103 protein-coding genes, 2 tRNA genes, 3 pseudogenes and 1 other annotated feature (2 of these 109 cut by a window edge) are annotated in these 115,343 nt (G+C 51.1%); of the genes and pseudogenes, 44 read left to right on the top strand and 64 right to left on the bottom strand.

Translation table 11 applies throughout. The features are described from left to right. Positions 1 to 807, top strand: partial view of a flagellar motor switch protein FliG gene (locus tag G9C99_RS03610; protein ID WP_231703955.1) — the 3' portion only. 300 nt of this gene lie to the left of the window's left edge; 807 of the gene's 1,107 nt are visible here — the last part of the coding sequence; its start codon lies beyond the left edge, outside the window; it ends in the stop codon at positions 805 to 807. Positions 808 to 904: 97 nt separating this feature from the next. Continuing rightward, entirely contained in the window at positions 905 to 1,816 is a 912-nt protein-coding gene (locus G9C99_RS03615; protein ID WP_331459963.1) for a lysophospholipid acyltransferase family protein, read from the top strand. On the opposite strand, the gene G9C99_RS03620 is transcribed toward G9C99_RS03615, so the two are convergent. Beyond that, the gene (locus tag G9C99_RS03620; protein WP_166416064.1) at positions 1,780 to 2,481 is read right to left on the bottom strand and encodes a DUF1223 domain-containing protein; all 702 of its coding nucleotides are present in this window, start codon (positions 2,479 to 2,481) and stop codon (positions 1,780 to 1,782) included. The genes G9C99_RS03615 and G9C99_RS03620 overlap by 37 nt on opposite strands. A gap of 247 nt (positions 2,482 to 2,728) precedes the next feature. On the opposite strand from G9C99_RS03620, the gene acnA reads away from it, so the two are divergent. Next, on the top strand, positions 2,729 to 5,413 hold the full coding sequence (gene acnA, locus G9C99_RS03625) for an aconitate hydratase AcnA (RefSeq protein WP_166416065.1): 2,685 nt from the start codon (positions 2,729 to 2,731) through the stop codon (positions 5,411 to 5,413). A 243-nt stretch (positions 5,414 to 5,656) separates the two neighbouring features. On the opposite strand, the gene G9C99_RS03630 is transcribed toward acnA, so the two are convergent. The 9 genes from G9C99_RS03630 to yajC are packed head-to-tail and all read right to left on the bottom strand — an operon-like array spanning position 5,657 to position 12,430. Next, positions 5,657 to 6,184: a DsbE family thiol:disulfide interchange protein gene (locus tag G9C99_RS03630; protein WP_166416066.1), complete on the bottom strand. Its 528-nt coding sequence runs from the start codon at positions 6,182 to 6,184 to the stop codon at positions 5,657 to 5,659. After that, on the bottom strand, positions 6,177 to 6,332 hold the full coding sequence (gene ccmD, locus G9C99_RS03635) for a heme exporter protein CcmD (protein ID WP_331459964.1): 156 nt from the start codon (positions 6,330 to 6,332) through the stop codon (positions 6,177 to 6,179). The genes G9C99_RS03630 and ccmD overlap by 8 nt, the downstream gene beginning before the upstream one ends. Further along, a complete protein-coding gene (locus G9C99_RS03640; protein ID WP_166416067.1) occupies positions 6,332 to 7,060 on the bottom strand; it encodes a heme ABC transporter permease in 729 nt (242 codons plus the stop codon). The genes ccmD and G9C99_RS03640 overlap by 1 nt, the downstream gene beginning before the upstream one ends. Before the next feature lie 45 nt (positions 7,061 to 7,105). After that, complete coding sequence (ccmB, locus tag G9C99_RS03645) at positions 7,106 to 7,762, bottom strand: heme exporter protein CcmB (protein ID WP_166416068.1); 657 nt, start codon at positions 7,760 to 7,762, stop codon at positions 7,106 to 7,108. Then, entirely contained in the window at positions 7,759 to 8,397 is a 639-nt protein-coding gene (ccmA, locus tag G9C99_RS03650; protein ID WP_166416069.1) for a heme ABC exporter ATP-binding protein CcmA, read from the bottom strand. Before ccmA ends, ccmB begins: the two co-directional genes overlap by 4 nt. Next, a complete protein-coding gene (locus tag G9C99_RS03655; protein ID WP_166416070.1) occupies positions 8,397 to 8,753 on the bottom strand; it encodes an Mth938-like domain-containing protein in 357 nt (118 codons plus the stop codon). The genes ccmA and G9C99_RS03655 overlap by 1 nt, the downstream gene beginning before the upstream one ends. Positions 8,754 to 8,764: 11 nt before the next feature. Continuing rightward, positions 8,765 to 9,517, bottom strand: a complete 753-nt coding sequence (locus G9C99_RS03660) for a sulfite exporter TauE/SafE family protein (protein ID WP_166416071.1) — start codon at positions 9,515 to 9,517, stop codon at positions 8,765 to 8,767. Continuing rightward, positions 9,510 to 12,134, bottom strand: coding sequence for a protein translocase subunit SecD (gene secD, locus G9C99_RS03665; RefSeq protein WP_166416072.1), 2,625 nt, complete (start codon positions 12,132 to 12,134; stop codon positions 9,510 to 9,512). The genes G9C99_RS03660 and secD overlap by 8 nt, the downstream gene beginning before the upstream one ends. Positions 12,135 to 12,160: 26 nt before the next feature. Then, positions 12,161 to 12,430 (bottom strand): preprotein translocase subunit YajC, encoded by a 270-nt coding sequence (gene yajC / locus G9C99_RS18400; protein WP_331459965.1) that lies wholly within the window; start codon positions 12,428 to 12,430, stop codon positions 12,161 to 12,163. A gap of 243 nt (positions 12,431 to 12,673) precedes the next feature. Here yajC and G9C99_RS03675 point away from each other — a divergent pair, with 243 nt between their 5' ends. Next, positions 12,674 to 14,035, top strand: a complete 1,362-nt coding sequence (locus tag G9C99_RS03675) for a pentapeptide repeat-containing protein (protein WP_166416074.1) — start codon at positions 12,674 to 12,676, stop codon at positions 14,033 to 14,035. Positions 14,036 to 14,110: 75 nt separating this feature from the next. After that, the gene (gene serS, locus G9C99_RS03680) at positions 14,111 to 15,403 is read left to right on the top strand and encodes a serine--tRNA ligase (protein WP_166416075.1); all 1,293 of its coding nucleotides are present in this window, start codon (positions 14,111 to 14,113) and stop codon (positions 15,401 to 15,403) included. A gap of 547 nt (positions 15,404 to 15,950) precedes the next feature. On the opposite strand, the gene G9C99_RS03685 is transcribed toward serS, so the two are convergent. The 4 genes from G9C99_RS03685 to G9C99_RS03700 form a co-directional block, all read right to left on the bottom strand. Next, positions 15,951 to 16,559, bottom strand: a complete 609-nt coding sequence (locus G9C99_RS03685) for a LysE family translocator (protein ID WP_166416076.1) — start codon at positions 16,557 to 16,559, stop codon at positions 15,951 to 15,953. Positions 16,560 to 16,734: 175 nt separating this feature from the next. Next, positions 16,735 to 18,198, bottom strand: coding sequence for a ribosome biogenesis GTPase Der (gene der / locus G9C99_RS03690; protein WP_166416077.1), 1,464 nt, complete (start codon positions 18,196 to 18,198; stop codon positions 16,735 to 16,737). 115 nt (positions 18,199 to 18,313) lie between these two features. Beyond that, complete coding sequence (locus G9C99_RS03695) at positions 18,314 to 19,663, bottom strand: PQQ-like beta-propeller repeat protein (RefSeq protein WP_331459966.1); 1,350 nt, start codon at positions 19,661 to 19,663, stop codon at positions 18,314 to 18,316. Positions 19,664 to 19,743: 80 nt separating this feature from the next. Continuing rightward, positions 19,744 to 20,397: a hypothetical protein gene (locus tag G9C99_RS03700; protein ID WP_166416078.1), complete on the bottom strand. Its 654-nt coding sequence runs from the start codon at positions 20,395 to 20,397 to the stop codon at positions 19,744 to 19,746. Positions 20,398 to 20,593: 196 nt separating this feature from the next. Between G9C99_RS03700 and G9C99_RS03705 the strand changes: the two genes are divergently transcribed. The 3 genes from G9C99_RS03705 to G9C99_RS03715 all read left to right on the top strand — a co-directional run bounded on the left by G9C99_RS03705 (position 20,594) and on the right by G9C99_RS03715 (position 26,193). After that, positions 20,594 to 21,724: an efflux RND transporter periplasmic adaptor subunit gene (locus G9C99_RS03705; RefSeq protein WP_166416079.1), complete on the top strand. Its 1,131-nt coding sequence runs from the start codon at positions 20,594 to 20,596 to the stop codon at positions 21,722 to 21,724. Next, the gene (locus G9C99_RS03710) at positions 21,721 to 25,476 is read left to right on the top strand and encodes an efflux RND transporter permease subunit (RefSeq protein ID WP_166416080.1); all 3,756 of its coding nucleotides are present in this window, start codon (positions 21,721 to 21,723) and stop codon (positions 25,474 to 25,476) included. Before G9C99_RS03705 ends, G9C99_RS03710 begins: the two co-directional genes overlap by 4 nt. 87 nt (positions 25,477 to 25,563) lie before the next feature. Beyond that, entirely contained in the window at positions 25,564 to 26,193 is a 630-nt protein-coding gene (locus G9C99_RS03715) for a LysE family translocator (RefSeq protein ID WP_166416081.1), read from the top strand. Positions 26,194 to 26,233: 40 nt separating this feature from the next. On the opposite strand, the gene G9C99_RS03720 is transcribed toward G9C99_RS03715, so the two are convergent. Continuing rightward, positions 26,234 to 28,078, bottom strand: coding sequence for an ABCB family ABC transporter ATP-binding protein/permease (locus G9C99_RS03720; protein WP_166416082.1), 1,845 nt, complete (start codon positions 28,076 to 28,078; stop codon positions 26,234 to 26,236). A 100-nt stretch (positions 28,079 to 28,178) separates the two neighbouring features. Then, the gene (locus G9C99_RS03725; protein WP_166416083.1) at positions 28,179 to 29,525 is read right to left on the bottom strand and encodes a LysM peptidoglycan-binding domain-containing protein; all 1,347 of its coding nucleotides are present in this window, start codon (positions 29,523 to 29,525) and stop codon (positions 28,179 to 28,181) included. A gap of 106 nt (positions 29,526 to 29,631) precedes the next feature. Here G9C99_RS03725 and G9C99_RS03730 point away from each other — a divergent pair, with 106 nt between their 5' ends. Beyond that, positions 29,632 to 30,183: an LOG family protein gene (locus tag G9C99_RS03730; protein ID WP_166416084.1), complete on the top strand. Its 552-nt coding sequence runs from the start codon at positions 29,632 to 29,634 to the stop codon at positions 30,181 to 30,183. On the opposite strand, the gene G9C99_RS03735 is transcribed toward G9C99_RS03730, so the two are convergent. From G9C99_RS03735 to G9C99_RS03775, 9 genes are all read right to left on the bottom strand, one after another. Beyond that, positions 30,172 to 30,885 carry a VOC family protein gene (locus G9C99_RS03735; RefSeq protein WP_166416085.1) on the bottom strand — a complete coding sequence of 238 codons (714 nt, stop codon included), beginning with the start codon at positions 30,883 to 30,885 and terminating at the stop codon, positions 30,172 to 30,174. The genes G9C99_RS03730 and G9C99_RS03735 overlap by 12 nt on opposite strands. Continuing rightward, positions 30,882 to 31,784, bottom strand: coding sequence for an EamA family transporter RarD (gene rarD / locus G9C99_RS03740; protein WP_166416086.1), 903 nt, complete (start codon positions 31,782 to 31,784; stop codon positions 30,882 to 30,884). The genes G9C99_RS03735 and rarD overlap by 4 nt, the downstream gene beginning before the upstream one ends. A gap of 130 nt (positions 31,785 to 31,914) precedes the next feature. Then, complete coding sequence (locus G9C99_RS03745) at positions 31,915 to 32,523, bottom strand: superoxide dismutase (protein WP_166416087.1); 609 nt, start codon at positions 32,521 to 32,523, stop codon at positions 31,915 to 31,917. Between the two features lie 100 nt (positions 32,524 to 32,623). Further along, a complete protein-coding gene (locus tag G9C99_RS03750) occupies positions 32,624 to 33,022 on the bottom strand; it encodes a hypothetical protein (RefSeq protein ID WP_166416088.1) in 399 nt (132 codons plus the stop codon). A gap of 117 nt (positions 33,023 to 33,139) precedes the next feature. Beyond that, the gene (locus tag G9C99_RS03755; protein ID WP_166416089.1) at positions 33,140 to 33,706 is read right to left on the bottom strand and encodes a sarcosine oxidase subunit gamma; all 567 of its coding nucleotides are present in this window, start codon (positions 33,704 to 33,706) and stop codon (positions 33,140 to 33,142) included. Then, positions 33,699 to 36,710 carry a sarcosine oxidase subunit alpha family protein gene (locus G9C99_RS03760; RefSeq protein ID WP_166416090.1) on the bottom strand — a complete coding sequence of 1,004 codons (3,012 nt, stop codon included), beginning with the start codon at positions 36,708 to 36,710 and terminating at the stop codon, positions 33,699 to 33,701. The genes G9C99_RS03755 and G9C99_RS03760 overlap by 8 nt, the downstream gene beginning before the upstream one ends. Further along, positions 36,707 to 37,039, bottom strand: a complete 333-nt coding sequence (locus G9C99_RS03765; RefSeq protein ID WP_166416091.1) for a sarcosine oxidase subunit delta — start codon at positions 37,037 to 37,039, stop codon at positions 36,707 to 36,709. The genes G9C99_RS03760 and G9C99_RS03765 overlap by 4 nt, the downstream gene beginning before the upstream one ends. Positions 37,040 to 37,051: 12 nt before the next feature. Then, positions 37,052 to 38,299 (bottom strand): sarcosine oxidase subunit beta family protein, encoded by a 1,248-nt coding sequence (locus G9C99_RS03770; RefSeq protein ID WP_166416092.1) that lies wholly within the window; start codon positions 38,297 to 38,299, stop codon positions 37,052 to 37,054. A gap of 132 nt (positions 38,300 to 38,431) precedes the next feature. Continuing rightward, positions 38,432 to 38,938: a ClbS/DfsB family four-helix bundle protein gene (locus G9C99_RS03775; RefSeq protein ID WP_166416093.1), complete on the bottom strand. Its 507-nt coding sequence runs from the start codon at positions 38,936 to 38,938 to the stop codon at positions 38,432 to 38,434. A 166-nt stretch (positions 38,939 to 39,104) separates the two neighbouring features. On the opposite strand from G9C99_RS03775, the gene ccmI reads away from it, so the two are divergent. From ccmI to G9C99_RS03790, 3 genes are read left to right on the top strand one after another with little or no spacing between them, the layout of a single operon-like run. Beyond that, positions 39,105 to 40,325 (top strand): c-type cytochrome biogenesis protein CcmI, encoded by a 1,221-nt coding sequence (ccmI, locus tag G9C99_RS03780; RefSeq protein ID WP_166416094.1) that lies wholly within the window; start codon positions 39,105 to 39,107, stop codon positions 40,323 to 40,325. Then, positions 40,322 to 40,789, top strand: a complete 468-nt coding sequence (ruvX, locus tag G9C99_RS03785) for a Holliday junction resolvase RuvX (RefSeq protein WP_166416095.1) — start codon at positions 40,322 to 40,324, stop codon at positions 40,787 to 40,789. The genes ccmI and ruvX overlap by 4 nt, the downstream gene beginning before the upstream one ends. A 10-nt stretch (positions 40,790 to 40,799) precedes the next feature. Further along, positions 40,800 to 41,030: a DUF1289 domain-containing protein gene (locus G9C99_RS03790; RefSeq protein ID WP_166416096.1), complete on the top strand. Its 231-nt coding sequence runs from the start codon at positions 40,800 to 40,802 to the stop codon at positions 41,028 to 41,030. On the opposite strand, the gene G9C99_RS03795 is transcribed toward G9C99_RS03790, so the two are convergent. The 3 genes from G9C99_RS03795 to dusA all read right to left on the bottom strand — a co-directional run bounded on the left by G9C99_RS03795 (position 41,027) and on the right by dusA (position 43,720). After that, a complete protein-coding gene (locus G9C99_RS03795) occupies positions 41,027 to 41,806 on the bottom strand; it encodes a phytanoyl-CoA dioxygenase family protein (RefSeq protein ID WP_166416097.1) in 780 nt (259 codons plus the stop codon). The genes G9C99_RS03790 and G9C99_RS03795 overlap by 4 nt on opposite strands. 2 nt (positions 41,807 to 41,808) lie before the next feature. Then, complete coding sequence (locus G9C99_RS03800) at positions 41,809 to 42,627, bottom strand: sulfite exporter TauE/SafE family protein (RefSeq protein ID WP_166416098.1); 819 nt, start codon at positions 42,625 to 42,627, stop codon at positions 41,809 to 41,811. An 82-nt stretch (positions 42,628 to 42,709) separates the two neighbouring features. Continuing rightward, positions 42,710 to 43,720 carry a tRNA dihydrouridine(20/20a) synthase DusA gene (gene dusA, locus G9C99_RS03805; RefSeq protein ID WP_166416099.1) on the bottom strand — a complete coding sequence of 337 codons (1,011 nt, stop codon included), beginning with the start codon at positions 43,718 to 43,720 and terminating at the stop codon, positions 42,710 to 42,712. Positions 43,721 to 43,831: 111 nt separating this feature from the next. Here dusA and G9C99_RS03810 point away from each other — a divergent pair, with 111 nt between their 5' ends. From G9C99_RS03810 to G9C99_RS03820, 3 genes are all read left to right on the top strand, one after another. Beyond that, the gene (locus tag G9C99_RS03810; protein WP_166416100.1) at positions 43,832 to 44,911 is read left to right on the top strand and encodes a site-specific integrase; all 1,080 of its coding nucleotides are present in this window, start codon (positions 43,832 to 43,834) and stop codon (positions 44,909 to 44,911) included. 350 nt (positions 44,912 to 45,261) lie between these two features. Then, positions 45,262 to 45,756, top strand: coding sequence for a TIR domain-containing protein (locus tag G9C99_RS03815; protein WP_166416304.1), 495 nt, complete (start codon positions 45,262 to 45,264; stop codon positions 45,754 to 45,756). A 598-nt stretch (positions 45,757 to 46,354) separates the two neighbouring features. Continuing rightward, entirely contained in the window at positions 46,355 to 49,036 is a 2,682-nt protein-coding gene (locus G9C99_RS03820; protein ID WP_166416101.1) for a TIR domain-containing protein, read from the top strand. An 83-nt stretch (positions 49,037 to 49,119) separates the two neighbouring features. On the opposite strand, the gene G9C99_RS03825 is transcribed toward G9C99_RS03820, so the two are convergent. The 3 genes and pseudogenes from G9C99_RS03825 to G9C99_RS03835 form a co-directional block, all read right to left on the bottom strand. Further along, positions 49,120 to 51,666, bottom strand: coding sequence for a patatin-like phospholipase family protein (locus G9C99_RS03825; RefSeq protein ID WP_166416102.1), 2,547 nt, complete (start codon positions 51,664 to 51,666; stop codon positions 49,120 to 49,122). A 413-nt stretch (positions 51,667 to 52,079) separates the two neighbouring features. Further along, positions 52,080 to 52,435, bottom strand: a pseudogene (locus G9C99_RS03830) (transposase); the annotation flags it as partial. Positions 52,436 to 52,617: 182 nt separating this feature from the next. Then, on the bottom strand, positions 52,618 to 54,270 hold the full coding sequence (locus G9C99_RS03835; RefSeq protein ID WP_331459967.1) for a TIR domain-containing protein: 1,653 nt from the start codon (positions 54,268 to 54,270) through the stop codon (positions 52,618 to 52,620). Between the two features lie 199 nt (positions 54,271 to 54,469). Between G9C99_RS03835 and G9C99_RS03840 the strand changes: the two are divergent. From G9C99_RS03840 to G9C99_RS03865, 6 genes and pseudogenes are all read left to right on the top strand, one after another. Further along, positions 54,470 to 54,967 (top strand): annotated as a pseudogene (locus G9C99_RS03840) (IS3 family transposase); the annotation flags it as partial. Positions 54,968 to 54,981: 14 nt separating this feature from the next. Continuing rightward, positions 54,982 to 55,665 carry a tripartite tricarboxylate transporter permease gene (locus G9C99_RS03845; RefSeq protein ID WP_331459972.1) on the top strand — a complete coding sequence of 228 codons (684 nt, stop codon included), beginning with the start codon at positions 54,982 to 54,984 and terminating at the stop codon, positions 55,663 to 55,665. Further along, on the top strand, positions 55,658 to 56,740 hold the full coding sequence (locus G9C99_RS03850) for a lyase family protein (RefSeq protein ID WP_166416104.1): 1,083 nt from the start codon (positions 55,658 to 55,660) through the stop codon (positions 56,738 to 56,740). Before G9C99_RS03845 ends, G9C99_RS03850 begins: the two co-directional genes overlap by 8 nt. A 95-nt stretch (positions 56,741 to 56,835) precedes the next feature. Further along, positions 56,836 to 57,585: a sulfite exporter TauE/SafE family protein gene (locus G9C99_RS03855; protein WP_166416105.1), complete on the top strand. Its 750-nt coding sequence runs from the start codon at positions 56,836 to 56,838 to the stop codon at positions 57,583 to 57,585. A gap of 63 nt (positions 57,586 to 57,648) precedes the next feature. Next, positions 57,649 to 57,891: a type I restriction enzyme endonuclease domain-containing protein gene (locus G9C99_RS03860; RefSeq protein ID WP_205859820.1), complete on the top strand. Its 243-nt coding sequence runs from the start codon at positions 57,649 to 57,651 to the stop codon at positions 57,889 to 57,891. A 430-nt stretch (positions 57,892 to 58,321) separates the two neighbouring features. Next, a complete protein-coding gene (locus tag G9C99_RS03865) occupies positions 58,322 to 59,011 on the top strand; it encodes a hypothetical protein (protein WP_166416106.1) in 690 nt (229 codons plus the stop codon). Here G9C99_RS03865 and G9C99_RS03870 read toward each other — a convergent pair whose 3' ends face one another. Further along, entirely contained in the window at positions 59,012 to 59,698 is a 687-nt protein-coding gene (locus G9C99_RS03870) for a hypothetical protein (RefSeq protein WP_166416107.1), read from the bottom strand. A 265-nt stretch (positions 59,699 to 59,963) separates the two neighbouring features. Here G9C99_RS03870 and G9C99_RS03875 point away from each other — a divergent pair. Both G9C99_RS03875 and G9C99_RS03880 read left to right on the top strand, forming a co-directional pair. After that, a pseudogene (locus G9C99_RS03875) lies at positions 59,964 to 60,475 on the top strand (transposase); the annotation flags it as partial. Next, positions 60,251 to 60,367 (top strand) — a sequence feature (AL1L pseudoknot). Its footprint overlaps the pseudogene before it by 117 nt. A gap of 64 nt (positions 60,476 to 60,539) precedes the next feature. Further along, complete coding sequence (locus tag G9C99_RS03880; protein WP_231703956.1) at positions 60,540 to 60,887, top strand: site-specific integrase; 348 nt, start codon at positions 60,540 to 60,542, stop codon at positions 60,885 to 60,887. A 75-nt stretch (positions 60,888 to 60,962) separates the two neighbouring features. On the opposite strand, the gene G9C99_RS03885 is transcribed toward G9C99_RS03880, so the two are convergent. Next, positions 60,963 to 61,036: transfer RNA gene (locus G9C99_RS03885), tRNA-Cys, on the bottom strand. Between the two features lie 1,531 nt (positions 61,037 to 62,567). Between G9C99_RS03885 and G9C99_RS03890 the strand changes: the two genes are divergently transcribed. Next, positions 62,568 to 62,885, top strand: a complete 318-nt coding sequence (locus G9C99_RS03890) for a hypothetical protein (protein WP_166416109.1) — start codon at positions 62,568 to 62,570, stop codon at positions 62,883 to 62,885. Between the two features lie 109 nt (positions 62,886 to 62,994). Here G9C99_RS03890 and G9C99_RS03895 read toward each other — a convergent pair whose 3' ends face one another. The 3 genes from G9C99_RS03895 to G9C99_RS03905 form a co-directional block, all read right to left on the bottom strand. Then, positions 62,995 to 63,168 carry a hypothetical protein gene (locus G9C99_RS03895; protein WP_166416110.1) on the bottom strand — a complete coding sequence of 58 codons (174 nt, stop codon included), beginning with the start codon at positions 63,166 to 63,168 and terminating at the stop codon, positions 62,995 to 62,997. Between the two features lie 126 nt (positions 63,169 to 63,294). After that, positions 63,295 to 65,097 (bottom strand): UDP-3-O-acyl-N-acetylglucosamine deacetylase, encoded by a 1,803-nt coding sequence (gene lpxC, locus G9C99_RS03900; protein WP_166416111.1) that lies wholly within the window; start codon positions 65,095 to 65,097, stop codon positions 63,295 to 63,297. A 460-nt stretch (positions 65,098 to 65,557) separates the two neighbouring features. Further along, positions 65,558 to 66,106 carry a hypothetical protein gene (locus tag G9C99_RS03905; RefSeq protein ID WP_166416112.1) on the bottom strand — a complete coding sequence of 183 codons (549 nt, stop codon included), beginning with the start codon at positions 66,104 to 66,106 and terminating at the stop codon, positions 65,558 to 65,560. A 679-nt stretch (positions 66,107 to 66,785) separates the two neighbouring features. Here G9C99_RS03905 and G9C99_RS03910 point away from each other — a divergent pair. The 3 genes from G9C99_RS03910 to G9C99_RS03920 all read left to right on the top strand — a co-directional run bounded on the left by G9C99_RS03910 (position 66,786) and on the right by G9C99_RS03920 (position 70,541). Next, positions 66,786 to 67,844, top strand: a complete 1,059-nt coding sequence (locus G9C99_RS03910) for a calcium-binding protein (protein ID WP_166416113.1) — start codon at positions 66,786 to 66,788, stop codon at positions 67,842 to 67,844. A gap of 276 nt (positions 67,845 to 68,120) precedes the next feature. Beyond that, positions 68,121 to 69,581, top strand: a complete 1,461-nt coding sequence (locus G9C99_RS03915) for a leucine-rich repeat domain-containing protein (protein ID WP_166416114.1) — start codon at positions 68,121 to 68,123, stop codon at positions 69,579 to 69,581. Positions 69,582 to 69,731: 150 nt separating this feature from the next. Next, the gene (locus G9C99_RS03920) at positions 69,732 to 70,541 is read left to right on the top strand and encodes a tyrosine-type recombinase/integrase (protein WP_231703957.1); all 810 of its coding nucleotides are present in this window, start codon (positions 69,732 to 69,734) and stop codon (positions 70,539 to 70,541) included. Positions 70,542 to 70,585: 44 nt separating this feature from the next. Here G9C99_RS03920 and G9C99_RS03925 read toward each other — a convergent pair. Next, positions 70,586 to 70,662: transfer RNA gene (locus tag G9C99_RS03925), tRNA-His, on the bottom strand. 101 nt (positions 70,663 to 70,763) lie between these two features. On the opposite strand from G9C99_RS03925, the gene G9C99_RS03930 reads away from it, so the two are divergent. Next, complete coding sequence (locus G9C99_RS03930) at positions 70,764 to 70,943, top strand: DUF6324 family protein (RefSeq protein ID WP_166416115.1); 180 nt, start codon at positions 70,764 to 70,766, stop codon at positions 70,941 to 70,943. Here G9C99_RS03930 and G9C99_RS03935 read toward each other — a convergent pair. The 8 genes from G9C99_RS03935 to ribB all read right to left on the bottom strand — a co-directional run bounded on the left by G9C99_RS03935 (position 70,933) and on the right by ribB (position 76,283). Next, complete coding sequence (locus G9C99_RS03935) at positions 70,933 to 71,391, bottom strand: MmcB family DNA repair protein (RefSeq protein ID WP_166416116.1); 459 nt, start codon at positions 71,389 to 71,391, stop codon at positions 70,933 to 70,935. The two genes, G9C99_RS03930 and G9C99_RS03935, sit on opposite strands and share 11 nt — an antisense overlap. A 55-nt stretch (positions 71,392 to 71,446) precedes the next feature. Further along, positions 71,447 to 71,731, bottom strand: a complete 285-nt coding sequence (locus tag G9C99_RS03940; protein ID WP_166416117.1) for a DUF6455 family protein — start codon at positions 71,729 to 71,731, stop codon at positions 71,447 to 71,449. Between the two features lie 280 nt (positions 71,732 to 72,011). After that, on the bottom strand, positions 72,012 to 72,341 hold the full coding sequence (locus G9C99_RS03945) for a hypothetical protein (RefSeq protein ID WP_166416118.1): 330 nt from the start codon (positions 72,339 to 72,341) through the stop codon (positions 72,012 to 72,014). Between the two features lie 76 nt (positions 72,342 to 72,417). Continuing rightward, positions 72,418 to 73,398: a threonine ammonia-lyase gene (locus G9C99_RS03950; protein ID WP_166416119.1), complete on the bottom strand. Its 981-nt coding sequence runs from the start codon at positions 73,396 to 73,398 to the stop codon at positions 72,418 to 72,420. A 70-nt stretch (positions 73,399 to 73,468) separates the two neighbouring features. Further along, a complete protein-coding gene (locus G9C99_RS03955; RefSeq protein WP_166416120.1) occupies positions 73,469 to 74,041 on the bottom strand; it encodes a hypothetical protein in 573 nt (190 codons plus the stop codon). Between the two features lie 83 nt (positions 74,042 to 74,124). After that, positions 74,125 to 74,607 (bottom strand): transcription antitermination factor NusB, encoded by a 483-nt coding sequence (gene nusB / locus G9C99_RS03960; protein ID WP_166416121.1) that lies wholly within the window; start codon positions 74,605 to 74,607, stop codon positions 74,125 to 74,127. Then, positions 74,604 to 75,155 carry a 6,7-dimethyl-8-ribityllumazine synthase gene (locus tag G9C99_RS03965; protein WP_166416122.1) on the bottom strand — a complete coding sequence of 184 codons (552 nt, stop codon included), beginning with the start codon at positions 75,153 to 75,155 and terminating at the stop codon, positions 74,604 to 74,606. The genes nusB and G9C99_RS03965 overlap by 4 nt, the downstream gene beginning before the upstream one ends. A 3-nt stretch (positions 75,156 to 75,158) precedes the next feature. Beyond that, a complete protein-coding gene (gene ribB, locus G9C99_RS03970) occupies positions 75,159 to 76,283 on the bottom strand; it encodes a 3,4-dihydroxy-2-butanone-4-phosphate synthase (RefSeq protein ID WP_166416123.1) in 1,125 nt (374 codons plus the stop codon). Positions 76,284 to 76,877: 594 nt separating this feature from the next. Here ribB and G9C99_RS03975 point away from each other — a divergent pair. After that, positions 76,878 to 77,174: a hypothetical protein gene (locus G9C99_RS03975; RefSeq protein WP_166416124.1), complete on the top strand. Its 297-nt coding sequence runs from the start codon at positions 76,878 to 76,880 to the stop codon at positions 77,172 to 77,174. Between the two features lie 544 nt (positions 77,175 to 77,718). Here G9C99_RS03975 and G9C99_RS03980 read toward each other — a convergent pair. Then, positions 77,719 to 78,315 (bottom strand): riboflavin synthase, encoded by a 597-nt coding sequence (locus G9C99_RS03980; protein WP_166416125.1) that lies wholly within the window; start codon positions 78,313 to 78,315, stop codon positions 77,719 to 77,721. Positions 78,316 to 78,488: 173 nt separating this feature from the next. On the opposite strand from G9C99_RS03980, the gene G9C99_RS03985 reads away from it, so the two are divergent. The 3 genes from G9C99_RS03985 to G9C99_RS03995 all read left to right on the top strand — a co-directional run bounded on the left by G9C99_RS03985 (position 78,489) and on the right by G9C99_RS03995 (position 83,046). Beyond that, positions 78,489 to 79,781 (top strand): capsule biosynthesis protein, encoded by a 1,293-nt coding sequence (locus G9C99_RS03985; RefSeq protein ID WP_166416126.1) that lies wholly within the window; start codon positions 78,489 to 78,491, stop codon positions 79,779 to 79,781. 93 nt (positions 79,782 to 79,874) lie between these two features. After that, positions 79,875 to 81,005 carry a polysaccharide biosynthesis/export family protein gene (locus G9C99_RS03990; protein ID WP_166416127.1) on the top strand — a complete coding sequence of 377 codons (1,131 nt, stop codon included), beginning with the start codon at positions 79,875 to 79,877 and terminating at the stop codon, positions 81,003 to 81,005. 1 nt (position 81,006) lies between these two features. Further along, complete coding sequence (locus tag G9C99_RS03995; protein ID WP_166416128.1) at positions 81,007 to 83,046, top strand: capsular polysaccharide biosynthesis protein; 2,040 nt, start codon at positions 81,007 to 81,009, stop codon at positions 83,044 to 83,046. On the opposite strand, the gene ribD is transcribed toward G9C99_RS03995, so the two are convergent. Together ribD and nrdR are read right to left on the bottom strand one after the other, a co-directional pair. Next, the gene (gene ribD / locus G9C99_RS04000; protein WP_166416307.1) at positions 83,043 to 84,116 is read right to left on the bottom strand and encodes a bifunctional diaminohydroxyphosphoribosylaminopyrimidine deaminase/5-amino-6-(5-phosphoribosylamino)uracil reductase RibD; all 1,074 of its coding nucleotides are present in this window, start codon (positions 84,114 to 84,116) and stop codon (positions 83,043 to 83,045) included. The genes G9C99_RS03995 and ribD overlap by 4 nt on opposite strands. 20 nt (positions 84,117 to 84,136) lie before the next feature. Beyond that, positions 84,137 to 84,604: a transcriptional regulator NrdR gene (gene nrdR, locus G9C99_RS04005; protein ID WP_166416129.1), complete on the bottom strand. Its 468-nt coding sequence runs from the start codon at positions 84,602 to 84,604 to the stop codon at positions 84,137 to 84,139. Between the two features lie 243 nt (positions 84,605 to 84,847). Between nrdR and G9C99_RS04010 the strand changes: the two genes are divergently transcribed. Next, positions 84,848 to 85,048, top strand: a complete 201-nt coding sequence (locus G9C99_RS04010; RefSeq protein WP_166416130.1) for a hypothetical protein — start codon at positions 84,848 to 84,850, stop codon at positions 85,046 to 85,048. A 41-nt stretch (positions 85,049 to 85,089) separates the two neighbouring features. On the opposite strand, the gene rpoD is transcribed toward G9C99_RS04010, so the two are convergent. From rpoD to G9C99_RS04045, 7 genes are all read right to left on the bottom strand, one after another. Beyond that, entirely contained in the window at positions 85,090 to 87,072 is a 1,983-nt protein-coding gene (gene rpoD, locus G9C99_RS04015; protein WP_166416131.1) for an RNA polymerase sigma factor RpoD, read from the bottom strand. A gap of 114 nt (positions 87,073 to 87,186) precedes the next feature. Then, a complete protein-coding gene (dnaG, locus tag G9C99_RS04020) occupies positions 87,187 to 89,142 on the bottom strand; it encodes a DNA primase (protein ID WP_166416132.1) in 1,956 nt (651 codons plus the stop codon). Between the two features lie 85 nt (positions 89,143 to 89,227). Beyond that, complete coding sequence (locus tag G9C99_RS04025) at positions 89,228 to 89,776, bottom strand: sarcosine oxidase subunit gamma (protein WP_166416133.1); 549 nt, start codon at positions 89,774 to 89,776, stop codon at positions 89,228 to 89,230. Continuing rightward, a complete protein-coding gene (locus G9C99_RS04030; protein ID WP_166416134.1) occupies positions 89,769 to 92,702 on the bottom strand; it encodes a sarcosine oxidase subunit alpha family protein in 2,934 nt (977 codons plus the stop codon). Before G9C99_RS04030 ends, G9C99_RS04025 begins: the two co-directional genes overlap by 8 nt. Beyond that, the gene (locus G9C99_RS04035; protein ID WP_166416135.1) at positions 92,702 to 92,974 is read right to left on the bottom strand and encodes a sarcosine oxidase subunit delta; all 273 of its coding nucleotides are present in this window, start codon (positions 92,972 to 92,974) and stop codon (positions 92,702 to 92,704) included. The genes G9C99_RS04030 and G9C99_RS04035 overlap by 1 nt, the downstream gene beginning before the upstream one ends. Before the next feature lie 11 nt (positions 92,975 to 92,985). Next, entirely contained in the window at positions 92,986 to 94,239 is a 1,254-nt protein-coding gene (locus G9C99_RS04040; RefSeq protein WP_166416136.1) for a sarcosine oxidase subunit beta family protein, read from the bottom strand. Between the two features lie 175 nt (positions 94,240 to 94,414). Beyond that, positions 94,415 to 95,845, bottom strand: coding sequence for a Glu/Leu/Phe/Val family dehydrogenase (locus tag G9C99_RS04045; protein ID WP_166416137.1), 1,431 nt, complete (start codon positions 95,843 to 95,845; stop codon positions 94,415 to 94,417). Positions 95,846 to 96,191: 346 nt separating this feature from the next. Between G9C99_RS04045 and G9C99_RS04050 the strand changes: the two genes are divergently transcribed. From G9C99_RS04050 to G9C99_RS04060, 3 genes are read left to right on the top strand one after another with little or no spacing between them, the layout of a single operon-like run. Beyond that, positions 96,192 to 97,700, top strand: a complete 1,509-nt coding sequence (locus G9C99_RS04050) for a TadE/TadG family type IV pilus assembly protein (protein ID WP_166416138.1) — start codon at positions 96,192 to 96,194, stop codon at positions 97,698 to 97,700. After that, on the top strand, positions 97,697 to 98,233 hold the full coding sequence (locus tag G9C99_RS04055) for a TadE/TadG family type IV pilus assembly protein (protein WP_166416139.1): 537 nt from the start codon (positions 97,697 to 97,699) through the stop codon (positions 98,231 to 98,233). Before G9C99_RS04050 ends, G9C99_RS04055 begins: the two co-directional genes overlap by 4 nt. An 11-nt stretch (positions 98,234 to 98,244) precedes the next feature. Continuing rightward, on the top strand, positions 98,245 to 98,808 hold the full coding sequence (locus G9C99_RS04060) for a hypothetical protein (RefSeq protein ID WP_166416140.1): 564 nt from the start codon (positions 98,245 to 98,247) through the stop codon (positions 98,806 to 98,808). On the opposite strand, the gene G9C99_RS04065 is transcribed toward G9C99_RS04060, so the two are convergent. The 3 genes from G9C99_RS04065 to G9C99_RS04075 are packed head-to-tail and all read right to left on the bottom strand — an operon-like array spanning position 98,805 to position 101,194. Next, positions 98,805 to 99,323: a hypothetical protein gene (locus G9C99_RS04065; RefSeq protein WP_166416141.1), complete on the bottom strand. Its 519-nt coding sequence runs from the start codon at positions 99,321 to 99,323 to the stop codon at positions 98,805 to 98,807. The two genes, G9C99_RS04060 and G9C99_RS04065, sit on opposite strands and share 4 nt — an antisense overlap. A 48-nt stretch (positions 99,324 to 99,371) precedes the next feature. Then, complete coding sequence (locus G9C99_RS04070; RefSeq protein ID WP_205859821.1) at positions 99,372 to 100,223, bottom strand: HalD/BesD family halogenase; 852 nt, start codon at positions 100,221 to 100,223, stop codon at positions 99,372 to 99,374. Next, on the bottom strand, positions 100,223 to 101,194 hold the full coding sequence (locus tag G9C99_RS04075) for an NAD(P)-dependent oxidoreductase (protein WP_166416308.1): 972 nt from the start codon (positions 101,192 to 101,194) through the stop codon (positions 100,223 to 100,225). The genes G9C99_RS04070 and G9C99_RS04075 overlap by 1 nt, the downstream gene beginning before the upstream one ends. Positions 101,195 to 101,311: 117 nt before the next feature. On the opposite strand from G9C99_RS04075, the gene G9C99_RS04080 reads away from it, so the two are divergent. Then, positions 101,312 to 102,211, top strand: a complete 900-nt coding sequence (locus tag G9C99_RS04080; RefSeq protein ID WP_166416143.1) for a LysR family transcriptional regulator — start codon at positions 101,312 to 101,314, stop codon at positions 102,209 to 102,211. 67 nt (positions 102,212 to 102,278) lie between these two features. Beyond that, on the top strand, positions 102,279 to 103,190 hold the full coding sequence (locus G9C99_RS04085) for a pirin family protein (protein ID WP_166416144.1): 912 nt from the start codon (positions 102,279 to 102,281) through the stop codon (positions 103,188 to 103,190). Here the strand turns inward: G9C99_RS04085 and G9C99_RS04090 are convergent. Continuing rightward, the gene (locus tag G9C99_RS04090; protein ID WP_166416145.1) at positions 103,187 to 103,777 is read right to left on the bottom strand and encodes a TetR/AcrR family transcriptional regulator; all 591 of its coding nucleotides are present in this window, start codon (positions 103,775 to 103,777) and stop codon (positions 103,187 to 103,189) included. The genes G9C99_RS04085 and G9C99_RS04090 overlap by 4 nt on opposite strands. Before the next feature lie 117 nt (positions 103,778 to 103,894). On the opposite strand from G9C99_RS04090, the gene G9C99_RS04095 reads away from it, so the two are divergent. Next, positions 103,895 to 104,188, top strand: a complete 294-nt coding sequence (locus G9C99_RS04095; RefSeq protein ID WP_166416146.1) for a hypothetical protein — start codon at positions 103,895 to 103,897, stop codon at positions 104,186 to 104,188. Here G9C99_RS04095 and G9C99_RS04100 read toward each other — a convergent pair. Both G9C99_RS04100 and G9C99_RS04105 read right to left on the bottom strand, forming a co-directional pair. Continuing rightward, positions 104,185 to 105,798, bottom strand: coding sequence for an AMP-binding protein (locus G9C99_RS04100; RefSeq protein ID WP_166416147.1), 1,614 nt, complete (start codon positions 105,796 to 105,798; stop codon positions 104,185 to 104,187). The genes G9C99_RS04095 and G9C99_RS04100 overlap by 4 nt on opposite strands. Before the next feature lie 79 nt (positions 105,799 to 105,877). Continuing rightward, entirely contained in the window at positions 105,878 to 106,345 is a 468-nt protein-coding gene (locus tag G9C99_RS04105) for a hypothetical protein (protein WP_166416148.1), read from the bottom strand. Between the two features lie 84 nt (positions 106,346 to 106,429). Here G9C99_RS04105 and moaA point away from each other — a divergent pair, with 84 nt between their 5' ends. Both moaA and G9C99_RS04115 read left to right on the top strand, forming a co-directional pair. After that, positions 106,430 to 107,449, top strand: coding sequence for a GTP 3',8-cyclase MoaA (moaA, locus tag G9C99_RS04110; protein ID WP_166416149.1), 1,020 nt, complete (start codon positions 106,430 to 106,432; stop codon positions 107,447 to 107,449). After that, entirely contained in the window at positions 107,446 to 107,916 is a 471-nt protein-coding gene (locus G9C99_RS04115) for an RES family NAD+ phosphorylase (protein WP_166416150.1), read from the top strand. The genes moaA and G9C99_RS04115 overlap by 4 nt, the downstream gene beginning before the upstream one ends. A 33-nt stretch (positions 107,917 to 107,949) precedes the next feature. Here G9C99_RS04115 and G9C99_RS04120 read toward each other — a convergent pair whose 3' ends face one another. From G9C99_RS04120 to G9C99_RS04130, 3 genes are read right to left on the bottom strand one after another with little or no spacing between them, the layout of a single operon-like run. Beyond that, entirely contained in the window at positions 107,950 to 109,113 is a 1,164-nt protein-coding gene (locus tag G9C99_RS04120; RefSeq protein WP_166416151.1) for a M20 aminoacylase family protein, read from the bottom strand. A gap of 3 nt (positions 109,114 to 109,116) precedes the next feature. Next, positions 109,117 to 110,289 (bottom strand): acetylornithine deacetylase, encoded by a 1,173-nt coding sequence (gene argE, locus G9C99_RS04125; RefSeq protein ID WP_166416152.1) that lies wholly within the window; start codon positions 110,287 to 110,289, stop codon positions 109,117 to 109,119. Positions 110,290 to 110,336: 47 nt separating this feature from the next. Then, positions 110,337 to 112,160, bottom strand: a complete 1,824-nt coding sequence (locus G9C99_RS04130; RefSeq protein ID WP_166416153.1) for an ABC transporter ATP-binding protein — start codon at positions 112,158 to 112,160, stop codon at positions 110,337 to 110,339. Between the two features lie 351 nt (positions 112,161 to 112,511). Between G9C99_RS04130 and G9C99_RS04135 the strand changes: the two genes are divergently transcribed. The 3 genes from G9C99_RS04135 to G9C99_RS04145 all read left to right on the top strand — a co-directional run. Next, positions 112,512 to 114,212: a peptide ABC transporter substrate-binding protein gene (locus G9C99_RS04135; protein ID WP_166416154.1), complete on the top strand. Its 1,701-nt coding sequence runs from the start codon at positions 112,512 to 112,514 to the stop codon at positions 114,210 to 114,212. A 66-nt stretch (positions 114,213 to 114,278) separates the two neighbouring features. After that, entirely contained in the window at positions 114,279 to 115,301 is a 1,023-nt protein-coding gene (locus G9C99_RS04140; RefSeq protein WP_166416155.1) for an ABC transporter permease, read from the top strand. Beyond that, a protein-coding gene (locus tag G9C99_RS04145) for an ABC transporter permease (RefSeq protein WP_166416156.1) crosses the window boundary here: on the top strand, positions 115,294 to 115,343 show its 5' portion. The gene runs 859 nt beyond the window's last position; the window shows 50 of its 909 coding nt (coding positions 1-50); its start codon is at positions 115,294 to 115,296; its stop codon lies off the right edge, out of view. The genes G9C99_RS04140 and G9C99_RS04145 overlap by 8 nt, the downstream gene beginning before the upstream one ends.

The raw sequence follows: 115,343 nt of genomic DNA on the forward strand, positions 1-115,343 counted from the left end.
AATGTCGGTATGGCCTTTACTGGCGGAATCGAAGGCGCGCTTTCAGCGCTTGATGGGTCCATCAGCCCGACCATGGCACAACGCCTGCGCAAAGAGGCCGGAATGCGGGCCATTAGTGACCCTTGGCAAAAAATCACCGACCTTGAAGAAGAAAAAATTCTTCCGATTCTCGAGGCAGAAAGCACGGAAATCTGCGCCGTAATTTTGGCCAAGCTGACCGTGGCGAAATCTGCAGCACTTTTATCCCAAATTCCCGGCCCACGTGCGCGCCGCATCGCATATTCGATGTCGCAAACCAATTCCGTCACTCCTGACGCCGTTGCCCGCATTGGATCAGCAATTGCCGCACAGGTCGATAATGTAAGCATTCCGGCATTCGAGGATGAGCCAGACGAACGTGTAGGAGCGATTTTAAACTTTTCTTCTTCCTCAACTCGAGATGACGTTTTGGAAGGACTGGAAGAAACCGACGCGAGTTTTGCACAAAAGGTCCGCAAAGCAATCTTTACCTTTGAACATATACCACGCCGCATGGACGCACGCGATATCCCCAAAATTATTCGTGGTGTAGAACAAGATCAGCTCGTAATTGCGTTGGCCGCTGCACGTCAGATGGGGCATGACGCATCTGCGACATTCGTTTTGTCCAACATGTCCAAACGGATGGCAGAACAATTGGAAGAGGAGATCGGCGAATCCGGCACCATCAAAGAAGCAGATGGAGAGGCCGCCATGAATGCACTGATCGCTGAAATTCGCACCCTAGAAGCCGCAGGAGAAATTACGCTGATCGCGGAGGATGAATAAAACCGCCACTGCGTACGGACACTTCTGTCGAGCTTGAGCTTTGTGAAAAAGGGAACTATGTCTTTCTTAACTTTGACGGCTAAGAAAGATGCCTTATATGCCTACATCCAAGCGCAAATTTGGCCATTTCCTTTCGAACCTAGCGTTGCAAGGTGTCCTCACGCTACCTAGACTACTTCCGTATCGGCCTCGTATTGCCTTTGCTGGTTGGATGGTGTCCCGACTTGTGGCCCCATTGGCAAAGTACGACAAACGCATTCGTGCGAACCTAAATTATGTTTTGCCCGAACTTCCGGAAACAACAGTGGATGAGCTGTGTCGTACGGTCCCCGAAAATGCTGGGCGCACATTGATGGAAGTTTATTCCGGCGATGCTTTTGTAGAGCGCATTCGTGAGGTCCCAATAACCGGCCCCGGCTTAGCCGAACTGGATGCAGCCCATGCAGCCGGGCGCCCCATCATTGTTGTGAGCGGGCATTTTGGAAATTACGACGCCCCGCGCGCAGCATTGCGGTTACGAGGGCATCAAATTGGGGCGCTATACCGCCCATTTAGCAACCCATATTTTGACGCGCATTATCTCAAAGCCATTCAAAAAGTTGCATCGCCCATATTTCCGCAATCGCGGCGTGGATTATCGGAGATGATCCGGTTTTTAAAGGCCGGAAACACAGTCGCAATCTTGATGGATCTTCACAGTACCTCAGGAAGCCTGTTGTCATTTTTTGGAAAACCAGCGCCCTCTTCGCTTTCTGCTGCGGAGCTTGCTTTGAAATATGACGCGCTTTTGGTTCCGGTATATGGCACCCGGCAAGAGAACGGCTTTGATTTCTCAATCGAAGTGGAAGCTCCGATTCCACACACAGACGCCGAAACCATGACCCAATTGATCGCCGATAGCCTAGAGGCACGGGTGCGCAACGATATGGCGCAATGGCTCTGGATACACCGCCGTTGGAAACCGGAACGCACTCAGCGTATGCGTGAGGCCGCCAATATAGAACCGTAGTTTTCCTCCTGAAGGATAACGACAATGGGATCATTCCCTGAAACATCAGCCGTCAAAGAGAGCGGGTTGCGGCCATTCCAAACGTTAACGGTTTCCCACGATGTTACAATATTGGCGTAGGAAATTGTACGGCCACGATTTTCACCTGCACGAATTGAAACTTCCTCATACGGGGTATAGCGAACTACGTGCACATCGTAGTTCCCCGCCGAGGGGGCCGCGATATTGGTAGAAAGCCTTACCGTATTTCCGCTCCTTGCAATCTCAAGCGAAACACCGTTTTCACGTGCAGCGTGCCGCTCGATTGAATTTGCCACAGCACGTCGGTTGCTCCCAATCAGTAAATCATTACCGCCAATGATCGCCTGAGGCGTATAAACCGTCCTCTCTCCGCGCGCTTGCACAATATAACGTTGGCGATTCGAGTACGCGACATCGCTAAAAGCATCCCGCCATCCGAGATAATCCCAATAATCTACATGTAATGCCAAGGCGATCACGTCATCTCTCTCGGCATAGTCGAGAAAAATTTCATCGGCAGGCGGGCAAGATGAACATCCCTGTGAGGTATAGAGCTCCAACACAACGCCATCCGCTGCAGCGTTTTGTCCCACCCCAAACGCCATCACAGCGCTCAACATCGTTTTTTGAATAAATTTCGCCATATTTCACTCTCAGTCCTACCTGCCAACAGGTTTAACGCGATTTTCTAGAAACCTCTAATCAAGGTTTTGCGAGCAAGATAAAAAGGGAAATCCTGACTGCTTCCCTGCCTGAACACATAAAACACACCCCGAATGGTAAAAATTGTGTGCAATAGTATACAAAGTTTGATCTTCGGACTTGAACGAATGCTTTGCATCAGGCAAAAGCAGGCCAGCGATACCCCGGAATTCATTGAGGGAGGCCAAAATGCCCATCACAGTTGGACAGGACACTGCCAAAACCCGCAAGACCTTAACAGTCGGCGACCAAAGCATTTCATATTATTCTATTCCTGCTGCACAAGCTGCTGGTCTCGGCGATTTTTCAAAATTGCCCGCAGCACTGAAAGTAGTGCTAGAAAACATGCTGCGTTTTGAAGACGGAAAAACTGTTTCCGTTGATGACATCAAAGCATTCGCTGAATGGGGTGCCAAAGGCGGCAAGAACCCCCGCGAGATTGCCTATCGCCCTGCCCGCGTTTTGATGCAGGATTTCACGGGCGTTCCCGCAGTTGTTGATCTGGCTGCGATGCGCGACGGTATTGTTGCCCTTGGTGGCGATGCTCAGAAAATTAATCCATTGAACCCAGTTGATCTCGTGATCGATCACTCCGTGATGATTGATGAGTTCGGTAATCCGCGCGCGTTCCAAATGAACGTGGATCGTGAATACGAACGTAACATGGAGCGCTATACGTTCCTTAAGTGGGGCCAATCTGCGTTTAACAACTTCCGCGTTGTTCCGCCCGGCACGGGCATCTGTCACCAGGTAAACCTTGAATATCTGGCGCAAACTGTTTGGACTGATACCGATCAGGACGGCGTTGAGGTTGCATATCCTGATACGCTTGTTGGCACCGACAGCCACACAACCATGGTGAACGGCCTAGCTGTTCTAGGTTGGGGTGTTGGCGGTATCGAAGCCGAAGCCGCGATGTTGGGTCAGCCAATTTCGATGCTCATCCCCGAAGTTGTTGGTTTTGAATTAACCGGCGAAATGATGGAAGGCACCACCGGTACCGACCTCGTGCTAAAAGTTGTTGAAATGCTGCGCGCAAAAGGTGTTGTTGGCAAATTCGTTGAATTCTTCGGCAAAGGCCTTGATGTTCTGCCTCTGGCAGACCGTGCAACCATTGCCAATATGGCACCAGAATATGGTGCGACCTGTGGCTTCTTCCCAATCGATGGCGAAACCTTGCGTTACCTACGCACGTCTGGCCGCGATGAAAACCGTATTGCATTGGTTGAGGCTTACGCCAAAGAAAACGGTTTCTGGCGCGATGCGGATTATGCCCCAGTTTATACAGACACGTTGCACCTTGATATGGGCACCATCGTTCCTGCAATTTCCGGGCCAAAACGCCCGCAGGACTATGTAGCCTTGACCGAAGGCCAAAATGCATTCCGCAAAGAAATGGAAGAAACCTTCAAACGCCCAATGGGCAAAGAGGTTGCTGTCGCTGGCGAAGACTACACCTTGGAAAGCGGCAAAGTTGTGATCGCGTCCATCACGTCGTGCACCAATACATCCAACCCTTATGTGATGATCGGCGCGGGCCTTGTGGCACGCAAAGCGGCAGCACTGGGTCTGGATCGTAAACCTTGGGTCAAAACATCTCTCGCGCCCGGATCGCAGGTTGTGTCTGCTTATCTCGAAGCGGCTGATCTGCAAAAAGACCTTGATTCCATCGGGTTCAATCTTGTTGGCTACGGCTGTACCACCTGTATTGGTAACTCTGGCCCGATCCAAAAAGAACTCTCGGAGGCGATTGCCGAGGGCGATTTGGTCGCAACCTCTGTTCTATCTGGAAACCGGAATTTCGAAGGTCGGATTAGCCCGGATGTACGCGCGAACTATCTCGCGTCACCTCCGCTTGTTGTGGCCTATGCTTTGGCTGGGACATTGGACATCAACCTTGCAACAGATGTGATTGCCCAAGACAAAGACGGCAATGACGTTTACCTCAAAGATATCTGGCCAACCACACAAGAGGTTGCAGAACTGGTTGAACAGACCGTCACCCGCGAAGCGTTCCAAGAGAAATACGCTGACGTCTTTAAAGGCGACGACAAATGGCAAGGCGTTGAAACAACGGATAGCCAAACCTACGACTGGCCTGCGTCTTCGACCTATGTTCAAAACCCACCTTATTTCCAAGGGATGGGCATGGAACCAGGTACGATCACCAACATCGAAAACGCCAAAGTTCTGGCCGTTCTTGGTGACATGGTAACCACCGACCACATTTCGCCAGCAGGTTCTTTCAAAGAGACGACACCGGCCGGTCAATACCTCGTTGATCGTCAGGTGCCTGTCCGCGAATTCAACTCCTATGGCTCACGTCGTGGCAACCACGAAGTGATGATGCGCGGCACCTTCGCGAACATTCGGATCAAAAACGAAATGTTGGACGGCGTTGAAGGTGGATACACCAAAGGTCCAGACGGCGCGCAAACTTCAATCTTTGATGCGGCTATGGCCTATCAAAACGAAGGTGTTCCAACCGTCATCTTTGGTGGCGAACAATATGGCGCAGGCTCAAGCCGTGACTGGGCAGCCAAAGGCACTGCGCTATTGGGTGTGAAGGCTGTGATTGCCGAGAGCTTTGAACGCATCCACCGTTCAAACCTCGTAGGTATGGGTGTGATTCCGTTTGAATTCACCGGCTCAGACAGCCGTAAAACGCTCGGCCTGAGCGGTGATGAAACGGTGTCCATTTCTGGTCTGGATACAATCCAGCCCTTGCAAGAAGTACCTGCGACCATCACGATGTCCGACGGCACACAAAAATCAATCTCGCTAAAATGCCGGATCGATACAGCCATTGAAATTGAATACATCGAACACGGTGGCGTTCTGCACTATGTGCTGCGTAATCTAGCCAAAAGCTGACGCAAATGCACAGGTTAAAGAAAAGCCCCGATCAATTGATCGGGGCTTTTCTATTTTAGGAAACGGGTTGTTTCTAATCTTAGGTCAAAATGACCTAATTTCGCCGTGATTCATTAACTATTATTACCTATAGTAACGACCATGATTGATCTCGCTATTCCTCAGGACCGACATTATCGGCTAGGCGTTCAAGTCTTATGGCTTGAACTGGCAATCTTTATCATGCTCTCAATCGGATAAGCCCTATTCTTGGGCCTCAGCGATGATAGGCTCAAAAGTTGAGGCTAGAATGCTAGGCGTGATTGGTCCGGCAAACCGAAAAATAATCGTCCCGTCCCCGTCAATCACATAAGTTTCTGGCACCCCGGCCACCCCCCACTCAAGAGCAGTTCTCGCATTGGGATCAGCGCCAAGCGCTTCGTAGGGATTACCAAGTTCATCCAAAAATGCCAGTGCATCCGCAGGATCGTCTTTGTAGTTGATGCCATAAATCGGCACGCCGTCTTCGCGCAGTTGTTCTAATTGAGCGTGCTCAGCGCGACATGGCGCGCACCAGCTGGCCCAAAAATTTACCAACTTCACACCCGGTGCCATCAAATCGTCCGACGTAAAAGTATTACCTTGTAGGTCGGACAAAAACAACGCTGGGGCGGCGCCACCTTGGCGTGCTGACGCAGTATCCTCGTTGCCGCCTAAGCCGAACGCCAATACGCCAACCAACCCGGCAAAAACAACCGGCGGTGCGAGCATCATAAGATTGAGTTTAGCCATCAGATTTACGTCTTTCTTCGATTTCCAAAAGCGCACGGCGGGCGCGGCGAGCCTGAAGGATGCTAACACCCACTAACAGGAAAATAAGGATCAAGCTGACTCCATAGGCCATACTGACCTCAACGGTGTACTTCCCTAAATCGGGCATCAGGCCAACCTCTCTCTCACCAACAACGCCTGCAAGCGGCGTTTACGAATTTCAGTACGGGTACGCAGTAGAACCAATGCGATGAATAGCGCGACAAATCCCGCCATACACAGGTACGCAGGCAAATAATAACTGCTATGAATGTTGGTTTCACGATCCACAGAAAAGGTGGCGCCCTGATGCAATCCTTGGTTCCAAAAATTCACCGCATAGCGACTTAGAACTGCGAAAACAGATCCAACCAAACACAAAACAGAAGTGAGATCAGCAGCGGTATCGGGATTTTCTACCGACGCCCACATCGCGATATAACCGAGGTAAAACAAAAACAGGATAAGAAACGAGGTAAGACGCGGATCCCACGCCCACCACGTACCCCACATGGGCTGTCCCCAAACCGCGCCCGTGACCAATGCGATCAGCGTCATGACCATGCCGATTGGTGCCGCTGCTTTGGCCGCAAGCGCAGAGACATGGTGGCGGCGGATCAACCAGATCAACGACGTCACCAACATCATAAACCAAGCATTAATAGCCATAAGCGCAGCTGGCACATGCAAAAAGATGATCTTAACAGTGGAGCCCTGCCGGTAATCGTCTGCGGTAAAGAAGAAACCCCACACTAATCCAACCGTCAACATAACAGCCGAGCTGACGGCAAAAATCGGCAGCAGCCAACCTGACGTCTGCATAAATTTCTTCGGATTTGCGTATTCCCAGAGTGACATGTCGCCCTATCTATGGTCGTTTATTTTACTCTGCAATGATCCAAATCATCGCAGGTTGATGCGAATAACCCAAGCCGCGGCAAAAGGTAAGAGCGCAAGTGACGCAAGCGTAATTCCAGCGAGCATAAGCAGCGGCGTTGTGCCATCAAGACCATCAGCCCCCCGACGCGCCGCCTCGGCTCCGAAAATAAGTGTCGGCACGTAAAGGGGAAGCACTAAGAGCGATAGCAACAATCCTCCGCGCTTTAGCCCCACAGTTAAGGCTGCGCCAAAGGCGCCGATAATAGACAGCGCAGGTGTGCCGACCAGCAACGTAATCACGACCCAACCATAAGCCCCACCCGGCAAATTTAGGAGAACACCCAGCATCGGGGCAACGATCACCAAAGGCACGCTTGTTACAACCCAATGTGCAAGGGCCTTTATCACGACGACAGCCTCAAGCGGGATCGGCGCAGTCGCAAGCAAATCAAGCGATCCATCTTCGTAATCCAGTGCCAACAAACGATCGAGCGATAATAGACACGACAGCAATGCACCAACCCACAGAATACCCGGTGCAATCGTTGCTAATATCTCGCTTTCGGGGCCAACCCCAAACGGTACCAAAACCACAACAATTAAAAAGAACGCAACACCAAGCCCAAACCCACCGCCAGCACGTGTGGCTTGCCGCAGGTCGCGTAGAAACAGCGCAATCATAGAAAGGCCCCGTCTTGATCATCGTCGAACCCAGACAGATCCGTAGCTTGCGTTCTAGGGCGTGCACGATAAGGGGTTAAATCCAATACTTCTGCCTTGAGGCCCAAATCAATATGGCTCGCGATCAAAGCGCAGCCCCCATTATCACAATGGGTACGCACTGCATTTGCAAACAAAGCCACACTCGCCGCATCAAGCGAGACAGTCGGTTCATCCAAAATCCAAACAGGCCGCCCCGTCACCAACAGGCGAGCCAATCCAAGACGGCGTTTTTGCCCCGCCGAAAGATTTTGTGCCTGACGGGCTGTCAGGTTTTCCAGATCGAAGGTGCTTAGTGCTGTCGAAATATCCGTTGTGCCATAAATCGCCGCCCAAAACTGGAGGTTCTCAACCACGGTTAGTGTCGCCTTTAATCCATCTGCATGCGCCCCATAGGCTATCTGATCTATGGCGAGATTGCTGGTTCCAGCTTGCGCTGGCTGTAGTCCAGCAAGGGTCCGCAACAGCGTCGTTTTACCAATGCCATTTGGCCCTCGCAACGCGATGACCTGACCAGATGAGAGCGAAAAACTCACATTTTCCAACACTGGTACACCAGCCCGCGTACAGCACAGATCGGAGACCTGAAATTGCATCAGCTCACCGGCAATAAGGCAATTGCAACGCGGCGACCTTCAGAGACCAATACATTAAACGTTCGGCACGCAGACGGACTCGACATTGGTTCTAGTCCCAAACCCGTCGCTTCCACCGCTTCTTTGAGCGCTTTGGGTGGGTAAGCAATTTCATCACCTGTACCGATGAACAGCACATCTATCTCATCAACCAGCCCACAAAGTGGCCCATGATCTTCGACACCGCCCCAGGGTAGAACACCTGTTGGCGTAACGATGATCGGCCCTTCAAAAACTTCGCCACCCACGCGAAAAAAGCCCGAACCATAACCATCAACTGGTCGCGCGTCAGAATAGATTATTTCGCTGAACTGCATATCAACACCTCTCAGTCAAACAGTGGCAAGCCAGATAACGCGGATGCCAAGATGATTAGATAAGCCACCGCACGATAAATGCGTCCGAATCCGGGGCGGAATATCCATGCCCCTAACATGCTCGCGACCATATTTGGCACCACCAAGATAAGGCCGATCCATAATGCAGATGGAACCAAATGACCACTCAGCTGTAATACTGCAATCATGACAAAGTCAGACAAAAGCAAAAACAAGAGAGTGTTGGCGCGAATAACTTCGATTGGGTTTGGGCTCGACATATAAAGAAAAATAACGGGCGGACCCGGTAACCCAACACTGCCGCCCAGAAACCCACTTATCCCACCGGTGGCATAAATCATTTTCCGGCTCAATAAGCCTCTGTAACGTATTCCGCCAACCAACATGATCAACAGTCCAATACAAATAGCAGAAATGCCGTAGCGAAATGCCTCTGCCGGAATGAGGGATAGGGTTAAGACGCCAAGTGGAAGAAAAACAACCATCCCAACACCAAGCCTTAAGACATCTTTTGGATGCCCCTCGCGCATAGCACGCGGGACCAAAACCATAGGCCCCATCACGTCAAAAACGATCAGCGTGGTAAGGGTTTCAAACGGGCTAAGCACTTGGCTCGCCATCGGTAGATACACCATAGCCGCGCCAAAACCGGAAAACCCTCGAACGAACCCCGCCATCATCGTGGCGAACAGCAATAAACCAAAGCCGTCCGCCGCGATGATAGACATGATGGAATCAGGCATCTATGTCGCCAAACTGATTGCCAGTATTCGCGACAGCTTTGGACCAATCCCGCTTTACGCCGAAGCGCAAAAGAATAGTAGAGGCAACAAAGACCGAGGAATAAGTTCCGATCACAACACCAAGGATCATCGCAAATACAAAGCCCCGGATCACATCGCCGCCCAGAACAATCAATGCAAAAAGTGCCAACAGCGTAGTCACAGATGTCATAACGGTTCGGCTTAGGGTTTCGTTGATCGACAGGTTTAAAACATCCCTAAGGTCCATTTTTTTGTATTTGCGAAGGTTTTCGCGCACCCGGTCAAACACAACCACGGTATCGTTCAGGGAATACCCAACAATCGTCAGCAATGCCGCAATGATCGCCAAATCAAATTTGATCTGAAGGATGCTAAACACCCCAATTGTGATGACAACATCGTGTACCAACGCAGCAACTGCACCGAGGCTGAACTGCCATTCGAACCGTAGCCAAATGTAAATCAGAACGGCACCAATTGCCAAGATTACAGCGATGACAGCCGTTTGAACCAACTCCCCCGACACCTTTGGACCAACTGATTCAACCGCAGTAAAATCTAGGGTCGGATCAACAGTTTCAAGTGCGGTCTCGACTGCGGTCACCGTTTCAGGACTTACCGCTTCAGCACCTTCTTGCGCTTCAATCCGGATTTGCGTCACGTTCTGATCTGGTTTCGCGGGGTCAGTTACTTCGGTGATGGACACATCACCAAGCTGCAGCGGTTCTAACGCCAGACGGTAGGCAGAAACATCCACGGTTTGCTCAGCTTGTGTTCGGAAGGTCGTACCGCCTCTGAAATCAATGCCGTAATTCAAACCGACCAAAACAAACACCACAACAGATGCAATCATTGCCAAAGCAGAGCCGCCAAAGCTGAACTTCGTTTTGCCAAAGAAGTTCAATTTTGTTCCTTCAGGAACAAGCTTTATCCCTTTGATCAAAAGCGATTTTGGGCGTTTGCGCTCATACCAGATGATCAACATCAAACGTGTGAGATAGATTGCGGTAAAGACCGATGTAATAATCCCAAGGCCAAGCGTAATCGCAAAACCACGAACTGGGCCAGAGCCCATAACAAACAAGATAACCGCTGTGATAAACGTCGTAACGTTGGCGTCCAAGATCGCTGAAAGCGCCTTTTCATAGCCAAGTTCAATCGCGCGAGCGGGATTTTTTGCAGCACGCAGTTCTTCGCGAATACGTTCAAAGATCAGCACGTTCGCATCAACCGCCATACCGATGGTCAATACAATTCCTGCAATCCCTGGCAGGGTCAATGTCGCGCCAATCATGCTGAGCAGGCCAAAGATCAGACCAACGTTGATCACAAGCGCGATATTGGCAAACAGACCAAAGGTTGTATAGCTCATCAACATAAAGATCAAAACAGCAGCAAACGCGACGATACACGCCAGTTTACCCGCATCGATGCTGTCTTGGCCCAATTCCGGGCCAATGGTGCGTTCTTCGACAAAGGTTAGCTCAGCCGGCAAAGCGCCCGCTCGCAACAACACCGCAAGATCTGTTGAACTCTCAACAGTGAAGTTCCCAGTAATTTGGCCAGATCCACCTGTAATTGGTTGGTTAATTTGCGGGGCCGTGACAACCTCGCCGTCCAGCACGGAAGCGAACAAAGATCCAACATTTTCAGAAGTATATACGCCAAACTTACGTGCGCCAGATACGTTAAAGCGGAAGTTAACTGCAGGGCGTCCGTTCTGGTCAAACGCGGGCTGCGCATCAACCAACTCCTCGCCTGTTAAAACAGGTGTTTCTTCGACGATGTAATAAACACCCTCTTCTTCGATATCAGGCAAGATGATGTTGCCGATACCTGCTCGCGCTGCAGCATCGCTAGTGCGTCCAACAACAGGGTGGAAGCTCAGCTGAGCGGTGGTACCGATAAGCTCCTTCAGTTCCTGTGCGGAACCGATACCTGGAACTTGGATCAGGATACGATCTTCGCCTTGGCGCTGAATGGTGGGTTCGCGTGTGCCAACCTCATCCACACGGCGGCGAATAATTTCAATCGACTGCTGCATTGTGCGTTCGTCAGTGGCGAGTTGCTCTTCTTCTGACAGCTCAATCGTCAGAATATCCCCTTCGCCTGTGACGACAATATCCTGTGCGCCGATGTTAGAAATGGACACGATAGGTCGCGACAAACCTTCAACAATTTCAAGCGCTTGCGACAAACCTTCGGGTTGCGAAATCCGTACGCGCAGCTGGCCTTCGGGGCTGTCGACCCGGCGGATGGTGCCGACGGTATCGCGGGCGTCGCGCAGGGTATCGCGCACTTCGCCCCACATCGCTTTGACGCGCGTGTCATAGACTTGTTCGACCTGCACTTCAGCGAGCAAATGCGCACCGCCACGCAGGTCAAGCCCGAGGTTCACCAGCCCGCTGGGCAACCAGCTGGGCCAGAGCGCCTCATCCGCCAAAAGTTGCGGACTATCCCCTTCGACCAAGATCAGCTCAGCGGCGTCATTTGAAGTTTCAACCCGCGTGTAAAACGCATTGGGCAGAGCCATAAGAAGACCAGCAAGGCAGAGCGCCCAAATCGTGGCCCGCTTCCAGAAGGGGATTTGCAACATGTAATTTTGACCGATATTATAAAGGGTTAAGCGGCAGGTTCGGTTTTGCTCACAACTTGTGCGATGGTTGATTGAACAACACGAACGGTCACACCTTGGGCAAGTTCGACTTCAACTTCGTTGGCATCTTTGACCTTGGTCACTTTGCCAATCAGGCCGCCTTGGGTGACAACTTCGTCGCCGCGACGCAGACCTGTAACCATCGCCTGATGGGCCTTCATTTTCTTTTGCTGAGGACGGATCAGAAGGAAATACATGATCCCGAAAATCAGAACCGGAAAGAGTAGTTGCTCCACGTGGGTGCTCCCTTGGTTGTGAGTGGGGGTTGCCCCCACAGAATTAGACTGGCGCACCCTATATGTGGCTTTAGAAATTGGCAAGCAAGGGGTGAAAAGCGGCGTATGGGAACTATGCAGCAAGTATGCAGTTTTTATATGGTTTTTATGCATACGATTTGCAGAAGGGTTTAAAACACGCACCGGTTGCAATTTTCGCGGATATGGCGAAAGTGGGGGCAGATTTGAGTAACCGAGAGTGCGATGAATTTTATTACCCCGACCGATGATGGCATTAGCATCAACCTCCCCGTGAACGGATTGCAGCTAGAGCTGTTTGCAGTGTTCCTAATGTTGGTCGCGCTGAGCTTTGCTGTGATGGCATTGCCGAAGGTCGCCCGCACCCTACCCCGGCTTCATGACGGGACAATGGCGAACATCGGGTTGTGGCTCGGACTATTGCTGGCCGGATGTTTTGCCGCTGTCGCGCTATATGAATTTGTGAGCGTGGTGTTTCGGATACCGCCCTATGGCGAAAATACCGACCACGCCGCCGCCATCCGCAACATCGGCCTGTTCACCGCTGCCATTTTCGGCGCCCCCTTCATCGCATGGCGCGCAATTGTCGCCGCAAAACAGGTGGAAGTTGCAGAGCAGAGCCATATTACGGATCAACTAGCTAAGGCGATTGAAGCAATAGGCGCAACGCGAGTCATCAGAAAACAGCGCAAAAACCGAAACGATACTCTCCAATTCGAAGATGACGCGAATGGGGACACGGATTTTAAAAAACCTATTTTCGAAGAAATCACTGAACCGAATTTGGAAGTGCGTATAGGCGGCCTTTATGCACTGGAACGGATTGCTCAAGACAGCGAACGTGATCACATTCAAATCATGGAAATTCTGTGCGCCTACATCCGAGAAAACTCTCCCGCGCCAAATTTGGAATCCATCGAAGAACAATCCGCGCACCCCATACCACGATTGGATATTCAAACTGCGGCTACCATTATATCCCGCCGTTCTCAAAAACGCATTCGGCTTGAATGGCAAAACCGCTTCAGGTTAAATCTTACCAAATCCAACCTTGCGGGAGTTGATTTTTCAAAGGGTAATTTGTCAGCGGCTATGTTTCGCGAGTGCTACCTTGAAGAAACAAGCTTCCAAAAAGCCAATCTCGAAGGCACTCAATTTGACCGATCACACATGAACAACTCTGATTTCATGAGGGCCAAGTTAAAGGGCACACGTTTCAATAATTGTTCGATGAAACAATCAAAACCCTTTAGCCGAGGGTTAGCCCTCGCGGAGATTCACAGTATTTTCGTCGATAGAGCCAAAATGGAACACTCTCACTTAAATTTACTTGATTTCCAATCTAACATTACGTTTGGCTCACCAGATACGTCACTGGGCAGACCCTTTTCATACCGTCAAAAAGACTACTTAGATCTTAGAGAGGAGCTATATCTTGGCGGACTTACGTTGGAAGAAAAAGCAGAATTACGAAACAGTGGTTTTAGGTATTGGTCACCACTTACATCAGGTAATCGAAAAGCTGGAGCATACCTTATGGAATTTTGTGAAAATTACGGCCTAACGTATTGGCCTCATGTCGAATAACCCTGCCTCTTACACCCCACCCGAAAATACGCCATAACGCACCTATCTGATTCACTTTGACCAAGGACCTTACCGATGCATGACATCAAGTACATCCGTGAAAACCCAGACGCATTTGACGCAGCCATGGCGCGCCGTGGGCTTTCTGATGTCTCGTCTCAGGTTCTCGCGATTGATGAGGCGCGCCGCGCCAAGATCGCAGCCGCCGAAGCCGCCCAAGCGGACCGCAACGCCGCCTCTAAAAACGTAGGCGCTGCAAAGGCCAAAGGCGACGACGCCGAATTTGAACGTCTGCGCGCGCTCGTCAGCGAAAAGAAAGACGAAATTGCCCGGCTCGACGAAGAGGCAAAGGCGGAGGATGCGCGTTTGCGTGATCTGTTGCTTGGCCTGCCGAACCTGATGTACGACGATGTGCCTGCCGGCGCAGACGAAGACGACAACGTCGAAATCCGCACTTGGGGCACCCCGCGCGAATTTTCCTTTGCGCCCAAAGAACATTACGACATTCAAGCCACGGCAAAGGGGCTTGATTTTGAAACGGCGGCCAAATTGTCAGGCGCGCGGTTTGTCGTGATGAAGGGGGCCGTGGCCCGTTTGCACCGTGCCTTGGCGCAGTTCATGTTGGACCTGCACACCGACGAACACGGGCTGAGCGAAACCATCACCCCGGTTTTGGTGCGCGAAGAGGCAATGTATGGCACCAACCAGCTGCCAAAATTCGCCGAGGACAGCTACCAAACCACCAACGGCTGGTGGTTGATCCCAACCTCTGAGGTGACGCTGACCAACACCGTGTCTGGCGATATTGTGGATGAGGCTGCGCTGCCCATCCGCATGACAGCGCATTCCCAGTGTTTCCGTTCTGAGGCTGGAAGTGCCGGCAAAGACACCGCCGGGATGCTGCGCCAGCACCAGTTCGAAAAGGTTGAAATGGTGTCCATCGTGCATCCTGACGCCTCTGACGCCGAACACACACGCATGACGGGCTGTGCTGAGGCTGTGCTGGAGCGGTTGAACATCCCGTATCGCACGGTTTTGCTGTGCTCTGGTGATACTGGCTTTGGCGCGCGCCGCACTCACGATATAGAGGCGTGGTTGCCCGGCCAAAACACCTACCGCGAAATCAGCTCTGTTTCGACCTGCGGTGATTTCCAAGCCCGCCGCATGAACGCGCGTTTCCGTCCGACCGAAGGTGGAAAACCCGAATTTGTGCATACGCTGAATGGGTCTGGGCTGGCGGTGGGGCGTTGCCTGATTGCAGTTTTGGAAAATGGCCAAGAAGAAGACGGTTCCGTCACCATCCCCGAAGCCCTGCGCGGCCACATGGGCGGCAAATCAAAAATCACCCCCGACGGTGAATTGGTTTAACTCTATATAGGTTAGGTTCAGGGGGCTTCGGCCCCCTTTTCATTTGGTTTGGTGTCTGGATGTTTTCCAAAAAGAACATTTTCCTATTCGCACTTCTATATCCAACCCGCCTATTGGCAGAGATTTGCGATAAAATGTTTCCGAGCTTGCCTCACACCGCTGGGCCAATAACCCAAATTGAATTCTTGATACGGTCCATGCTGTCGCCCGTCGGTCTCGTGATTGTCGTGATGACCCTATTGTCGGTGTTCACGCGGCACATCTGGATACCGTTTCTAGCGTCAGCTTGTGCCGGATTTCTAGCCTTTGTGCATTGGACCGATTACACCGCTCCCGACAGCATTTATCAACTTGCCATCAACGAAGGTTGCAGGGCTGCGCCTCACGTCCTTGTCTCGTTGCTATCGATTGGTTCAGTCGCGCTGATAGGGCTTGGGGGATATCGCCTAGTTCGGCAATTTATCCGGTTGTGGGCTTTCAATCGCACATTCTGATGTGATCAAACCGCATCCTGTCCGTTACACCGAAACTACTCCCGCCACGACGACTAGTTGCTTGCTGCGAGTTTCGCCCCTAAAAACCCAAAAGTCCCCGCAAAGCAGCGTTTTATCCACCTCATGACTGATGGCCGGCGAATAACATAATCTCGCGCAATGGCGGCAAATGCGCCGTAAAGGATGAAGACCGCAAATGTCATCGCCATGAAGACGGCAACCAACCCGATCAGCGATCCGGTCGCATTGGTTATGGTTGGCGACACAAATTGTGGCAAAAACGCCAAAAAGAAAAGTGATAGCTTTGGGTTCAACACGTTGAGCAAAATACCTGTTGTCGCGATTTTCAACAATCCGGTTTGGTCTTTGCTTTCGGACACTTCCATAACCGCTTCATCCCGAAGAATTTTCCATGCCATATAAAATAGATAAGCTACACCCAAAAATTTTATCACCTGAAAGGCCAAGGCGCTTGCATGAAGAAGTGTGGCCAAACCAACAATGCTGGCCAAGGCGGCAGGAACAATACCGACCGTGCAACCCAAAGCAGCAGCAATACTTGCTTTGAACCCACGGCCCAATCCGATGGCGAGCGTATAAATTACACCCGTTCCAGGCAGCAGAACAACGACTAAGGATGTGAGCAAAAACTCTAATGACACGAAGAACACTCCTAAAGTGCTCTCATGTTTGCGTGATTAGCAATACCCCGTCAACACCTGCTGGTTGGGCGCTGCCAATCTAAGGGCTGGGTTGCAAATTTTCCATCCCCTTTGCAACCTGCGGCAATCCCAAAAACAGCGAGGCACCCGATGGGTGCCTCTCAATTTACTTATATCATTTTTCGCCGTGGGGCCGTTTATCGAGGTGCTTGCGCAACCGGGACGGCGTGGCTTTTTTGCGGTCTTTATAGGGGTTATCCTGACTGCGCATATAAAGCCGGATCGGTGTCCCCGGCATATCAAAGCTTTCGCGTAACCCGTTGACCAGATAGCGAGAATAGCTTTCGGGGAGCTTTTCAGGGTTGGAACACATCACCACAAATCCCGGCGGCCGTGTTTTGGCTTGGGTCATGTAGCGCAGTTTGATCCGACGACCAGAGGGTGCGGGGGGCGGGTGCGCCTCCATCATACCAATGAGCCAACGGTTCAGGCGGGCGGTAGACACACGGCGGTTCCACACATCATGCGCCCGGATAATTGCCTCATAAAGGCGTTCCATGCCACGACCGGTTTTAGCGGAAACCGTGATCAGCGGCGCACCCTTAAGCTGCGGCAGAAGACGGGTAAATGCTTCTTTTAGCTCTTTGAGCTTCTCTTGCTTTTCACCCTCAATATCCCATTTGTTCACTGCGACAACGACCGCACGCCCTTCGCGTTCAGCCAAATCAGCGATGCGCAAATCCTGTTGTTCAAACGGGATGGCGGCGTCAAGCATCACCACGACAACCTCAGCGAACTTTACCGCACGCAGACCATCAGCAACGGATAGCTTTTCGAGTTTTTCCTGCACCTTTGCTTTTTTTCGCATTCCTGCTGTATCGAAGATACGCACAGGGGTATCGTTCCAATCAAAAGTCAGCGAAATCGCGTCGCGCGTGATGCCTGCTTCTGGCCCAGTCAACAGGCGGTCTTCACCAACAATCTGATTGATCAGAGTTGATTTACCCGCATTCGGGCGGCCAACAACAGCGATCTGCAACGGTTTACCAGCGGTGAAGTCGCGAGACTTCCCATCCAGTTCAGTCTCTTCTTCGGTGAGATCAACTTCGACGTCAGGCACAAATTCGGCTGCTTTGGCTTCGTAGGCATCCGCCAAAGGCAACAGCATGGAATAGAGATCTTCCAAGCCTTCGCCATGTTCAGCAGAAATGCGTAACGGCTCGCCAAGACCCAAAGAAAACGCGTCGAAATACCCGACGTCGCCTGCTTTGCCTTCGGCTTTGTTTGCTGCCACGATGACGTTGCTGTTTTTCTTGCGTAAAATATCAGCAAACATCTGATCGGTGGCCAATATACCTTCGCGCGCGTCGATCATAAAGAGGCAGATGTCAGCCATTTCAACAGCGCGTTCAGACAGGCGCCGCATCCGGCCCTGAAGGCTTTCGTCGGTGGCATCTTCTAGCCCGGCGGTATCAATCACAGTAAAGCGCAGATCGCCCAGCTTTGCCTCGCCTTCGCGCAAATCACGCGTGACCCCTGGCTGGTCATCAACCAAAGCCAGACGTTTGCCCACAAGGCGGTTAAACAATGTCGATTTGCCCACATTGGGGCGCCCGACGATGGCGAGGGTAAAGCTCATCCCACACTCCTAAACGGAAATAAGGCAGGTTCCCCTGCCCCAAGTCCAAAATCCATATGGCGCAACGACGCCCAAGGGCAGCGCGATACACCAATTTTACGGCAACGGAAAGCCCTTAACGATAGGCCAGCAATTGCCCATTGCTATTCACCACATAAAGCGTGCCATTGGCGATCGCTGGATTGGTGGTTGCGCCACGTGGCAAATCAACGGTTTCAACCAACGTTCCGTCCACGGGATCAAAAATGCGGATCACACCATCGCTAGACGGTACGATCACCCGCCCGCCTGCAACGATTGGGCCATAGTGGGCGTAAATCCCTTTCCGGCGGCGTTCACGGCGGTTTTCAAAATACGGCAGTGGAATTGCCCAGATGGTTTCGCCCGTATCAGCATCCAAACGCATCAGTTGCGATTCGTCTGAAACCATAAAGATAGAACCGCCTTCAGGCCAAACGGGGCTGAGAGTGCCTTCGTTTGCCGTCCAAATCCGGCTACCGTTTGTTAGATTGATCGCAGCCAAACGGCCTGATGAGTTCCCAACATAAAGGCGGCCATTGTTGATCACAGGATCACCCGTGACATCAGAGATATCTGCGTAAGCCCGACCACGTCGTTGCCCAGCAACGCTGGCGTTCCAAACACGGATACCACCCTGCGGCAGGCTCGCCACAACATCACCTGAACCATAAGGGAAGATCGCTACATTTCCAGCAACAGCTGGACCCGCGCCACCTTCAACGTTGGCAGAGCTGGGCGCACCCGGCAATTCCCAACGCACACGGCCATTGTCGATATTCACAGCCCAAGCGCGGCCATCACGTGACATCGTGTAAATGATATCACCAACGATTGTCGGGGCACCTGTTGCAGGGGCATCTAGACGCTGGTTCCAGTTTTCATCACCCGTTGCCGCATCAATAGAAAAGAGTTGTCCGTACCCTGTCGTCGCAGCCAAGACGCCATCAACCACCGCAAGGCCACCGCTGGAAGCGTTCGGATTGCGATCAAACGCCGGGGTTAGATCACGTGACCATCTGATTTCGCCAGTAGCCGCATCAACAGCAGACACCACTGAACGAGAATCCATTGTGAACACCAACCCACCAGAAACAACCGGATCAGCCGTCACGCGGAAACGGCGGCTGTCGCCAGATCCGATATTGGTAGACCAAACCTGTGCGAGAGAGGTTCCCAACGCTGGATGCGTCACGTGGTGTTGGGCCGATCCGTTACGATGTGTCCATTCAGAGATATTCTGGGGCGCGGGTAGATCAATTGGCACAGCCAGATTCGCGGCTGCTTCTTCTGCGATTTCATCTTGCCGTGTTGCGTCGGACGGTTCAACCGCCACAGTGCCGTCGCGAATATCCAGCCGCTCCCCTTCGAGGATCAGCTCTCTGTTTCCACAACCAGCCAAGATGGCAATCAAAACCAGACTAGTGGCACATTGGTTCAGATTCACTGTGTTGCCCCTTATGTTCTTATCAACTGGCCTCGAAGACCAGTATTTCTATTTCACACCAATCTTGCGAACACCCAGCCTTAGGCTGCTTCTGGCGTTCCACCCAAGGCAACAATCAACGCTTGTGCACGCCGACGCAAGCCCGACGTCACTTCGGTGTCTGACGAGATGGCAATAAGCCGCGCAATAGCCGCCTCTGTTTCGCCCGCATTCACTTCGATCAGTGCAATTTGTTCCTCTGCAAGCAGACGGAATGGCGCGCCGGGAGCTGAAATTCCTGACAACGCAGCCAGACGATCCTCAGCAGGAAGCAAATCCGCGCCTACGATAGATCGCTTCAAAATGGCCAAATCTCTGTAAACCTCAGGAATTTCCTGATTTGCAGCAATTGCGTCAAGGCGGTCAACGGCCCCTTGAAGGTTGCCATCAGTGGTATCACCGGCCGCAATCAACATATCCAACACCGCCGCATTGTCAGCCGTTGTTGGAATAGCCGCCAATGCCGCACTACGCCCGCTTACATCTTCGGCCTCGAGTGCTGTGAAAATTTGGTCACCCAACGATTCTGCTGCTGCACGCTGAGTAGATTTATACCACTCGTTCGCTGCTGCTCCGCCGACAAGCCCGACAATGACAATCGCCCCAATCCAACCATAACGTTTCAACATGTGGAACATGCGGTCGCGGCGGACCTCTTCTGTCACTTCTTCGATAAAACTGTCGGTGTTACTCACACGAGCCTCCAGAACGAATTTCTTTGCGCATTCTCTTACCCCGGAAACACAGTGCTTGCCAAGGGCGCTCGCGGCTTGAACCTTTGTTCCTGCAACGCTAAACTAAACAAGTTAGTTCACGAATGACGATTTTAGGTTGTAACAGGCGCAGACTGCGCTACATCATTTCAAAGCTATAATGCGATTGAGGGTCTCCATGCGTTTGTTTCCGTTCCTTACTGCCCTGTTGGTTTCAGCTGTACTTTACGGCCTGATCATGGAGCGCGATACGTTGTTTGCGCTTGCCTCTGGGCAAAGCATGGCGTCTGAATCAACATTGGAAGAGGGGCAATCAGATCCTTCATCTAACGAAGCCCTAGCAACAGCCCCCCAAGCGGAAACGGGTATTTCCGTTGTCGCCTTACGTTCGACCGCGCAAGTTGTTGATAGCGCCGTAGAATTACGCGGCCAAACCGAGGCTGACCGTCAGGTCGAAGTGCGTTCGGAAACGGCCGGATTGGTTCAATCCCATCCCATCCGCAAAGGCGCCGAGGTAGAAGCCGGCCAATTGCTATGTCAGATTAGCCCAGGTACACGCGCCGCTCAATTGGCTGAGGCCAATGCACGTTTAGCCGAAGCACAAATTAACTTCACCGCAGCCGAAAGCTTGGCCGAAGATGGATATGCTTCAGAAACACGTGCAGTCACCGCGCGCGCAAACCTTCAAGCCGCAGAAGCTGGTGTTGAAGCCGCACAAACAGAGCTAAGCCGCCTCGAAATTCGTGCCCCGTTTTCTGGAATTTTGGAGACCGACACAGCCGAAATCGGGTCTCTTCTTCAACCCGGAGGATTGTGTGCAACTGTTATTCAGTTGAACCCAATCAAGCTGGTAGGTTTTGTACCCGAAATTGATGTGAACCACGTAACCGTTGGGGCAGCCGCCCGGGCAACTTTAGCCACCGGACAAAGCGTTGAGGGTGAAGTCACCTTTCTGTCACGCGCAGCTGACACCCTGACACGGACCTTCCGCGTTGAAATCGCAGTGCCCAACGAAGATTTAGAAATCCGGGATGGTCAAACAGCCCGCATCACCATCGCATCAGAAGGTCAAACAGCACATCTATTGCCGCAATCGGCCCTGACGTTGAATAACGAAGGTACTCTTGGCGTTCGCTTGGTGGGCGCGCAAGATCGCACTGTTTTTGCCCCCGTCGTGTTTCTCCGGGATTCAGTTGAGGGTGTATGGCTTGCCGGATTGCCTGAGCAGGCTTCGGTCCTTGTAAGGGGGCAGGAATATGTCACCGATGGTGTTTTACTTGATGTCACTTATCTTGAGGCGGATCAATGATTGGCTTGGTAGATTGGGCTGCTGAACGCGCCCGAATGGTTTTGGCCTTTATCGTGCTCTCGCTTACTGCGGGGGCGTTGGCCTATGTGACCCTCCCCAAAGAAGGTGAGCCGGATATCGAAATTCCGGCTCTTTTCATATCAGTTCAGTTTCCCGGCATTTCCGCAGAAGATTCTGAAAGCCTGCTGGTTCAACCCATGGAAACGGAACTGTCTGATCTAGATGGTTTAAAATCCATGTCCGCAGTTGCGTCTGAAAACTATGCAGGCGTCGCGCTAGAATTTGAGTTTGGTTGGAACAAAAGCGAAATCATGGCCGACGTGCGTGAACGCATGAGCACGGTCGAGGGCCAGTTCCCTGAAGGGGCCGAAAACTACACAATCACTGAAATCAACTTTTCTGAGTTTCCAATCGTTATTGTTAGCCTAACAGGCGACGTCCCAGAGCGGACCTTGCGCCGCGTCGCCGAGGATTTACAGGATCGGCTCGAAGCGTTGGAACCCGTTTTAGAGGCCGGGCTTGCCGGGCACCGCGAAGAGATGGTCGAAGTGATCATCGACCCCCTGCGTCTGGAAGCCTACAACGTTACAGCACAAGAATTAATCTCAGTCGTCGTCAACAACAATCAGTTGATCGCAGCAGGCGAAATCGATTCTCCCCAAGGGGCGTTTTCGGTAAAAATACCCGCGTCCTTTGACACACCGCAGGATATCTATGCCCTGCCCGTCAAAACCAATGGTGATCGCGTTGTGACCTTGGGCGACCTTGCTGAAATTCGGCTGACCTTTCAAGATCGCGAAGGGACTGCCCGTTTTAACGGCGAAAACACTGTTGCGTTGCAGGTTGTAAAGCGCCGCGGCTTTAATATCATCGACACCGCAAATTTGGTGCGTGAAGAAATAGAAGCCGTTCGTGCAACTTGGCCTGAAGAACTGCAACAAGCTGTGGCGATCACAACATCAAACGACCAGTCCCGTACCGTCGAAAGCATGGTGAAACAGTTAGAAGGGTCCGTGTTGACCGCGATTGCATTGGTGATGATCGTGATACTGGCCACCCTTGGTGCGCGCTCTGCGCTGTTGGTCGGCTTTGCTATTCCCACATCATTTTTGCTGTGCTTTGTCTTACTCACCTTGATGGGCGTAACCGTATCCAACATCGTTATGTTTGGACTGATCCTCGCAGTGGGGATGTTGGTTGACGGGGCGATTGTGGTCGTCGAGTACGCAGATCGGCGCATTCAAGAGGGCGTTGGCCCGATGCACGCCTACGTTGAGGCTGCAAAGCGGATGTTTTGGCCAATCATATCCTCTACTGCAACCACGCTTTGCGCCTTCCTACCTATGTTGTTTTGGCCGGGTGTTCCCGGTGAGTTTATGGGAATGTTGCCAGTCACGTTGATCTTTGTTTTATCGGCTTCCTTAGTTGTTGCGTTGATCTACCTGCCCGTTATGGGTGGGGTGTCGGGGCGTATTTCCCGGTTCTTAGATCGCAGCTCTGACCACTTGCGCACCCATCACTGGCTGTTTCGCCTGATCTTAGTTCCGCCGTCGCTTGCCTTAGTGGTTTTGGGCATGTTGCAGACCATCAACCCAGAATATCTGTTTGGAGCCGGTGCGAGTGTTGGTATTCTTCCCGGGGCTCTTATTTTCTTCTTCGGTTGTTTCGCGACCTCTGTCACCGTCGGAGCTGCTAAACCGCAGTTTCGCGAAAAACGGATCAAAGCCGGCTACCGACGGAATGCTTTTGGCCATTTGATTCATTTTTTGGTCGGCAATCCCATTATGCCTATTGTGGCTATTGTCGCTGTTGGCGCCTTTGTCATGGTGACATTCAAAACCTTTGGCGAAAACAACAATGGCGTTGAATTTTTCGTCGAAAGCGAACCAGAGCAGGCCGTCGTTTATGTGCTGCAACGCGGTAACCTATCCCTTACGGAAAAAGACGCTGCTGTACGCGCGGTTGAGGAAATCGCCCAGAGTATTGAAGGCATCGAAAGCATCTTTGCCTTTGCTGGCGAAGGTGGCTTGAATTCCAACACAGGTGGGGCATCCCCCCCGCTGGACAGTGTTGGGCAGGTACAAATCGAACTTACGCCATGGGCTGACCGTGCCCATGACCCTGAATTGGACGGTGATCTGATATTGGCAGAGCTAGAAGCACAGCTTGCGACTTTGCCCGGTATTCGAACAGAAATTCTAAACCTGAGCCGCGGCCCTGCCTCTGGTAAACCCGTGCATTTGCGTCTGCTGGGCTCTGATTTTGACGCCCTTCAGCAGGCCACACGGATTGTGCGCGATCGTTTTGACACCACTCCGGGCTTGGCGGATATCGAAGACACATTACCCCTGCCCGGTATAGACTGGCAAATTCGCGTAGACGTTGAACAGGCCGGCCGGTATGGGGCGAATGTTGCCACCGTTGGCGGCATGGTCCAGCTCGTGACACGCGGGTTATTGCTGGACACCATGCGTGTTGACAGTTCAGACGAAGAGATCGAAATTCGCGTACGCCTCCCTGAGGAAGACAGGGTGCTTAGTACGCTAGACACGCTGAAAGTGCGCACGCTTGAGGGACTGGTGCCTCTCTCCAATTTCATCACACGTGAACCGGTTCCTAAACTCGGTCAGATTGACCGCGACAGCCAGCGCCGCTTTTTCGATGTGAAAGCTGCGCTCGAAAGTGATCTCGTTTCCGTTGAAGACATGCAAACCGGTGACATTACGATCGTAGCCGCCGATTTGCTAAGAGCTGAACCAGATACTGAAACCGCAGCGTGGCATGCTGCAACCTCTTTGCGCAGTGCAATTGCAGAAGGGGATGCCACCGCGACCCCTATCACCGCCAATGAACGTATCGAGACACTCACCACATGGCTTAGCACCGAAGCAGAGCTTCCGGGCGGTGTCAGCTGGGAGTGGACCGGCGATCAAGAAGACCAAGCTGAATCTGGCGCCTTTTTGCAAAGTGCGTTCATGGGTGCGCTTGGGCTGATGTTCATTATTTTGTTGGCCCAGTTCAACAGCATATACAACTCCGTTCTGGTGCTGCTTGCCGTTATTCTTTCCACTGCTGGTGTGTTGATTGGGATGCTTGTCATGGATCAGGCCTTTTCGATTATCATGACGGGTACAGGGATCGTTGCGCTGGCCGGTATTGTGGTGAACAATAATATTGTTCTGATCGACACCTATCAGGAATACAGCCAATACATGCCCCGGATAGAGGCAATCACGCGTACCGCACAGGCCCGCATCAGACCGGTATTGCTGACGACAATTACCACGATGGCAGGCCTCGCTCCGATGATGTTTGGCTTGTCGTTGGACTTTGGCAATGGCGGTTACACCATCGACAGCCCAACAGCGCTTTGGTGGAAACAACTTGCAACGGCTGTTGTGTTTGGGCTTGGCATTGCGACAGTGCTTACGCTGATTTTTACCCCGTCGATGCTGGCCTTACGCGTTTGGGTCTCTATGGGGTCTTACCGCATCTTCCGCGGCATCAGCGCGCTTTCAATGGGGCGCAACAGCCGGGAGGCTCAGGATCTTTCCCTTGGAAAGACCGCTCGGAAACTCGCATCCCCTCTGTTGCTGTGGGATACGGAAACGGACGCCCAAAAGCTTGCAAAGGCCCAAGCAGCCAAAGAAGAACTTGAGACCAAGGTTTCCACCCTGGAAACTGAAGTCGAAACATTGGAAGAAACGTTTCAGCGGCCAGACGACCCAGGCCCTGTTAAAGCGGCAGAATAGAGCAAAACGGCGCGTTCAGCGCCGTTTTTCATTTTGACAGCTATTCATTTGGACCCGATAGTTACGCAAAATGAAATAGGCTGCCCAATGATCCCCTTTGATGTACTTTCTCTCTTTTTTGTCACCGCTATTGCATTGGGGTTGGCCCCTGGCCCCGACAATATCTTTGTTCTCACCCAATCGGCCCTTTATGGACGCAAACCCGGAATTGTTGTGACATTGGGGCTCTGCACGGGGTTGATCATGCACACAGCAGCCGTAGCACTTGGAGTTGCAGCAATATTTGAAACCTCTGCACTTGCATTTACTGTGCTGAAGATCATTGGCGCGGGGTATTTAATTTATTTGGCTTGGGGTGCATTTCGCGCAGGCGCCGCTGATCTTCAATCTGCACCAGCCCCACAGCTTGGGCTCCGCAAGCTTTATTGGCGTGGCGTGGTCATGAACATCACCAACCCAAAAATCGCGATCTTCTTTCTGGCCTTTCTACCCCAATTTGCAGATCCGGCGCGCGGTTCAATTTCCGGACAAATTTTGATCCTCGGAGTCGTCTTTATAGTTTCCACAACATTCGTTTTCGGAGCAATAGCGTGGGGGGCCGGTTTTTTAGGGGATTGGCTAAAACGGTCTCCGCAGGCCCAAACCATTATGAACCGGGTTGCCGGGGTGATTTTTGTTGGGCTTGCTCTTAAGCTTCTCACCGCCAATCGCACATAAAAAAAGCCCGGCCAACTTTTAATGGCCGGGCTTTTTAAAGTTATGCACTTTGGACGCTGTCGTCTTGGTCTTCACTGGCTTGGCGGAACCACATCTGGGCGTATCGCCCATTTAGAGTCAGCAGATCATCATGGCTCCCGCGCTCTGTGACCACACCTTTATCCAACACAATAATCTGATCCGCATCCGCAATAGTCGAAAGCCGATGCGCGATGGTCAGAACGGTACGCCCCTGCCCCATTTCCCGCAGGCTATCCTGAATGTCACGTTCAGTCTGCGTATCCAGTGCTGAGGTCGCTTCGTCCAAAAGCAAAATAGGTGGGTTTTTCAAAATCGTGCGTGCAATGCCAACCCGCTGCTTTTCCCCACCTGAGAGCTTTAAACCGCGTTCGCCCACTGTGGTTTGATAACCGTCAGGCAAACTCAGAACAAAATCATGAATTTTGGCGGCTTTGGCGGCCTCTTCAATTTCTGCGCGTGTCGCACCGGGGCGACCATAAGCAATGTTGTAATAGATCGTGTCATTGAACAAAACGGTATCCTGCGGCACGACACCAATGCTTTCATGAAGGCTTTGCTGTGTGATATCGCGCACGTCCTGATCGTCGATTTTAAGGCTGCCTGAGGCAACATCGTAAAACCGAAACAGCAGGCGGCCAATGGTCGATTTACCGGACCCAGACGGCCCCACGATCGCCAGTGTTTTACCAGCCTCAACCGTTACAGAAACACCTTTCAGAATGGGGCGTTCTGCATCATAGCCAAACACAACATCATCAAAGACAACACGCCCTGCGCGGACGTCCATTGCCTTTGCATTTGGTTTGTCGGTCACTTCTGACGGTTGTTCCAGTAGATCAAACATTTCCCCCATATCGACCAAAGCTTGGCGAATTTCACGGTACACCGTCCCGAGAAAATTCAACGGCATAGTGATTTGGATCATATAAGCGTTGACCATGACAAAATCGCCCACAGTCAGTTTACCCTCTTGCACGCCAAGCGCCGCAAGGACCATCACACCGATCAAACCAGCCGTGATAAATATGGATTGACCAAAGTTCAGAAAGCCCAATGAATGCGAGGTCTTAAGCGCCGCAGCTTCGTAACCTTCCATGGCACTGTCATAGCGTTCGGCTTCGCGGTTTTCGGCACCAAAATATTTGACAGTTTCAAAGTTCAGCAGGCTGTCGATTGCTTTTTGATTGGCGTCGGTGTCTTGGTCATTCATCTGTTTACGGATTTTGACCCGCCATTCGGTCACGGCAAAAGTGAACCAAATATATAGACCAATCGTCACAACAACGATCACCAAGTACCAGACATCGAATACAAAATAGAGAATGACGCAGATAAAGAGCAATTCCAACAGTAACGGCCCGATCGAGAACAACAAAAACCGCAGTAGAAAATCAACGCCTTTAACACCGCGTTCTATCACCCGGCTCAGCGCACCTGTTTTGCGCGTGATGTGATAGCGCATGGACATTTTGTGAATGTGTAAAAACGTTCTTAACGCCAACGCGCGCAACGCACGTTGGCCAACGCGTGCAAAAATTACATCGCGAAGCTGCTGAAACCCAACATTCATCGCCCGCGCAACGCCGTATGCAATGGTCAAACCCACAGCCCCAGCGCCAAGCATCCATGCAGGTTGCGTAGCCCCATCTGCGGCCAAACCATCAACCGCGGCCTTGTAGAAAAACGGAGTAATCGCCGAAATAATCTTGGCTAAGATCAACATTGCCATCGCAACAACAACACGCACCTTCACCCAAGGGGCCTCATCCGGCCACAAATAAGGTGCAACCTTTTCGACGGTTTTCCACCCACTGGGGGTCGGAGCCCCATCTAGATTTGCATCTGTGTGCTGTAGTCGGCGCATGAAGATTCTCCGTCCGAAATAAGGCGCTGGCTGGCGAACCTAGCGCTTCTTATGGATAAGCACCAGTGCACCTACGCACAGAAACTCACGGGTTTGTGTATTATTCCTGAGGGATTGTGAAAACCTGCCCAGGATAGATCAGATCTGGGTCGCGAATACGATCTCGGTTGGCCTCATAAAGACGGACAAACAATGTACCTTCGCCATAGTTTTCACGCGCAATGCCCCAAAGGGTAAATCCAGGTTGCACCGTCACAACAGACACATCTGTACCTGTTGGCGCATTGGAACGCGCGGCCGCCAACACTTCAGGTTCTTCGCGCTGAAAAGGTGTTTCAATACGCGATACGACTGTCCCATCCGTATTCACTTCGTCAATACGCAGGGTATAGGTCCCGGTATCTATCCCCTCAAGCGGTGTGTTCCAATTGCCATCAGCAGAAATTTCAACGGTACTCAACGGTGCGTTATCAAGATAAATCCGTACGAACCCTGCCTCATTGCTACGTCCTGACAAAGAAACATCGCCAGCGTCAGTATAGGAAATCGTGTCGATGGTGATCGTTTCCAGCACAGCCGGCGCTTGGACAACCTCAACTCCATCGTTGCTGATTGATAGGATCGCTGGGGCCTCTGTCGTTTGTTCGGGTTCGAGCTCAGCCAAGTTCGAAGCAAGCGTCGCCTCGTTGTCTTGCGTGCCCTCATCAACTGCCAAGTTCGTGCCCTCAATCACCTCGGGAGTAGATACAGCAACCGGTTCAGCGGGAGCCTCCGCCTGAGCGGTTTCCACAATAAGAGTTTCAACTGCTGGAGTTGCGTCGCTATCAAGCGTTTCTTGAACCTCCACCAATTCACCGATGACACTGTCTTCGGACACATCAACTTCGGAAACTTGCGTTTCCAGTGCTTCGAGCTGCGTTGGTTCTGGCTGCACATTTGGAAGGATCACACGTAATTCGTCAGAGTCCACTGCTCCCGCTTCTGAATTAGCTCTGAGGTTAACAGTACGCGCAGTGTCGCTGGACCCTAATGAGGCAATCGCAACAAATTCGCCTGCCGCATTGGCCTGCGCAGTCGCGACGGTTTCCCCATCCACAATGATTTCTACATCAGCGCCAGCGTCGGCCTGCCCTGCAATAACAGTCGCGCCTTCGCTGTCGACACGCATGACATCAAAACTAGGAGCCTGCGTAGCATTCTCAATTACTAGAGGCGCAGGTTCCTCCTGTTCAGCTTCTTCGTCCACGACTTGTGCCTGCTCCAACGTCGGCTCGTCAGCGCTTTGCACGTCTGTAGCCTGTTGTCCGGCTTCAGGAACATCCCTAACTTCAGGAGGGGTGAGCGCCTGAAATCCAATATACCCAACGACAGCGACCACAACGGCTCCGCCAGCGGCCAGCGCCCCGCCGCCCACAGAACTCAGCAATCCTTTTGCGATCATTTTCATCCCTTCCCCAAACAGCACAGGCACCGCGAGTGAACAGGTGCTTGTCTGATCCTAACAAGGCAGATAACACAGTTCAAAACAACCCTTTGTCAAAGGAACTTGAACCATGGCGCATTTTTCTGTCTGTGTTTATTGTGGCTCCCGCTTTGGTGCGGACCCAGCGTACCGCGATGCAGCCGAGGAAATGGGGCGCGCTTTAGCTGCGCAAAATTGGCGATTGGTTTATGGTGCCGGGGACGTTGGGCTGATGGGCGCAGTTGCAACGGCCACGCAGCAATCTGGCGGCGAAACCTTCGGCGTTATCCCTATTCATCTGATGAAACGCGAAGTTGGTAAACGCGATTTATCAAGCTTCATCGTGACCGAGAACATGCATGAGCGCAAAAAGGTCATGTATATGAACTCTGATGCGATCGTGGTTCTACCCGGCGGTGCAGGATCAATGGATGAATTTTTTGAGGTTCTGACCTGGCGCCAGTTGGGGTTGCATGAAAAACCAATCATTCTGTTGAATACAAACGGATATTGGACCCCATTAGTGGATCTCATGAAACATATCGTCGATCAGGAATTTGCAGACGCAAATGTGTTGGACTTTGTCGAATTGATCGACACTGTGCCCGAGGCTATTCAAAGACTGAAACAGTCAGACGTTTAAATCGCGCAGCGGTATTTCGGACAAAACACCTTCGCTGCTGCGCATCGCTTTTATAGGATGCGCCAATGGCACAGGCCCGTCCCCTTCGAGATGCTGAAGTTCCAGAATGGTATAGGGCCGTGCCCAAAGCCATTCGCGGTTTTCGACTGCATATAGATCGGGATTAGGCGGCTTTTCATCCGTCCATGCATAGAAATACAGTGTAAATCCATATTCACTTACTGGTTGCACCGACATCAGAGTTAACCCCTGCTGGTCAGCCCAAGCCCGCGCGGCCTGAATATCGCGTATCCTTAAAGTAAGATGCGCCAAGGTCGCCTGTCCGCCAATTGGGTGACCAGCCCCGGGTGCAATTTCCCTGCCTTCAAACCCCTGCTGAAGCAGTTCGATTGTATTCCCAGAAGGATCTGTAAGATGCGCCATATACCCGATATCGCGAAACTGACGTGGCTGTGACACTGGCACGTTGTGTTGCTGCAAATACGTCACTGCATGATCAAGATCACGTAGAGTGATGCCTATTTTCCAATAGAAACTGTCGGAATCTGCACCAGAATTGTCCCCCGGCTGAAAAGCCAGATGCCCCTGATCAGGGGAGAACCCCAATCCATGCATTTGGGGCTTCATGCCAAAAATAGACAAATAGAATGCGGTATTCACATCTGAATTGGGCACTATAAGTTCGATTTGTGCAATTTTCATGATCGCAACCTTTCCCGTCGAATACTGTCAATTGAGTATAACGACAGTGCAATCCAGATCAATCCAAACGATATCGCATGAATGCCTGTAAACGCTTCAGAGAACACCAATACAGCGACTAGAAACTGTAGAGTTGGATTCAAATACATCACAACCCCGACGGTCGAGAGCGGCACTCTTTTGGCTCCGTAGGAAAATAAAACCAAAGGCACCGCCGTGACAGGCCCCGCCGCAAGCAGCAATAATGTGTCGCGCCAGCTTTCCCCAAAGATTGCGCCGGTTGTCCCGGTTAATCCCTCCCAGTTTTGGAAATGGACACCCCACAGCCAGATTAAAGCAAAGGGTAACAGTAACAATGATTCAGTCGTGACGGTCAAAACCGGGCCCGCGGCGATTTGTTTTTTTACCAAACCATAAAGGCCAAACGTGCCAGCCAATATCAACGCGATCCACGGCGCCACCCCAAGCCCGATGGTTAGCGCAACAACGCCAAGCGTTGCGAGACCAACCGCCACTGCCTGTGGTCTGTATATCTTTTCCCCGAAAATGGTCGCACCAAAGGCAACGGCGACCAATGGAAAGACAAAGTAGCCAAGGCTCGCCTCAACTGCGTGACCGAATTGAATTGAATAGATAAAAAGTCCCCAATTCACGGCAATCATCACAGCAGCGATTAATATCATCCACACCGCACGTGCGCCTGAGAATACCTGACGAAGGGAAAACAATCGCCCCTGCACAGCCAGAACAATTCCAAAGAAGAGAAACGCCCACAAAATGCGATGCGACAGCATTTCAAGCGGCGGCACATGGCTCAGAACTTTGTACAAAATTGGTGCAAAGCCCCAAATCGTACAACACGCAATGAGGGCGAAAATACCTTTTTGAAATTCAGACATCAGCCTGCCTTTGAACAAAGAGAACGGCGTACCGTTTCACAAGCTCTCGCTACTGTCCAGAGAGGTCGCCCTAAAAAAGAAAGCCCACCTTTTTCAAGGCGGGCTCTCAAATCTCATCAAGATCAGCGTATTAGCTGTTTGACAGACGCTCTGCTACGTTTTCCCAGTTCACGAGGTTGTCCAGGAAGTTAGAGATGTAAACAGGACGCTTGTTGCGGAAATCGATGTAGTAAGAGTGTTCCCAAACGTCACAGCCCAGCAAAGTTGTCTGACCAAAGCAAAGCGGGTTCACACCGTTTTCTGTTTTGGTTACTTTTAGGCCGCCATCAGCGTCTTTGACCAACCAGCACCAGCCAGAACCGAATTGACCAGCACCCGCAGCACCAAATTCAGTTTTGAACGCATCAACGGAACCAAAGCTATCAACAATCGCTGCTTCGAGCTCAGAAGGCATTGCACGACCTGTTGGGCCCATCATTTCCCAGAACTGGTTGTGATTCCAAAGCTGTGAAATGTTGTTGAAGATACCATTTTGCGCAACTGAGGTCGCGTTATAGGTGCCAACAATGATTTCTTCCAATGTTTTGCCGTCCCATTCGGTGCCTGCAATTGCAGCATTACCGTTGGTTACATAAGCATTGTGGTGAAGATCGTGGTGGAATTCGAGCGTTTCCTTGGACATGCCACCATCGGCAAGTGCGTCATGTGCATAAGGCAGTGCGGGAAGTTCAAAAGCCATATCGGGCCCCCATAGTTCGTGCGTTTCAGTCCCCCGCTTAATGGCGGTCCAAGGGACTATTGGTCAAGCAAAAAGACGTCCTGACATACTGAAGACATACCTAGTTCGCGATAGTACAGCTGCCGTTTCCGCGCTCATGCTGCCCAGTTTCGCGCAAGCGTGCAGTCACCCTCAGTGTCATCGCATCGGTGTCTAGAAAGCCCGTATAGCGTAAATCATAAGTACGGCCAGAGCGCCCGCGCAGATCCTCGACATCCCAAGTCAAAGTGACGTCACCACCGCGATTGGACCGCACATTGGGCTCGATCGGTTCGCCATATCTATGGTCAATGACACCATCATAGACGAAACTTTCACCGTTTTCCCCGTCCAGCCCAACAATAACACGTTCGGTCACCCATCCGTTTGAAAACCGGCCTTCGATTGTGCAGTCATATACCAATGCAGACGCTTCAGTCGCAGCACACACAAACCCAACCAGCGCGAGAATTTTCTTCATTATACCAAACCTTCAGAAACTATCTCAGGTTGTTTATCCAATCTTATGCATCATTACAATGCGCATACAAAAAGGGCAGAGAAATTCTCTGCCCTTTTCCACAATTAGATCTGTTCTTTATAAATAGCCGACTTCGGAGCCTTTGATTGCGCTTGTTTTCAATAGGTTGAAAACATAGTCAGCAACGGACCTGAACGCGACGATAGTGAACTCGTCTTCGCCAGACATCCAGAACGCCGCTGCAACCTGTGCGAGGCGCGTGCGACGGATTTGGCCCGGTTGGAACGATGCAACGGATAGATCAACCGGCGCGATCTTTGCGATCACTTCGCGTGCGTTTTCGCCTTTAACACGGATCACAACCCGCGCGTCAGACACATTCGCCGCCAAAGCATGTGTGCCTTTCAACGCTTCGGCCAAATCCATTGCCGCAGACGCGGAGTCAGAATAAGGCACCAGAACCAAAAGCTCATCCGGTGACATCCATGCGACGCCTTTGCCATCAGCAACAGTGACTTCGCGCTGGCCAGGGATGTCCTGACCGCAGACATCTTTTACAGCCTTTTGAAACGTTGCATCTGCAAAATCGCCGCGTAGGGTGATCATGCCTTGCAAGCCCATTTCTTCGACCAAAGCAAAGCCTTGGTAAGACGCGTGATTGAGTGCGCTCACTGCATTAGACATCTTGCTTCTCCCCATTCTTATCAAAGAAGACCTGATCAACGATTTTGGCTTTCACCATTGTTCCGTCAACTTTGCCAAATTCGATCACTTCGCCCATGCGGTCTGGACCATTGTGAATGATCCCCATCGCGATACCACGCCCCAAAGTCGGAGAATGATAGGTTGATGTGACCCGGCCTTCCATGTTGCGTTGGCCGTTATCGTTGTCGCCCTCTTTGATTGCATATGCGCCATCAGGCAGCACAGAACCATCCAGAGTTTCAAGACCAACCAATTTCCAGCGGTCAGGATTGGTCATGAATGTCCGTTCCTGTGCACGCTTCCCAAGGAAGTCTTCTTTCTTTTTGGAAATAGCCCAGTTCAGACCCAAATCCTGCGGAATGATTGTGCCATCGGTTTCGTCACCAATCATGATAAAGCCTTTTTCAGCCCGCATGATGTGAAGACATTCCGTTCCGTAAGGTTGCACACCGAATTCTTCGCCAGCTTCCATCAATGCATCCCAGAAGGCACGGCCTTGCGATGCAGGAACAGCAATCTCGTAAGACAGCTCACCAGAGAATGAAATTCGGAAGACACGGGTATCAAAACCACCGATCTGCCCCTCAGCCCATTCCATAAACGGAAGAGACCCTTTGGTCACATCCATGCCACCGAGTTTTTCCAGCACTTTGCGCGCATTTGGACCAACAACGGCAACCTGTGCGTATTGTTCCGTCACGTTCGCAACATAAACGTCCCAGTCCCACCATTCGGTTTGCAGCCATTCTTCCATCCAGCCGTGGATACGATCAGCGCCACCAGATGTCGTGTGACACAGCCATGTGTCCTCATCCATCCGCGCAACAACACCATCGTCAGACAGGAAACCGTTTTCATTACACATCAGGCCATAGCGGCATTTGCCAACCTTCAGCGTGGACATCATGTTGGTGTACATCATGTCCATGAATTTACCGGCATCCGGGCCTTTGACGATGATCTTGCCCAAAGTGGACGCATCCAAAAGGCCGAGCTTACGACGGGTGTTTTTGACTTCGCGCTTTACCGCCTCTTCAACGGTTTCGCCATCTTGAAGGTATGCGTAAGGACGACGCCAGTGACCAACAGGTTCAAAATGCGCGCCGTTGTTTTCGATCCAGTCGTGCATCGGTGTTTTGCGCAGCGGTTGGAAGATTTCGCCGCGCGCTTCGCCTGCGATAGACGCCATAGAGATCGGCGTATAAGGCGGACGAAACGTGGTTGTCCCAACCTGTGGAATTTCCGCATTCAGACTGTCAGCCAAGATTGCCAAACCGTTGATGTTAGACAATTTACCTTGGTCAGTTGCCATACCGAGTGTTGTATAACGCTTGGTGTGCTCAACGCTTTCGTAACCTTCGCGCGCTGCAAGCTGCACGTCGGAAACTTTGACGTCATTCTGATAATCAAGCCACATTTTCATGCGCAGATCAGGGCCTGCGTTTTGCGGCATGATCCAGACGGGTGCCATTGCATTTTCTGCAACAACATCCGCTTTTGGCGCGGCTTTACGCGATGCTTTGTGCCCCGCAGCTTTCGCCGCGGCTTTACCAGCCGCATCGCCGCTTGCCAGTGCTTCGGTTGTTCCCATGTCGCCGTTGGCAATGCCAGCTGTCAGAACAAAGGCTTCGCCGTTGGCGCCAGTGGGGGCGCGGTTTGCATCAGGGCGGAAATGAGCCTGGGTTTCATCCCAGATCAATTTGCCACCACAATGAGACCACAGGTGTACAACAGGTGACCAACCACCCGCCATTGCAACCGCGTCGCATTTCACTTCTTCCAATGCGCCGCCTTCGCCGTTTTGCAAGCAGATGCCAACACCGGTCACGCGTTTTCCGCCTTTAACCTTGCCGATCGCTTTGCCTGCTTCAACACGAATACCCAAATCACGGGCTTTGTTTGGCAGTTCGCCTTCGACTTCGGAACGCGCGTCAACAACCATCGGCACCTGAAGGCCAGCCTCAACCAATGCAATTGCTGTGCGGTAGCCATCGTCGTTATTGGTCACAACAACGGTTTTCTCGCCAATGGACACTCCATAGTTCACGACATAATCGCGCACAGCAGAGGCAAGCATAACACCCGGAATGTCATTGCCAGCAAAAGACAGTGGGCGTTCAATTGCGCCGGTCGCTGTCACGATTTGCTTGGCACGAATGCGCCATAGACGGTGACGTGGGCGACCATCGCCCGGTGTGTGATCCGCAACACGTTCATAACCTGTGATGTAGCCGTGGTCATAAACACCAGCCCCCATCATACGCGTGCGCAGTGTTACGTTTTCCATTGCCTCAAGCGCTGCAACGGTTTCGTCGATCCACTGATCCGCCGGTTTGCCATCAATGACAGCGCCATCAACAGGGGCACGACCGCCCCAGTCAGTGGTTTGTTCCATCAACATAACTTGGGCACCTGAATCAGCCGCTGCTTTGGCCGCTTGCAGACCCGCGATACCGCCGCCAACGACAACAACGTCTTCGAACGCATAGAAGTGTTCATAACGATCCACATCCATTTCTTTTGGCGCTTTACCAAGGCCAGCAGATTGACGGATGATCGGTTCAAATACGTGCTTCCACGCGGCCCGCGGCGCCATAAAGGTTTTATAGTAAAACCCAGCAGGCAAAAAGCGTGCAACATAGTTGTTTGCAACACCGACATCGAACTCAAGGCTTGGCCAGTGGTTCTGTGATGTACAGGTTAAACCATCGAACAATTCAGTGGTTGTGGTGCGTTGGTTTGGCTCAAACCGTGCGCCTTCGCCCATGTTGACCAATGCGTTTGGCTCTTCGCCACCCGATGCAACGATCCCACGAGGACGGTGGTATTTGAACGAGCGCCCAACCAACATCTGATCGTTCGCAAGCAAAGCAGAGGCAAGCGTATCGCCTTCATAGCCCTGCATCTTTTTGCCGTTAAAGGTGAAGTTTTTCACCGCAGAGCGGTTCACCAAACGGCCGGTATTTGACAGACGTGTGCTCATTTGTGGGCTCCATATCCGGGCCAATCAGGGCGTTTCTTTTTAATCGCTTTGATCAGATCTGCGGGCGGCTCATATGTTTGGGCAGAATAGGTGCCAAACACTTCCAATGTCATGGTGCAGCGCGCAGCATGGAACCACTTGCCGCAGCCATTAGCATGACGCCAGCGTTCAAAGTTCACACCCTTGGGGTTTTCACGCATGAACATATAGGTTTCAAAATCATCATCAGATGAGCCGGGCCCAAAGCGTGTCAAATGCGCTTCGCCGCCAGCGGCCAATTCGGTTTCTTCTGCGGCAACACCGCAGTAAGGACATTCGAGGATTAGCATTTTCTAATCTCCTTAGTGCGCGACGCCGGCCGCGACGGATTCGTCGATGAAGCGGCCTTCGATGAAACGGTTCATGCCAAATTCAGCAGACAATGGGCCCGGTTCGCCTTTGGCGACCAATTCAGCCATCGCCCACCCAGACCCCGGAATGGCCTTAAAGCCGCCGGTGCCCCAACCTGCGTTGATGAACATGTTCTGCACGGGTGTTTTGGTGATGATCGGGGAACGGTCCCCAGTCACATCCACGATCCCACCCCATTGGCGCAGCATCTTCAAGCGGCTGACCATCGGGAAGGTTTCGACCAAAGCGCGCACGGTTTCTTCGATATGGTGGAACGATCCGCGTTGCGTGTAGTTGTTGAACGCGTCGGTCCCGCCCCCAATCACCATTTCGCCTTTGTCAGATTGTGACATATAGCCGTGAACGGTGTTGGCCATCACAACCACATCCATACATGGTTTAATCGGCTCAGATACCAGCGCTTGCAAGGCAACAGATTCCATTGGCAGACGGAACCCAGCCATTTGCGCCAGATCAGAAGAATGCCCAGCAACGACAACCGCAAGCTTGTTACAGTCGATTGCACCCTTTGAGGTATCAACACCAACAACTTTGCCACCCTCAGAACGAACGCCAGTGACTTCGCATTTTTGGATGATGTCCATGCCCATGTCAGAACATGCACGCGCATAGCCCCAAGCCACAGCATCGTGACGGGCTGTACCGCCACGCGGCTGCCAAAGTGCGCCAAGAACAGGATAGCGTGGGCCATCAATATTCATGATCGGGCAGAGTTCTTTGACGCGCTGCGGCGAAATAAACTCGGTTGAAACACCCTGATAGGCATTCGCGTGCGCTGTACGCTGATAACCGCGAATTTCAGACTCTGTCTGTGCCAGCATCATCACACCACGTGGGCTGAACATCACATTGTAGTTCAGGTCCTGAGACATGGTTTCGTAAAGGCTGCGCGCCTTTTCGTAAATCGCTGCGGACGGATCCTGCAGATAGTTTGACCGGATGATGGTTGTGTTACGGCCGGTGTTCCCGCCGCCAAGCCAACCCTTTTCGATGATCGCCACATTGGTGATCCCGAAATTTTTACCCAGATAGAACGCTGTCGCGAGCCCATGGCCCCCAGCCCCTACGATGATAACATCGTATTTCTTCTTAGGTTCAGGTGCGGCCCAAGCCCGCTCCCATCCTTGGTGATACCGCGCGGCTTCGCGCGCAATTGCAAAAGCTGAATAACGTCTCATGGTATTTGATTCCAAATCTACCTGGATCTGATGACGATATATGCACTGATAACGCACAACGCCCCGCAACTCTGTGCGGCAGATTAAACAGAATATGCGACATCCCTAAGGGTGTTGCACGACCAATTTGGATTAGGTGTTGAGATCGGCAGAGTTTCGCAACCGACGTGCGATATACTTACGGGCAGAACGATAATGACTGGCCCCCGCTGCTTCGGCCCATCGCCCAACGGTCCAATTATTCTTGGCGCCTTTCATTGGCCCATCATACAGATTGGTTTCGCTCATACTTGAGATCAAGCGGACCAGTTTTTCATGATTGCTCTCAAGCATGGCACAGGCTTCGCTCCAGCCTAGCCCTGCTTGTTTCTCTCGAAGATCTGCGTTGTAACGCTTCAGCTCATTCCATTTATAGCCTTGCGCGGGAAAATACACGTCCCGGCCTAACCGACCATCGTGGAACCATCCTAAAAACAAACTAACCCAATGCGCGCGATGCCCAATGATATCCTTGATCGACAAATCATCTACGTCCGTATTTGTGGTAATCACACCGACCAAATCATCAATCAACGTGCGCAGCCGCCGATACTCATCGAGCGTTACGGTCATCAGTTCATCTTTAGAAGTTGCTGGCATTAGCCCCCCTTCCGTCGCACATAACATATTCACAAAACAGAATTATGACAAACAGGCCTCTTGCGCCTTGTCTTAAATCAAAATTTGCGTGTGTTGCGTCGCTTCGTCTCTTTTTCTTTTCTCACGTCGTCTATAAATAAACACAAAGAAAAAACTGGGGAACGTGATGCTGTTCTGGATTACGTCTGCCGCATTGGCAGTCTTTGTTACAATGCTCTTGTCGGTAGCACTTGTAAAGGCACGAAATGAAACGAAAAAACCCCAAAACACTGAGTTGGACTTCTACCGCATCCAATATAAAGATTTGGAACGCGACATCGCGCGCGGTGTGATTGATGCATCAGAAGGCGAACGGGCCAAGCTCGAAATTTCACGCCGTATTTTAGATGCGGATAAAAATGCGCATGCCGCAAGCGTGGACGGAGGGCAAAAAGGAATTTCTCTTCTTCCTGTGGCACTGATGATTGGCTTTCTTATCTTCGGAACAGGCGGGCTGTATTTCAAACTAGGAACCCCCGGCGCTCACGATCAACCTATTTCATCGAGGCTTGCGGCAGCTCAGGAAGCGATGCGGAACAGGCCAGGTCAAGCCGAGGCCGAAGCGGATGTTCCTGCTCAAAACATTCAACGCGATCGATCTTATATCGAACTCATTGATCAACTTCGCAACGCGTTGGCCGAGCGCCCCGACGACCTTCAGGGGCATCTATTATTGGTCGGGAACGAAGCACAACTCGGGAACTTCATCGGCGCTTATACCGCACAACAACAAGTGATCCACATCAAAGGCACATCAGCAACTTCGGATGATTATGCCGACCTCGCAGATTTAATGATCCTCGCGGCAGGTGGTTACATTTCCCCAGAGGCCGAACGCGCCTTAGTGCGGTCTTTGCAGTTGAATGAACGTAATGGAACTGCGCGTTACTTTTCTGGACTACTGTTTGCACAAACCGGCCGCCCAGATCGCGCATTTGAAGTGTGGCGTGGCCAGTTGGCAGAAGGGCCAGAAACCGCCCCTTGGATTCCGGCCATTCGCGCCCAGATCGACCAAGCCGCATATTTTGCGGGGGTTCAATACGAACAACCCGCGCCTATCTTTGTTGAAACAGGTCCAGACGCAGCTGCAATCGCAGCCGCAGAAAACCTCAGCCCCCAAGAACGTGCAGAAATGATCCGCGGCATGGTTGAAGGCTTGTCGGCGCGGCTCGCTCAAGAAGGCGGTCCTGTCGAAGATTGGGCGCGTCTGGTTGTTTCGCTGACTGCATTGAACGAGACTGAACGCGCTCGCGCGATTTTGGCTGAAGCACAAAGAGATTTTGCATCAGATCCAACCGCACTTGAACATCTAAACACCGCCGCAACCCAAGCAGGACTCACCCAATGATTTATGAAACCATTGAAGAATTTGCCGCGGAGATGAAACCAATGTCCGCGTTGGCAGGGTTAGATTTAGGGACAAAAACAATCGGCGTCGCCGTTTCCGATACTCTACGCAGTATCGCAACCCCCATTGAGACGATAAAACGTAAAAAATTCACGCTGGATGCCGCCCGTCTGCAAGAAATCATCGCTGAACGCAATCTTGGCGGTATTATCCTTGGACTGCCGCGTAACATGGATGGTTCGGAAGGCGCACGCTGCCAATCCACCCGCGCCTTTGCACGCAATTTAGCCCGGCTCACAGATTTGCCTATCGGGTTTTGGGACGAGAGATTATCGACCGTTGCGGCCGAACGTGCGCTATTAGAGGCGGATACCTCACGAAAACGTCGCGCAGAGGTCATTGATCATGTCGCAGCCGGTTATATCTTACAAGGTGTGCTAGATCGGCTACGCCACCTTGGTTAGGACCAAAAAGATGACTGACGACGTTTGGAAACGTGACGAGATTCAATCCCCCTGCATCAACATCTGTGTTGTGCATCCCGCTGCACGTATCTGTACGGGATGTTACCGCAGTATGGATGAAATTCGCGATTGGTCCAAAATGAGTGACGAAGAACGTCTTGATATTATGAACGCATTGCCTGAACGCGCATCGACTTTGGTCAAACGACGCGGTGGGCGCGCAGCCCGGCTAAAGCGTTAATCCCTGATCCACCGCGCGACACCTTCATCAAATTCAGGCCGAAAATAGGCGATCATACGCCCTTCCTCCGGGGCAATCGCCCCAGCGCCCCAAGGGGCAACACCATGCAGGGTGTGTCGGTGCATCACATATGCCTCCCCCGGCTTTGCGGTCACGACAACCCGGGGACAGGTTTCAAACACCTCACGACGGGCCGCTTGGTAGGTTTCGGTTAAATCGACATTGTCCCATGTTTCGGGTGCATGGGGGGCCAATGCCGTAACAAACGCGCGTTGCATAATGTGATGACTGCCTTCCCACACCACCATTGGGCTCGCGTGTTCATTGCAATCATTCAACGGTAACCCCAGCACAAAGGCGTGCGGTTCTTTGATCATACGCTGGCGTTTCTCCCCCACAGGCAAAATACCATCTACATGGGCGGCATCCCGATTAAGACGGTAGCGAAAGCCCACCTCATTTTCGACGCTGCGCGGTCGAGGGTATCCCGGATAAATAATCGACACCTGCGCCTTATGAAGCCGTGGGATATCTCCGATTTCAGACTGCAGAAAATCCATTACGCCGCCACAAAGGGGATCTGAACCATCAATGGCGCCCACCGGATCATTGTCCAAAGCATCCACTCCGATGAACCACGTCCCTTCACAATCCAGCCATTCCTGAATGACCTCAGGTTTATGCCGCGATTCTAACGCCGCAGGCTTAGCCGCAGTCACCCACTCAGCAATCTTGGCGTCATAAGAAAAGTGCTGCCAACCTTTGTCGTGATACATACTCAATAGCCTAATGCCTTTCGCAACATATTAAGCGCCACCAGCGTAAGAAACACTGCAAACACCCGTTTTAACGGTTTCGGGTCCATCGCATGGGCGAGCTTCACCCCGTAAGGCGCTGTTATCAAAGTCATTGCAATAATCAACACAAAGGCCGGAATGTTCACAGCACCAACGGTAAAGGGCGGAACGACTTCTGGAGACGCAAAGAAAAACCCAATGACAGATGGTACAGCAATCACCACTCCAAATCCCGCCGCCGTCGCAACAGCACGATGAATTGGTTGGTTATAAAGAGTCATCAAAGGCACACCAAACGACCCACCGCCAATGCCCATCAACACAGACATAAACCCGACCAACGGCGATAGAACAGCACGCGCGCCCTTAACAGGCATATCAGAGCCAACCCGCCAATGATCACGCCCAAACCCAAGATAAAGGCCAATCACGATCCCAAAGCCACCGAAAATCCCCTGCAATACAACAGAACGCAGAGACGAAGCCACCAAAACACCCGCAACAGCACCAATGGCAATGCCCGGTGCCCAGGTCTTTAGGATACTCCAATCCACGGCACCCTTTTTATTGTGGCTGTGCACGGACCTTAATGATGTGACAATGATTGTCGCAAGAGAGGTCGCCAAACAAATTTGCATCAAACCCGGGCTGTCATACCCAAGCGTAGAAAAGGCGTAAAAGAAGGCCGGAACCAAAACGATCCCACCGCCGACACCCAAAAGCCCCGCAATGACGCCAGCAAATGCCCCAATGCATAGCAATAAACCCGTCATCGGTAACAGAATGGACATCTCGGGCATGGGTGTTCCTTTCGTTCACCCCATAGCAATAGCCAGTCTGCTGATTAGGACAAGTTGAGATTTGGAATACGCATTAAATTGTCTAAACTGCCGCAGCCCTTGGCAAGCATTCTAGTGCAGCCTGAACGGTTTCCACCCCTGCCCCATCACGGTGGGCATTTTCCGACAGATACCGCCGCCATTGCCGCGCACCCGGACGCCCGGCGAACAATCCCAACATGTGTTTTGTGATTTGGTGTAATTTCCCACCTTCATTCAGATGCGCATCAATATACGGATACATTGCAACTACAACGTCATGCACTTCGGCATAATGATCGGTGCCATAAATAAGTCTGTCAGCGTTCTGCAAAATATCAGCCGGTGCATGATAGGCTGTGCGCCCAATCATCACCCCATCCATTCCTTGATCCAAAAACACTTGCGCCTGTTCCAATGAGGAAATACCGCCGTTGATCGACAAATGTAGATGCGGAAACTGTTCCTTCATTTTCAACACCAGCGGATAATCCAGTGGCGGAATATCACGGTTCTCTTTTGGGCTAAGCCCCTTGAGCCATGCCTTGCGCGCGTGAATTTGAAACCGTGTTACGCCAGCATCAGACACCCGTTTAAGAAAATCAGGCAACACTTGCTCTGGATCTTGGTCATCAACACCAATGCGGCATTTTACAGTCACCTCGACGGGCGACGCATCAATCATGGCCTTCACACAATCCGCGACCAATTGTGGATTTTCCATCAAAACCGCACCAAAAAACCCAGATTGCACACGATCCGACGGACAACCGACGTTCAGATTGACTTCATCGTAGCCTTCCTCAGCACACATTACCGTCGCTTCGGCCAATTCAGCAGGATCAGATCCCCCAAGCTGTACAGCAACCGGATGTTCAGCGTTATCAAACCGCAATAGGTGCCGCGCGCGCCCTCGGACCAATGCTGGTGAGGTCACCATCTCGGAATAAAGTAGTGCCTCCCGACTAAGCAGACGATGTAGATAGCGACAATGACGGTCTGTCCAATCCATCATAGGTGCAACGGAAAGGCGTGAAGCCTTGCAAACATTTGATTTTATTAGGTTATTTGCCATACAACCACCCTCTTTACCTTACACATTGTTGCCCATTTTTGCTTGTTTTTGCCCATTTAATGCTATTTGAACAACTGGAGTTGTCCATATTAGTAAAATAAGTTGTCCAGCATGGCCCAAATCGAAAAACGCACTCGGAAAGATGGTTCTTTATCATATGTAGCCAAAATTGCCATTCGGAAAAATGGAAAATGGGCGCATCGAGAAGCTCGTTCTTTTGATAGGCTATCAGCCGCTAAGAACTGGCATGCGAAACGCATGAAAGAAATCGCAGCAGCGGGTAAAAATCTCGACACAATAAAAAGCAAAGGGAAAACCCTCTCTGCCGCTATTGACCTCTACATTACTGAAAGTGTCAAAGAAATTGGTCGCACAAAGGCCCAGGTACTACGTTCAATCAGAGATTACGACATTGCCGACCAACATTGCGCTGATATCGAAAGTCACGACATCGTTCAATTCGCACGGGAACTTGGAACAACGAGAACGCCCGCTACTGTAAGCAATTACATGTCTCACCTTGGCGCTATTTTTGCAATTGCCCGTCCAGCATGGGGCATCCCATTGGATCAACAAGCCATGAAAGATGCATTCGTGGTCTGCAACCGACTAGGAATAACCGGCAAAGCCCAAAAACGTGATCGCCGCCCTACACTTGATGAATTAAACGCACTGATGTCTTTATTTGAAGACAAGCACAACCGCCGTCCCAACTCACTGCCGATGCATCGCGTGGTCGGGTTCGCCCTGTTTTCCACGCGGCGGCAGGAAGAAATCACAAGAGTTGCCTGGGAGGGATTGGACCAGACACACAGCAGGGTGTTCATCAAAGACATGAAACACCCCGGTGACAAGGTGGGCAATGACGTGTGGTGCGATCTGCGAGCCCCCGCCATGAACATCGCGTTGGCAATGCCAAGGAACAAGCCATTGGTGTTCCCATACCACAGCGACACCATCAGCGCCGCATTCACGCGGGCATGCAAAGTTCTGGAAATTGAAGACCTGCGCTTTCACGACCTTCGACATGAAGGTGTCTCGCGCCTATTTGAAATCGGAGAAACGATTCCGCAAGTAGCGGCAGTGTCCGGGCATCGCTCCTGGTCTTCGTTGCAGCGATACACCCATATCAAACAGACAGGTGACAAATATGAAGGATGGAAATGGCTGGATAAGCTAGCCCAGAAATAGCCGCATCGACTGAAAGTAGTGCCCTCGCACGATCCACAAATAAAGCCATATTTCCCATAAAAATAAGGGCCATGTGGGCCACGTTTATGCTCCAAACCGCCCTAAACATATCAATGGCTTACCAGAATTGTGGACCACGAAATCAATAGAAATTTGAACGAGTAATGCTGGACACTGATAGATTTCGACTACGATAGGTTGCGTAGAAATTGACTATTTTTTACTAGAAGGTTTCTTTGGGGTAGCATCGATTACCACGATTTCTGAAGCACGTTCTCCTGCAATAATCCGAGAATTCCTAATGCCATTAATGACATCCAACTTGTCGCCAAGCTTCCCATAAGTTATTCATCAGCTACTTTCACGACGACGATCAAAGGTACAAAAACGCGCTAGAAAGGGATCTAGGACATCTAATGATCCCGAAGTCCGTCGGCCCCGGGGAGATTAAGTCTGACAACTCTCCTGACTACACTAAACAGCTCATTCAACAGGACTATCTTGCAGACACGTCTGTCCTTGCTGTTCTCGTTGGGCCAAACACCTTGAAAAGGAAACATGTCGATTGGGAGATTTCAGCGGCACTAATGGCGAAAGTTGGTGGGCACTCAGGGTTGATTGGTGTGTTCCTCCCAGAAATGAGGACGAGCGGCAATGGCGGCTGGTTCTACAACCAAATGCCCCCTCGCCTCGCCGATAATATCAAGAGCAGTTACGCCTCGAATTGTAGCTGGGATAAATTCACCAAAAAATTTTCTTCTAAGGTGGAAAACGCCTTCAACAACAGAGTATCGCTCAAAGAAAAAATCGATAACTCACGGGTACAGATGGCGAGAAATCTTTAGTTATGCGGGACTTTCTGTTGATAAAAATTCGCGCTAACTGGTCTATCCACATATCGATAGACACGGCGCTACTCGTTGCCGCTATCCTGATTCTCACCGCGCTGGTCATTGTAAGATTACTAACAAAGGGTTTTTCTAAAAGATGTTATCGTTGACAGTATTGGTGTAGGTGTAGGCGATATTCATCTAAAACGGGCATAGTAGATCGTCAAATTGCTTATCGGATTTTGGTCAAGCTGAAGACGAGGAAAGTCGGGTTTCCAATCGACTTTGAGAAGGATGTTATTTTTGAATTTTGTGTCTCCTGGTACGCCTTCTTCAGTATTCCTCGTGAGCTAATCAAAGACATTCCAATCGCAAAACTGGATCGCGCTCATACGCGAGAACTCGAGCACATAGATTGCTTCAATCCGGATCAGGATTTGATTTGGCACTTTGAACAGATCAACCTTTGCAAGGCAGATCAATAGTGCTCGGCCGCTAGACCGAACGACGAAATCCAGTTAATAAGTCCTGACAGCAGCTTCTTTTAATACCTCTTTTACAAATTTTAGGCGGTCCGATATTGCTGAAACGCGTGTTTGAAATGATAGCAAATATGGCGAAGTTCCCTCGCGTGTTTCTGAATGCGCTGTTTGGATATGACTTCTTCATTTCCTATGCCCATGCGGATGGCACGGATTACCCCGAAAAACTGAGCCGGGATCTGATGAAACTGGGGTTTCAAACCCATCTGGACACACGTGATTATCATGTGGGTGCGGATCTTGGGAAGCTGACGGAAATCAGACTCAAGAATTCGCGCAATCTTGTGGTGGTTTGCCGACCAATGGCGTTGGAGCAATCCATTTGGGTTCGCCGGGAAATCGATGCGTTCGAACAACGCGGGCAAAGTGTCCGACTGATCAACGTCGAGAATGCCATCGCGCACTCCTGCGATGACCCGCCCCCGGACACAGTCGCCGCTTGGCTGTCCGAACCCACGACCCCCCAGGGCGACGAATGCCGTGCCGAGGTTCTGTTGCGCGTAGAAGACAATTCTGACACACCGGATCACCCGAGCCGGATCCCAGGATTTAACGTCGCCGAGCGGTTGCAGAACGCGTTTACGGATCGCCGCCAGCGCACCAGACGAATGCAGGTCCTAACCGGAATTCTAGGGTTGTTTGTGACGCTGTCAATCGGGCTTGGCGTTGTGTCCGTCTTTGCAGTGTCGGCAGCGGAACGAGCACAGCGTGAAGCGCTAACGGCACGACTACAGTTCAGCGCGGTTGAAGCAGAACGGCTGGCGACAACTCCAGATTCGGTCATGGCGCTGCGCAAGATCGTGGACGATGTCACCTTGGCGAGAAATGGTTTGGGCCATGTGCCCGCAAGCACCAGACGCGCGCTCTGGCGCCTGCTTTACACTGGTCGGGACCTGTGGACTTTTAACGCTGATACGGCTCAATTGGTACATATTGGGTGGGACCCAAAAAGAGAGCGGATCGTCACCCTTGAACGCGATGGTGGCGTCAGTGCCTACGATCTGGATGGCGAACGCACCGAATTGCTTGCCTCGTTGGCTGAGCCAAATCCACCACTGTGGTTTTCGAAGTCCGGCCAGTTCATTCAACGCGTCGAAGAAGGGACCGAGTCGGTATACAGCTTGAATGGAGAACTGTTGCTGCGATTTGAAACCGGCGATGACGACGCAGAAGGCCACGAACTACACGACATTGCGTCAACCGGATCCAGACTTCTTTGGGCCGACGACGAGGCATGTTTGCGTGTGGCGCCAATCGACCTACTGCCTGCCTCAGTAACGCCGGTTTTTTGTGCGGACCAAGAAAAAGTTGAATTTGCCAGCTTTGCGGACGGATACGGCAAGATATTCCTTGTGACAGGCAATGGCATCACACGGCTGTTGGATGCGACCACAGGCGAGGTTCTGGCGGAAAATGATCTGGGCGTGGTCTTTCACATCTGGCGTCTGCGCGATGATGCACAGGCCTTTGTCGGATTTCATCCTGAAAAGATCGTTGTGTTGAATCGCGATCTTGACGTGAACTTCAGCAGAGGTTTGGAAACAGAAAAAGACGTAGATATGGCGGGCGGCGAAGTCCTTTGGAACGAGGAGCGCATTCTTGTCATATCGAACGAAAACGAACAAATGGCGCGAGTATTCTCGCTTGCGCTGGAGCCGGAAGGCCCGCCCTTTCGCCTCCATTCGGTCACCTCGCTAGGTGTCGCGCAGAGCATTGGAGCCTTCATTTCGGCCGGATACATTGATAATACGGTACGTTTGCTCTCAGCCAGGCCGCATGGCAGTCAATCGCTTTTGCAAAACCGAAGGCTGGAGTTTTCACAAATCGCCTATTGTTCTGGGTCGGGGCATCTGGTGCTGGGGGACTTCGCCGGAAGTATCCACCTGTTCGATCCCCAATCCCCATCACAGCTTGAAAGCTTGGTTTTGCCCCCGGAGGAATGGGTAGAAGGTTTGGTATGCTTGGAAAACGATCGTTGGGTTGCGGTGGCCGATGGCCAGCTGTTTTCATCAGAAACATTTGAGGCCACTGACCTGAGAACGATTGATATTTCAGGCGAAAGTGCATCTCACTTGGCGCTCTTTGGTGATGGCGTCGCCTTGGCCTCTCTGGCCCACGTGTACATCCTCGACCAGCAGACTTTGACCACGGATGCGGTGCTTGGGTCGAAAGACGCTTTAGAGAACGCTATTCCGGACGACGAAGATGCAGTTATCACCTCAATCACCACAGGGGAGGCGAGCGGTAACCTTGTGATCGGTGTCAATTTTGGGACCGAAATTGCCAGCCTAGTGTTTGTCACAATGGAGGACCGCGAAGTTGTCCGTGCGATCGTGCAGCAAACGAACCAGATGGAGATCCCTGAGTCTCTAGCCTTTTCGCCTGACGGAAAGCAAGTGGTTGTGGCGGGCCCGATGATGAGGGTTGAGGCCTTTGACGAAGCGGGACACAGCACATGGTCGGTACGAGGGAGTGACAATCCCTTTCTGGATACGCTGGCGTACGTGGACGATGACTTCTTTCTTGGCGGGGGCTTTTTGGGCGACATCTCGCTCTGGTCACGGGATGGAACCGTCGCATATTCCGGTTTCGACGCTGACCTGACAGGCGAAAACATCAGCCTTACCGCAGGTGGTCCGCGGGAAGTTTTCGCCATCGTTTCTGATGGTACATTGAAACGTCTGAGCTTCGATGTAGACGAGCTGGAAGCGCTGGCCTTGCAGGTGCTGAGCCAGTTACCTGACCCGAACTGACGCCCTTCCCAAGCTCTGTCAATAACATCTGGACAGTGGAGCCGAGGCCCAGAGCACCAATCGTGATTGACCATGCCAGGCCATCACGAACGCAAGGTGCGTGTCAAACGACGCAGCCAACCACCCACATCCTTTGGCTCGCCTTCGAAGCCGATCAGCGTTTCAGAAAACAGGCTTCGGGTCGCATGGACACCAAGACGGCGATAGTTTTCGAACTGCACTTCGTCAAAGAATTGATCGGCGGTGGATTGGATCGGGAAATCCGGATGTACTGTCTTGTAGGCATTGATCATCTCGTCTTCGTCCCCGGTCATCGACAGTTTGATGAACAAAAGCAATCCAGTTTGGGCAGGTTGGTTATCTTCGGCGGGATAGATGATAGTGCTCAACACAGCGTGGGATGGGGACTGCCCGTTCCCCGGATCAACCCGGAGGTCATCCAGCTTCATGTCGATTTCGATCCCCAGATCGATGCGCGCATGTCGGCTGAGTGTCGCCTGTGTGCCAAAGGTATTGGGGGTATCAGCGCCCGCATCCACCGCAACAATATACCGGCACCGGCGACGCAACAGCTCGTATACACCCGAGTTTTCGATATGCCCCCCATCCGTAAGGTAGAGCCAATCGCGATCCTCGATTAAACCCTGACCGGTCATCTCGCGCAGCAAGCATCTAAATCCGGGGCGTTTGCCTGTTTTTCCACACCGCGAAACACTCAGCCAGAAACCTAGCCGCAGGTTCAAGAATGCCAATAGCGACGCGGCAGGGGCGACAGACAGAAGCGCCATATGTGGCGCAACCGCCGCCCCCGACGTCGCAATCGCCGTACCCAGATCAAGCGCTTCGTTTGCGGTCGTTAGCGTTGACGTCTTGTGATATCCTGTCGTGGGAGAGCCACAGTGCGTTTTGGAAAACAGAAAGAAATCACCTTTGCGTTCCCCCAGTTTCACGGACTTGCTGTTGGGCAGATTTACCACCGCATTGATCAAATGATGCGGGGCCTTGTGCGGTTGGTTCAGCGACATCAATGGCGCTGTTGCACTGTCCTGCTCGCCAGACTGGACAAAAGTTCGTGCCAGGCTATCGCGGTAAATGCGGTGGGGGCCGGTCAGGTTGATATCAATCGCCCACGACGTTAGCGCCAACACCAGCACAAGCCCTAAAAGAACCACATGACCGGGCACATAGCGTAATGGAGAAACAGGATACGCCGCCGTGTCTGCTGGTAGATCAGCCAGATAGTAAAGGAGCATGCCAAAGATCAGGCAAATCATCGGCACGATGATGCCGGCAATCGCCATCGCAACAATGACTGCGGCTTTTTGCATCGCGGGTCGGGCAAAGAGCTTAGCTACAATTGAAAGAGCCGGGAAAGCGGCCCCCACCCCCCCTAACATCGCCCACTTTAACGACGAATGAAGCGCCGTTGTCACGAGCGGATAGAGGCTATGGATCAAAGTGCCAAGCATGCAAACTCCAGCTGCAGCCAGAGCCAACGCCAACAACTTGTCAGCAGTGGTGGGTCTCGATTTCAACAACGTTGCATGCAGTACCAGCCCCAACGCGAAGCACGCGAAGGCGACAATCGGTAAGAACGAGAAGGCGGACGTGGCTGCATTAGGCAACCAGTACAGGATCAGTGCAATCGTTGCAATTACGACACCCGGTGCTGTCCAGTTCAACAGCATTCCAGCCAGGATTTGTCCGACAAACTTCGGTGCCCGTCCTGCTTCCCCTTGCAAAAGATACGATGCCCGGTGGCGGGCATAGGCAACTTGAGCAGTATCGGGTCCATCAGGTTGGCTCAGGGCGGCTTCGCCTGCTTGTGCCATTTGGCGACTGATGAGGGCGCCTGTGAACCCCCCCCCAGACACCGTAGACATCAGATCGAACCCTTTCAGCAGCCCTCTCTCTGCCAATTCTTGCGCAACGCCCAATGAAAATGAAGCCGAACGGATGCCGCCACCAGAAAACGCCAGGCCCGTACCTTCGGTGATTGGGCCGGTGTCGTTGCTGTCCGCCCGCCCAGTGGCAATACGAATGGCGCGGATTTCGGCAGTTTCTGCCGAGTTCAGTTCATTGGCAACCGAGGCAGACGTCTGACTGTCCTGACGCAAGCCCAGCACCATCGGTCCAGTCACATCAATCCGCTCCTTGATATCCACATCACCCTCCCAAGTGTCTTTGATTGGCCTGCCATAGGCCATCACATGAACCTGAGCAGCATAGGCCCTGAGTTTGGTTTGCAAGCCGACCAGATCGAGGCGGAATGCAATGGCCCCATCCCGTGTGGACAGCTCGCCCTGCTCTGATCTACGATGCCAATCCGCCGTGACAGGGCGCAGGTGTTGGTTCAACATCTCCACCGTCATCTCGGCAAAGACATCACAGCCGGGATTGTCCGCTATTGCCTTGCGTGCCAATCCGAATAGCTGGTACAAACTGGCCAGCGCATCTTTCTCAATCCCCTTTTGGAACGGCAAATTCTGTGTCGCGATGCGAGTGCGCACCTCGGTCAAAAACGAATGAGCCGCAGCTTGATCAGCGGTCAACTCCGTTTTCACCTGCACAGAGCGGGCGGGGGCTTCTATCGCTTGGTTGGTCATTTCACCAGAAGTCGTGTCTGACATTTGAAACCTCTTTGGAAAAAAGTCGAAGTGGTTTTGCCTTTGTGGCTGTTTTACGGTAGAAGATAAAATCAAAATTGTAAGCTCAAGTGATGCTATTTCGTCCGACTTACATGTTTCACTGGAGAACTCCAAATCCCTTGCAGAGCATCAAATCTGCAACGATTCTTAGTATTTAATCAGCAAGATTTTAAAGACATAGAGTTTATGAAAAGACTTGCAGGCCTACACGCGCGTGTAGCGTAAATAAATATGAACTGATGAAACAGATGCTTACACTGACACATGCTACCGAACGGGACATTGACCTGTTGCTAGTCGAAGAATTCGCTAGCTGACCCGCTAGGATGCTGATCTGAAGACTGCCATCACACAAAGGGAACCATCAGGCCCAGCGGCTACAAGTGCTGCGCAAATCCGCGTTCGCTGACGCCAACGACACTGCATAAACGGTTGGCCGGGAAGTGATCCCTGTGTTGTTCAATGAACCTAAATCTCATTGCTTTAGGCCCGCAAAGAACTGGGTGGCCTTTTTTAGGATTTCCCTCTCCTCCTTAAGAAGCCGAACCTCACGTCGAAGCCGGTCATTCTCTTTGGCGAGGTCCAAATCCTCCTTCGAAACCACGTCCGTGTCTCGATGTGCTGTGATCCACTTGTTCAACGTCGACATGCCAACGCCCAGATCATCAGCCACCTGTCTACGCGTCAGCCCGCTGGTCAGTGCAATACGCACCGCATCTTGGCGGAATTCGTCCGTCCGTTTCAGTCCCATAGTCGATCTCCTTTGCTGCAGTTAATGCTATCAAAGGAGCGGCATCAAACCGCGACAGGTCCAGAGTAGTTCAAGCGTAGTTGCGGCTGTTAGGTACTATTCAAACTAATTCATTTCTAGAATTTCTTGATGCATATCCCCTTCAGCAAAACGAATGTTTATTCTATCCAAGAGTTTTTAGGTCATTTCGCTCTCTTGGCAGATTTGTGCGCATCTAGAGCAACGTAGGCCCAATATACCATGCCAGATCGATCTGAATTGAACTCTTCGTTTTCAAGACCCATCGCTACAAATTCTTTGAGGCGCTCAACGGCAGTCTGCGGGAGCGGAGAGAAATGACGAATTAGGTTGGTACAGCATGACTTTACCTTGTCACTATCATCGAACAATCCCTTTTCGAAGAACTCAACAGAATATCTCATCGAGTTATTCTCATCTAGAATTTGTGCTAAGCAATAGTAGGCTTCACCACGGATATGCTCAACTTTGCTATCAAGTAGAACCTCGAATACGTCCAAAAACCTCTTTCTAGTCTTTTTCGGCATTCTGCGCATACGAATATGGGCAATCCTCCTTTGCCCCTTGTCGAGTGAAACTGCTTCAAGGAGAATCTTAGCTATTTCGGGGGAGTTGCTCCAGTCCCCGAGAGACTTGAGGGCATTGTCTATCTCTAATTCAAACCCTTGTTCATCCGCTTGTATTACGTTCTCGAATGAATGTTTGAGGGCCGGGAGTAAGACACGCTCTAGCTGTACAAATGTGCAGCAATTAAGGCTCGAAAGTACGCTAGGCAAGTCGTCGGCTTCAACTCCATAAAGCACTGGAAAAACGGGTGTTTTGGAGCCCAATGAGTACCCAAATTCAAATGGTAGCCAAAAGCTATCAATCGACTGTTTAGTCGAGACGAGAACAACCGCATCGGAATTGTCAATCGCGCTCTCAATTGATTCCTTGATGTGTGATCCGGCCAGCATGCTCGCTGTATCAATCCATACGCGTGCACCATGTTTTTCCAAGAAAGACTTAGTGGCCGTTGCTATCTCATTGTCTTGCCTTGTGTAGCTGAGAAAAATGGTCCTGTCTTGAAGGGGAGTGGGCGAATGATATATTTTCTTGCCAGACTGATCTGAAGCCTCATCCAGAAAGTATTCGCGCTTCTTTGAAATGTGAACTATGGCATCAGCCTTTTCCCGATAGGGGCGAATATTTGCAATGTAACTTTGCTCTTCTTCTAGCCAGACTGCCTTCGCTTCACTTTCTGAAAATCGCCGTTCAGTAATCGCATCTCGTTCAAAGCGCAATGTTTTTGATGCTTCTGTACTAGCTTCAAAAAAAATCGAGAAGTCGATCACATCATCACTGTCAGCGACCGCCAAGTAGTTTCCGTCGAGAATTATGAAGTCCGCAAACTGGACATTAAGTTCGTTCCCCACCGTTCCGTCATAATCATACTGCGGGACGGCTATATTTTCGCCTTCATAGACCAACCTACTTATCATTTTTTCCGCGGTTGGCGTATCCCACCCACTTAGGCAATATCCATTAGTTTTAATTGCCCTACGTACATCTCGAGGCCGAAGAAATCCATCTAGTTGAAGGTGAGAGCACGAGTATCCTTCTTCATTCAGCTTTTCTTTTAGGATCCTTGACATGGACGACTTTCCAAGGCCCGCAGCGCCGGCTAAGCCCACCGTTATACAGTTCCTTGACGAGTTTGAGTTGGGAGCTGCAGACACTAGTTTGTTTGCCAATAGGGATGCAGCTTGTTCTTGTGTCGCTGAGTTGCTTTTGTTCAAATCTGGTTTTCCGTCGATATGTATCTGCGCTATTGTCACTATGTCACGTTATGCGCTCTTAGCCAAATGGCCAAACCTGTCAGCTAATGTTTGATTTCTGGCTGCCATGCTTACTTTTTCAACCAAAGAACTGCTATTTTTATCGCCGCGGCGAATGACCTGTGTGGATAGCGCCTGCATAGCAAGACATATTTGAAGTAATTTCGCGTTGGTAAGAAGCAGACTTGTGTTCGGCCTGTTACGGGCCTCCCGCAGCCGTCCCGCGAGCCGCAGACAACGGTCTGATATGGTCACACTTGCGCATATCAAAGAACAGTCCCGCCTGAGCCTTGGTAGCTATGGCAGGCCACGAATGACGGAAGAACTTAAAGATATCGGCCTGAATGTTGGTCACCGCCGTGTGGGGCGGTTGATGCGCCAGAACGGCATATCGGTGGTCAGAACCCGCCAATACAAGGTGACAACGGACAGTGATCATAAGTTCAACATCGCACCGAACCTACTGGATCGGGACTTCACAGCTGATGCGCCGAACCAGAAATGGGCTGGCGATATCAGCTATGTCTAGACCCGTGAGGGATGGCTATATCTGGCCGTCATCCTCGACCTGCATTCAAGGCGCGTCATTGGTTGGGCCGTCAGTAACCGCATGAAGCGCGATCTGGCAATTAGGGCGCTGAAGATGGCGATTGCATTCCGGACACCGCCGCAAGACTGTATCCACCACACGGATCAGCGATTGCTGCATTCATTTCCTACGGTGAAGGCAAACGTCGTGCTCACAATCCTGAAAAGTGGGGGAAAGGAGCGCTGGAAGGCGTCGCTGCGCCGGAAGCGGCCAACAATGCTGTATCCGGTCCGTCCATGGCACCCCTCTTGACCCTTGGTATTCCCGGATCAACCATCGGCGCGATCTTGTTGGGGGTCTTTTTGATTCATGGTATTCAGATCGGACCGACGCTGTTTCTGACGGACAAAGAATTGATCTATCGTCTATTTGCCTGCGGGATGATCGGCATTGCCGCCTATGGATTGATCGGATATTTTGGCGCAACTCAGGTCGCGCGATTGATCTTGAAAATCCCGACGAACGTTCTGTATCCTCTTATCTTCCTGACGTCATTTGTTGCGGCTTATTCCGCGCGCGGCTCGATGTTTGATGTGACGGTCATGACCATCGCAGGGTTTGTCGGCTGGCTGATGCGCAAGTATGATTTCAACATTGCTGCCTTCGTGATTTCATTTGTGTTGGCGAAAGGTGCCGAAGAAACGTTCCGCCAGTCAATGTTGATGTCTGATGGTGGCGCGCTGGTCTTTGTCGAACGACCGATTGCTGCCCTTTTCCTTGCGATCGGGCTTGCGGCCATGGCGTTCCGCGTGCGGTCCATTTGGCAGGAACAGAAAATCGCCAAAGGAGGATTGGGCGATGCTTGAGTGGCCGCTGATGAAAAATAGCTATTCAAGTGTCGAGATGCGCGGGATTTGGTCCGAGTCGTCCACAGTTTCGGCGTGGATCAAGGTTGAACAGGCCTTGGCGCGTGTTCAGGCCGACGCCGGAGTGTTGCCCGACAAGGCCGCGGTTGCGATTGAGGGGTTTCGGGTCGCTGATCTGGACCAAGACCGGCTGCACAACTCCATGGAGCTGGTCGGGCGGCCCATTGTTGGGTTGGTTGACCAGATGCGCGAGCATGTCGGCGACGAACATGCACCCTATGTGCATTACAAAAGCACCACGCAGGATATTTTGGATACGGCTTTGGCCATGCAAATGAAGTTTGGGCTATCGGTTGTGATGGATGACACGCGCAAATTGATAACCGCACTGTCGGACCATATCAGCGCCCATCCGTCAACGCTAGTCCTTGGCCGAACCAATGGTCAACATGCCGTGCCGATGCTGCTGAGAACCAAACTGGAAGTGTGGCAGGCAGAATTGACGCGGCGCATGGCGGTTGCCAAAGAGGCGGGTATTCGCGGAGCGTTGGTTCAAGTGGGCGGGCCATTGGGCGATTTGTCCAACTACGAGGTCAAGTGCGATGTGGTCAAAGCGGGTATGTCAAAAGCACTTGGTCTTGGGCGTGTTGATCCGCATTGGCAAAACGCTCGTGACGGGGTGGCCGATGTTGTCGGCGCACTAGGGGCATTGTGCGCAACCCTTTGCAAGATTGCGCACAACATCAATTTGCTGTCGTCCAGCGACATTGGTGAAGTCTATGAATTGCATGAAAACGGAAAAGGTGCGTCGTCGTCCATGCACCACAAAAGGAATCAGCGGGCAAGCGAGTTTGCCGATGCTGTTGCTAGGCTCGGGCCGCAACGGTCTGAACAGATCGGCGAACTGACATTGCACCAGCACGAACGTTCGGGTGGTGTGTGGGTTGCTGAATGGTTGGTCGTGCCAGAAGTCTTTTTGCTTACATCGGGCGCTTTGGTATGGTCCAACAAGATGCTTGCTGATCTGACCATTGATACAGATCGGATGGAGCAAAATCGCAGGCCTTCCGCTTAGGGAATGCGTGCCACCGTTTCTGAACCTAGCCCGATAACGTTGGACCCCAAATTTCGCCAAAGGGATCGGCTAGTACATGGAGAAGGACGAGCAACTTGACGGTCTCCTTCCTTGAACTGTTGTTCCTCATTGTCGCTGCGTTCCTGTCATCGGTGTGGACATCGATCATCGGTGTCGGTGGCGGGCCGTTGTTGATTTCGGCCATGCTCGGCATCATTCCCGCAGCGGCCATCATTCCGGTTCACGGTCTGGTGTCGCTCGCCGGAAACGTAAGCAGAATATCGTTGTCCATGCGCGACATCGTTCGCCCTATCTTTTGGCCATTCCTTGCAGGGGCTGCAGTCGGAGCGCTGGTCGGCACACAGGTTGTCGTGCAATTTCCGCCCGAGTTTCTGCCTTTGACGCTTGGTGCATTTATTCTTGTCACCACTTGGCTTCCTCTTTCAAGATTGGGGAGCATTGTGACGCTCGGCAAGACCGTTCGATACTCAGTGCTGGGGCTGGTCCAAACCTTCTTGTCGCTGTTTGTGGGGGCGGTCGGGCCGTTGGCCTCGCCGTTTTTGCTGAAAGATGATTTGTCGAAGGATCAGTTTGTCATCACAAATGCTTCCTTTGCCGCGACATTTCATACGTTGAAGGCGCTGGTGTTCGTTGTTGCAGGGTTTTCCGCGACAACGTTCGTTGTCGAGATTGTCAGTATGATCGTTGCCGTCACGCTGGGATCCTTAGTCGGTACCAAGCTGAGGGGGGTGGTTTCGAAAACCATATTCCGAAAGATGCTGATGATAGTGCTGACAGCCTTGTCACTACGAATGATTTATTTTGGTTTGGTTTGGTTATGGTGATCACGACCTGAAGATATGGGCAATGTTGAGCTCCGTATTATCGCCTACGAATTACTCGAATAGTTGCAACAAAACGTAACCGTAGACTGGCACTTAAAGGAAAGCGCCCGTGGCAAGCTCCGCGTCCTCGTTCGCCGGATTCTTAAAAAATTCGGTTATCCACCCGATCGTGCACCGGCAGCAATCAATACCGTCCTAACAGGCCGAAACCTTGTTACGCTGGTCTTAAGCCTAAATTGCACTTCAATGGTTGTGGTCTTGTCACGCTTGCGTTCCGGCGTCTTGGGGCAGCTGGATGGAAAATAGCATGCGCTACCTTGCATGACGCAATTTACTTTAAATATCTGATACTTTACGAACATTAATTCGTTGGACTTGGCGGTATGCTATCAACGATACTTCTCAAATCGCGCAGTTTGTTACGGATTAACTTAATGCTTCAGAATATGCTCTTGGTCTCGTTTGGTACGATCCTCTCCGTCACTTCTATCGGCGGCGATGCTTGGGCTTAACTCGCTGAGAGCGACCTGTAGTGTCTCTCCAGTTTTCTTCTTCGGGTCATAAACATTGAAGGTGTAGAAGCCTCTAGGGTGGAGTAAACGCACGCTTTTGGTCGGCACGGCATGTCGCTCGCAATGCATGAACATAGGACAACTGTGTTCCTTAGCTGAATGCGCGCAAACTGTTGATTTGCGTCTATAAGGGGAATCAATGATCGAACGAGTGAGGTGCATGCATGAGCAGTGGCGACGAATACGAGCAGAGCGGAGACGACTATGGAGGGGGGACGCCCTTTGACGATTGGCTGTCTCCGGCAGACATCTTCGGAAAGGAACAGTGGGAAGAAAACCAAATTGTGGTTGATCGCGCACATGACGGGAGTGCAGAGACCAATCGCAATTTCAGGCAGATTTCATTCTACATCCCAACCGGCTTTCATTTTATGCTCGCTTACATTGAACACAAATCAGGCAAGATCGAAAAACGATACTGGGACGAATACAAAAAGCATTTCCCCAGAACGTTCAAAGGTGCACGCGCTGTTGATCTAGCGGTCAAAAAGGCAGTTGCTAGAACGATTCATAACGAGAACCATCACCATCTTCACATGCTGGCCTTGGGTCACCATCCCCGGTTGGTACCGCTTCAAAGAGCGCTCGATTTGGAAGGAGGTTCTCTGACAGACGCAGAGGAAGAGGACAGGCGACCAGCAGATGTAGTTCTCCTTCTTAAAAAATTACTACACAAGTCAGTGGGTTGGAGGTCGGAACTTCCGTCCTACCGCTCCTTTATCGAGTCCTTTCAATGGGACAAATTCACTAAAGAAGAGAAACGGTTGTTGGTAGATCTAATCGAGGATCTGCCGGAAAAACAGCAACGATTGGAACCAAATGCTTCTCCCGAATATGACGAGATCCCTTTTTAACTAGAAGAGATTATCACTGCCTGGCAAATCCTTGATCTTGTCAAGTAGGTCAGTCCCTTCCTGCATAGCAGAATCTAGCGCAGACCCCAAAGTCGACTCCGCCTTCTTCTTCGCTACCCGTCCGGCAAGTTTGCCCGTCCATGAAAAAACTTGGCTCAAGCGCCCTTTATCGATCTTGGGTGCTTCAAGCTCTTGCAAAACAGCTTTGAGGAGAACGATCAATTGCTGTTTAGCAACTTCTGAAGGGAAGACAGGCTGTGACGGATCGTCGTTCAAATTTGCCAATTGGTCTACCAATATTAGCAGCGACGACCGCACTTTCTCAATGTGATGCTGAATTTGGTCTGTGCTCACATCCACCCAAGCTACGTAACCGTTGGTTGCCTGCGCGTAGTCTCTCAGCGCGCGTAGAGCGGCTTTAAAGTAGACGGGGTCACTTAGCTGAGCACGTTCGATCTTACCGACTGTGTTGCCGCCAAAGTTCCCGATGTTGAGCGACATTGAAAGTTCCGACTGATTCAAGTTGTTCCTCTCTCGAAAGGCTATGATGGAACGGATCAGTCGGCTCGAAGCCTCTTCGTTGTTGATATAATAATCCGGATCTTTTTCGGCTTCCTCTAAAAGCTTGAGAAAATCTTGCGGTACAATAACAGCCCGTGGCGGATCGAAAGGTTCAAATTCAGACATGGTCGTTCATTCCTTCAAGAATCGTTTCGATCAAATTCCCCGCCCCTTCGTCCGATTAGCTTGTAAGCACTAACACTTACAAACCACTTTAACTGACGAATGCAAAGCCGATTTGTCAACGCCAGTTCGACCCAATCATGCAAGCTTTGGAAGGCACTGCTACGCTTCTGAGGCGGTGCATTCACTGGTATCCCAAATCTGACCAAGGTGCATGCAGTGAACCGCCCCTTGTTTGCCGGAGACCCAGAAGTAAGGATACTGGGTTATGGAAAAGAACAAATGTGGAAACAGATACTCACCTGAAGTGCGCGAGCGTGCTGTGCGGATGGTGTTTGAACATCAGGGCGAATTTGACAGCCAATCTGCTGCGATCAAATCGATTGCGCCTAAGATTGGTTGTGGGCCGGATACACTTCGGGCGTGGGTTCGGTGCACTGAGACGGATAGTGGTCGACGGGACGGCATAACGACCGCCGAACGGGACCGGATCAAGGCTTTGGAACGTGAGAACCGTCAGCTTCGGCAAGCCAACGAAATCCTGAAGAAAGCATCAGCGTATTTCGCTCAGGCGGAGCTCGACCGCCCATTTCGGAAATGATCGCCTTTATCAAAGAACATCGGAATATCTGCGGGGTCGAGTCGATTTGCCGGGTTTTGCAGATCGCCCCATCGACGTTTTATGCGCATCTGGCAGTTGAACGTGATCCCGAGCTAGCATCAGATCGCGTGAAAAGGGATGCTGAATTGCGTCCACAGATGAAGCAAGTCTGGGAAGACAAGACGCCTGCGCATCCGTACTAACAAAAAGAAACGCTTAGCACACATCCCCGTCACCCCCCCTATGGCAGCAATTATTGACAGCACCCCGATTGACCGCTTCTTGATTTTAACTAATGCCAGCGGCGGAGCTTTAACAGCGCACCGCGCATCCGAAGGTTTACGACAATGGCGCGACAAGGCGAAGCTATCACCTGAGGACATTGGGTATGATCTGCGATTGCAAGACACTCGAGGGACTGCCGCGACACGGCTACTAAACTCAGGCCTGTCTTTGGCTGAAATCGCAAACCATATGGGCTGGTCGGTACGTTACGCAGCAAACGTTATTGAGCACTACGCGCGCGTTTCACCCGACGAAACGGATGCGGTTTTAGTGAAGTTGGCGCAACATCGAAAGAGCACATTTTGAGCAAAAACTGTAAAATGAATTGTAAAACGCGCTACTCGCTTATCGCCTACAACCGCGTAACCCATTGTTTTTATTTGGAGGCGAGTACGAGAATCGAACTCGTGTACACGGATTTGCAATCCGCTGCGTCACCACTCCGCCAACTCGCCCCTATGGTGCAGTATCAGGAGACACTCCCAATCTGTTATGCTGAACAATCTCTATCCAGTAGAACTGTCCATTGTTGATGCAGCTTATTGCGTCTTTTTTACAGCTTGTCCAGCGCTGTTTTTCATAAAAGTTCACACATCGAAACACTGAAAAACAACGTCGTTCAATTGAAAAGAAAGCCAAATCCCAATGAGATATATGACGAGCACATATTTAAAATTATACCTGATATAAAAAAATGGTACCACCACCCCGGCTCGAACGGGGGACCTCCTGATCCACAATAAGCCAGTAAGCTTTTAAAATCATAAGGATAAAGGATATATTTCCCACAACAAAGCGTGAACTTTTCATAAACATGGGAAATGGCCAATTCTAAAGAATTGACCTATCTCACACCCCCTATTCTCCCCGCTCAGCCGCCGCATCTAAATCCCATGAAAACGTGACACCAACATCTTTACCGCAGCACCGACGACACCTCAGTTTCGCGATAATCTTGCTGAGGCAATAATTCTCACCATATTTGACGATCAGATCAGCGGCCCGCACTCCCTCTGACCCTTTGCCGCGCGGACAGCGCTTGCAGTGAGGGTACGCTTCGCATTTCCTGCCCTAATCACGTGGTTCTTCGAGCGTTTTGTTGAGCCAAAGGTTGAGATGGCAAGGCAGGAAAATAGTTCGAAAATCGTCGTTCCTCCGGCCGTTTCTAATGCTCAGAAAATTGAAGACACTCGCAAAAATTTGGACGAACTCAAGTATCGTCTAAAGAAAAAGAGTGGTTGATAAATCCGCCATGCCAAAACTCGAGCCTATTGCGAGCAGGGACCGTACCCAGCCCATAATTACCAATCTGATGCGAGTTTGGTTACGGTTGCCGCTCATGCACAAATTGTGCCTCGACTTCACGAAAGCGGTCATTCAAGCTATTACAAACAGGTTTTAGCCATCAACGGCAGGTTCGAGCCCAAGTTGACAATAGTCAGAAGAAATAGTCACTTACGCCAATTGATCATCCTGACGGGGGTTTTGACATGGCGGGTGTGTTCGTTTTTTTGTTGGCGATCCCAATAGTTATTTCTATCGTCGCGGCGATACTTTTTCGATGGATCGGTAAAGCTTATGGGCGGAGCGGACTGGTCGTCGTCGGTTCTGGTTGGTTAATCGCTTTAATTTATTGGCTCTTTCGGAGTGGGACGAGTTGTGTTGCAGCCGCCAGCCAAAGCGAAAATGGATGCAGTTTCTTTTCATTTCTGGATTTTTTGGCGGTGATATCTATAGGCTCTGCATGCGCGATTTCTGCTCTTCTTCTGTTGTATAGGTTTAGCAAGCTCGCAAACTCACCTGAGGCGGATAATAAATTTTGAACGGTAACAAAGTTGCACTTAGCTGCCGAAGGACATGAAAAATCGTCAAATTGACCCACTAAACTTGTCAGATGACCGGTTAGAGCCCAAACTTACCGTCAGTTGCATTACCAATTGAAAATTGGGTAATGCTATTCAGGATCTCATTTGGGGAGACCAAACTTTGAAGCTTAATATTTCTCTAGTGCTTGAAACGGATAAAGAGAAAAATGCACTGGTTGTTGTATCGGGGCTCAACAAGCTGATCTCAGCGGGTTCTCCGATTCTAGAAAAGTATAAAGACGGTGGCACTAAAGTCTTGTTGGAAAAGAGTATAACTGAAACCAACTGGTCAGATGCTTTGCTAACTTGCCTTACTTTGGCCCAATCCTTTGGGCGCTCTTGGACTGTATCAGGTCACGTTGAAGAAGAGTTAATCCTCATTGGGAATGAGTTTTCGGTCGTCGGTATCAAATGGGCGCAAATCTCATTGATCAGCTAAGAATTATTGCTAGTACACAACGGCAACTTTGTCCGCTTAGCAGACCTCCAGTCCGAAATCTCGCTGCAAGGCTCATCAATGACCGGTTTTTCGCGGCATCGCAGCGTGATCATTCGGTTTTGTTTGGATTGCGATGGGACTTTGCAAATGTCGCTATCTGCCCAAAGCCGCCTACGACCGCACCCAGCCCGAAGCAGCCGTCGCCTTTAGACACGCCGGGCGGAAAGCCGTAGTTCGCTGCAAGTGCAAAGATCTTGGCCAAAGCAATGAAAGCCGACTTCATCGTATGGCCTGAATCAGATTGCGGCCCTCCATCACATAAAATGAAACGCTTACGTTATAGTCAAACCGAAGAAAAAACGTTTGAACGCTTCTCTGTCTAGTTAGGCTTTAGACGTTTGAGAACTCTCTAGTTAATCCCAAAAAAACTAAGAACACCTTTTATCCACCCGAATTTTTCAGGGAATTTTGCGGCCAATGTTAACAATCCAGAACCGTTAAAGACCATGATATCCCAAGTGACGCCCAAACAACCCCACAATCCAGCCTTGCGAAGCTCAGTGGGTGTGATTTTTCCGATTTCGTTGACCTCTCCAATTGTGACCCTTTTTGCGGATGCTCCTTTCTCTGCAAGTTCTTCTTTGTACAAGCGCCATGAAATCATAGCGTTATCGCTCAGTTCCCGTAAAATCTCTCTGGTGGATGCGAGCAACCCCACTGCTAAAAGTTCAGATTGTGGGTTTTCCTCTAGTTCATCTACTTGCCGGTTGAATTCTACTTGAACATCCCGAGAAACCTCTTCAGATTCATTCAAAGTATTTGAAATTGACGCCAAGCTACTAATTATTTCTTGAGTAATTTCGATTTCTTCTGAGCCACTTTCGGCATCTTCAAGGTACAGTAACCATTTGGGAAAGCGCATAGTGAACGTAGATACAGCGACCGATAACTCTTTTAGTTCGGTGGCCGCACCAGAAGGAAGCTCACGATTGAATTCACTGTCGTTTGCGAGAGCTTCAAGTCTCTTGCTCGCTATTCCAACGCCAACCTCATTCATCTCCTCGTAAGCAGTACCAAGAGCCCTAGATAATAGGCCCATCGCTGAAGATAGCGGTCTGTAGTTTCCTAGACTCAATGAAGATTCAAAGCCTGTGGAAAAATCTACCAACATGTCCCAACCCATTCGAGCACGAAGCTCTTGTTGTGCGTCCGAAAGTGCCGGTTCCGACCGTACCGCTTTTATCAGCCTTTGGTTGAAAATCTCTACTTCGAGGGGCGCGGGCTGGCGTTCAGGTACTAAACCTTGGCTATCTAGCTCCGAAAGTGAGGATGTTTCTTTTTCCTGCTGAAGTTCCTCAATTTGGTAGTTTTGTGGGTTGGCGAAAAGCGCTCTAAGAAGATTGTGAGTCAGCGCATGCCCGCCTCTCCTCCCGATATATCGCCCGCGTAAAGAATGCCCCGCCAAAGACAAGTCTCCTAGTGCATCAAGCATCTTGTGCCTGACGGCTTCGTCATTATGCCGTAGTCCATTTGGCGATATTACTTCTTCTCCGTCCACTACAACTATGTTTTCAAGCGTGCCACCGAGTGCAAGGCCATTTTTCCTCATGGCGTCAAGGTCCGCTTGTCGACAGAACGTTCGACTATCGGCAAGTTCACGCACAAAATTTCCATTAGCCATGTTCAACATTTTTGACTGCTTGCCGATTGCCGCATCTTCGAACTCAATGCTGAAACCTATTTCTAGACCATCATTCGGTTCCAGTCTGGCAGAGGCAATTTCAGTCGAGACTTCAACAGCCTGTAAAACACGAATCACCCTTTTGGCGGAATTTTGTATACGGCTCCCTGCACCTAAGATTGCCCGAACGAATGGAGCAGCTGATCCCTCCATTATCGGCACTTCTGGACCAGTAATTGAAATTCTTGCGTTGTCTACATCGCACCCCGCCAATGCTGCCAAAAGGTGTTCGACAGATGACACCGAAACTCCCAAATCATTTACGAGAATAGTCGTAAGTGGAGAAGTCTTAACATTTGCCCAATTAGCTTGAACAATACCGGTACCTGGTTCAACATCGGCACGCTCAAATACAATACCCGAATTCTCTTTGGCCGGAGCGATTACGACATCCGCTGGTTGACCTGAGTGCAATCCAACCCCCTTCAAACGAATGGCCGAAGAGACAGTTTTTTGTAAGTGATTTGCCATTAATCATTCCATTCGGCCAAAAAGGTTCTCATGAACGAGAAGTTCTTATGAATTCGAGTCGTTCAATGTGTTTACTCTAGAACGAGAACCTCAGCAGCCCATTCTCAAAGAATACGCCATTCACCAGTGCATTATTTTATTTTTTCCCAGATACAGATAGATACCCTTATTGGGTTGTTATGTCGCTGTTTCCCATCACTTCCTTTGTTTTGAACAATTACCGAGCCAGCTTTAATGATCAACCTTCCATAGGTTTGGCTCAACATGTCGAGTTTGACCTTGAAGCGGACAATAGTGCAATGTCGGCTTTGGGCCGTTCGCGTTAAACGGCCCCAGAGCTTACATTTCAATGGCCTTAACCAACTACGATCTGCTGCAGTGACCACTTGCACGTTGGGCCCTTCGCAGGACTTTGCAAAGTACACTTTCTGCCCAAAGCTGCCTATGACTGCTGCGAGCCCTAAGCAGACTCATCGTGCCTAGCTAACCCTTGAATAGTTGCAGGGGTAGGTCCGCTAGGGTTTTCAAGCACACGAATAATGCGCTCCAGGCAACGTGTGATATTCTCAAGGTCACGATCATCCGGCTTGAACGTACCTCGTAGTTCCACGCTATGATGTTCAGCAAGAATCTCTTGGTAAACCTCAGACCCGTGCCCATGCAGCCCTTGCATGTTGAGTGCAGCCATGAGGAACATTCTTGTACCACTCAGATGAGAAAAGGCATTAGGCATTGACACACGAGGGGTTTCTCCCCGCACGTAGACTTGAACCAACCGTTCGAAATATGGTTCTGCTTCTTTGCCTTGTCGTTTTTCTAGAAAATGCATCCCACATGTTGCAAGAGCAGCTTCGAGATCGGGAACTGCGTCTAATATCTGCCCTAGCAAATTGAGTGCTGCAACTTCATCGCTAGCAAAAATCTTTTTCGCCTCAGTGCAGAGGTACTCACATGCCTCAGGATTTTCGCGCAGTAGCATTTGAACATCGGGATTTTCAATTTCGCTCATTCAGGGTCTTTCCGGTGAAGCTATAGGTTGTATCGAGTGGATGACGGCACCTTGTTAGCCTTTCGAAAACCTCAATGTAAGGATTACCATTGCATTTCCCCCGTCCAAAAAAATTGTCCGCTATCGGATTGTGATCAGGATTTGCAAAGGTCACTATCTGCCCAAAGCCGCCTAGGACCGCACCCAGCCCAAACCGGTCCTTGCCTTTCGACACCTCAGGGCGGATTGCGGACCTTAGCTGCATTAGCAAAGATGACTTGCCAGAACGGCGAAAGCAGCCGTTCGAAGGCCGACGAGCTGAACCGTCATCGCTGCAACTTGCATCAACGACAGCAAAGGGCAGATAGCGACATTTGCAAAGTTGCGCCGCGATCTCAAATCACGGAATCAAAATAGGAAATAAACTGCAATGTGCCCCACATTGCAGACATTGATACCGACCCGCGAAAGCTTCTAAATTTCAAAACAATCCCAAAGGCGTTTTCCATAAAACACTCAAAGATCATAGGTAAGGGTATCATTTCCGAAGCTCAAGCAACGAAAATAACGCGCTGTATTGTACGCGTTTTGCGAACCTATAGTTTCCATTACACACCTTAAAGGCAATCCTTTGCGATTGTGAGAATCGCTTATTTCAACTAATTTTGTATAGTTTTTACGAATATCGAAGGGTTCTTTCATGCTTACAGCACTGCTCATGCTTTCAACTGTCGCCATTGGGTGGGGAATATTGGAAGCCTTTGACGATAAAGACACCCCAGCAGACATCACTGAAGATAGCGATGACGAGAACCTAAGTTTGGATGGTGGTGATGCCAGTGATCTACTAAATGGAGGCGGCGGTGATGATACACTGGTTGGAGGTGGTGGCGACGATGTACTAAATGGTCGTGATGGCGACGATAGGATAATTGGCGACTATTCGGTGCATGGCGACGTGGGCGACGAGGGAAACGATACCTTGCATGGCGCTGGCGGCGACGACACTTTATATGGCAACGACGGTGACGATGCCCTGTATGGCGGTGATGGCGACGATTGGATACTTGGCGACGAGGGTAACGATACCTTGCATGGCGCTGGCGGTGATGACTATCTATTCAGCGGCATTGGTGACGATGCCCTGTATGGCGGCGACGGCGATGATAATTTGATCGGCAGGGATGGTGACGATACGCTGTTCGGAGGTGACGGTGATGACTCTCTAAACGGCGGCCGTGGTGACGATCTGTTGGTAGGGGGCGATGGGAATGACCAGCTGTCCGTCTTTAGCGGTACGAATAGGCTTTATGGAGGCAACGGCGACGATAGTTTGTGTGCTCTTTACCCCGGAGACAACTTACTTGATGGCGGTGCTGGCGACGATCGGCTAGAGGGCAACGAAAATGATACGCTGATCGGTGGCGACGGTGACGATTTATTGTCAGGTATGGACCAAATGTATGGCGGCAGTGGCAGCGATACATTTAGATCTGATATCTATGCTCCTCAAGGTGAGGTGCAAGTTACAGATCACATTGGGCAAATTATGGATTTTGATCCTTCAGAAGATGTCATCGGTTTACGGTTTTTTATCATTCCAGAAGATCTCAGCTTAGAAGTTAGAGATTGGGCAGATGGTACCGGTGCAGATATTCTTGTGAATGGAATAGTTTACGCGCGCGCTAGTGGTGCACAGGGACTGTCTACTTCGGAAATCGTCATCAGCCAAGTGTACAGCGGGGATTTCAACAATTAAGTATTAGAAATTTCGCTGGAGATTTACGTCGATCGGTTAGTGCTGCTATCGATGTCCGCATTTTGCGTTATAAGATGAAAACTGACTATCTGCACCGAAGGCCAGCAATAAACCTTAGGTCAAAATCCAACTTCCGCTTAGGGCTGTAATCGGTCATGCGGCAGACCAAAATCGACAGGCGATGGTGCCTCTAGCACGAAAATCACCTGCTGCAGCGCAGCAAGTCCGGTATGAGCCCTCCTTGCATTTTTTCTGCAATGCCGCGAAAGTCTGCTTATGAAAAAAACTAACAAAAGTGACCTTTTGCAAAAAGCGAAGGAAGCGCTGCTTAAGCGGATGCGGCCGTCCAGGATCTCTTCTGATCGGCTGTCCCGAAACGGAACACCTAGTGACCCTGGAGAATTTGCGTTGTGGTCGATTGGGCGTCATGCTGAAGCAGAGGCTGCTAGAATGGTCATCTCCGGGAAAGCCGGGAGGCTATTGCAAGAAATTGGCCAACTTGATGGCCATCTTCGGGAGCTAGAGATAGCCCATACAGAAATCTCAGATTTGTCTCCGCTAGTTGGGTTATCCAATCTCGAGAGCTTGAAAGTAACTGCAACAGAGATCGTTGATTGGTCGGTGCTTTCTTCGCTGAAAAACCTGCGAAGGCTAGAACTAAACTACAGCGGGACAAAGCATGTGGTCGTTCCCGATATGTCGGAGTTGGTCGAAGTAAAAATCCTCAATACCCATGGCAGAATAACTCTGGGTAATTTGCCGAAACTTGAGAAGGCTGAGTTTCAGGTGCTAGAAGACCTTGCTGAAGTTGGTAAGCAGCCCAAACTGGTAGATCTTGCATTCCAGAAGATTGCGAACCGATCTCTCAACGCTTTGACAGGCGTTGCAAACCTCCGTCAACTTAGTGCCCGGTTACACGGTGCAATGGATTTGCATTCCTTAGCGCGTCATACCAGCCTTGCCGTGCTCGAGCTGACAGGACCGGAAGTTACTGATATTTCATCAATTTCTGAACTTGCGAGTTTAGAGACACTGGAGCTGAACGACTTTAATGTGTCAAATGCTCATTCACTAAAAGAGCTGACCAAGTTGCGCTCGCTTGCACTGCGGTTCACAGAACAATTGGCTGATCTTTCGTTTCTTTCAGATATGAGAGACCTTGAGCGTTTGGTACTCTGCCCGTCCGCTGACTCTGATCTAAGTCCGCTAACTAAATTACCAAACCTACAACACGTCGCACTGGTGGGGATTTCACCGCGAACCAACCTGTCGCCGCTAACACTGTGTAAAGGGCTACGTAGATTAAGCGTCTCATCTGATAAGAACGCAAATGGCCCATTGTTAGGGCTTCTGCCTGCTCCCCCAAACCTTGAAAGACTATCGTTATCAGGCCACGCTATCGACAGTTTGAACGGATTGGAAAGGTGCCGAGAACTGCAATCCTTGCACTGCTTTCAAACGACTATTGATAGTCTCGAGCCCCTCAAGGGAATGCCACAACTCAGACAGGTTCATGTGTCCCGCAGCAATGTTTCTGATCTATCCGTTTTGGCAACCTTGCCATACTTCCTAGCCGAAGAGCAGGGCATCAAACTTTCGCTTCGGGATACCCCCGCAGTCAAACAATACCCTGAATTGGAGAAAACGGTCTCAAGTGAAGGTTCTCTAGCAGGTTACGAATATGATGAGCACGAAACTGCCGTAAATGCTGTGCGTGCAGTGACATGTCGGACGTAGTTTCAAAAAGTCGACATTTGTAGCTGCGCAGCGAACTCACACTTTGTCCGCACACCACCAGTTCACCGCATCCAAGATTTTGCACATGCAGCGAATGGCCGGTCTGACGGGCCGCGACGCAGCGACGGTTGTGCATAGCCAAGGTCCGGTTTGGGCCGAACGCGCGACTTTGCAAAGGTTGCTAATCGGTACCTAGATTACATTCGCGAACGTGCGGGAGCCAAAGACACGCAAAAGTTCCAGCGCAAGCATGCAATCGATATTCAACAGGCTAACGCGCATCGACCGCGCACCTCGAATTTCATTCTGCAGGTGTTATCAATTCTATTCGAGTTTTCAATTGATCTTGGGTGGCGGACGGACAACCCTGCAAAGGGTGTACGAAAACTCAAAGGCGGTGACGGTCACACGCCTTGGCCTGAATGGGCAATTACCGCATTTCGTAAACAGGCAACACCAGACGCACTACTTCTCTTTGAATTGGCACTTGGAACAGGCCAGAGAGCCGGAGACTTGGTAGAAATGAAATGGTCTGATTTTGACGGACAAGGCATTCACGTGTCGCAAAACAAAACATCAACCAAAATCTGGGTTCCCTGCACCGATGAGCTTCTAGCAGTCCTAACTGCAACGGAGCGACGCGGCATATTCATTATAACCAATAAAACGGGACAACCTCTAACCTACAACGGTGCAGCCCAACGCCTGAATAGGACGGCTGAGAATGCCGGAACCAGAGCTTACACACTGCATGGATTGCGTTATTGCGCGGCCTCACGCCTAGCTGAGCTTGGCGCAACCGATGCGCAGATAGCTGCAATTACAGGGCATAAAGCGCGCAGCATGGTTGCTAAGTATTCTAGCGCTGCGAATCAAAAACTGCTTGCAGATCAAGTCGTTAAACTCCGCAAGAACGGAACAGAAACAAAGCGTGAAAGTGGGAAACTAAATGGGAAATGAAAAACAACCTGAATGCAATTGCTCAGCTAAGTCATTGTTTTTAATGGTACCACCACCCCGGCTCGAACGGGGGACCTCCTGATCCACAATCAGGCGCTCTAACCTACTGAGCTATGGCGGCACTGGGGCTGATTTACATTTGCCCCAGACGGAATGCAAGGGGGCTATCTTGAAAAAGCGAACAATTCCGCGTAGTCAGGCAAAAAAATCAGGAGTCCCCAAATGGGTATCAATAAAGAAAGCGATATCGCTGCTAATATACAAATCGGCCCCACTGACCAAGGCATGGTGCGTATATATGTATCAACAGACAAAACAGAAATCCCTATGGACTTTGACCCAGAAGAAGCGATTGAAATTGCAGAAGAAATCATCGCTGCTGCTGAGATGATCAAACGCTAAACACATCGATTATGCCTGGATCACGCGCGCCCTGCCATCGCAGCGCCGCGTGCCGGGCAAACTTTAGTGTCAACGCTTTGCGCCGCGCCGCTGGTAGCTTTGCTTCGGGGGCCATGCGCAAAATATCTGCGTCATAGCCATCCGCTATAATGATCCCCGTTTCATCAGGAAGGAGATCCAGCGGAAAATCAGAATCAACCGCCCAAAAATAGCGATCACACCACTCTAAATAATTCCGCCATTTGTGATCAGATAGAAAATCCGCGCGGGACGACTTGCATTCCACCACCCAAAGTTCCCCTTTGGGGCCAAGTGCAAAAACATCGTTGCGTAACCCGCGATGTGGGACAAATTCTTCGATCGTGACAAAATCAAATTGCCGCAGGTGCCGGCACACACCCCGTGCGAGCAACTGCCCCGGCTGTAAATCAGAAAACGCCTTATCCATGGATCAAACATGAACAAGGCATGAACATTTGTCAAAATGTAATTCAAATACGCAGCTATTCAGCTGCGATTGCCCCACGCAATCCGTCCAAAATGACCTTGTTGCGGCAATAGGATGGGACTTGTTCATTTGCGGGTTTTGCCTGCGCCAGCCACTTTTCACAGCTGCCAACATCCGCGCAGTTGCTGCAGCGAAACACCATATCGCGCACCGGAAAATATGGCAGTTCGCCGTTTTCTTCTGCTGCGGGCAGATCAACCCCTACGGTTTCGGCCATTTGGTTAAGTAAATCGCTGTGGTGTGCAAATTTTTCGGCAGATGGTTTTTCAACACGGGTCATAGAATTCTCCTTTCGGGTTGGGGGAAAGGGCGAACTCTGCCCACTCATAACAAGTTCGTTATGACATAGGGGGTTTCATGCGAATATGATCTAGATCAAATTTTTCTGCCCTCTTGCCGAAACCACCCAAAGCCCCTATCTAAGACAACGGCGGGTTCTGCCCTTCTCGTGATCCGGTTACAATTCCCGAGGCCTTAAGCAATTCCTAGGGAGCTGGCTCTGTCTTGATCCTGGTCTCGTTACCTGGCGCCCACCTGTACTCACAGGTCCACAGGAATAGTTAACCCCACGGCTGCGTTTGCGGGCCCGCCACTTTGTTTTCCTCTGCATACACAGGGACCAATTCCAACGCGGGTTCGCGCTGTGTTTTGCCGCCGCCGGTATCGTCGTCTTGGGCCATACGCATGATAACCCAAGCAAATTGCACCCCAGCAAAAATAATCCCATTGCCAATAAACAACATAACAACGGCAATCCAACCGATTGAACTCGCTGATATCAGATGCCAAAGTCCAGCGACGTCGAAATACAAAAGCCCTGCTACAAACGCAGCTGATAAGCCAAATCCAATCAAAACATTCTGAATATATAGACGCACCAATCGGGTCATGATCCCCTCCTCATTGGGTGGTTCACGAATATGCTACGCCAATAACAGACGAAGTAAAGTGCCGCATGGTCGCAGCCTAACTCTCTAGAATTGCATTGAATTTGCTCAGGCTGATATTGGCACCGCAGGCGATAACCCCCACGCTTTTGCCTTTGCAATCTTCATGCAGCGGGCCAAGAACAGCCGTCAACGCAGCAGCACAGGCTGGCTCAGGCAACAGGTTCAGGCTTTCGCTCATGATCCGCATTGTACTGACCAAAGCGTCATCGCTGACACGCACGATCCCATCTACATTGGCCCTGGTCAGCGCATATGATATCGGCATCGCCATCGGCGCACCTAGACTGTCTGCGATGGTATCCACCTGCGAAATAGATTGCGGTGACCCTGCCTCAAAACTGCGAAACATCGTATCGGCGCCAAAAGGCTCTACCCCATAGATTTTCAATCGGGGATTCAACAGCTTGAGCGCAGACGCCATGCCGCTAATAAGCCCCCCGCCCCCGACCGGCAGCACGACAATATCCATCGCACGCGCGTCTTCAAAAAATTCCTTACCACAGGTCGCCGCCCCCAAAGACATCAATCGTCCTTCAAACGGATGCACCAGCGCGCGCACTTCATCCTCTGCGATCTCTTGCATAGTTTCAAACGCAGCCCCGATGGTGTCACATAAAATCACCTCAGCCCCTAGCGCTTCACAGCCCTGAATACGAATGGGGTCCGCCGCCCGTGGCACAGCAATCTTTGCGCTGACACCAGCAGCCCGCGCCGCCCACGACAACGCCAATGCATGGTTTCCACCACTTGCCGCCACCACTCCTTTGGACCGTTCCTCAGGCGAAAGCGCATGAACAGATAGATAATTCCCCCGCGCCTTAAAAGAGCCCGCCTTTTGAAACAGCTCCATTTTCATCTGAACCGACGCGCCCTCAGGCAACAAACGCTCCAGCCCGGTTTGGCGCAAATCCAGCACCGGCGTGCGAATGGTCTGATCCGCCAATATCGCTTCGGCATCAGAAATTTCATTCAGAGTCAGCGGGGCAACATCAGACATTCAAACACCCTTTCCAAATTTTACTAAACGAAAGCGCACGGCCTTCAATAGTTCAATACTCGGAGGTTATTCACCCATTGTAAACGTAGATAAGACGTTGTTTGGCTGGAATTACTATCAACATTCCGACCCGGTCATATGCGTAGAATGCCCCTGACGAGAACAATGCATCATTCGCTAGATTCTCGACCTCTTCGTCAAAAGAAATCCAGAACCCGAAATTGGCCATGTAAGACGCTATGCTTGGGCAGATTGGGTGGTGCGTAATCGAATAGAAATCACTATCGCCAGCACCACACCTAGAAGCGTCCGCCCAAGGCTCTGAACTAGAAACAGGAGTTGATTGCCACTCCTGATACTGCCCCTGCCAGCTCGGCTCATCGCTAACAGGCAGTGCTTCAAGCCAATCCATGCCTTCATTTTGTAAAGCGGCAAAAGTCGCCTCAGGCATATCAAAGACAATAATCCCGGTTTCGTTCCCTCCCGGGCCAAATCCCCAACGCTCCTCAGCAACGTAGCGAACCCACCATACGTTCATTTCGTCGGGAACAAACCTCAAATGATGTTGATATATCGCGACTTTCCAAGCAAGAACCGCACATCCAATTGCCAACGCAATAAAAACAAGGAGCTTCTTGAGCATACAATTTGCACCCAAACAACAAACAGCGGAAAAATTTAAACCCTTATAGTCACAAAAAAGCGCGCTCAGTGGCGCGCCTTATTTTAGAAAGCTTCTGGTTTGGCCTCTCGGGCCATATGGTCCAGCACGGCGTTCACGAATTTTGGCTCTTTGCCATCTGGATAAAACGCCTTTGCGACATCCACAAATTCACTGATCACCACCTTGGGTGGGGCCATGCCAAACACCAATTCCGCCCCCGCCGCGCGGAACAATCCGCGAATGGTTGGGTCAATCCGTGCAATCGGCCATTTCGCGACCAAAGCGCGGTCGGTCATCTGGTCAATCTTGGCCTGATTATCGACGGCATCTTCGATGATTTTGCGGAACAGATATACGTCCCCCTCAAGCATCTCCATCTCTTCAAAGACTTCGCCAAAACGGAACTCTTCGAATTCGCGGCGCACCTGATCCACAGCCGTATCTGACTGTTCCATCTGATAAAGCGCCTGCACGGCAAAGAACCGCGATGCAGAACGCATCTTACGCTGGACATTGCCGCTGTGATTAGGTCGTGAGGTCGTCATGCTGTTTTGGGCCCGTCGCTGGTCCCGGCCATGAGGATCTCCTCTGACGCGGGTTTAAATCCGATACCTTTGGTCTGAGCGCCCCACTTACGGCCCAATGCGACAAGATGCAAGGCCGCAGCAGCCGCACCGCCACCTTTGTTTTGATCCGCGACTTCGGCACGCACTTCGGCCTGCTTGCGATTTTCGACGGTCAGAATGCCATTGCCAATGCAAAGCCCTTGCAAACCCATCAACTGAATGGCGCGCGAACTGTCATTGCAAACCGTTTCGTAATGGGTGGTTTCCCCACGAACGACACAGCCCAGCGCGACAAAGCCATCAAAATTTGACTGGCGATCCGCAATACCAATCGCAGTCGGGATCTCAAGCGCACCCGGAACTTCGACCAAATCCCAAGTTGCGCCCGACGCTTCAATCTCGGCCTTTGCACCCGCAACAAGGTTATCTGCAATATCTTTGTAATAAGGCGAAACCACAATCAAAACCTTCACCGGTTTGTCAAACGTCGCGCGTGGCATAATGTAGTGTTGTTCATGTCCAGCCATGGTTTACCCTTTCACAATCGGGCGCGTGCCCACAATTTCCAAATCATACGCATCCAGCCCCAGATACCGCGTGAGCGGCGAATTGGTCAGCAGCACCAGCTGATGCAGGCCCAGCTTTGACATGATCTGCGCGCCAATACCGGTTTTCTTGACCGTCTTTGGGCTGTCATCCTCTTCGTCCTCAAACGCGAGCTTTGGCTTTGGTTCGCGAAACAGCACAACGACCCCCCGGCCCTCTTCAGCAATCAAATCCATCGCATCGCCCAACAGCGCCGATGGACTCGGGCCAAGCCCCAACACATCTTCAATCGGGCTCAGCGCGTGGGCGCGCACCAAAACGGGGGCTTCCGTGGTGATATCCCCTTTGATCAACGCAACATGTTCGGTGCCGGTCACCTGATCGGTAAACACCTTCATGTCCCAATCACCGCCATGCTCGGACGTTACTGAACGCTCACCCGTTAGGGTCACAAGGTTATCATGGCGTTGACGATAGGCAATCAGATCAGAAATCGTGCCTATTTTCATGTTATGGGTTTTTGCGATCTCAACCAATTCAGGAAGGCGCGCCATCGTTCCGTCCGCATTCATGATCTCGCAAATCACACCAGAGGGATGCAATCCCGCCAAACGGCTAACATCCACTGCCGCCTCAGTGTGCCCAGCGCGGACCAACACACCACCATTGCGCGCGCGCAACGGGAACACATGCCCCGGTGTCGCGATATCCGCCTCAGAGTTATTTTCATCAATGGCCACCGCAACAGTCAACGCGCGGTCCGCCGCAGAAATCCCGGTGGTCACACCTTCGCGTGCCTCTACAGAAACAGTAAACGCGGTTTCGTGGCGGGATGAATTGTGCATCGCCATCATAGGCAGGCCCAGCGCCTCGACCCGTGCAGCTGTGATCGGCATACAGATCAACCCGCGCCCATGGGTTGCCATAAAGTTAATCGCCGCCGCATCTGCAAATTCCGCTGGAATAACAAAGTCGCCTTCATTTTCGCGATCTTCGTGGTCAACCAGAATATACATCTGCCCCTGACGCGCCGCTTCAATGATCTCTTCAATCGGGGAAATCGCACCACGCAGCGCGGTCTCTACCGGACCAGCAGTTTCATAAGACATAGGGACTCACCTCAGGCCAAATCTACAGACGATGCGTGATACCGGATTGATCACGCGATGACTAGGGTCAGGGCAACAATTTGATCAAAGGGCTCGGATGACGGCTATGAGCCTGCTTTGCCGGTTTTCTGTACGCGGCTAAAGTTCGCTATCGAGAAATGGGAAATTGAAGCTCTGCGCGAGCGGCCCAGCTCGGACTTTGACGACTGAGTTCAGCGCTACGGCGCGGCATCGTCAGAGCGGTCATTGGCCCATCCGGTAGCCTATCGGCGGGTTGAACGTCGGTCATTCGGCGCAGGTGCTGTTTGGCGCAAACGTGCAAAAGCGGGCAGTCACAACTCCCACTCGGCGGCTACTTCGTTGACACAAGGAGTTCCCTCGGCCTAAGATTTGACCGAGCAAGCATTCATGCGCACTGCCGCCCCTAAGATAAGAGGAGCTGGGATGGAAGTGTCTTCAGAAGCCCCAACCGGGGTTTCTCCTTTTGCTTTCACCCATTGATGCCTTGGGCAATGGTGTGTTTCCCCTTTGGGCTTCGGTCCAGGGTCGGTCCGTTCTCTCTCCCTTCCATCCACTCTTCCACCGGAGTACTCCATGAAAACCTTATCTCTCGCACTTATTGTCTTCGTTGTTGTGTCCCCTGTCAGCCCATCGGAGGCACATGCCGAAGCCATATGCTCTGACGGTCGGTCACCGGTGGAACAATGTACCGCATCGCGGGAGGCGCAGATCATCGCGCTGCAAGTTGCTGAACGCCGTTGTATTGACGAGGCCCGTGATACCAATCGGTATTCTGACCACTGTTTTGATAATTACACTGCTGCATTTGCACAGGCACACGATCGTTGGGACGAGTGCTATTTGGCTGATCAATGTGGCTGGTCGCAGTAGAACCCAATGTGTAATGCTTTGTTATGTTGATGGTTTCAGGATGGCAGGGGATTGAATTTCTGTCTGTAAACAACATTTCCCGGGTGACATTTTAGCCTCTAACCCACTCAACGCCCATTGCGCCCATCTCTTGACGTACATCTCAAGCGCAGCATCGGCTAAAACCGTGCTACGCTTTTGCACATTATGCCGAGATGCTTTCGTGATGAAGTTTGCAATCGTTTTGCGGGCAATCGTCAGACCCACCGGCTGAAATGATAACCACTCCATCCGCACAGTGTGAAGTCATGCACTGCGCAGCGAAAGGTAGCTGCCCGAAGTCTCGCCCGACCGCTACGAAGGTCCGCTCCGTGGAAAGCAGCCGTTAACCTCGTGGACGGCAATGTCGGCTTTGTCCCGCTGTGCCGACTTTTGAACGAATTTGTTTCCCATCACTGTTTGTGCATAAAACAACATCAGATCGCCCATTCTTCATCTGCAAAATCGTATGCATAAAAACCATATAAAAGCTGCATAAGTCCTGCATAGAAACCATACGGCTGTTTTAGGCCCAATCTTGCAGGCGTTTGACGTACCGTGCGAGCGTATCAATCTCTAGATTGATGCCATCCCCGACCTTCGCATCGCCCCAGATTGTCACCTCTTTGGTGTGGGGAATAAAGTTGATGCCAAAATCACATCCGTTCACTTCATTCACCGTCAAAGACGTACCGTTCAACGTCACAGACCCCTTCTGCGCGATAAAGCCCGCCAATTCATGCGGCGCACGGAACGTCACGCGCGTGCTGTCACCTTCGTCAATCATTTCAATGATTTGTGCAATTCCGTCGACATGACCAGACACAATATGACCGCCCAGTTCATCGCCAACTTTCAATGCGCGTTCTAAATTCAAACGCCCACCAGAAGCCCAATTACCAATATTGGTTTTTGAAACACTTTCGGCAGATATTTCTACATCAAACCAGTTCTGCGGCTCTGCACCTAAAGCGATAACGGTTAGGCAAACACCATTGCAAGCAATCGACGCACCAAGGTCTATACCATTGATATCATAAGATGTTCCAATCCGAGCCCGCAAATCACCCCGTTGCTCTAGCTCAAGAATTTTGCCAATATCAGTTACGATTCCAGTGAACATAGGCTTGCCCTCATGATGTTGATGCCCCTGACCTACCCCGCAATGCAGCCCCTCGCAAGCCATGTTCCCCACAGCCAAAAACAAAATAGGGCTGCCAAACGCCATAGTTTTGCCGTAACAGCATGTTAACCCATGGTAATGCAGTTACATAGGTCAGCAATCGGCACCACGTCATGAACACGATCACCGGATCACAACGCAGTTTTTTGTTCCTTCAGGGACCACACGGGCCGTTCTTTCATCGGCTTGGAAAACTGCTGCGTGCAGCAGGCGCTCAAACTTGGCGCGTTGGCTTTAATGCAGGTGATCGCGCCTTCTGGTTTCAAGGCAAAAGCTTCATTCCCTTCACCAAGGATCAAGACGCTTGGCCAGAAACCTTTGAAGAGATTGTAAAATCCAAACAAATCACCGACATCGTCCTCTACGGCGACACCCGCCCTATCCATGCCCAAGCCGTGGAAATTGCTAAGGCCCAAGGCCTGCGCGTACATGTATTCGAAGAAGGGTACCTGCGCCCCTATTGGGTCACCTATGAACGTGGCGGTACAAACGGCAATTCACGTTTGATGGACATCGACATTCCGACCATGCGCAAAGCACTGGAAGAAATCGACCTAGATGTACCCGAAGCCCCGGCCCGTTGGGGTGATATGCGCCAACACGTTTTCTACGGAGCGCTATACCATTGGTTTGTAATGTTTCGGAATCGCCAATTCCGAAACTTTCGCCCACACCGAGACTTGACGGTCACCAAAGAATTTCAACTCTATTTTCAGCGCCTTATGCTGATGCCGTTTATTGCGTTAGACCGCATTATCGCGACGTCACGCATAAAACACGGCGGCTTTCCGTTTCATCTTGCATTGCTACAATTGGAACACGACTCAAGCTTCCAATCCCATAGCCCCTTTGACACGATGACCGATTTTTTCGAACTCACGATCAAGGGCTTTGCCGAAGGTGCGCCCCAACATCACCACCTCGTGTTTAAAGCGCATCCCCTCGAAGACGGACGGGTCAATCAACGGCGCGAAATCCGCCGTATCGCCGCGGAACATAATGTTGCAGGACGCGTCCATTACGTAAGGGGTGGCAAGCTCGCCAAACTGTTGAATGACGCGCGCAGCGCCGTCACCGTAAATTCAACAGCCGCCCAACAGGTTCTTTGGCGCGGATTACCCTTAAAGGTCTTTGGCTCCGCCGTTTATGAAAAGTCCGAATTTGTATCGACCCAGTCATTGCCAGAGTTTTTCGCAAATCCGTCGCGCCCAGATACCAAAGCCTACAAAGATTATCGCCATTACCTACTAGAAACATCCCAGATAACGGGTGGTTTTTATTCTTCGCACGGGCGTCGTCGACTGCTGCGGCAAGTCACCGATATGATGCTCGCGCCCGAAGATCCCTATGATGCCCTAAGGTCAGGAAACGCTGCACCACGGCAACAGTTACGGCTCGTCAACTAGTTAGAGAATTCTATTCTAGCAATTCTTGCAGTCATTCCATAAGATGAACAAAAAAATATTCGAGGCAGAATTCGTATTGAGGGAGCCGAGGCAGTGAAATTCCTAACGAAACACAGGGCGCGTCAAGCGACCCTTTTGGTTGCTGTTGCAACTTTGGTTGCTTGTGGCTTGCCCCGCCCAGGACCAAACAAAGCTGAAATTTTTTCAGGATCCGTTCAACAAGACGGCGACGCCTTCATCGTGAGTGTTAATGATCGTGTGACGCGCGCGACTTCTGTTACGCCTTCTCTGGGCTTTTCAGAAGCGTTCCGTAATGCAAACCCACTGGGGTCTGACACCATTCGTCCCGGTGATACGCTTAGCCTGACATTCTGGGAAAACGTTGACGACGGTATTTTGACAACCGCTGGTGCGCCTTCTGCGCTAAGCGATGTTCAGGTTGACGGCGCTGGCTATATTTTTGTGCCTTACGCTGGGCGCGTACGTGCTGCAGGAAACACCCCTGAGGCGCTTCGTCGTATTATCACCGAAAAGCTCGACACCCAAACACCTGATCCGCAGGTTTTGGTGCGCCGCCTAGCCGGTGACGGTTCAACCGTTTCAATCGTTGGCGGTGTAGGTGGTCAGGGGGTTTACCCGATTGAGCGTCCAACTCGTACACTTTCCGCGATGCTCGCTAATGCCGGCGGTGTTGCCATCGATCCAGAGGTTGCACGCGTGACCGTGAACCGTGGTGATCAAACCGGCCAAATTTGGCTGCAAGATTTGTTTGCCTCCCCTGTCTTGGATATTGCGCTACGTGCGGGTGACCGTATTTTCGTCGAAGAAGATACGCGAACCTTTACTGCTCTTGGCGCAACTGGCGGTCAAAGCCGTGTTCCATTTGGTAGCCCTACCCTCTCCGCGATTGAGGCAATTGCCCAAGTCGGCGGATTGTCAGCGGCAACAGCCGATCCAACCGGCGTATTCGTTTTCCGTAATGAAGCCGAAGAAGTCGCCAAAGTCGTATTGGGTCGCGACGACATCATCGGTGCACAGCGCGTTGCTTATGTATTGGACCTCACAGAACCAAACGGCCTGTTCCGTGCCCGTGATTTTGCAATTCGCGACGGCGACACTGTCTATGTAACAGAGGCACCATTCGTACAATGGGATCGCACCATTTCAGCTTTGACTGGTTCACTTTCCTCCGTCAGCGCAATCACCACCCTAACGGGCGGCTAAGATGCACGACGATGCAAATCAAATTGCCGCCGGGTCTGCAAAGTCTCTGCGGCTTTTTGTATATAACGGCGGCTTTCTAACCCAAAAGCGCGTTCGGCGCATATTGGAACTGTCAGGATATTCCATTCAACTTGGTCAGCCCAAAGATGGGGATCTTGTTGGAGTCTGGGGCAAAAGCCCAACTTCTGGCCGCGGTGAAAAAGTTGCGCAAAAAGCGGATGCTTTGATCGTACGCGCAGAAGACGCTTTTTTACGCTCCGTATTACCCGGACGTACAGGCAGCGCCCCTATTGGACTGCATCTAGATCATTCCGGTGTTCATTTTGACAGCAGCCAACCAAGTGATCTGGAAACAATCCTCGCCACCGACCCGCTTGATGATCAGGCGATTTTAAATCGTGCGCGCGGCGCAATGGCACAATTGCAAGAACTGCATCTCTCAAAATATTGCGCATTCGATCCAAACACGCTCGCACCTACACCGGGTTATGTATTGGTCATCGATCAAACGCGCGGGGATGCGTCCGTAAAGTATAGCGGTGCAAACTCAAACACCTTTCTTGAAATGCTCTACTATGCCCAAGAGGAAAATCCAAACCAACGCGTTATAATCAAAACCCATCCCGAAACGGAAATGGGCCTGCGCGAGGGGTATTTTGACGAAAGCCACTGCAATGATCGCGTTTCGCTGTTCAGCGATCCAATTTCACCTTGGGTTTTGCTCGAAGGGGCAACAGCCGTTTACGTTGTTTCATCGCAACTTGGGTTTGAGGCCATTCAGATGGGGCACCGCCCCCGCGTCTTCGGTCAACCCTTTTACGCGGGCTGGGGATTAACCGAAGATGAATTCCCAATCACCCGACGCCAGCGGAAATTGACCCGCGTTCAATTGTTCGCGGCTTCGATGATCCTTTACCCAAAATGGTACGACCCCCACCGCGATCGCCTATGCAGTCTAGAAGATGCGATATTAGCCCTGGCTGCGGAAACCCGCGCTTGGCGTGAAGATCAAAAAGGCTATGTCGCCTCAGGCATGCGGTTGTGGAAACGCAAACCACTTCAGGCGTTCTACGGCAAACAACGCAAGCTTCGCTTTGAGGACGACCCGCAGCGGGCAGAAGCAATCGCACGAGAGGATCACCGAAGTCAGTTGGTTTGGGCAGGCAAGGCCCATGGCCATGAGGGGCCTCATCTAAATATCGAAGATGGCTTTCTAAGATCAAAGGGACTTGGCGCGCAGCTTATCCCCCCTCTGTCGCTGGTCGCCGATGATTTAGGAATTTACTACAATCCGCAGTCCCCCAGCCGCCTTGAAACGATGATCAAACACCGAAAAAACCTGCGACCTGATCAGGTTCTTCGTATTGAAACGCTTATCCGCAATCTATGCGCAGCCAAACTCTCAAAATACAATTTAGCAGGCTCTCCCCTTCCAATCCTACCGGACGGGCACCGCATTCTGGTCCCCGGCCAAGTGGAAGACGATGCATCAATAAAGACAGGCTGCGGGGATATTTGCACAAACCTTGGTCTGTTAAAGTCCGCGCGTGCGGCCAATCCTGAGGCCGTGATCCTTTACAAACCTCACCCTGATGTCGAGGCGGGTTTGCGCGTTGGGGCGATTACTGAGACTGATGCCTTGGCCTACGCGGATCAGGTTTTGGCCCAAGCTGACCCAATAGCGCTTCTTGATCACGTTCAGGAGGTCTGGACACTCACCTCTCTGCTGGGGTTCGAGGCCCTTCTACGAGGGTGTGCTGTCACATGTCTTGGCAGCCCCTTTTATGCGGGTTGGGGACTAACGAGCGACAAAGCCCCAAGACCGGAGCGGCGCGACCAAAATGTATCAATCAACAGTTTAGCCTATGCCTGTTTAATCGACTATCCACGCTACCATGACCCGGTCACGAACACGCCTTGCAGTGCAGAGGTTATTCTTGATCGGCTTCGCAACGATGACATCCCAAAGCCCGGCCCCGGAAACAGAATGTTATCAAAACTACAGGGACTATTCGCCAGTTACGCACACCTCTGGCGCTAAGTGGCGCACCAACGGTGTAACACATCACCGCCAATGCGACGCGTTTCTAACAATTCAAAACGTGGTGCTTGTGAAAGTTGTTCCACCCCCATCGCGCCCAACGATGGTTGACCCTCTGCACCCAGAACAACACCAGCGGTAAAGCCGATAATTTCATCCACCAATCCCGCAGACAATAATGATGCGGCCAACTGCCCGCCACCTTCGCAAAACACACGCGTCAGTCCTATCCCCCCCAAGGCGGTCAAAACAGACGCTGGGTCGAGTTGTCGAAAGCTAGTCATATCGCACGACAGGCATTGCGCCCCTAATGCAGTCCACCGTGCGACACGATCAGGATCAGCATCCGCCCCATGACATAAAATCACGGGGATTTCTCGGGCGGTTTTGGCTAGTTTCCCATCCATTGGAATGTCTAATTTTCGTGAGACAACAATACGGGTCGGTTGATAGGAAACGCCTAAATCGCGGACGTTTAGGCTTGGATCATCTGCACGAGCCGTGCCCGCCCCAACCATCACCGCATCGTGGCTTGAACGTTGGCGATGCACCTCACGACGAGCCTGCGCACCTGTGATCCACTGGCTTTCGCCGCTTGCCGTGGCGATGCGCCCGTCAAAGCTATTCGCCAATTTGAGCGTCACCATCGGGCGCCCTTTTTCAACCTTTGCAAAGAACCCTTTGTTCAGATCACGGGCTTTTTTTTCTAAAATACCTTGTTCAACTTTGACACCCGCGCTGCGCAATATTTCAAAGCCGCGCCCAGAAACGCGTTCATCGCTATCACCCGCAGCACATATGACACGCCCAATCCCTGCTCGAACCAAAGCGTCTGCACAAGGTGGTGTTTTACCATGATGCGCGCATGGCTCCAGCGTTACATAAGCAGTGGCACCTTCGGCCTGATCCCCCGCTTGCGCCAAAGCAACTACTTCGGCATGAGGGCGGCCTGATGGCTGTGTCCACCCCCGTCCTACAATGCGTCCCTGCTTAACAATAACACAACCAACAGCGGGATTTGGCCAAGTTCTCCCACGCCCTCGCGCGGCAAGTGAGAGAGCAAGTTGCATGTAGCGTTTATCAGTTGGTGTCACGTTTCAGTTGGCTCCGGAGGGCGCAATTCGCTAACAAATTTGTCAAAATCATCTGCCGCTTGGAAGTTTTTATAAACACTCGCAAAACGCACGTAAGCAACCGTATCAATCCGTGCCAAGGCTTCCATCACGATTTCACCGATGATCTTTGATGAAATGTCAGTTTCGCCCATACTCTCAAGCCGGCGTACAATCCCTGAAATCATTTGATCCACACGCTCTGTCTCAACAGGGCGTTTTTGCAAAGCAATACGGATGGATCGCTCGAGTTTATCTCGGTCAAAATCTTCGCGACGGCCATTGGTTTTTATGACCACCAAATCGCGCAATTGAACCCGCTCATAAGTGGTAAATCGCCCGCTACACGCCGGGCAAAACCGACGACGACGAATGGCGACATGATCCTCAGCAGGACGTGAATCCTTGACCTGCGTGTCTACATTTCCGCAAAATGGGCAGCGCATTGCCACTCCTTGACCTGATGTTGAACTTATCCACAGGCACTATAGGACAGCTACGACAATTTGTGTAGCCTGAATTATCTTCCGCTAGATTTATACGAACAGCCGCCCGTTCGAGCGCGAACGACGATGCATGACGAAACCATTCATGTAAAAATGCTGCATATGTGATATGATGATCTTAAACCTGCTCGCTTACAATGACGCTAGGAAACTTTACCGGCAACCAATCACACCGAGGTCACGATGCAAAAACCTGAAGATTTTACAAAGTTTTACTTCACCAAAGTTGGCATGGGCGAAGCATGTGGATGCGCTGAACGTGTTATTGATGTTTATGAATTCAACCGAAAAGGTGGGGCCGCCGAACAAGTGCAAATTTCAAAACCAAGCCGCCCATTTTCCCTCAGACGGGCTTGGAAAAAACTCGGACGCGCCTTTCGGTAATTACCGATACAAAAGAAAAGCGCCCCGAAGGGCGCTTTCAATTACTGATCCAGGAAACTCCGAAGCTTGCGGCTTCTGCTTGGATGTTTCAGCTTACGCAGCGCTTTCGCTTCGATCTGACGAATACGTTCACGGGTCACACTGAACTGTTGACCCACTTCTTCGAGTGTATGGTCGGTGTTCATTCCGATCCCAAACCGCATACGCAACACCCGCTCTTCACGTGGTGTGAGAGACGCCAAAACCCGCGTTGTGGTTTCTTTCAGGTTTTCCTGAATGGCTGAATCCAACGGCAAGATTGCATTCTTATCTTCAATGAAATCGCCAAGCTGTGAATCTTCTTCGTCCCCAATTGGCGTTTCGAGAGAGATCGGCTCCTTGGCAATTTTCATTACCTTGCGCACTTTTTCCAAAGGCATTTGCAGTTTTTCAGCCAATTCCTCAGGTGTCGGTTCGCGACCAATTTCATGCAACATCTGGCGACCAGTCCGTACCAGTTTATTGATCGTTTCGATCATATGCACAGGAATACGAATGGTACGCGCCTGATCCGCGATCGAGCGCGTGATCGCCTGACGAATCCACCACGTCGCGTAGGTGCTGAATTTATAACCCCGGCGATACTCGAATTTATCCACCGCCTTCATTAGGCCGATGTTACCTTCCTGAATAAGATCAAGGAACTGAAGGCCACGGTTGGTGTATTTTTTTGCGATTGAAATTACGAGACGAAGGTTCGCTTCGACCATTTCTTTCTTAGCTTGGCGCGCTTCTTTTTCGCCTTTCTGAACCTGCTGCACGATGCGGCGGAATTCAGAAATATCCAAACCAACATAAGTCCCGACCTGCGCCATGTCTGCGCGCAACTCTTCGACTTTGGATGTTGAACGCTCAATAAACATCTGCCAGCCGCGGCCCGGCTTTTGCGTCATTTCCTCGAGCCATGTTGGATCAAGTTCACGACCACGGTACGCCTCGATAAACTCGCGACGATTAATGCGCGCCTGATCCGCAAGCTTCACCATAGCACTGTCAATCTGCATGATACGACGGTTGATGCCATACAACTGATCTATCAAAGCTTCGATGCGGTTATTGTGAAGATGGAGCTCATTCACCAGTTCAACAATTTCCGCACGTAGTTTTTGATAAAGATCTTCGTTTTCGCTCGAGAAACTTTCATCTTCATTCAATGTGGCGGAAATCCGAACGTCCTGCATTTCGGACAGTTTGGCATAGTCACGTGCAATAAGGTCAAGCGTTTCCAAAACGCGTGGCTTAAGCGCCGCTTCCATCGCAGCCAAAGACATGTTGGCTTGTTCGTCTTCATCGTCGTCGTCGTCGGCATTGATGACATTGCCATCGGCGTCATACTCTGTTTCTGCTTCTTTTTTCTCAGCAGGTGCCGCGCCTTCGACTTTCAGACCTTCAACGACACCTTCTTCAGCATCATCTTCACCCATTTGATTGCCAAATGTGGTCTCAAGGTCGATCACGTCGCGAAGCAAAATATCCTCGGACAAAAGCTCGTCACGCCAAATGGTAATCGCTTGGAACGTCAGTGGGCTTTCGCATAGCCCAAGGATCATTGTGTTGCGGCCCGCTTCGATGCGTTTCGCAATCGCGATTTCGCCTTCACGGCTTAGCAACTCGACGGAACCCATTTCGCGCAGATACATGCGAACAGGGTCGTCAGTGCGATCTAGTTTTTCGGTCTCACTGGATGCAAGCGTGACTTCACGCGCACCAGACGCGGCAACCAGGTCAGTTGTGCCTTTGTCTTCGTCGTCCTCTTCCTCTTCGGTGATCTGAATGCCCATTTCAGAAAGCATCGACATCACGTCTTCGATTTGGTCGGAAGAGACCTGATCAGGTGGAAGAACCTGATTCAGCTGATCATAGGTGATAAAGCCTTTTTCCCGCGCTTCGGCGATCATCTTTTTAATCGCGGCTTGGCTCATATCTAAGGTATGCGCGTTTTCGCGATCTTCTGATTTACGGTCGTCAGTGTCTTTGGCGGCCATGCAATGCTCCTTGCGACGGGCGGGCTGATTCGGCTGACCCGAATCAATCCTGCGCAGCGATGATTCGCAACCCGTATACGGTTATTTTTGACGGTTTCCCATGGGGCAGAGGCATTAGCGTGACTTCCCCTTGGCAAAAGTGATGTTTTCTAACAAAGAATTCAAGCGGCTACGCTCTGCACGGTTAAGTGCAAGACCGTTGTCGCCAACGTCATATTCAGCTTTATCCTCAGATTCGCTGCGCACAGCGCGATTTCGCGCCTCTGCCGCTTGCTGCAATCTCCAAGTTAAACCTTCATCCGCGACGCCGGTTAAATCCTGCAACGCATCTTCGACTTCTCTTTGAACGCCTTGGCCTGCTTCGAGTTTTGCGATTTCTTCTGCAACACATATGGTTGCTATTTCTATATCGCCGGGGTTGCGGACCGTGGGGGCCAAACCCACATGGCGTGCCCCAAACAGGTTTTCAAGGGCATAAGGCCCTAAATCATCAAATATAGCAGATTTAATTTCATCTGAATCCCGCCCGACCATACGCAGAATGATATTCAACATCGCCTGATGATCCGGCGCTGTGCATTCAATCCGCTCGAGCGCCGTTTCAAATTGCCCTGTCACATCAGGATGCAAAATCAACGTGGCCAATACAACCCCTTCGCGCAACTCAAGCGCGCTAAGTCCACCGTTGACCAGCGATGAATTCTTGGTGGCGTGATGCGCTGAGACTGCGGGGGATTTCCACCCTTTGCCACCAAATTTCTTGCCAGGTTCAAAAGGTTTGCGGCGCGGATTAAACAACTCCCATCTGAGTTGCTTGATCTCTTCGCCATAGTGGGCACGGATTGAGGGATCTTTGATTGTTTTAATTGCAGCGCGCAGTGTTTTATCAAAAGCGGCTTTGCGTTCTGGACTATCAAAAACCTTACCTTCGGTTTCACGTTGCCATAACAATTTCACCATCGGCTGTGCCGCATCGACCAACGCTTGCATCGCGCCAGCGCCTTGCGCCCTGAGCAAATCATCGGGGTCTTTGCCCTCGGGCAAAATCACAAATCGCAAACTCTGCCCCGCCTCAAGTAACGGCAGCGCAAGATCAATTAAGCGCATAGCAGCACGTAATCCAGCCTTATCCCCATCGAGCGCAATGATAGGCTCCGGTGCAATACGCCAAAGCAACTGAAGCTGATTTTCAGTAATCGCAGTTCCCAGCGGCGCAACGGTTGCCCCAAACCCAGCTTCGGACAATGCGATCGTATCCATGTACCCCTCAGAGACGATCAAAGGATGCCCTTTGCCGGCAGCCTCTCGAGCAGGTCCGTGGTTATAAAGGCTACGCCCCTTATCAAACAATTCGGTTTCCGGTGAATTCAGATACTTCGCACGCGCATTCGGATCCAAGGATCGCCCGCCAAGCGCAATCGCCCTGCCCCGCGCATCCCTGATTGGGAAAATAATCCGTCCACGAAACCGATCATAGGGTGCCCCACCGTTATCCGGCACAGCTGCAAGCCCAGCCCCAATGATCAAATCAGGCGCGACGCCTTTCGCGGTCAAATGCTGAAACACACCTTGGCGCTGATCCGGCGCAAACCCAATTTCCCAACGGTTCAACGCGGCCTCAGACAATCCCCGACCATCCAAATAGTCCCGTGCTCCGGCCGCATTTCCGGTTTTAAGTTGCAGCCGGTAAAACTGCACGGCCTGCTCCATCACTTCGGCCAGAAGGGTCCGTTTATCTGCCTTTTTCTGTGCCTGCGGATCGCGTGCTGGCATTGTCATCCCGGCTTCTTGTGCCAGAATTTTAATCGCCTCCATGAAATCTACATTTTCGGTTTCGCGCACAAATGAAATCGCATCCCCTTTGGCATGGCAGCCAAAGCAGTAGTAGAACCCTTTGCGATCATCCACATGAAAAGAGGAACTTTTTTCCTGATGAAAGGGGCATTGCGCCCACATGTCGCCCTTGGCCTGATTAGATTTGCGTTGATCCCACATGACCTTACGCCCCACGACCTGAGATAGGCTCGTGCGGGTGCGCAATTCATCAAGGAAACCGGGTGGCAGACTCATAGCGCTAATATCAGGCCTTACGCCGCCAGAGTCTAGGGTCTGCGTCCCAACTACTGGGGCGCAGACGTTTTTAAATGATCACACGTTAAATCGACAGTGCCGCAACAGATTTCATCGCCGCGTGTAAATCATGCACTGCTGTTTTGGCAAAAGAACGCATCACCATGATGTCAAAGCAATCTGTTCCAACACAGGTTATCGATGCCATCATGTGTTGCAGCTCTGTACGAACCGTATCGCCCTCAGCAAAAACTGAGGACCGCAAATCCACCGGCACCAACCGCGCCAGAACATCCGCACTAGAAGCGCCTTGCAACCGCATTACAGCCCAAGCATCAGACTGATCGGTAACCGCCGCAAGCTGAACCAAATCGTCTGAGACTTTGCCACCCATGACCATCGCCTGACCTTGGCCAAACCAAATAGCGCGCGCACCATCTTTACCGACCGCATGGTTCACAGCGGGATATGCCACACCATGCGTTACCGTGAGTGATGCAGAAACCTCCACTTCCTTTTCAGCGAAAGGCGCAACAGAGGTCAATGCGTCAGGGTGCTGTTCCGTTAGCGTGACATTGCCCGCCGACAGCGGTAACAAAGCAGCACAAGGGGATTTCGCGACAAGATTAACCACGGGTTTTCTCCCCTTCTTGATCCATGAACACCGGATGACAAATTTCGCAAAGCGTTTCGACACCGCGCAATGCATCAACCATTCTGATTTTTTCGCCCATGCGGTTCGGTCCGTTTTTCACAAACCCGAGCGCAAGGTAGCTTTTCATCGTCGGTGAATAGCAAACCGAGGTGATGTACCCCTGATCATTTTCACGCGTCGCTTCTGCACCAACATTGTAGAAATGCGCGCCTGCCATCAGTTTTTGCGACGGCGTTACAGGTTTCAACCCAACAAGCCGATCCCGGTCTTGGGCAACCTGCCCCGGACGCGCAGCAGATGTTTTACCAATGCAGTCTTTCTTGGCAGAAATCATCCGCTCCATCCCAATATCAAAAGCATTGATCCGCCCGTGAATTTCCGAGTGGGTGATGAACCCCTTTTCAATCCGCAACACGTTCAGTGCTTCCATACCGTAGGATCCGCCGTCCAAGGCCTTGGCCTCTTCTAACAACGCAGCATAAAGCGCTTCACCGTAGCGCGATGGAATAGCAACCTCATAGGCATGTTCGCCTGAGAATGAAATTCGGAACAAACGCCCCTGAACACCACCCATCGACACATCACCGCAGGCCATAAACGGCCAGCTGTCGTTGTCGATCTCACTATCCAAAATACGGTTCAACAGAACTCTGGATTTCGGACCAGCAACAGCAAACTGCGCCCATTGCTCGGTAACGGAAATGAACTGCACATCCATATCCGGCACCAAACACTGATGCACAAATTCCAGATGCTTCATGACTTCGCCAGCGCCAGCGGTGGTCGTGGTCATCACATAGTGATTTTCCCCCAGACGCGCCGTTGTGCCGTCATCCATCACAAAACCATCTTCGCGCAACATCAGGCCGTAGCGCACGCGCCCAACCTTTAGCGTTGAGAACATGTTGGTATAAACGAAATCCAGAAACGCACCCGCATCCGGGCCTTGAACGTCGATTTTCCCCAGTGTGGACACATCGGTGATGCCAACATGATTGCGCACCATGTTCACTTCGCGATCTGTGGATTCACGCCAAGTAAGCTCACCTTTTTCAGGATAATAAGACGGACGATACCATAGTCCAGCCTCGATCATTGGCGCACCTGCTTTGACTGTCATGTCATGTGAGGTGATAAAGCGCTGTGGCGCAAACCCTGCCCCGCGTGCGCCTGCGCCCAGTGTAGCCATCGCAACCGGAGTAAACGGCGGACGGAATGTCGTTGTACCCGTTTCAGGAATACCCCGTCCCGTCGCATCAGCCAAAACGGCCAGTGCCCCCACGTTTGAGTTTTTACCCTGATCTGTTGCCATACCCTGCGTTGTATAACGCTTCATATGCTCAACAGATTGGTAATTCTCAGCCGCAGCTTGTTTCACATCCTTAGTGGTCACATCATTCTGAAAATCAAGCCATGCACGGCCTTTTCCAGACACCTGCCAAAGCGGTGCAATGTTATACGCCGCATCTTCGGCTTGGGGTGCGGTAACATCCGCCACCTTTGCATCAACTGCGGCAAGTGCTGTTTTTGCCGCCTCAAGGCCTGATTGCAACGCCCCTGCAGTGGACATAACGCCCTGCGCAGCACCCGCGACTGTCATACCCGGAATTGCCCCGTCTTTGGGCACAAATGATAACAGTTTATCATCCCAAACAGGGCGACCGTTCATGTGGCATGTCAAATGCACAGACGGGTTCCACCCACCGGACATCGCGAGACAATCCGCCGAAATGGTCTGCATCCCCGCGTTTGTGCGCACGGTTATTTGCTTCAGGCCAAGGCGACCCTTCGTGTCAATCACTTCGGCACCGGTCAGGATAGGGAAATCCCCGCTTGGACCACTATCAGGGCGACTATCGATCAAAGCCGCAACTTCAACACCAGCAGCAGCCAGATCGCGCGCTGTGCGATGAGCATCGTCATTGTTGCCAAACACAGCAACCCGTTTGCCCGGCGCAACACCCCAGCGGTTTAGATAAGACCGCACAGCGCTCGCGGTCATAATACCCGGACGGTCATTCATCGGAAACGCAACTGGACGCTCAAGCGCACCAGCCGCCAAAACCGATTGTTTCGCCGAAATACGCCAAAACACCTCAAGCGGTGCATCGGCATGCGCGCCGCGCAAATGCCCTGACACACGTTCAACCGCACCATATGTGCCCTGATCATACGCCCCAACAATGCTTGTCCGCTTCATCAGACGCACATTGTCCATCGCAGACAGTTCCGCAATGACGTCGTCCACCCAAAGATGACCGGGCTTGCCGTCAACGTCTTCGACTTCGGACAAAAGGCGCCCGCCAAATCGACTGTCGTCTTCCGCCAGAATAACATCAGCACCAGAACGTGCCGCTGTCAAAGCCGCCATCAAACCGGCAGGACCAGACCCAATGACCAAGACGTCGCAAAACGCATAGGCCTTTTCGTTCATGTCCTCATCATGCAACCCAGACAAAGCCCCAAGGCCAGCGGCACGACGGATAATGGGTTCGTACAGTTTTTCCCAAAACGCCCGAGGCCACATAAAGGTTTTATAGTAAAATCCCGCGGACAAGAAATTGGAGAACATATCGTTCACCGACATCACATCGCGTTCAAGGTTTGGCCAATTGTTCTGACTGCGCACCTCAAGACCTGAAAAGATTTCTTGGGCGGTTGCGCGCACATTCGGAGTTTGCCGCGCGCCGGAATGCAGTGTCATCAACGCATTTGGCTCTTCCGACCCAGCTGTCAGTGGCCCACGTGGACGGTGGTATTTAAAACTCCGCGCCATAAGACGCACATCGTTGGCAAGCAATGCAGAGGCGATGGTGTCGCCTTCAAACCCATTGTAGCTTTTGCCATCAAAACTAAAGCTGATCTGTTTATCGCGGTTGATCAGACCTTTTCCAGTGACGCGCATTATTTCGTCGCTTTCTTCACATCAGAGGCCAAAGCCGTGGAAAGGACTTCGTGGGTCACAGTGTTACGTTCAACAACAATCCACGCTGAGCACCCCAATTCGTGCTGCCATAGATCTTTCGTCACGCCAGCTGGGTTGTCGCGTAGGTACAGATAGTCGTCCCACGCGTCGGTTCCAGCATCTGGTGCGGGCCGATTTAAGGCAATTGCATCGCCCTTATAATAAAATTCGCGTCTGTCGCGTTCCCCACACAGGGGGCAAGTGAGTCTCATGTCATTTTCCCTTAGTGTAGATTGTGTTGGCTGCCTTTGCCTTCCTCATCCAGGATATCAACCCCGGTGCGGAAACGGTCTAGGCGGAATTTCTTGGCTACGTCATGTGGGCGACCTGTGGCCAACAAATGGGCAAAACAATCACCCGATGCAGGCACAGCTTTGAACCCGCCATAGTTCCAACCACAATCCACATACAGACCATCGATGTCTGTTTTATCAATGATCGGGGAACCATCCGGGGTCATATCCATAATACCACCCCAAGACCGCAGCATCTTTGCTTTGCCAATCATTGGCATAAGCGCCATGCCCGCCTCGATCACATGTTCTGCGGTAGAAAGGTTTCCGCGGCTGGCATAGGACGCGTAGAAATCAAGATCACCGCCAAACACGAGACCACCTTTATCAGACTGGCTGATGTAAAAGTGTCCCATACCGTAGGTGACAACATGATCTAGGCAAGGCTTCAAACCCTCAGTCACGAAGGCTTGCAAAATGTTGCTTTCGATCGGAAGACGCATACCCGCCATCGCGGCAACCTGGCCTGAACGACCAGCCGCGACCATACCAACCTTCTTCGCTTTGATCGGACCTTTGGTGGTTTGCACACCCGTTACAGCGCCATTTTCGATGTCAATGCCGGTAACTTCACAGTTTTGGATAATATCAACGCCGCGCTGGTCCGCCCCACGTGCATAGCCCCAAGCCACCGCATCATGGCGCGCTGTGCCGCCTCGTTTATGGTAAAGGCCACCATAGATAGGAAACCGCGTCTGTTCAAAATCAAGGAACGGCACCTGTTCACGAACACCTTCGCGATCAAGCAAAATTGCGTCATCGCCTTGGCTGATCATCATGTTCCCACGGCGCGCCGCTGCATCACGTTGACCATCGGAATGGAAAAGATTGATAATCCCACGCTGCGAATGCATCGCGTTAAAGTTCAAATCGCCTTCCATTTTCTCCCACAACTTCAGCGAGTGGCTGTAGAATTGGGAGTTTCCATCGAGAAAATAGTTAGCACGCACAATCGTTGTGTTTCGCCCAACATTACCGCCCCCGATATAACCCTTTTCCAAGACCGCAACATTGGCGTTCCCGTAAACGGCTGCAAGATGGTAGGCCGTAGACAACCCGTGTCCACCCCCACCAATAATAATGATGTCGTATTCTTTCTTAGGTTCCGGGCTACGCCAATGGGGCGTCCAGCCTTTATTTCCGGTAAGACCGTTCTTCAAAACCTGCCATGCGGAAAATCGCATTTGATATCTCCCTACTGTCCGGCGAACATTGGCCGTGACCGAGTAGATATTCAATGCCTACTGTTTATTTCCGCGTCGGTTTTCGACAAAAACATGTCATTATGCGACTATTTTTGTCGCTAAACCGAAAAGAGGATCGCCCCTCCAGCCCATTTTTCTGGAAGGGCGAAGAAGATCAGAGACCTTTTGCGCGATAACTTGACGCAACTTTATCAATCGCAACCAGATATGCGGCAGTCCGCAGATCTGTCACATCATCACGATTGTGCCAAACGGCGCGCATAGACTGATATGCAATCCGCATTGTGTCATCCAAACCAGAGCGCACCAATTCAAGCTCGCCTGCGCCTTTAAGATATTTATCCTTAAAGCCAGGAGATAACTTCCAACCATTTCCTGTGCTTGCAGCCAATTCTTCTAGCTCATCCACAACCAATTGATGGCGTGCTTCTTCTTGACGGCGTTGCATCCGGCCAAACCGAATGTGGCTAAGGTTTTTCACCCATTCGAAATAGGAAACTGTCACACCACCAGCGTTGGCATACATATCTGGAATAATGACACATCCCTTTTCGCGAAGAATTTCGTCAGCCCCAGCAGTCACTGGACCGTTCGCAGCTTCGATGATCAAAGGCGCTTGAATTTGCGCAGCATTTCCAAGGTTAATAACACCTTCCAAGGCCGCCGGGATCAGAATGTCACATTCGACCTCAAGCAACGTAGACCCATCTTCGGCGTATTGCCCGTGAGGATATCCTTTGACGCCACCATGTTTGGCCAACCAAGCACGTAGCTCTTCGATATTGATACCATTCGGATCATAGATGCCACCGTCGCGTTCAATAACGGCAACGATCTTTGAACCGTCTTCTTCAGATAGGAATTTGGCGGCATGAAAACCCACATTTCCGAGGCCCTGAACAACAACACGCTTGCCATCCAACGTGCCATCGAGGCCCGCCTTAGCAATATCTTCGGGATAACGGAAAAACTCCTGAAGCGCATATTGCACGCCGCGCCCAGTTGCCTCGACACGTCCAGCAATACCGCCGGCGTTCAATGGTTTACCCGTCACACAAGCTTTGGAGTTAATATCCGTCGTATTCATCCGCGCGTACTGGTCAGCAATCCAAGCCATCTCGCGTTCACCTGTGCCCATGTCTGGGGCAGGCACGTTTTGTGACGGATGAATTAAATCGCGCTTCACCAATTCATAGGCGAAACGGCGTGTAATCAATTCGAGCTCATGCTCGTCATACTCACGTGGATCGATACAAAGGCCACCCTTTGAACCACCAAATGGTGCCTCAACCAACGCACATTTATAGGTCATCAAAGCAGCAAGCGCTTCTACTTCGTCTTGATTTACACCCATTGAGTAACGAATACCGCCCTTAACAGGTTCCATATGTTCAGAATGAACAGAGCGATATCCCGTAAAGGTTTGGATTTGGCCGCGTAGGCGCACCCCAAATCTCACGGTGTAGGTCGCGTTACACACCCGAATTTTTTCTTCTAGACCCGGGGGCAAATCCATAAGTGCAACCGCGCGGTTGAACATGATGTCAACGGACTCGCGAAAACTGGGTTCTTGAATTGGCGTCATTTCTTAACTCTCCACTCTCCCAAAGATAGCTATGGGAATCATTTTGCCCCACAACTCAACTGCGACAATATGACGGATTGGTAAACCTAAGCCAGTTCAATTGGAGAAAAGCTTCGATTTCGTCATTTATCGCTCAAGCCAGTCACAGGCGGTCTCGAAAAATTAATCAATTGTTGATGAAGAGCGGCTAATCTCTAATTATCGCCCCTTATTTTCATACAAATAATGCTAAATTTGCGCATTCAAGTCACAAGTGTGCCTCATTTTCGCCATGTCCTCTTCATTAGATATGCCTTGATCTCTTGAGTCCAAATTTAAGGATTCGACATTAGGTAAGGTAAAAGTGATGACACGCGACAGCAAAACCAAAGGACTTGACGGCGCTACGCATCGTTCTGCATCCGGCAGAAGAAACCGTGGTTTCGTCACTTCATTCGCCAAAGATGAAGACGGTAGCATTATCATCTTCTCCCTTTATATGTTTATTTTAATGGTCATGATCGGCGGTATCGCTGTTGATGTTATGCGCTTTGAATCACGGCGCGCACAGCTTCAAAATACGCTAGATCGCGCGATCTTGGCTGCGGCAGATTTGGATCAAACGCTTGATCCTGAATCCGTGGTTGAAGATTATTTCGACAAAGCAGGTCTTTCAGATTACTTGACCAATGTTACAGTTGATCAGGGTTTGGCACATCGCACAGTTTCTGCGACCTCTTCTACACCGGTAAACACAATGTTTATGGGATTGTTGGGCGTTGATGAGCTCACTGCGCCAGCCCAAGGTACAGCCGAAGAGCGCAAAGCCAATGTCGAAATTTCGATGGTTCTGGACATTTCAGGATCGATGGGCCGCAATAACAAAATTCAGTTACTACGTGACTCAGCATCGGAATTTGTGGAATCCGTTATTGGCACCAATAACGAAGGATTAACATCTGTTTCGCTTATCCCCTACACCGCACAGGTGAATGCAGGATCAGCCTTGTTTAATCAGATTGTGGATCCCAACGCCTACCGCGTACCAAATCACAGCTATTCCCACTGTATTGAATTTGAAACCGCTGACTTCAATCAGACTGGATTAGATTTTTCAAGCGCACGTCGTGGCAACAATCGTACAGCACCTGTTTCTGGCGCTTCGACACAATATTTTACATACGAACAAGGCCAACACTTCGAATGGAGCAGCAGCTCTTCGCGCCCAATCAGAAACCCAGGTTGTCCTGACGAAAGCTACGAAGAAATTGTGACCTTTAGTGAAGATATCTCAGACCTTCAGGATACAATCGGTCAGTATCGCGCACGTGCAAATACAGCTATCCACATTGGCATGAAGTGGGGTACAATCCTGCTCGACCCGACAACAAATGGTGTTATTCGCCAAATGGTCGCGGCGAACCAAGTTGATGACGCTTTTGAAAATCGTCCTGCGGCATGGAACGACACCGAAACACTGAAAGTTGTGGTCCTGATGACCGATGGTGAGAACGTAAGCACCTATCGCATCCGCAATTCATACTACAACAGCACCAGCGAATACGCCCATTGGAACCAGTATTCCCTTTGGAACTACCTGTATAGATACGTGTCTTCATACAACCGCTCGCGCTACTATGAGCTTCGCTATACCTCTTCACAGGCTGACAGCATGCTCTCAAACATATGCGACGCGGCGAAAGACAACAATATCACTGTTTTCACAATCGGCTTTGAGGTTGGAAACCATGGTGCAAACGTGATGCGGAACTGCGCGTCCTCTCCATCCCACTTCTTCCGTGTAGAAGGTTTGGAAATTGGCGAAGCCTTCAATTCCATCGCTCGTCAGATTAACCAGCTGAGGTTGACACAATGACCCATATTATTAGTAAGTTCACCCATTGGCTCCGCAAAGAAGATGACGGCAACTCCACCATCGAATTTGCACTGTTCTTTCCAATGTTCATCGTGCTTTTCATTTCTGCCTTTGAGGCCGGGCTGTTATCGATCCGGGGCATCTTGATCGAACGTGCGTTGGACATCGCAGTACGTGACTTGCGCTTAGGAACATGGACTCCACCGACCCATACCGCGCTTCGCCAACGGGTTTGCGACAATGCAATCGGCATTCCCCAGTGTATGGATACACTGCTTTTGGAAATGCAGCCTGTTTCAACCGAAAGCTGGGATTTGCTGAGCAATAATGCGCAATGTGTGGACCGTTCGCAGACAGTATTACCTGCGACCACATTTGACGGCGGACATGAAAATAACATCATGCTGGTCCGTGCCTGCGCTGTCTTTTCACCGATCTTTCCTCAGATTGGCTTAGGCTATCACATCCAGAAAGATTCAACCGGCGGATATGCAGTGATTGCGTCCTCTGCCTTTGTGAACGAACCGAGGTAATGGAAATGCAGATGTCATACAAAATGTCCCGCCTGCGCAGTAAACTCCGCAGCTTCGCACAAGATACCGACGCGGCGATCGCAATCGAAGCCATAATCGTTCTTCCCTTTATGATTTGGGCCTATGTCGGAATGTTCATCTTCTTTGATGCCTTCCGCGCTGAGGCCACAAACATCAAGGCGGCCTATACAATCAGTGACGCGCTGTCTCGGGAAACAAACCCCATCGACACAGCCTACATGGAAGGCCTCGAAGATGTGTTTTCATTCCTTGTCCACGGAAATGACACAACCTCACTACGCCTGACCGAAGTTATGTGGAGTGACACAAGCAATCGCTACGAAGTGATTTGGTCACACGCCACAGATTCCCGTCAGACATGGAACACTGCGTCAGTTCAGGAAATCAAAGATCATTTCCCGACACTTACAAACGGGGAACGCCTGATCGTAGTTGAAACAAGCATGATGTATTCGCCAGCGTTCAATGTCGGTCTAGACGAGTTTGAGTTTCAAAACCTCGTTGTGACCAGCCCGCGCTTTGCGCCACAGCTCTGCTGGGGAACAACCTGCTAAGCTGAAAGATCGCTATCACGCTGCGCAACAAGTAGGGTCAAAATCTCAGCCATTGATTTGCCCTGCCCCGCCGCAGTAACGCCACCGATCCCGACGCTTCGGCCAAAAGACCACCACATACCCGGCGCCCATCCCATGGGTTGCCGGGTTTTCATTTTGATCGCAAAGCCATGCGAAGGTTTAAACGCAAGAAAACCACGCGCGACACTTTCGACATCGGCTACATTAAAAACAACGCGTCCATCGCTCGTGGTGAGAGAAGTTGGCGTTAAGGATAAGACGAGCCCGGTTGCATAATGAAGCCGAGCAGCAATCCAAAGAACGCTAAGCCCAAAAGCAATCATAAATATCTGCCAACCTATTGTCGCCGGAGGCTGTGCCAATGCGAGATAGACAACAAGCCCCCCTAGGATCAATAAGGTCATCATCCCAAATGTGCGACGCACACCAGACGCATTTAATGTGCAAATAACTTCATCGTCAGCGTATTCGGTTTCTTGGGACTGCTCGGGCATTGGGTTCTCCTTTGCCTTGTCATAGAAGCCCGCCAGCAAAACGTCTAGTCAATCGAGGTAATCGTCCGCGCGCAGGCCCGCGCGTTCATAGTGCACAGGCAAAACCCGACCATACAGTTGCTTGGTGCGCTCTGGGCTGCCGCACATTCCGCGCTCGGACACATAAGAAAAAATAGCGACATGGCGCGCGCGATCACCGGTTAACGGCGCAACCCGGTGCAAGCTATATCGTCCTTGGAACAATTGGAGATCGCCCGGTTCCAGATGTAACACTTTAATCTTGTCCGAGGTGCCATCCAATACGCGACGCACTTCGTCAAAGTTTTCTCCACCCTGACCTTGGTTGCGGATCATGGGGGCATATTCAAATGCTCCGCCGCCTTTCGCGTTCTGTAGCGCCAGTGTCACGGTGAAATTGTTAGTGTCAAAGTGCCAAGGAAACCCATTCCCTTCCTTCGCCGTGTTCACAATCACATCCGCCAGCGGGTCGTCATACCGAAAAAAGCGATCTTCAGACTCCCCAAGGCATTCGCGGACGAAATCGTCAAACCCTTCGAAATCATGGATTTGGCGCAACGCTCCATCAGGACTAAAATTATCAGCGGGTACAAACGCATTGGAACGATCATAAAACTGCCGAACAGGATGATCCAATGGCAATGTTTCATCGTCTTGCGAGAAATACACATTTGTGCGGTTGTAACTACGGTGACCTTTATGTGCGACGCTCTCTGCTTCGGTCGCCGTGGCGCGTATGCCATCAACAGTCAGAAAGTTCTTTAAAACCGCACACCCATCACGCCCCAATTGTTCTTGAACTTTGGTGAGAAGCGCAGCGTAAGCCGCGCTTTCCTTTTTGTGGATAGGATAGAGAGCAAGGTTAATATTGCCCTCCCCCATCATTCTGCCGCAATCCGGTCAGCCTTTGGGTTGATTTCATACCCCGGCTCTTCGGGTTCATCATCTGTCATTTCCGGTGGGAACCCTGGTGCACGAATATCAAGACCTGTCGCATCTTCGAGACGACGGATAATGTTTGGTGACAATTCACGCGAACCATATTTTTCGATACCATCTTTGAAGATTTTGATCATCAATGGATTCATCTCAAGCGGAACATTTGCCCGATCTGCAACGCTTTGAAAGAGGCTAATATCCTTAAGCACCAGATCCATAGTGAAGGAAATATCGCGAGAACCATTCAAGATCACTTGGCTTTCGGTTTCATGCACAAAGCTATTGCCAGATGAAATTCGAATAGCTTCATACGCAGTCGCAAGGTCCATTCCAGCTGCACCCGAAACGGTCAGCGCCTCAGCCACAGAAATAAGGTTAGCTGTCGCGAGATAGTTCGTAACAACCTTTAGAACTGAAGCAGAACCAAGATCGCCCGTGTGTAAAACACGACGTCCCATTGTGGTCAGAAACGGCAAAATGCGATCAAAGGTTTCGCGATCACAGCCCGCGAAAATAGCGATATTGCCTGTATCCGCGCGGTGGCAACCACCGGAAACTGGACAATCAACGGCGGCGCCACCAAGTGCGTGAACTTTTTCGGCCAGGCGCTTTACTTCAGCTTCATCCGTGGTGGACATTTCCATCCAGATTTTGCCGGGACCCATTGCCTTCAGGATACCATTTTCGCCTTCCATGACTGCGGCAGACGCGGCGGGTGACGGCAAACAGGTGATCACGGCATCGCAATCGCGCATCAATTGCTCTGGGCTTTCGCCTTTCGCTGCGCCCAGCGCGACAAAACTGTCCATGAGTTCTTCGTTCAAATCAAGAACTGTGATATTCACGCCATTGCGCAGCAGACTTCCTGACAGTTTACCGCCAACGTTGCCAAGCCCGATAAAGCCTACCTTCAAATCCGTTCCCATGGGTGTTCCTTTCAAATTTCGGTGGTTTACCAAGAGCTACCTTGACCTTTTTCAAAATTGAAATGAATAATAAGCCAACCTGTCCTAAAGAAAATTTGTAACAGAATGGCTGATCTTCCCAATCTTGTGTGGCTGCGGGCGTTTGAGGCGTCCGCCCGACTGCGCAGTTTTACAGCAGCCGCAACCGAACTTGGCCTCACCCAAGCCGCGATCAGCCATCAAGTGCGAAGCCTTGAGAAAAGCTTTGGCGTATTACTGTTTACTCGGCGTTCGCGCACTCTTGAGCTTACGGAATTGGGGCATGCATATTATCCATCAATTTCCCAAGCAATCGACGACATTGCTTTTTCAACACGTGGGCTTTTGGGGCCAAGCCGAACAAAGACCATCACTTTACGCGCTCCGATTTCCACAGCGGTCTTATGGATCGCACCAAAACTAGGCGCGTTTCACGCTGCGAACCCCGCGATAAATATCCGTCTTATTTCAGCGATCTGGGCGGATTCCACGGAAGAAGGGGATATTGATGTCGATCTACGCCTAGGGCCGAGCAGTTGGTTCGGACGACGCGCACATTTGCTAGCCGAAGAATCCGTTATTCCCGTGTGTGCAGCGCATCAAGCGCATCGTATTCACACAGTAGACGCCTTATTTGAACAGGAATTGATACACATCCACGGTTTTCAGGATCACTGGCTCAGACTGTCGAGAAATCACGGCATCGACATTTCAAACAAACCCCAGGCTTTATTTGTCGACACCTCATTGGCCGCGATTGAGCTGGCCGCAAGTGGCGCCGGTGTTGCAATGATGATGAAACGTTATGCGGATGGCCCGCTGAAACGTGTGCAGTTGGTACAAGCCTTGGATTTGGAATTAGAGATGGGCCAAGGGCACTACCTTATGCCTACCGCTGGCCCCAACCAACATAGCGTTGAGGCCGCATTGGTCCGGGACTGGGTTGTCGGGCTGTTTCAAACACCGCGCACAGATGCTGTTCTCTGATCCACACATCCAACCCTGCACATAAGGCCACGTTGGCTTATATTCGATGTGAAAGGAGGGCAAAGTCATGTCGATACGCCCTATTAAATCTCAGAGTCTCGCTGTGCCGACTATCGAAGGCGCAGGCGTTAAGTTGCATCGCGCCTTTGGGTTTTCAAAACCCAAAGCGCTTGATCCATTTCTGCTATTTGACGATTTTCGCAATGACAATCCCGAGGATTATCAAGCGGGATTTCCATGGCATCCCCATCGTGGCATCGAAACAATCACCTATGTATTAGACGGCACAGTAGAACACAGTGACAGCCTCGGCAACAGAGGTGAACTTGGCCCCGGCAGCGTCCAATGGATGACCGCAGGGTCCGGCATTTTGCATCAAGAGCTTCCCCGTGGAAATGCCCGTGGTCAGATGCATGGCTTTCAACTTTGGTCCAACCTCCCACGCGATCTAAAAATGACAGCCCCGCGATACCAAGACATGGCCGCTTCTGACATTCCCCTCATTGAGGAAGACGACGGGACAAAGGTCAAAGTGATTATCGGGTCCTTTTGGGGGCAAACCGGCCCCATCGACGGGATCGCAGCTGACCCACAATACTTAGACATTTCTATTCCACCCGGTGTAAAAAAGACCTTTCCACTTGATACCTACAGGCGCGCATTTGCTTATGTCTTTTCTGGCTCAGGGGCCTTTTCGGACGCGTCTGCACCTATCGGTGTTTTATTAGAAAAAGAAGTGCGCGGCGAAGAGGTCAATATTCGCGATTTATCTGGCAACCGAACATTGATCCAATTCGACAGCGGAGATGAAGTGTCCGTTCAAGCTGGCGAAAAAGGACTGCGGTTTCTACTCATTTCAGGTGCCCCAATTGAGGAACCCGTCGCGTGGCACGGCCCAATTGTCATGAACACACCTGAAGAATTGAAAACTGCATTTTCAGAGCTGCGCAATGGAACCTTCATCAAACCTGCGCATTAAGCCGCAACAGAATTGCGGACCATATCCCAGTAAATGCTTTGGACCGTTTCGCGGTCCAAACGCCCCCCATCGCGATACCAGGTGTTCACCCCAGTCAACATCGCGATAACGGCCAAAGTCGCCAACTTTGTATCTGGAACTGCAAATATCCCAGTGTCTTGGCCATTCTTCAAAATACCGCCCAGCACATTTTCATATTGCTTACGCAGCCCTTCGACTACGGAAAAGTTGTCGTCATCCAGATTTCTCAATTCCATATATGCAATAAAAACAGCCTCTTGGCGATCTGCATGGAAGCCAATGTGGAACCGAACAAAAGCCTCTAGATCTTCCATCGGTCCGATACTGTTGGGGTGATGAAGCTGCCAAGCCTCAAGCAATTCCTCAAGATGCCCCTTCATCAAATCAAACAAAAGCGATTGCTTATCTTTGGTATAAAGGTAAAGCGCCCCCGCCTGCACACCCACGTCTTTTGCAATTTGGCGCATGGATACAGCTGCAAAACCGTGACGTGCAAAAAGCGTCTGCGCCGCAGCGCGGACCCGCGGACCAGTAATATCTGAATGAGAACCTGTTTTTCGTGCCATACCCTCTGTCTATATGAACATACGTTCAGTTCAAGAGTAGATCATCTAGGTGTCTTTTGCTTGTGGGGCCTGCAGCAAGTTCGTATAAATGAAACGAATGAATGTAAGGGGCAGTCAATGCAACTCCGCCAGATTATGATTGCGCTCCTTTTGCCAGCGATGGGTGCCTGCGCACAGTTTCCATCTGTCGATGCGTCCGTCTCTGACCGCGCGCGCCAAGCTGATTTTCCGACGCTATTGCCAATGGATCAATTGACTCAATATAATACACCGCCCCAAATTGATGACGCTCTGGTCGGATCATTAGAGGCCCGCGTTGCAAACCTGCGAGCACGTGCAGCACGGTTGCGGGGGCAGGTGATTAGCCAACAAACCCGTCAATACCTGCAAGACGGCGCAGCGCGACTTTAGCAGTCGCGCAAAGATCGCCGCATGACTTTTCCTGTGGCTGTTGTGGGCAAAGCCTTCATCACGACAATAGACTTCGGCGCGACGTGTGGGCTAACCTTGGCCTTCACACGATTAATGAGCACCGTTTCAAGACCTTCCCATTCCGCGCCCTCACGCAGCACCACAAACGCTTTAACAATTTCGGTGCGCAGTTTGTCGGGAACTCCGACCGCAGCGGCCTGAAGCACGTCAGGATGCCCTGTCAAACAATGTTCGATCTCGCCCGGACCGATACGATAACCTGCGGATGTAATCACATCGTCGTCACGTGATAGGAATTTAAAATACCCATCTGCATCCCGAACACCCAGATCCCCAGTCAGCAACCAATCGCCTCGGAATTTTTTGGCAGTTTCTTCTGGCTTATTCCAATACCTAAGAAACATAACCGGATCAGGTGCGCGAACAGCAATTTCGCCCGCCTCACCATCAGGTACGATCTGCCCGTCAGCGCCAAATATCGCCACGTCATGCCCTGGCACCGCGCGCCCCATTGTACCGGGTTTGCGTACACCTGCGGATGCAGACCCTGACACCACGAGATTGCATTCCGTCTGGCCATAAATTTCGTTTATCTCAGCCCCAAGTACATCAGATCCCCAAGCCAACAGTTCAGAGGATAGGCTTTCCCCACCAGAGGAGATTGACCTGATTTTCACGTCGTTCGGAACTGAAGCATGCTGCATCATTTTCAGAGCAGTCGGTGGCAAAAACAGATTTTTGACGCGCTGACGAGCGATAAGCTCAAAGGCAGCATCTGAATCAAACTTGCGCATACGATGACTGACCAACGGGACTCCGTAGTAAAGGCACGGCATCGCCAAATCCATCAGCCCACCAATCCAAGCCCAATCAGCAGGCGTCCAACCGCAATCGTCAGGTTGCGGCAAAAACCCGTGATGCACTTCGACCGCCGGTAAATGCCCAAGCAAAAACCGGTGCGCGTGTAGTGCCCCCTTTGGTGATCCCGTTGTGCCAGAGGTGTAAATTAAAACAGCCGGATCATCAGCACGAGTTTGCACTTGAATGGGTTTAGCTGAGGCTTTGGCCATTTCTTCGGTCAAAACACATACAGGTGCCTTGGCTGGATCGGTACAAAGGACATGCGCAAGTTCTGGCAGCTCTGGCCATATGTCCAAAAGCTTTGGCAAATTGGCCCCATCTGTAAGGGCAATTTTTGCCCCACTGTCAAAAAGACGATACCGCAGCGCCTCCTCACCAAACAGCGTAAACAAAGGCAATGCAATCGCACCTAATTTATACGCCGCAAAATGCGCCAACAGCACCTCAGGCCCTTGCGCCAAATAAATAGCAACGCGATCCCCTGCCCCCACGCCCCGCGCGCGAAATGCATGCGCGAGCCTATTGGCCCCTTCTTCTAACTGCCCATAACTCCAACGTTGCTCAGAGCCATCTTCGAAAATGTGAATAAGCGCGGGTTTTTCCGGCGACTTCTGTGCCCAGCTGCTGCAACAGACATCCGCCATGTTGAAATGTTCGGGAACATTCCAGCGAAATGAATTAATGATCTCGGACCAATCCTGAGATGGTGTTATCAACCGTCGTTCCATGTCGCAGCTCCAAATAAATGAACACTCGTTCAATTAATTGAATGAAAGCGCCTTAGCTGTCAAGCCGCAATGAAATCACTTAATTTTGAAAAACCTCAATAACCGGCAATCCAGTCAGAGAAACACCAAGCAAACGCATCGCTGCCAACGACACCTGGCTGCCTGCACCAACGTCTTGCTCTAACGGTATCAACGTCACTTCGACAGTTTCCCCCGTTTCATCTGATCGAATATACCCCGACGTTTCCGATTGAACCAACGGCGTTTTCACCCAGAACCCCTGATCAGTCGGATCACCCAAGCTGGCAATGGTTTGCCCCAAAGAAACAGCACCTTGCGCCTCGGTTTCTGTCACGACAGCTGCAGTGCGCTCTTCGGTTGTAGTGGTATCAAAAGCTTCTGCCGTGGCAGGGCCACTTGGCTCAACAATCGCAATTTCTGGACGAGGCGAAGGTCGGGTCGCCTCTGAATTTTCGGTCACGCGTGGTCCGAATACGGAACACCCTGTGGCGCCAATGCAGGCCATCATCAATACATACTTTTTCATACTGAAACTCTACGCCGCATTGGACATTGCTTCAATGTGAACTTCGCTCTTGTGGCAACGTCGGCGGAAGCTTACCTTCGCGCTATGACACAGCCAAAAGCCAGCCCGACTCTCATTGACCCTTTTCAACGCGCAATTACCTATTTGCGCGTCTCCGTCACGGATCGCTGTGATTTTCGCTGTGTTTACTGCATGTCTGAGGATATGACGTTTCTGCCCAAGAAAGAGCTTCTAACACTCGAAGAGTTGGATCGCCTGTGCAGTTCATTTGTTGATCTTGGCGTGGAAAAGCTGCGCATTACCGGGGGCGAGCCTTTGGTGCGGCGTGGCATTATGACCTTTATGCAATCGATGTCACGGCATCTTGAAAGTGGTGCGCTAAAGGAACTCACCCTTACAACCAATGGATCGCAATTGGCCAAATACGCTGATGACCTTGCCAAAGCCGGTGTGAAACGCGTCAATATTTCCCTCGATACTTTAGATGAGGAAAAGTTTGCGCGCGTTACCCGTTGGGGGCGTTTGCCTCAGGTTTTAAAAGGAATTGATGCAGCGCAGAATGCAGGACTTCGTGTCAAAATTAACGCGGTCGCTGTAAAGGGTGTCAATGATGATGAACTCTTTACCTTAACCGAATGGTGTGCAGAGCGTGATCTGGACCTTACCTTTATCGAAGTAATGCCAATGGGCGATATTGGGAACGAAGATCGCCTAGATCAATATTGGTCTCTCAAGGATTTAAGAGCAGAAATCGAAACCCGCTATACGACAGTTGACCTTCCTGACCGTACAGGTGGCCCTGCGCGATATTTTCAGATCGTTGAAACCGGTCAAAAAATTGGGTTGATCACGCCACTTTCCCATAACTTCTGTGAGAGCTGTAATCGGGTTCGCATAACCTGCACCGGCGAAATCTATACGTGTTTGGGTCAAGAAGGCAAAGCTGACCTGCGTGGGCCGCTGCGAGAATCTGAAGGCAACGCTCCTCTTGTTGCCGCTATCCACGCGGCAATCGGGCAAAAACCTAAAGGGCACGATTTCGATTATTCGCGGCAGCGCGCAGATGGTCAAATGTCGCGCCACATGAGCCATACAGGCGGATGACCCGACCAAGGACAAACGGTATTTTCTACCGGCTTATCCTTAAACCTCCATCTGATCCTTTACAGCGTGCCCAAAGCCCCGAAGGGCGATTTCACCACAACGGCCAAACTGCATTTTACCTGTCGCCAACCAAAGCTTGGGCTCTAAAAACGATGGCCCGCTACGTCGCGGATGACGACAGGCCGACCTACCTGCGCTACGCATTAAACGACGCGGTGCTACTTGATCTCAGAAAAAGTGATGAACGCGCCAAATTTGATTTCACCCTATCTGACATTCGGTCTGCGTGGCACGAAGATCGCGCCCTAGGGCACCCGGCCCCCAGTTGGGGCATTTCAGATGTCGCGCGGGGCGCAGGGTTTAACGGTATGATTTACCCATCACGGACAGAACTTAAACGTTGGAACATCGTTCTGTTTCAGTGGAACAATAAAACGGGCCCACAACTGACACATGAACCTGAATGAAAGGGCGGGATTTCTCCCGCCCTCTTTATCTTTTTAAGCCGCAGGCATGCGGTTTTCGACAATTCCGGCCCACCAGCTGCAACCAGCGGGAATGGCCTCATCATCAAAATTATATTCGGGATGGTGCACCGCAGCCGTATCTCCGTTACCCATCAAAATATAAGCACCTGGACGTGCATTCAGCATAAAGGCGAAATCTTCGCCGCCCATAACCAACGGAGCATCATCACATCCGCCGGAAATTTTGCTCGCGACATCTGCTGCAAACTCAGTTTGCTCTTCGGCATTCACCATCACCGGATAACCGCGTTTATAGTCAACAACGGCCTTGGCCCCGAAAACTTCGGCGGTGGTTTCCGCGATTTTGATCAATTTCGCTTCGGCCAAATCCTGAACATCGTTGTCCAAGGTCCGCACAGTACCGCGCAGCTTAACCTTTTGAGGGATCACATTGTGCGCTTTGGATTCCGTTTCAAAAGACGTGACCGATACCACGACTTGCTCAACTGGGTTCACATTGCGTGAAGCGATAGATTGCAAAGCGATGACAATGTGGCTCGCGACCAAAGTTGTATCAATCGTTTCATGTGGCTTGGCAGCATGGCCGCCTTGCCCCTCAACAAAAATCTCAAACTGATCAGCTGCGGCAAAAAATGACCCTGGACGAATAGCAAAACTACCAACTGCGTGACCCGGCCAATTGTGCATGCCGTAGACTTCGTCGATGTTCCAGCGGTCCATCATTCCGTCGTCGACCATTTCTTTGCCGCCGCCACCGCCTTCTTCAGCGGGTTGGAAAATCACAACACATGTGCCGTCAAAATTACGTGTTTCGGCCAGATACTTTGCCGCGCCCAACAACATCGCTGTGTGTCCATCGTGGCCGCAAGCATGCATTTTACCCGGTGTTTTTGACGCGTAGTCTAGGCCAGTCGCCTCAAGAATTGGCAAAGCATCCATATCGGCGCGCAACCCGATGGTTTTGCCAGATGTATTTGTTTTGCCTTTGATCACCGCAACGACACCCGTGCGGCCAATCCCAGTAGCAATTTCATCAACGCCAAACTCTTTCAGACGCTCTTCGACAAACGCAGAAGTTTCGTGCGTATCAAACAGCAGTTCAGGATTTTCATGCAAATGGCGTCGCCATCCCGCAATTTCCGGCTGTAGCTCAGCAAATCTGTTCTTAATCGGCATCGTTTAGTCCTTCGTCAGATGATCAACCAGCCGACGCATGAATTGCTCTCCGGCTTCAAATTCGGATTTCTCGATAAACTCATTGGGTTGGTGGGCTTGTGCGATATCGCCCGGCCCGCAGATAACACTAGAATAGCCACGCTCCTGAAACTGGCCTGCCTCAGTGCCATAGGACACAACATGAACGCCGTTATCCCCGGTGATTGACCGCACAAGTGCCTCAGCCGCGCCGTTTTCTTCGGGCCGCAAGGGCGGCACATCAAAATCAGGCGTGAGCTCGACACCCGTATCCGGATGACGTGCCTTCATCTCGGCATCTAACTTATTGGCAAAGGCAAACAGCCGCGTTTCATACATTTCGTGGCTTTCATCAGCCACTGTGCGAACATCCAGATCAAAACGACATTCACCCGCTGTGATATTACCAGCGGTGCCACCTTGGATCGTTCCACAATGTATCGTCGAAAAGGGTGGATCAAACATCGCAGCAACATCTGAGGGCGTAGCAGCTTGGATCTCAGCGTTGGTTTCATTGATCCACTGCAAAAGCTTTGCACCTTCGTGAATAGCCGAAACACCTTGGTTCAAAAGCGATGAGTGAACCTCAAAACCGGTTACTTTTACATCCCAACCAACGCCGCCTTTATGGCCAGTCACCGATTGCATAGTCGATGGTTCACCAATAATTGCCGCTGCCGCCTTAGGGAAGTCAGAATTGGCAATCATATGATCAATCATCGGTGGCGCACCTGTGCAGCCAATTTCTTCGTCATAGGACAATGCGATCTGCAAAGGACGTTTAATATCAGTTTGTGCCGCCTGCCCCATTGCCCAAAGCGCGAGACCGTTAAACCCCTTCATATCGCAGGTTCCACGCCCGTAGTAGCGGCCATCGCGCTCAATCACAGTGAAGGGGTCGCTGTCCCAATCTTGCCCATCGATCGGAACAACATCGGTATGCCCCGACAAAACAACACCGCCATCGATGTTTGGCCCAACGGAAGCATAGAGTGCAGCCTTTGTTCCATCTTCATTCGGGACGCGGGTCGATGAAATACCGTGAGAAGAAAGATAGCTTTCCACCCAATCCACCAGTTCAAGGTTGCTGTCGCGACTGACAGTTGGAAATGAGATCAGCTTTGTCATGATCTCAAGGGCAGAAAGTTTCATTCTCATCGTCGTTCCTGATTTTTCTTTGTGAATAGCATGGTGCTTGTCCCTAATCAGTACCAGTCGCCATTCAGAACAAAATGTTCCGGCGAAACTTCGGTATAAGTTGATGGGCCGGCCACATGACCTTCGGGGAAGATCGGAGATGGAATTGGCTTAAAGTTCAGTTCCTTGCCAATCATCTTTTTGCGTGGGTCCGCGACGGGCACAGCAGACAAAAGCGATTTTGTATAAGCGTGTTGCGGGTTTTCAAAGATCGCAGCACGCGGTCCGATTTCCACAATACGACCTAAATACATAACAGCGGTCTGGTGGCTCACCCGTTCGACAACGGCCATGTCATGACTGATAAACAGCATCGCGATACCCAGATCCTGTTGCAGCTCCAGTAACAGGTTCAGCACTTGCGCCTGAACGGACACATCAAGCGCAGAAACAGCCTCATCCGCGACAATCAATTTCGGGCTAAGTGCGAGCGCCCGCGCAATCGCGATCCTTTGGCGTTGCCCTCCGGACATTTCATGCGGATACCGACGCAAAAAGCTGCGCGGCAATTCAACCCGATCAAATAAGGTTGCAACGCGGTCCATCAACGATGACCCACTATCAATCCCGTAATTGCGCAATGGTTCGGCCACTTGATCAACCAAACGCACCTGCGGATTAAGAGACGCAAAGGGGTCTTGGAAAATCATCTGCATGTTGCGCCGCGCCGCACGCAATTCAGTTTGGTTCATCGCGACAACGTCTTGGTCGTCCATGATGATGCTGCCCGACGTTGGCTCAACCAATCGTAGCAAAGAACGCCCAGCCGTCGATTTTCCACATCCAGATTCACCTACCAAAGACAAAGTTTGCCCTGCTTTGATTTTGAACGACACATCTTCGACGGCGTGGACATTCGCCACAGTCTTGCGCATCAACCCCTTCTTAACCGGGAACCGCGTGATAAGGTTTTTCACTTCAAGCAGCGTCTCTGGCGCGACAACAGGGCCTTTGTTTTCTGCTCTTGAATACTCTTGGCCCAAAATACGCATTGGCTCAGGGGCGGCTTTACCGCTCATTTCGCCCAAACGTGGCACCGCAGCCAACAAAGCCTTTGTGTAGTCTTCTTTTGGGTTCTCGAAGATTTCCTCGACGGTTCCCTCTTCAACCATGTTTCCGCGATACATTACCAAAACACGATCAGCCATTTGTGCCACAACGGCCATGTCGTGGGTGATAAACATCACGGCCATATTGTTTTCGCGTTTTAGCCGATCAATCAACGCCAAGATTTCGGCTTGGATCGTTACATCAAGCGCAGTGGTCGGTTCGTCTGCGATCAGCAGCTTTGGCTCACACGCCATTGCAATCGCGATCACAACACGTTGGCGCATCCCACCCGACAATTCATGTGGGTATTGGGTCATGCGGCGTTCCGGTTCTGGAATACGCACCTGACGCAGAAGCTCTAGTGCGCGTTCTGTCGCCTGAGCATCGTTCATCCGTTTGTGAACCTTAAGTCCCTCTTTCAGCTGACGCCCGACCGTAAACACCGGATTTAGGGCTGTCATTGGTTCCTGAAAGATCATCGCGATTTCGTTTCCGCGAATGGTCCGCATCAAATCGGAATCAGCATCTTTGATCTCAAGCGCGTTTTCATTGTCGCGTTTAAACTTAATAGAACCGCCAGCAATGGCACCGCCACCGAACTCAACCAAACGCATAAGCGACAGCGAAGAAACTGATTTTCCAGACCCGGATTCACCAACAATACATAGGGTTTCGCCGGGTGCGATTTCAAACGAAACATCCTCGACCCCAACGACAGTGCCCCCCGATGTTTCAAACTCTACACGCAGATTTTCAATATCGACAAGTGGTTGATCCAACATGGTTGGCCAGGCTCCTTTAGGTGATGCGCCACAGGCTATGCGTGAAAACAGCACCATGTCAAACAGGTTCATAGCTCAGAGATTCGCTTCAAATCGATACACTTTCCGCTTTTTCAGAGAGCGCTAACAAAAGTGACCTTACGTCAAAGTTTAAACAATTGATCAAATTTCCGTTAGTTTATTGAATATTTGGCAACGTCAACCAATATGCTTGCAATTCTCCTCCGGATTGCGTGAACTGAGGTTAGTTTTTCAAATTCGCACGAAACGGTTTTTCCAAAATGATGCGAACCGAAAAACAAACCTTTCTGTTGTTTCTTTCATGAAACAACGACCAACAAGGAGAGAAGAATGAATCTCAAAGCAACTCTGCTCGGCGCCGCCGCTGCATTTGCTATGGCCCCTATGGCTATGGCTGAGCGCGGTTCTGATGGCCACGTCAATATTATCTATTGGCAAGCACCATCGCTCATGAACCCCTATCTTTCAGGTGGTACTAAAGATCTTGAGGCAGCCAGCCTCGTCATCGAACCCCTTGCACGCTACGACGAAACCGGTGCGATTGTTCCTTGGCTCGTTGATACCGTGCCTACCGTCGAAAACGGTGGCGTGGCCGAAGATCTGACATCTATCACCTGGACACTTAGTGAAGGTCTACTTTGGTCCGATGGTACACCTGTAACCTCTGCTGATGTGCGTTTCTCATGGGAATACTGCACCGCAGAAGGTGGCGGTTGTGCGCAGTCTGAAAAATACAACGATGTTACCGATGTTGAAATCGTAGATGACCGCACTGTCATCGTTCATTTCGGCATCTCTAAACCATTCCCATATGGTCCGTTTGTTGGCGCTCAGTCTCCAATCATCCAAGCTTCACAGTTTGCAGATTGCTTAGGCGCTGCGGCGCCGTCTTGCACCGATGCAAACTTTAGCCCGATCGGTACAGGCCCGTTCACAGTGACTGATTTCCGTCCAAACGACGTAATCTCACTTGAAGCGAACCAAAACTACCGTGACGCGAACTTACCTGCGTTTTCATCAGTGACCTTCAAAGGGGGCGGCGACGCAACTGCTGCAGGTCGTGCGGTTCTGGAAACAGGCGAATTTGACTACGCTTGGAACCTGCAACTCGCACCAGATGTTCTTGCAAACATGCAATCAGCTGGCCAAGGCCAGATCGTTTCAGGCTTTGGTACATTGGTTGAACGCATCATGGTCAACATGACCGATGTAAACCCAGATCTGGGCGAAGAGCGCGGCACAGCTGCACATCCACACCCATTCCTGACTGACAGAGATGTACGTCAAGCGCTCTCCATGGCGATTGACCGCGCATTGCTGACTGAAATCGGGTATGGTGATGCTGGCCGTCCAAGCTGTAACGTGCTTCCTGCACCTGCAATCTACGCATCAACTGCAAATGATGGTTGCCTCGTGCAAGACATCGCAGGCGCAAATGCTTTGCTAGACGCTGCTGGTTGGGAACGTGGTTCTGATGGTGTGCGTGAACGTGATGGCGTCCGTCTGTCCATGCTGTACCAAACATCCACAAATGCCGTTCGTCAGGATTTCCAAGCACTGATCAAACAGTGGTGGAGTGAAATCGGTGTAGAAACAGAATTGCGCAACCTCGACGCATCTGTGTTCTTCGGTGGTGACCCTGCGTCTCCTGATACCTTCCAGAAGTTCTTTGCTGACGTTGAAATGTACGCAAACAACTTTGATGGTACTGACCCAGAAAGCTACATGGCGAACTGGGCTTGTGAACAGGCACCGCGTCCTGAAACACAATGGCAGGGCAACAACATGCCGCGCTTCTGTTCAGAAGAATACGACGCACTCGTTGCAGAGATGTCCACAACTGGCGACATCAACGAACGTGCACGTTTGGCCAAAGCGATGAACGACATGCTTATGCAAGAATATGTCATCATCCCATTGGTTGACCGTGGTCGTGTATCTGCACATTCAAATACCCTAGGTGGTGTGATCCTCAACACTTGGGATTCTGAATTGTGGAACGCTGCTGACTGGCATCGCCTAAGCAACTAATACCGCTCATGATCTGCTCGCCTTTCGGCGGGCAGATTCCCTTTGGCGCGACCCTTCGAGGATCCCATGTTAAACTTCACGATCCGTCGGTTGCTTTTGGCAATTCCGACGCTTCTTTTTATCTCCCTTATCATCTTTTTGTTGCTGACTCTCGCTCCCGGCGATCCAACGGCCAACCTGCCGCTGTCGATCCCACCTGAGGTAAAACAACAAATCCGCGAAAGCCTTGGCTTAGGCCAAGCTTGGTACATTCGCTTTGTCCTATGGGTCAAAGCCTTCTACATCACCGAACCCCTTTACCTGATTGAGTCGCTCACAGGATGGGATGTCTATGGTGATCAACAGCGTGTACTTAGCTGGCAGTTCCGCTCCCCTGTTATGGATATTGTAACGCAGCGTCTCCCCCAGACACTTTGGGTGGTTGGCTTAGCTTATCTCGTTGGGGCACTGATCGCTGTTCCAATCGGGATCATATCAGCCTACCGGCAATATTCCATGTTTGACCAAATCGGTACGTTTGTGTCGATGATCGGATTTTCGGTTCCGACATTCTTCACAGGTGTTTTGCTGATCGTTATCTTTTCGGTTTGGATGCCTTTAGATAGTTTCTTTTGGTTGCCGTCGATCTACGACACGACCCTTGAAGTAACCAATTGGGAAACCTTTGTTAAACAAGTCCGGCAAATGATTTTGCCCGTGACTGTGCTTGCACTCTTCAACGCGGCACAAATCAGCCGTTTCATGCGTGCATCGATGTTGGACAATTTAAACCAAGACTACGTGCGCACAGCACGCGCCAAGGGTCTCAGCGAAAAGACCGTGGTCTTTGTCCATGTATTGCGCAATTCGATGATCCCAGTGGTCACTGTGATCGCACTCGGTGTTCCACAAGTGTTTGGCGGAGCAATCATCACGGAACAGGTTTTCAAAGTGAATGGCCTTGGCCAACTCTTGATTACCGCAATTCAGGCCAGTGACATTCCGACGGTGCAAACGCTGACGGTTATCTTTGCGGCCCTCATCATCTTCTTTAACTTGATTGCCGACATTCTCTACGGCGTCCTTGATCCGAGGATCCGCTATGACTGATATCACTGAAATCCAAGAAAACGCATCCCGTAGCCAATGGTG

The organism is Cochlodiniinecator piscidefendens, from assembly GCF_011326755.1.
GTDB lineage: Bacteria > Pseudomonadota > Alphaproteobacteria > Rhodobacterales > Rhodobacteraceae > Cochlodiniinecator > Cochlodiniinecator piscidefendens.

What these genes read in the sequence shown, in the direction of transcription:
- G9C99_RS03895 (WP_166416110.1), bottom strand. Translation starts at nt 63,168, where the DNA reads ATGAAGTCGGCTTTCATTGCTTTGGCCAAGATCTTTGCACTTGCAGCG.
- G9C99_RS03735 (WP_166416085.1), bottom strand. Translation starts at nt 30,885, where the DNA reads ATGAAAATTGCACAAATCGAACTTATAGTGCCCAATTCAGATGTGAAT.
- ccmB (WP_166416068.1), bottom strand. Translation starts at nt 7,762, where the DNA reads ATGATTGCGCTGTTTCTACGCGACCTGCGGCAAGCCACACGTGCTGGC.
- G9C99_RS04085 (WP_166416144.1), top strand. Translation starts at nt 102,279, where the DNA reads ATGTCGATACGCCCTATTAAATCTCAGAGTCTCGCTGTGCCGACTATC.
- serS (WP_166416075.1), top strand. Translation starts at nt 14,111, where the DNA reads ATGCATGACATCAAGTACATCCGTGAAAACCCAGACGCATTTGACGCA.
- G9C99_RS03865 (WP_166416106.1), top strand. Translation starts at nt 58,322, where the DNA reads ATGAGCAGTGGCGACGAATACGAGCAGAGCGGAGACGACTATGGAGGG.
- G9C99_RS04115 (WP_166416150.1), top strand. Translation starts at nt 107,446, where the DNA reads ATGACCCGACCAAGGACAAACGGTATTTTCTACCGGCTTATCCTTAAA.
- dusA (WP_166416099.1), bottom strand. Translation starts at nt 43,720, where the DNA reads ATGGCAAATAACCTAATAAAATCAAATGTTTGCAAGGCTTCACGCCTT.
- G9C99_RS03620 (WP_166416064.1), bottom strand. Translation starts at nt 2,481, where the DNA reads ATGGCGAAATTTATTCAAAAAACGATGTTGAGCGCTGTGATGGCGTTT.
- G9C99_RS03950 (WP_166416119.1), bottom strand. Translation starts at nt 73,398, where the DNA reads ATGTCTGATGTTGCCCCGCTGACTCTGAATGAAATTTCTGATGCCGAA.
- G9C99_RS03850 (WP_166416104.1), top strand. Translation starts at nt 55,658, where the DNA reads ATGCTTGAGTGGCCGCTGATGAAAAATAGCTATTCAAGTGTCGAGATG.
- G9C99_RS04105 (WP_166416148.1), bottom strand. Translation starts at nt 106,345, where the DNA reads ATGAAAAAGTATGTATTGATGATGGCCTGCATTGGCGCCACAGGGTGT.
- ribB (WP_166416123.1), bottom strand. Translation starts at nt 76,283, where the DNA reads ATGTCTTATGAAACTGCTGGTCCGGTAGAGACCGCGCTGCGTGGTGCG.
- G9C99_RS03980 (WP_166416125.1), bottom strand. Translation starts at nt 78,315, where the DNA reads ATGTTCACTGGAATCGTAACTGATATTGGCAAAATTCTTGAGCTAGAG.
- G9C99_RS03810 (WP_166416100.1), top strand. Translation starts at nt 43,832, where the DNA reads ATGGCCCAAATCGAAAAACGCACTCGGAAAGATGGTTCTTTATCATAT.
- ribD (WP_166416307.1), bottom strand. Translation starts at nt 84,116, where the DNA reads ATGCAACTTGCTCTCTCACTTGCCGCGCGAGGGCGTGGGAGAACTTGG.
- G9C99_RS03710 (WP_166416080.1), top strand. Translation starts at nt 21,721, where the DNA reads ATGATTGGCTTGGTAGATTGGGCTGCTGAACGCGCCCGAATGGTTTTG.
- acnA (WP_166416065.1), top strand. Translation starts at nt 2,729, where the DNA reads ATGCCCATCACAGTTGGACAGGACACTGCCAAAACCCGCAAGACCTTA.
- G9C99_RS04050 (WP_166416138.1), top strand. Translation starts at nt 96,192, where the DNA reads ATGACACGCGACAGCAAAACCAAAGGACTTGACGGCGCTACGCATCGT.
- G9C99_RS03715 (WP_166416081.1), top strand. Translation starts at nt 25,564, where the DNA reads ATGATCCCCTTTGATGTACTTTCTCTCTTTTTTGTCACCGCTATTGCA.
- G9C99_RS03775 (WP_166416093.1), bottom strand. Translation starts at nt 38,938, where the DNA reads ATGCCAGCAACTTCTAAAGATGAACTGATGACCGTAACGCTCGATGAG.
- G9C99_RS03940 (WP_166416117.1), bottom strand. Translation starts at nt 71,731, where the DNA reads ATGACCCGTGTTGAAAAACCATCTGCCGAAAAATTTGCACACCACAGC.
- rpoD (WP_166416131.1), bottom strand. Translation starts at nt 87,072, where the DNA reads ATGGCCGCCAAAGACACTGACGACCGTAAATCAGAAGATCGCGAAAAC.
- G9C99_RS03995 (WP_166416128.1), top strand. Translation starts at nt 81,007, where the DNA reads ATGCACGACGATGCAAATCAAATTGCCGCCGGGTCTGCAAAGTCTCTG.
- ccmI (WP_166416094.1), top strand. Translation starts at nt 39,105, where the DNA reads ATGCTGTTCTGGATTACGTCTGCCGCATTGGCAGTCTTTGTTACAATG.
- G9C99_RS03765 (WP_166416091.1), bottom strand. Translation starts at nt 37,039, where the DNA reads ATGCTAATCCTCGAATGTCCTTACTGCGGTGTTGCCGCAGAAGAAACC.
- G9C99_RS03660 (WP_166416071.1), bottom strand. Translation starts at nt 9,517, where the DNA reads ATGCCTGATTCCATCATGTCTATCATCGCGGCGGACGGCTTTGGTTTA.
- G9C99_RS04035 (WP_166416135.1), bottom strand. Translation starts at nt 92,974, where the DNA reads ATGAGACTCACTTGCCCCCTGTGTGGGGAACGCGACAGACGCGAATTT.
- G9C99_RS03870 (WP_166416107.1), bottom strand. Translation starts at nt 59,698, where the DNA reads ATGTCTGAATTTGAACCTTTCGATCCGCCACGGGCTGTTATTGTACCG.
- G9C99_RS04080 (WP_166416143.1), top strand. Translation starts at nt 101,312, where the DNA reads ATGGCTGATCTTCCCAATCTTGTGTGGCTGCGGGCGTTTGAGGCGTCC.
- G9C99_RS04065 (WP_166416141.1), bottom strand. Translation starts at nt 99,323, where the DNA reads ATGCCCGAGCAGTCCCAAGAAACCGAATACGCTGACGATGAAGTTATT.
- G9C99_RS03880 (WP_231703956.1), top strand. Translation starts at nt 60,540, where the DNA reads ATGGCAGCAATTATTGACAGCACCCCGATTGACCGCTTCTTGATTTTA.
- G9C99_RS03675 (WP_166416074.1), top strand. Translation starts at nt 12,674, where the DNA reads ATGAATTTTATTACCCCGACCGATGATGGCATTAGCATCAACCTCCCC.
- der (WP_166416077.1), bottom strand. Translation starts at nt 18,198, where the DNA reads ATGAGCTTTACCCTCGCCATCGTCGGGCGCCCCAATGTGGGCAAATCG.
- G9C99_RS03955 (WP_166416120.1), bottom strand. Translation starts at nt 74,041, where the DNA reads ATGCTCAAGAAGCTCCTTGTTTTTATTGCGTTGGCAATTGGATGTGCG.
- G9C99_RS03935 (WP_166416116.1), bottom strand. Translation starts at nt 71,391, where the DNA reads ATGGATAAGGCGTTTTCTGATTTACAGCCGGGGCAGTTGCTCGCACGG.
- G9C99_RS04100 (WP_166416147.1), bottom strand. Translation starts at nt 105,798, where the DNA reads ATGGAACGACGGTTGATAACACCATCTCAGGATTGGTCCGAGATCATT.
- G9C99_RS03760 (WP_166416090.1), bottom strand. Translation starts at nt 36,710, where the DNA reads ATGAGCACACGTCTGTCAAATACCGGCCGTTTGGTGAACCGCTCTGCG.
- G9C99_RS04055 (WP_166416139.1), top strand. Translation starts at nt 97,697, where the DNA reads ATGACCCATATTATTAGTAAGTTCACCCATTGGCTCCGCAAAGAAGAT.
- G9C99_RS04030 (WP_166416134.1), bottom strand. Translation starts at nt 92,702, where the DNA reads ATGCGCGTCACTGGAAAAGGTCTGATCAACCGCGATAAACAGATCAGC.
- G9C99_RS03745 (WP_166416087.1), bottom strand. Translation starts at nt 32,523, where the DNA reads ATGGCTTTTGAACTTCCCGCACTGCCTTATGCACATGACGCACTTGCC.
- rarD (WP_166416086.1), bottom strand. Translation starts at nt 31,784, where the DNA reads ATGTCTGAATTTCAAAAAGGTATTTTCGCCCTCATTGCGTGTTGTACG.
- moaA (WP_166416149.1), top strand. Translation starts at nt 106,430, where the DNA reads ATGACACAGCCAAAAGCCAGCCCGACTCTCATTGACCCTTTTCAACGC.
- G9C99_RS03630 (WP_166416066.1), bottom strand. Translation starts at nt 6,184, where the DNA reads ATGGCTAAACTCAATCTTATGATGCTCGCACCGCCGGTTGTTTTTGCC.
- ccmD (WP_331459964.1), bottom strand. Translation starts at nt 6,332, where the DNA reads ATGCCCGATTTAGGGAAGTACACCGTTGAGGTCAGTATGGCCTATGGA.
- G9C99_RS03730 (WP_166416084.1), top strand. Translation starts at nt 29,632, where the DNA reads ATGGCGCATTTTTCTGTCTGTGTTTATTGTGGCTCCCGCTTTGGTGCG.
- G9C99_RS03725 (WP_166416083.1), bottom strand. Translation starts at nt 29,525, where the DNA reads ATGAAAATGATCGCAAAAGGATTGCTGAGTTCTGTGGGCGGCGGGGCG.
- nusB (WP_166416121.1), bottom strand. Translation starts at nt 74,607, where the DNA reads ATGACGACCTCACGACCTAATCACAGCGGCAATGTCCAGCGTAAGATG.
- ruvX (WP_166416095.1), top strand. Translation starts at nt 40,322, where the DNA reads ATGATTTATGAAACCATTGAAGAATTTGCCGCGGAGATGAAACCAATG.
- G9C99_RS03985 (WP_166416126.1), top strand. Translation starts at nt 78,489, where the DNA reads ATGAACACGATCACCGGATCACAACGCAGTTTTTTGTTCCTTCAGGGA.
- G9C99_RS03655 (WP_166416070.1), bottom strand. Translation starts at nt 8,753, where the DNA reads ATGCAGTTCAGCGAAATAATCTATTCTGACGCGCGACCAGTTGATGGT.
- G9C99_RS03755 (WP_166416089.1), bottom strand. Translation starts at nt 33,706, where the DNA reads ATGTCTAATGCAGTGAGCGCACTCAATCACGCGTCTTACCAAGGCTTT.
- G9C99_RS03825 (WP_166416102.1), bottom strand. Translation starts at nt 51,666, where the DNA reads ATGTCAGACACGACTTCTGGTGAAATGACCAACCAAGCGATAGAAGCC.
- G9C99_RS03945 (WP_166416118.1), bottom strand. Translation starts at nt 72,341, where the DNA reads ATGACCCGATTGGTGCGTCTATATATTCAGAATGTTTTGATTGGATTT.
- G9C99_RS03910 (WP_166416113.1), top strand. Translation starts at nt 66,786, where the DNA reads ATGCTTACAGCACTGCTCATGCTTTCAACTGTCGCCATTGGGTGGGGA.
- ccmA (WP_166416069.1), bottom strand. Translation starts at nt 8,397, where the DNA reads ATGCAATTTCAGGTCTCCGATCTGTGCTGTACGCGGGCTGGTGTACCA.
- G9C99_RS03770 (WP_166416092.1), bottom strand. Translation starts at nt 38,299, where the DNA reads ATGAGACGTTATTCAGCTTTTGCAATTGCGCGCGAAGCCGCGCGGTAT.
- G9C99_RS03930 (WP_166416115.1), top strand. Translation starts at nt 70,764, where the DNA reads ATGGGTATCAATAAAGAAAGCGATATCGCTGCTAATATACAAATCGGC.
- G9C99_RS04070 (WP_205859821.1), bottom strand. Translation starts at nt 100,223, where the DNA reads ATGGGGGAGGGCAATATTAACCTTGCTCTCTATCCTATCCACAAAAAG.
- G9C99_RS03790 (WP_166416096.1), top strand. Translation starts at nt 40,800, where the DNA reads ATGACTGACGACGTTTGGAAACGTGACGAGATTCAATCCCCCTGCATC.
- G9C99_RS04135 (WP_166416154.1), top strand. Translation starts at nt 112,512, where the DNA reads ATGAATCTCAAAGCAACTCTGCTCGGCGCCGCCGCTGCATTTGCTATG.
- G9C99_RS03820 (WP_166416101.1), top strand. Translation starts at nt 46,355, where the DNA reads ATGGCGAAGTTCCCTCGCGTGTTTCTGAATGCGCTGTTTGGATATGAC.
- G9C99_RS03750 (WP_166416088.1), bottom strand. Translation starts at nt 33,022, where the DNA reads ATGAAGAAAATTCTCGCGCTGGTTGGGTTTGTGTGTGCTGCGACTGAA.
- nrdR (WP_166416129.1), bottom strand. Translation starts at nt 84,604, where the DNA reads ATGCGCTGCCCATTTTGCGGAAATGTAGACACGCAGGTCAAGGATTCA.
- G9C99_RS04095 (WP_166416146.1), top strand. Translation starts at nt 103,895, where the DNA reads ATGCAACTCCGCCAGATTATGATTGCGCTCCTTTTGCCAGCGATGGGT.
- G9C99_RS03615 (WP_331459963.1), top strand. Translation starts at nt 905, where the DNA reads ATGCCTACATCCAAGCGCAAATTTGGCCATTTCCTTTCGAACCTAGCG.
- G9C99_RS03905 (WP_166416112.1), bottom strand. Translation starts at nt 66,106, where the DNA reads ATGAGCGAAATTGAAAATCCCGATGTTCAAATGCTACTGCGCGAAAAT.
- G9C99_RS04045 (WP_166416137.1), bottom strand. Translation starts at nt 95,845, where the DNA reads ATGACGCCAATTCAAGAACCCAGTTTTCGCGAGTCCGTTGACATCATG.
- G9C99_RS03800 (WP_166416098.1), bottom strand. Translation starts at nt 42,627, where the DNA reads ATGCCCGAGATGTCCATTCTGTTACCGATGACGGGTTTATTGCTATGC.
- G9C99_RS03795 (WP_166416097.1), bottom strand. Translation starts at nt 41,806, where the DNA reads ATGTATCACGACAAAGGTTGGCAGCACTTTTCTTATGACGCCAAGATT.
- G9C99_RS04010 (WP_166416130.1), top strand. Translation starts at nt 84,848, where the DNA reads ATGCAAAAACCTGAAGATTTTACAAAGTTTTACTTCACCAAAGTTGGC.
- G9C99_RS04130 (WP_166416153.1), bottom strand. Translation starts at nt 112,160, where the DNA reads ATGTTGGATCAACCACTTGTCGATATTGAAAATCTGCGTGTAGAGTTT.
- lpxC (WP_166416111.1), bottom strand. Translation starts at nt 65,097, where the DNA reads ATGGCAAATCACTTACAAAAAACTGTCTCTTCGGCCATTCGTTTGAAG.
- G9C99_RS04140 (WP_166416155.1), top strand. Translation starts at nt 114,279, where the DNA reads ATGTTAAACTTCACGATCCGTCGGTTGCTTTTGGCAATTCCGACGCTT.
- G9C99_RS03965 (WP_166416122.1), bottom strand. Translation starts at nt 75,155, where the DNA reads ATGGCTGGACATGAACAACACTACATTATGCCACGCGCGACGTTTGAC.
- G9C99_RS04060 (WP_166416140.1), top strand. Translation starts at nt 98,245, where the DNA reads ATGTCATACAAAATGTCCCGCCTGCGCAGTAAACTCCGCAGCTTCGCA.
- secD (WP_166416072.1), bottom strand. Translation starts at nt 12,134, where the DNA reads ATGTTGCAAATCCCCTTCTGGAAGCGGGCCACGATTTGGGCGCTCTGC.
- G9C99_RS04040 (WP_166416136.1), bottom strand. Translation starts at nt 94,239, where the DNA reads ATGCGATTTTCCGCATGGCAGGTTTTGAAGAACGGTCTTACCGGAAAT.
- G9C99_RS03975 (WP_166416124.1), top strand. Translation starts at nt 76,878, where the DNA reads ATGAAAACCTTATCTCTCGCACTTATTGTCTTCGTTGTTGTGTCCCCT.
- argE (WP_166416152.1), bottom strand. Translation starts at nt 110,289, where the DNA reads ATGAGAATGAAACTTTCTGCCCTTGAGATCATGACAAAGCTGATCTCA.
- G9C99_RS03640 (WP_166416067.1), bottom strand. Translation starts at nt 7,060, where the DNA reads ATGTCACTCTGGGAATACGCAAATCCGAAGAAATTTATGCAGACGTCA.
- G9C99_RS04090 (WP_166416145.1), bottom strand. Translation starts at nt 103,777, where the DNA reads ATGGCACGAAAAACAGGTTCTCATTCAGATATTACTGGTCCGCGGGTC.
- G9C99_RS03915 (WP_166416114.1), top strand. Translation starts at nt 68,121, where the DNA reads ATGAAAAAAACTAACAAAAGTGACCTTTTGCAAAAAGCGAAGGAAGCG.
- dnaG (WP_166416132.1), bottom strand. Translation starts at nt 89,142, where the DNA reads ATGAGTCTGCCACCCGGTTTCCTTGATGAATTGCGCACCCGCACGAGC.
- G9C99_RS04120 (WP_166416151.1), bottom strand. Translation starts at nt 109,113, where the DNA reads ATGCCGATTAAGAACAGATTTGCTGAGCTACAGCCGGAAATTGCGGGA.
- G9C99_RS03705 (WP_166416079.1), top strand. Translation starts at nt 20,594, where the DNA reads ATGCGTTTGTTTCCGTTCCTTACTGCCCTGTTGGTTTCAGCTGTACTT.
- G9C99_RS03720 (WP_166416082.1), bottom strand. Translation starts at nt 28,078, where the DNA reads ATGCGCCGACTACAGCACACAGATGCAAATCTAGATGGGGCTCCGACC.